This is a genomic window from Bradyrhizobium sp. JR4.1 (genome assembly GCF_040548605.1).
Taxonomy (GTDB): Bacteria; Pseudomonadota; Alphaproteobacteria; order Rhizobiales; family Xanthobacteraceae; genus Bradyrhizobium; species Bradyrhizobium canariense.
Genome location: NZ_JBEPRY010000006.1, coordinates 1 through 112,001 on the forward strand (window position 1 = coordinate 1; position 112,001 = coordinate 112,001).

The 112,001-nt window shown below is 64.6% G+C and carries 105 protein-coding genes, 1 tRNA gene and 2 pseudogenes (1 of these 108 running past the window's edge); 58 read left to right on the forward strand and 50 right to left on the reverse strand.

Features of this window, described 5'->3' with window-relative positions; translation table 11 throughout:
- From ABIB90_RS15115 to ABIB90_RS15130, 4 genes and pseudogenes are all read left to right on the forward strand, one after another.
- Positions 1–135, forward strand: a pseudogene (locus ABIB90_RS15115) (chemotaxis protein CheW); the annotation flags it as partial.
- A gap of 73 nt (positions 136–208) precedes the next feature.
- The gene (locus ABIB90_RS15120; RefSeq protein ID WP_007600538.1) at positions 209–574 is read left to right on the forward strand and encodes a response regulator; all 366 of its coding nucleotides are present in this window, start codon (positions 209–211) and stop codon (positions 572–574) included.
- A 75-nt stretch (positions 575–649) separates the two neighbouring features.
- The gene (locus ABIB90_RS15125; RefSeq protein ID WP_354201011.1) at positions 650–1,846 is read left to right on the forward strand and encodes a protein-glutamate methylesterase/protein-glutamine glutaminase; all 1,197 of its coding nucleotides are present in this window, start codon (positions 650–652) and stop codon (positions 1,844–1,846) included.
- A complete protein-coding gene (locus tag ABIB90_RS15130) occupies positions 1,843–2,715 on the forward strand; it encodes a CheR family methyltransferase (protein ID WP_354201012.1) in 873 nt (290 codons plus the stop codon). Before ABIB90_RS15125 ends, ABIB90_RS15130 begins: the two co-directional genes overlap by 4 nt.
- 50 nt (positions 2,716–2,765) lie before the next feature.
- Here ABIB90_RS15130 and ABIB90_RS15135 read toward each other — a convergent pair whose 3' ends face one another.
- The 4 genes from ABIB90_RS15135 to ctrA form a co-directional block, all read right to left on the reverse strand.
- Complete coding sequence (locus ABIB90_RS15135; RefSeq protein WP_007600541.1) at positions 2,766–3,926, reverse strand: glutathionylspermidine synthase family protein; 1,161 nt, start codon at positions 3,924–3,926, stop codon at positions 2,766–2,768.
- A 3-nt stretch (positions 3,927–3,929) separates the two neighbouring features.
- Positions 3,930–4,316: a hypothetical protein gene (locus ABIB90_RS15140; RefSeq protein ID WP_007600542.1), complete on the reverse strand. Its 387-nt coding sequence runs from the start codon at positions 4,314–4,316 to the stop codon at positions 3,930–3,932.
- 1 nt (position 4,317) lies between these two features.
- A complete protein-coding gene (locus ABIB90_RS15145; RefSeq protein ID WP_007600543.1) occupies positions 4,318–4,722 on the reverse strand; it encodes a DUF350 domain-containing protein in 405 nt (134 codons plus the stop codon).
- 166 nt (positions 4,723–4,888) lie between these two features.
- A complete protein-coding gene (gene ctrA / locus ABIB90_RS15150; RefSeq protein WP_007600544.1) occupies positions 4,889–5,590 on the reverse strand; it encodes a response regulator transcription factor CtrA in 702 nt (233 codons plus the stop codon).
- Positions 5,591–6,005: 415 nt separating this feature from the next.
- On the opposite strand from ctrA, the gene fliI reads away from it, so the two are divergent.
- The 5 genes from fliI (at position 6,006) to ABIB90_RS15175 (ending at position 11,001) form a co-directional block, all read left to right on the forward strand.
- Positions 6,006–7,331, forward strand: coding sequence for a flagellar protein export ATPase FliI (gene fliI, locus ABIB90_RS15155; RefSeq protein WP_007600545.1), 1,326 nt, complete (start codon positions 6,006–6,008; stop codon positions 7,329–7,331).
- A gap of 121 nt (positions 7,332–7,452) precedes the next feature.
- On the forward strand, positions 7,453–7,872 hold the full coding sequence (gene fliJ / locus ABIB90_RS15160; RefSeq protein WP_007600546.1) for a flagellar export protein FliJ: 420 nt from the start codon (positions 7,453–7,455) through the stop codon (positions 7,870–7,872).
- Between the two features lie 179 nt (positions 7,873–8,051).
- Positions 8,052–8,597: a sigma-70 family RNA polymerase sigma factor gene (locus ABIB90_RS15165; RefSeq protein WP_007600547.1), complete on the forward strand. Its 546-nt coding sequence runs from the start codon at positions 8,052–8,054 to the stop codon at positions 8,595–8,597.
- A gap of 37 nt (positions 8,598–8,634) precedes the next feature.
- A complete protein-coding gene (locus ABIB90_RS15170; RefSeq protein WP_354201013.1) occupies positions 8,635–9,690 on the forward strand; it encodes an anti-sigma factor in 1,056 nt (351 codons plus the stop codon).
- A gap of 351 nt (positions 9,691–10,041) precedes the next feature.
- Complete coding sequence (locus ABIB90_RS15175; RefSeq protein ID WP_007600550.1) at positions 10,042–11,001, forward strand: helix-turn-helix transcriptional regulator; 960 nt, start codon at positions 10,042–10,044, stop codon at positions 10,999–11,001.
- Between the two features lie 997 nt (positions 11,002–11,998).
- Here the strand turns inward: ABIB90_RS15175 and ABIB90_RS15180 are convergent.
- The 8 genes from ABIB90_RS15180 to ABIB90_RS15215 all read right to left on the reverse strand — a co-directional run bounded on the left by ABIB90_RS15180 (position 11,999) and on the right by ABIB90_RS15215 (position 19,410).
- Positions 11,999–12,199, reverse strand: coding sequence for a hypothetical protein (locus ABIB90_RS15180; RefSeq protein ID WP_007600553.1), 201 nt, complete (start codon positions 12,197–12,199; stop codon positions 11,999–12,001).
- A gap of 294 nt (positions 12,200–12,493) precedes the next feature.
- The gene (gene flhA / locus ABIB90_RS15185) at positions 12,494–14,635 is read right to left on the reverse strand and encodes a flagellar biosynthesis protein FlhA (RefSeq protein ID WP_219685354.1); all 2,142 of its coding nucleotides are present in this window, start codon (positions 14,633–14,635) and stop codon (positions 12,494–12,496) included.
- 374 nt (positions 14,636–15,009) lie between these two features.
- Positions 15,010–15,312 (reverse strand): copper-binding protein, encoded by a 303-nt coding sequence (locus ABIB90_RS15190; RefSeq protein ID WP_354201014.1) that lies wholly within the window; start codon positions 15,310–15,312, stop codon positions 15,010–15,012.
- Positions 15,313–15,323: 11 nt separating this feature from the next.
- Positions 15,324–15,782, reverse strand: a complete 459-nt coding sequence (locus ABIB90_RS15195) for a cupredoxin domain-containing protein (protein WP_354201015.1) — start codon at positions 15,780–15,782, stop codon at positions 15,324–15,326.
- 35 nt (positions 15,783–15,817) lie between these two features.
- Positions 15,818–17,155 (reverse strand): copper oxidase, encoded by a 1,338-nt coding sequence (locus tag ABIB90_RS15200; protein WP_007600558.1) that lies wholly within the window; start codon positions 17,153–17,155, stop codon positions 15,818–15,820.
- Between the two features lie 13 nt (positions 17,156–17,168).
- Positions 17,169–18,590, reverse strand: a complete 1,422-nt coding sequence (locus ABIB90_RS15205; RefSeq protein WP_354201016.1) for a TolC family protein — start codon at positions 18,588–18,590, stop codon at positions 17,169–17,171.
- 9 nt (positions 18,591–18,599) lie between these two features.
- Positions 18,600–18,884, reverse strand: coding sequence for a hypothetical protein (locus ABIB90_RS15210; protein ID WP_354201017.1), 285 nt, complete (start codon positions 18,882–18,884; stop codon positions 18,600–18,602).
- A gap of 79 nt (positions 18,885–18,963) precedes the next feature.
- Complete coding sequence (locus ABIB90_RS15215) at positions 18,964–19,410, reverse strand: hypothetical protein (protein WP_354128861.1); 447 nt, start codon at positions 19,408–19,410, stop codon at positions 18,964–18,966.
- A gap of 152 nt (positions 19,411–19,562) precedes the next feature.
- On the opposite strand from ABIB90_RS15215, the gene ABIB90_RS15220 reads away from it, so the two are divergent.
- A complete protein-coding gene (locus tag ABIB90_RS15220) occupies positions 19,563–20,828 on the forward strand; it encodes an MFS transporter (RefSeq protein ID WP_219685347.1) in 1,266 nt (421 codons plus the stop codon).
- Here ABIB90_RS15220 and ABIB90_RS15225 read toward each other — a convergent pair.
- Positions 20,825–21,232, reverse strand: a complete 408-nt coding sequence (locus ABIB90_RS15225; RefSeq protein ID WP_007600562.1) for a DUF4864 domain-containing protein — start codon at positions 21,230–21,232, stop codon at positions 20,825–20,827. The genes ABIB90_RS15220 and ABIB90_RS15225 overlap by 4 nt on opposite strands.
- 54 nt (positions 21,233–21,286) lie before the next feature.
- A complete protein-coding gene (locus tag ABIB90_RS15230) occupies positions 21,287–21,928 on the reverse strand; it encodes a TetR/AcrR family transcriptional regulator (protein ID WP_354201159.1) in 642 nt (213 codons plus the stop codon).
- A 240-nt stretch (positions 21,929–22,168) separates the two neighbouring features.
- On the opposite strand from ABIB90_RS15230, the gene ABIB90_RS15235 reads away from it, so the two are divergent.
- The 3 genes from ABIB90_RS15235 to ABIB90_RS15245 are packed head-to-tail and all read left to right on the forward strand — an operon-like array spanning position 22,169 to position 25,966.
- The gene (locus ABIB90_RS15235; protein ID WP_007600564.1) at positions 22,169–22,666 is read left to right on the forward strand and encodes a (2Fe-2S)-binding protein; all 498 of its coding nucleotides are present in this window, start codon (positions 22,169–22,171) and stop codon (positions 22,664–22,666) included.
- A complete protein-coding gene (locus ABIB90_RS15240; RefSeq protein ID WP_354201018.1) occupies positions 22,663–23,724 on the forward strand; it encodes an FAD binding domain-containing protein in 1,062 nt (353 codons plus the stop codon). Before ABIB90_RS15235 ends, ABIB90_RS15240 begins: the two co-directional genes overlap by 4 nt.
- Entirely contained in the window at positions 23,711–25,966 is a 2,256-nt protein-coding gene (locus tag ABIB90_RS15245; RefSeq protein ID WP_354201019.1) for a xanthine dehydrogenase family protein molybdopterin-binding subunit, read from the forward strand. The genes ABIB90_RS15240 and ABIB90_RS15245 overlap by 14 nt, the downstream gene beginning before the upstream one ends.
- Positions 25,967–26,009: 43 nt before the next feature.
- On the opposite strand, the gene ABIB90_RS15250 is transcribed toward ABIB90_RS15245, so the two are convergent.
- Both ABIB90_RS15250 and ABIB90_RS15255 read right to left on the reverse strand, forming a co-directional pair.
- Positions 26,010–26,162, reverse strand: a complete 153-nt coding sequence (locus tag ABIB90_RS15250; RefSeq protein ID WP_354168969.1) for a hypothetical protein — start codon at positions 26,160–26,162, stop codon at positions 26,010–26,012.
- A gap of 140 nt (positions 26,163–26,302) precedes the next feature.
- A complete protein-coding gene (locus tag ABIB90_RS15255; RefSeq protein WP_007600574.1) occupies positions 26,303–26,851 on the reverse strand; it encodes a cupin domain-containing protein in 549 nt (182 codons plus the stop codon).
- A gap of 149 nt (positions 26,852–27,000) precedes the next feature.
- Between ABIB90_RS15255 and aptA the strand changes: the two genes are divergently transcribed.
- The gene (gene aptA, locus ABIB90_RS15260; protein WP_354201020.1) at positions 27,001–28,329 is read left to right on the forward strand and encodes an omega-aminotransferase AptA; all 1,329 of its coding nucleotides are present in this window, start codon (positions 27,001–27,003) and stop codon (positions 28,327–28,329) included.
- A 69-nt stretch (positions 28,330–28,398) separates the two neighbouring features.
- On the forward strand, positions 28,399–29,664 hold the full coding sequence (locus ABIB90_RS15265) for a D-amino acid dehydrogenase (RefSeq protein WP_354201021.1): 1,266 nt from the start codon (positions 28,399–28,401) through the stop codon (positions 29,662–29,664).
- A 105-nt stretch (positions 29,665–29,769) separates the two neighbouring features.
- On the opposite strand, the gene ABIB90_RS15270 is transcribed toward ABIB90_RS15265, so the two are convergent.
- Both ABIB90_RS15270 and ABIB90_RS15275 read right to left on the reverse strand, forming a co-directional pair.
- Positions 29,770–30,444 (reverse strand): helix-turn-helix domain-containing protein, encoded by a 675-nt coding sequence (locus ABIB90_RS15270; RefSeq protein WP_354201022.1) that lies wholly within the window; start codon positions 30,442–30,444, stop codon positions 29,770–29,772.
- A 19-nt stretch (positions 30,445–30,463) separates the two neighbouring features.
- Positions 30,464–30,601, reverse strand: a complete 138-nt coding sequence (locus ABIB90_RS15275; protein ID WP_354201023.1) for a hypothetical protein — start codon at positions 30,599–30,601, stop codon at positions 30,464–30,466.
- Positions 30,602–30,625: 24 nt separating this feature from the next.
- Here ABIB90_RS15275 and ABIB90_RS15280 point away from each other — a divergent pair, with 24 nt between their 5' ends.
- Genes ABIB90_RS15280 through ABIB90_RS15295 form a run of 4 tightly spaced genes read left to right on the forward strand, consistent with a single transcriptional unit; the run spans position 30,626 to position 34,102 of the window.
- Positions 30,626–31,390 (forward strand): ABC transporter substrate-binding protein, encoded by a 765-nt coding sequence (locus ABIB90_RS15280; protein WP_007600582.1) that lies wholly within the window; start codon positions 30,626–30,628, stop codon positions 31,388–31,390.
- Positions 31,391–31,421: 31 nt separating this feature from the next.
- Positions 31,422–32,075, forward strand: a complete 654-nt coding sequence (locus tag ABIB90_RS15285) for an amino acid ABC transporter permease (protein WP_007600584.1) — start codon at positions 31,422–31,424, stop codon at positions 32,073–32,075.
- Entirely contained in the window at positions 32,072–32,803 is a 732-nt protein-coding gene (locus ABIB90_RS15290) for an amino acid ABC transporter ATP-binding protein (RefSeq protein ID WP_027568180.1), read from the forward strand. Before ABIB90_RS15285 ends, ABIB90_RS15290 begins: the two co-directional genes overlap by 4 nt.
- Positions 32,804–32,815: 12 nt before the next feature.
- Positions 32,816–34,102 (forward strand): NAD(P)/FAD-dependent oxidoreductase, encoded by a 1,287-nt coding sequence (locus ABIB90_RS15295; protein WP_354201024.1) that lies wholly within the window; start codon positions 32,816–32,818, stop codon positions 34,100–34,102.
- A 224-nt stretch (positions 34,103–34,326) separates the two neighbouring features.
- On the opposite strand, the gene ABIB90_RS15300 is transcribed toward ABIB90_RS15295, so the two are convergent.
- The 3 genes from ABIB90_RS15300 to ABIB90_RS15310 form a co-directional block, all read right to left on the reverse strand.
- On the reverse strand, positions 34,327–35,916 hold the full coding sequence (locus ABIB90_RS15300; protein WP_354201025.1) for a gamma-glutamyltransferase family protein: 1,590 nt from the start codon (positions 35,914–35,916) through the stop codon (positions 34,327–34,329).
- A gap of 261 nt (positions 35,917–36,177) precedes the next feature.
- Positions 36,178–36,354 (reverse strand): hypothetical protein, encoded by a 177-nt coding sequence (locus ABIB90_RS15305; protein ID WP_219685338.1) that lies wholly within the window; start codon positions 36,352–36,354, stop codon positions 36,178–36,180.
- Positions 36,355–36,363: 9 nt separating this feature from the next.
- Positions 36,364–36,597, reverse strand: a complete 234-nt coding sequence (locus ABIB90_RS15310; RefSeq protein WP_007600593.1) for a DUF6894 family protein — start codon at positions 36,595–36,597, stop codon at positions 36,364–36,366.
- 206 nt (positions 36,598–36,803) lie between these two features.
- Between ABIB90_RS15310 and ABIB90_RS15315 the strand changes: the two genes are divergently transcribed.
- The 3 genes from ABIB90_RS15315 to ABIB90_RS15325 all read left to right on the forward strand — a co-directional run bounded on the left by ABIB90_RS15315 (position 36,804) and on the right by ABIB90_RS15325 (position 40,926).
- Positions 36,804–38,876, forward strand: a complete 2,073-nt coding sequence (locus tag ABIB90_RS15315; RefSeq protein ID WP_354201026.1) for a PQQ-dependent sugar dehydrogenase — start codon at positions 36,804–36,806, stop codon at positions 38,874–38,876.
- Positions 38,833–39,774 (forward strand): SMP-30/gluconolactonase/LRE family protein, encoded by a 942-nt coding sequence (locus ABIB90_RS15320; protein WP_354201027.1) that lies wholly within the window; start codon positions 38,833–38,835, stop codon positions 39,772–39,774. The genes ABIB90_RS15315 and ABIB90_RS15320 overlap by 44 nt, the downstream gene beginning before the upstream one ends.
- Positions 39,775–39,900: 126 nt before the next feature.
- Positions 39,901–40,926, forward strand: a complete 1,026-nt coding sequence (locus ABIB90_RS15325; RefSeq protein ID WP_354201028.1) for a histone deacetylase family protein — start codon at positions 39,901–39,903, stop codon at positions 40,924–40,926.
- 14 nt (positions 40,927–40,940) lie between these two features.
- Here ABIB90_RS15325 and ABIB90_RS15330 read toward each other — a convergent pair whose 3' ends face one another.
- Entirely contained in the window at positions 40,941–41,780 is an 840-nt protein-coding gene (locus tag ABIB90_RS15330) for a Crp/Fnr family transcriptional regulator (protein WP_502918236.1), read from the reverse strand.
- A 182-nt stretch (positions 41,781–41,962) separates the two neighbouring features.
- Positions 41,963–42,139: a hypothetical protein gene (locus ABIB90_RS15335; protein ID WP_354201029.1), complete on the reverse strand. Its 177-nt coding sequence runs from the start codon at positions 42,137–42,139 to the stop codon at positions 41,963–41,965.
- Between ABIB90_RS15335 and ABIB90_RS15340 the strand changes: the two genes are divergently transcribed.
- Genes ABIB90_RS15340 through ABIB90_RS15350 form a run of 3 tightly spaced genes read left to right on the forward strand, consistent with a single transcriptional unit; the run spans position 42,120 to position 45,146 of the window.
- Positions 42,120–43,502, forward strand: a complete 1,383-nt coding sequence (locus tag ABIB90_RS15340) for an ABC transporter substrate-binding protein (RefSeq protein ID WP_354201030.1) — start codon at positions 42,120–42,122, stop codon at positions 43,500–43,502. The genes ABIB90_RS15335 and ABIB90_RS15340 overlap by 20 nt on opposite strands.
- A 4-nt stretch (positions 43,503–43,506) precedes the next feature.
- A complete protein-coding gene (locus ABIB90_RS15345; RefSeq protein ID WP_354201031.1) occupies positions 43,507–44,310 on the forward strand; it encodes an ABC transporter permease in 804 nt (267 codons plus the stop codon).
- The gene (locus ABIB90_RS15350; protein ID WP_354201032.1) at positions 44,307–45,146 is read left to right on the forward strand and encodes an ABC transporter ATP-binding protein; all 840 of its coding nucleotides are present in this window, start codon (positions 44,307–44,309) and stop codon (positions 45,144–45,146) included. Before ABIB90_RS15345 ends, ABIB90_RS15350 begins: the two co-directional genes overlap by 4 nt.
- Here ABIB90_RS15350 and ABIB90_RS15355 read toward each other — a convergent pair.
- From ABIB90_RS15355 to ABIB90_RS15370, 4 genes are all read right to left on the reverse strand, one after another.
- Positions 45,143–46,123, reverse strand: a complete 981-nt coding sequence (locus ABIB90_RS15355; RefSeq protein WP_354201033.1) for an LLM class flavin-dependent oxidoreductase — start codon at positions 46,121–46,123, stop codon at positions 45,143–45,145. The genes ABIB90_RS15350 and ABIB90_RS15355 overlap by 4 nt on opposite strands.
- The gene (locus ABIB90_RS15360) at positions 46,120–46,851 is read right to left on the reverse strand and encodes a 4'-phosphopantetheinyl transferase family protein (RefSeq protein ID WP_354201034.1); all 732 of its coding nucleotides are present in this window, start codon (positions 46,849–46,851) and stop codon (positions 46,120–46,122) included. Before ABIB90_RS15360 ends, ABIB90_RS15355 begins: the two co-directional genes overlap by 4 nt.
- Before the next feature lie 245 nt (positions 46,852–47,096).
- Positions 47,097–47,267, reverse strand: coding sequence for a hypothetical protein (locus tag ABIB90_RS15365; RefSeq protein WP_162847227.1), 171 nt, complete (start codon positions 47,265–47,267; stop codon positions 47,097–47,099).
- 140 nt (positions 47,268–47,407) lie between these two features.
- The gene (locus ABIB90_RS15370) at positions 47,408–53,863 is read right to left on the reverse strand and encodes a non-ribosomal peptide synthetase (protein WP_354201035.1); all 6,456 of its coding nucleotides are present in this window, start codon (positions 53,861–53,863) and stop codon (positions 47,408–47,410) included.
- Positions 53,864–54,005: 142 nt separating this feature from the next.
- Between ABIB90_RS15370 and ABIB90_RS15375 the strand changes: the two genes are divergently transcribed.
- From ABIB90_RS15375 to ABIB90_RS15385, 3 genes are all read left to right on the forward strand, one after another.
- Positions 54,006–57,470: an ATP-binding protein gene (locus ABIB90_RS15375; RefSeq protein ID WP_007600601.1), complete on the forward strand. Its 3,465-nt coding sequence runs from the start codon at positions 54,006–54,008 to the stop codon at positions 57,468–57,470.
- A 1-nt stretch (position 57,471) separates the two neighbouring features.
- Positions 57,472–58,266, forward strand: coding sequence for a protein-L-isoaspartate O-methyltransferase family protein (locus ABIB90_RS15380; protein ID WP_219685332.1), 795 nt, complete (start codon positions 57,472–57,474; stop codon positions 58,264–58,266).
- A 95-nt stretch (positions 58,267–58,361) separates the two neighbouring features.
- Positions 58,362–59,312, forward strand: a complete 951-nt coding sequence (locus tag ABIB90_RS15385; protein WP_354128863.1) for a DUF6492 family protein — start codon at positions 58,362–58,364, stop codon at positions 59,310–59,312.
- Between the two features lie 12 nt (positions 59,313–59,324).
- Here the strand turns inward: ABIB90_RS15385 and ABIB90_RS15390 are convergent, their stop codons facing one another.
- Complete coding sequence (locus ABIB90_RS15390; RefSeq protein WP_354201036.1) at positions 59,325–60,392, reverse strand: endo-1,4-beta-xylanase; 1,068 nt, start codon at positions 60,390–60,392, stop codon at positions 59,325–59,327.
- 306 nt (positions 60,393–60,698) lie between these two features.
- Between ABIB90_RS15390 and ABIB90_RS15395 the strand changes: the two genes are divergently transcribed.
- The 3 genes from ABIB90_RS15395 (at position 60,699) to ABIB90_RS15405 (ending at position 65,242) form a co-directional block, all read left to right on the forward strand.
- Positions 60,699–62,135 (forward strand): lipopolysaccharide biosynthesis protein, encoded by a 1,437-nt coding sequence (locus ABIB90_RS15395; RefSeq protein ID WP_354201037.1) that lies wholly within the window; start codon positions 60,699–60,701, stop codon positions 62,133–62,135.
- Between the two features lie 167 nt (positions 62,136–62,302).
- Complete coding sequence (locus ABIB90_RS15400; RefSeq protein ID WP_354201038.1) at positions 62,303–63,328, forward strand: fatty acid desaturase; 1,026 nt, start codon at positions 62,303–62,305, stop codon at positions 63,326–63,328.
- Between the two features lie 357 nt (positions 63,329–63,685).
- A complete protein-coding gene (locus tag ABIB90_RS15405; RefSeq protein WP_354201039.1) occupies positions 63,686–65,242 on the forward strand; it encodes a L,D-transpeptidase in 1,557 nt (518 codons plus the stop codon).
- A 25-nt stretch (positions 65,243–65,267) separates the two neighbouring features.
- Here ABIB90_RS15405 and ABIB90_RS15410 read toward each other — a convergent pair whose 3' ends face one another.
- From ABIB90_RS15410 to ABIB90_RS15420, 3 genes are all read right to left on the reverse strand, one after another.
- On the reverse strand, positions 65,268–66,080 hold the full coding sequence (locus ABIB90_RS15410) for a class I SAM-dependent methyltransferase (RefSeq protein ID WP_354201040.1): 813 nt from the start codon (positions 66,078–66,080) through the stop codon (positions 65,268–65,270).
- 115 nt (positions 66,081–66,195) lie between these two features.
- Positions 66,196–66,732, reverse strand: coding sequence for a VOC family protein (locus ABIB90_RS15415; RefSeq protein ID WP_219685325.1), 537 nt, complete (start codon positions 66,730–66,732; stop codon positions 66,196–66,198).
- Positions 66,733–66,757: 25 nt separating this feature from the next.
- The gene (locus tag ABIB90_RS15420; RefSeq protein WP_007600616.1) at positions 66,758–67,747 is read right to left on the reverse strand and encodes a Bug family tripartite tricarboxylate transporter substrate binding protein; all 990 of its coding nucleotides are present in this window, start codon (positions 67,745–67,747) and stop codon (positions 66,758–66,760) included.
- Between the two features lie 89 nt (positions 67,748–67,836).
- Here ABIB90_RS15420 and ABIB90_RS15425 point away from each other — a divergent pair, with 89 nt between their 5' ends.
- The 3 genes and pseudogenes from ABIB90_RS15425 to ABIB90_RS15435 all read left to right on the forward strand — a co-directional run bounded on the left by ABIB90_RS15425 (position 67,837) and on the right by ABIB90_RS15435 (position 69,922).
- Entirely contained in the window at positions 67,837–68,538 is a 702-nt protein-coding gene (locus tag ABIB90_RS15425; protein ID WP_354201041.1) for a TetR/AcrR family transcriptional regulator, read from the forward strand.
- Positions 68,516–69,076, forward strand: coding sequence for a carboxymuconolactone decarboxylase family protein (locus ABIB90_RS15430; protein ID WP_219685323.1), 561 nt, complete (start codon positions 68,516–68,518; stop codon positions 69,074–69,076). Before ABIB90_RS15425 ends, ABIB90_RS15430 begins: the two co-directional genes overlap by 23 nt.
- Position 69,077: 1 nt before the next feature.
- Positions 69,078–69,922: pseudogene (locus ABIB90_RS15435) on the forward strand (SDR family NAD(P)-dependent oxidoreductase).
- Between the two features lie 15 nt (positions 69,923–69,937).
- Here the strand turns inward: ABIB90_RS15435 and ABIB90_RS15440 are convergent.
- From ABIB90_RS15440 to ABIB90_RS15455, 4 genes are read right to left on the reverse strand one after another with little or no spacing between them, the layout of a single operon-like run.
- Positions 69,938–70,447, reverse strand: a complete 510-nt coding sequence (locus ABIB90_RS15440; RefSeq protein WP_354201042.1) for a DoxX family protein — start codon at positions 70,445–70,447, stop codon at positions 69,938–69,940.
- Entirely contained in the window at positions 70,447–71,226 is a 780-nt protein-coding gene (locus tag ABIB90_RS15445; protein WP_007600625.1) for an HvfC/BufC N-terminal domain-containing protein, read from the reverse strand. The genes ABIB90_RS15440 and ABIB90_RS15445 overlap by 1 nt, the downstream gene beginning before the upstream one ends.
- Positions 71,216–72,130, reverse strand: a complete 915-nt coding sequence (gene bufB / locus ABIB90_RS15450) for an MNIO family bufferin maturase (protein ID WP_354201043.1) — start codon at positions 72,128–72,130, stop codon at positions 71,216–71,218. Before bufB ends, ABIB90_RS15445 begins: the two co-directional genes overlap by 11 nt.
- A gap of 46 nt (positions 72,131–72,176) precedes the next feature.
- Entirely contained in the window at positions 72,177–72,482 is a 306-nt protein-coding gene (locus ABIB90_RS15455) for a BufA1 family periplasmic bufferin-type metallophore (RefSeq protein WP_007600627.1), read from the reverse strand.
- 319 nt (positions 72,483–72,801) lie between these two features.
- On the opposite strand from ABIB90_RS15455, the gene ABIB90_RS15460 reads away from it, so the two are divergent.
- From ABIB90_RS15460 to ABIB90_RS15475, 4 genes are all read left to right on the forward strand, one after another.
- Positions 72,802–74,892 carry an adenylate/guanylate cyclase domain-containing protein gene (locus tag ABIB90_RS15460; protein ID WP_354201045.1) on the forward strand — a complete coding sequence of 697 codons (2,091 nt, stop codon included), beginning with the start codon at positions 72,802–72,804 and terminating at the stop codon, positions 74,890–74,892.
- A gap of 103 nt (positions 74,893–74,995) precedes the next feature.
- Positions 74,996–75,580: a HutD/Ves family protein gene (locus tag ABIB90_RS15465; protein WP_354201046.1), complete on the forward strand. Its 585-nt coding sequence runs from the start codon at positions 74,996–74,998 to the stop codon at positions 75,578–75,580.
- A gap of 143 nt (positions 75,581–75,723) precedes the next feature.
- Positions 75,724–76,908, forward strand: coding sequence for an adenylate/guanylate cyclase domain-containing protein (locus tag ABIB90_RS15470; RefSeq protein WP_354201047.1), 1,185 nt, complete (start codon positions 75,724–75,726; stop codon positions 76,906–76,908).
- Positions 76,909–77,041: 133 nt separating this feature from the next.
- Positions 77,042–77,839 carry an adenylate/guanylate cyclase domain-containing protein gene (locus tag ABIB90_RS15475; RefSeq protein ID WP_354201048.1) on the forward strand — a complete coding sequence of 266 codons (798 nt, stop codon included), beginning with the start codon at positions 77,042–77,044 and terminating at the stop codon, positions 77,837–77,839.
- A gap of 30 nt (positions 77,840–77,869) precedes the next feature.
- Here ABIB90_RS15475 and ABIB90_RS15480 read toward each other — a convergent pair whose 3' ends face one another.
- Together ABIB90_RS15480 and ABIB90_RS15485 are read right to left on the reverse strand one after the other, a co-directional pair.
- Positions 77,870–78,871: an NADP-dependent oxidoreductase gene (locus ABIB90_RS15480; protein WP_354201049.1), complete on the reverse strand. Its 1,002-nt coding sequence runs from the start codon at positions 78,869–78,871 to the stop codon at positions 77,870–77,872.
- Between the two features lie 47 nt (positions 78,872–78,918).
- Positions 78,919–79,776, reverse strand: coding sequence for an oxidoreductase (locus ABIB90_RS15485; RefSeq protein ID WP_354201050.1), 858 nt, complete (start codon positions 79,774–79,776; stop codon positions 78,919–78,921).
- A gap of 115 nt (positions 79,777–79,891) precedes the next feature.
- Between ABIB90_RS15485 and ABIB90_RS15490 the strand changes: the two genes are divergently transcribed.
- From ABIB90_RS15490 to ABIB90_RS15510, 5 genes are all read left to right on the forward strand, one after another.
- Entirely contained in the window at positions 79,892–80,443 is a 552-nt protein-coding gene (locus ABIB90_RS15490) for a TetR/AcrR family transcriptional regulator (RefSeq protein WP_354201051.1), read from the forward strand.
- A 121-nt stretch (positions 80,444–80,564) separates the two neighbouring features.
- Entirely contained in the window at positions 80,565–80,747 is a 183-nt protein-coding gene (locus ABIB90_RS15495) for a hypothetical protein (RefSeq protein ID WP_354201052.1), read from the forward strand.
- A 25-nt stretch (positions 80,748–80,772) separates the two neighbouring features.
- On the forward strand, positions 80,773–81,645 hold the full coding sequence (gene rpoH, locus ABIB90_RS15500; RefSeq protein ID WP_354201053.1) for an RNA polymerase sigma factor RpoH: 873 nt from the start codon (positions 80,773–80,775) through the stop codon (positions 81,643–81,645).
- Between the two features lie 167 nt (positions 81,646–81,812).
- The gene (locus tag ABIB90_RS15505; RefSeq protein WP_354168864.1) at positions 81,813–82,304 is read left to right on the forward strand and encodes an Hsp20/alpha crystallin family protein; all 492 of its coding nucleotides are present in this window, start codon (positions 81,813–81,815) and stop codon (positions 82,302–82,304) included.
- A gap of 154 nt (positions 82,305–82,458) precedes the next feature.
- The gene (locus tag ABIB90_RS15510; RefSeq protein ID WP_007600642.1) at positions 82,459–82,749 is read left to right on the forward strand and encodes a hypothetical protein; all 291 of its coding nucleotides are present in this window, start codon (positions 82,459–82,461) and stop codon (positions 82,747–82,749) included.
- A 472-nt stretch (positions 82,750–83,221) separates the two neighbouring features.
- Here ABIB90_RS15510 and ABIB90_RS15515 read toward each other — a convergent pair whose 3' ends face one another.
- The 4 genes from ABIB90_RS15515 to ABIB90_RS15530 all read right to left on the reverse strand — a co-directional run bounded on the left by ABIB90_RS15515 (position 83,222) and on the right by ABIB90_RS15530 (position 86,083).
- A complete protein-coding gene (locus ABIB90_RS15515) occupies positions 83,222–83,455 on the reverse strand; it encodes a hypothetical protein (protein ID WP_007600644.1) in 234 nt (77 codons plus the stop codon).
- Positions 83,456–83,863: 408 nt separating this feature from the next.
- Complete coding sequence (locus ABIB90_RS15520; protein WP_007600646.1) at positions 83,864–83,992, reverse strand: hypothetical protein; 129 nt, start codon at positions 83,990–83,992, stop codon at positions 83,864–83,866.
- 107 nt (positions 83,993–84,099) lie between these two features.
- The gene (locus ABIB90_RS15525; protein WP_007600648.1) at positions 84,100–84,333 is read right to left on the reverse strand and encodes a hypothetical protein; all 234 of its coding nucleotides are present in this window, start codon (positions 84,331–84,333) and stop codon (positions 84,100–84,102) included.
- Positions 84,334–84,433: 100 nt separating this feature from the next.
- Positions 84,434–86,083 carry an amidohydrolase gene (locus ABIB90_RS15530; protein WP_354201054.1) on the reverse strand — a complete coding sequence of 550 codons (1,650 nt, stop codon included), beginning with the start codon at positions 86,081–86,083 and terminating at the stop codon, positions 84,434–84,436.
- Between the two features lie 92 nt (positions 86,084–86,175).
- Here ABIB90_RS15530 and ABIB90_RS15535 point away from each other — a divergent pair, with 92 nt between their 5' ends.
- Both ABIB90_RS15535 and ABIB90_RS15540 read left to right on the forward strand, forming a co-directional pair.
- Positions 86,176–86,535 carry a hypothetical protein gene (locus ABIB90_RS15535; protein WP_354201055.1) on the forward strand — a complete coding sequence of 120 codons (360 nt, stop codon included), beginning with the start codon at positions 86,176–86,178 and terminating at the stop codon, positions 86,533–86,535.
- A gap of 89 nt (positions 86,536–86,624) precedes the next feature.
- Positions 86,625–89,057, forward strand: a complete 2,433-nt coding sequence (locus ABIB90_RS15540; RefSeq protein WP_354201056.1) for a DUF4238 domain-containing protein — start codon at positions 86,625–86,627, stop codon at positions 89,055–89,057.
- Between the two features lie 15 nt (positions 89,058–89,072).
- Here the strand turns inward: ABIB90_RS15540 and ABIB90_RS15545 are convergent, their stop codons facing one another.
- On the reverse strand, positions 89,073–89,660 hold the full coding sequence (locus ABIB90_RS15545) for a hypothetical protein (RefSeq protein ID WP_354201057.1): 588 nt from the start codon (positions 89,658–89,660) through the stop codon (positions 89,073–89,075).
- A gap of 458 nt (positions 89,661–90,118) precedes the next feature.
- Between ABIB90_RS15545 and ABIB90_RS15550 the strand changes: the two genes are divergently transcribed.
- Positions 90,119–90,367 carry a hypothetical protein gene (locus tag ABIB90_RS15550; RefSeq protein WP_354201058.1) on the forward strand — a complete coding sequence of 83 codons (249 nt, stop codon included), beginning with the start codon at positions 90,119–90,121 and terminating at the stop codon, positions 90,365–90,367.
- A 306-nt stretch (positions 90,368–90,673) separates the two neighbouring features.
- Here the strand turns inward: ABIB90_RS15550 and ABIB90_RS15555 are convergent.
- Positions 90,674–90,749 (reverse strand) — tRNA-Ile (locus ABIB90_RS15555).
- 381 nt (positions 90,750–91,130) lie between these two features.
- Positions 91,131–92,105: a Bug family tripartite tricarboxylate transporter substrate binding protein gene (locus tag ABIB90_RS15560; protein ID WP_354201059.1), complete on the reverse strand. Its 975-nt coding sequence runs from the start codon at positions 92,103–92,105 to the stop codon at positions 91,131–91,133.
- 107 nt (positions 92,106–92,212) lie between these two features.
- Between ABIB90_RS15560 and ABIB90_RS15565 the strand changes: the two genes are divergently transcribed.
- On the forward strand, positions 92,213–93,190 hold the full coding sequence (locus tag ABIB90_RS15565) for a TAXI family TRAP transporter solute-binding subunit (protein WP_354201060.1): 978 nt from the start codon (positions 92,213–92,215) through the stop codon (positions 93,188–93,190).
- Between the two features lie 108 nt (positions 93,191–93,298).
- On the opposite strand, the gene ABIB90_RS15570 is transcribed toward ABIB90_RS15565, so the two are convergent.
- The gene (locus ABIB90_RS15570; protein WP_354201061.1) at positions 93,299–94,525 is read right to left on the reverse strand and encodes an ABC transporter substrate-binding protein; all 1,227 of its coding nucleotides are present in this window, start codon (positions 94,523–94,525) and stop codon (positions 93,299–93,301) included.
- 99 nt (positions 94,526–94,624) lie between these two features.
- On the reverse strand, positions 94,625–95,518 hold the full coding sequence (locus ABIB90_RS15575; protein ID WP_354201062.1) for a substrate-binding domain-containing protein: 894 nt from the start codon (positions 95,516–95,518) through the stop codon (positions 94,625–94,627).
- Between the two features lie 406 nt (positions 95,519–95,924).
- Here ABIB90_RS15575 and ABIB90_RS15580 point away from each other — a divergent pair, with 406 nt between their 5' ends.
- Genes ABIB90_RS15580 through ABIB90_RS15590 form a run of 3 tightly spaced genes read left to right on the forward strand, consistent with a single transcriptional unit; the run spans position 95,925 to position 99,881 of the window.
- Positions 95,925–96,758: an ABC transporter substrate-binding protein gene (locus ABIB90_RS15580; protein WP_007600660.1), complete on the forward strand. Its 834-nt coding sequence runs from the start codon at positions 95,925–95,927 to the stop codon at positions 96,756–96,758.
- Positions 96,759–96,812: 54 nt separating this feature from the next.
- Positions 96,813–97,919: a molybdopterin-binding protein gene (locus ABIB90_RS15585; protein WP_354201063.1), complete on the forward strand. Its 1,107-nt coding sequence runs from the start codon at positions 96,813–96,815 to the stop codon at positions 97,917–97,919.
- A gap of 12 nt (positions 97,920–97,931) precedes the next feature.
- On the forward strand, positions 97,932–99,881 hold the full coding sequence (locus tag ABIB90_RS15590; RefSeq protein ID WP_007600662.1) for a molybdopterin biosynthesis protein: 1,950 nt from the start codon (positions 97,932–97,934) through the stop codon (positions 99,879–99,881).
- A gap of 26 nt (positions 99,882–99,907) precedes the next feature.
- On the opposite strand, the gene ABIB90_RS15595 is transcribed toward ABIB90_RS15590, so the two are convergent.
- From ABIB90_RS15595 to fdhD, 3 genes are read right to left on the reverse strand one after another with little or no spacing between them, the layout of a single operon-like run.
- Complete coding sequence (locus ABIB90_RS15595; protein ID WP_245285994.1) at positions 99,908–100,141, reverse strand: hypothetical protein; 234 nt, start codon at positions 100,139–100,141, stop codon at positions 99,908–99,910.
- A gap of 56 nt (positions 100,142–100,197) precedes the next feature.
- Complete coding sequence (mobA, locus tag ABIB90_RS15600; RefSeq protein WP_502918237.1) at positions 100,198–100,839, reverse strand: molybdenum cofactor guanylyltransferase MobA; 642 nt, start codon at positions 100,837–100,839, stop codon at positions 100,198–100,200.
- Positions 100,820–101,710 (reverse strand): formate dehydrogenase accessory sulfurtransferase FdhD, encoded by an 891-nt coding sequence (gene fdhD / locus ABIB90_RS15605; RefSeq protein ID WP_007600665.1) that lies wholly within the window; start codon positions 101,708–101,710, stop codon positions 100,820–100,822. The genes mobA and fdhD overlap by 20 nt, the downstream gene beginning before the upstream one ends.
- 208 nt (positions 101,711–101,918) lie before the next feature.
- Here fdhD and mobB point away from each other — a divergent pair, with 208 nt between their 5' ends.
- The 8 genes from mobB to ybaK all read left to right on the forward strand — a co-directional run bounded on the left by mobB (position 101,919) and on the right by ybaK (position 111,844).
- The gene (gene mobB / locus ABIB90_RS15610) at positions 101,919–102,446 is read left to right on the forward strand and encodes a molybdopterin-guanine dinucleotide biosynthesis protein B (RefSeq protein ID WP_007600666.1); all 528 of its coding nucleotides are present in this window, start codon (positions 101,919–101,921) and stop codon (positions 102,444–102,446) included.
- A gap of 9 nt (positions 102,447–102,455) precedes the next feature.
- Complete coding sequence (locus ABIB90_RS15615; RefSeq protein WP_354201065.1) at positions 102,456–103,712, forward strand: molybdopterin molybdotransferase MoeA; 1,257 nt, start codon at positions 102,456–102,458, stop codon at positions 103,710–103,712.
- Positions 103,713–103,778: 66 nt separating this feature from the next.
- Positions 103,779–104,042, forward strand: coding sequence for a sulfurtransferase TusA family protein (locus ABIB90_RS15620; RefSeq protein ID WP_354201066.1), 264 nt, complete (start codon positions 103,779–103,781; stop codon positions 104,040–104,042).
- 318 nt (positions 104,043–104,360) lie between these two features.
- Positions 104,361–106,016: an OFA family MFS transporter gene (locus tag ABIB90_RS15625; RefSeq protein WP_219685301.1), complete on the forward strand. Its 1,656-nt coding sequence runs from the start codon at positions 104,361–104,363 to the stop codon at positions 106,014–106,016.
- A gap of 91 nt (positions 106,017–106,107) precedes the next feature.
- Positions 106,108–106,395: a hypothetical protein gene (locus ABIB90_RS15630; protein ID WP_354168781.1), complete on the forward strand. Its 288-nt coding sequence runs from the start codon at positions 106,108–106,110 to the stop codon at positions 106,393–106,395.
- A gap of 245 nt (positions 106,396–106,640) precedes the next feature.
- On the forward strand, positions 106,641–108,350 hold the full coding sequence (locus tag ABIB90_RS15635; protein ID WP_354201067.1) for an NADH-ubiquinone oxidoreductase-F iron-sulfur binding region domain-containing protein: 1,710 nt from the start codon (positions 106,641–106,643) through the stop codon (positions 108,348–108,350).
- Complete coding sequence (fdhF, locus tag ABIB90_RS15640; RefSeq protein ID WP_354201068.1) at positions 108,347–111,115, forward strand: formate dehydrogenase subunit alpha; 2,769 nt, start codon at positions 108,347–108,349, stop codon at positions 111,113–111,115. The genes ABIB90_RS15635 and fdhF overlap by 4 nt, the downstream gene beginning before the upstream one ends.
- Before the next feature lie 255 nt (positions 111,116–111,370).
- The gene (ybaK, locus tag ABIB90_RS15645; protein WP_354201069.1) at positions 111,371–111,844 is read left to right on the forward strand and encodes a Cys-tRNA(Pro) deacylase; all 474 of its coding nucleotides are present in this window, start codon (positions 111,371–111,373) and stop codon (positions 111,842–111,844) included.
- A 13-nt stretch (positions 111,845–111,857) separates the two neighbouring features.
- Here ybaK and ABIB90_RS15650 read toward each other — a convergent pair whose 3' ends face one another.
- Positions 111,858–112,001: the 3' portion of a GntR family transcriptional regulator gene (locus ABIB90_RS15650; protein ID WP_354201070.1), read on the reverse strand. The gene runs 552 nt beyond the window's last position; only the last 144 of its 696 coding nucleotides appear in the window; its start codon lies beyond the right edge, outside the window; its stop codon occupies positions 111,858–111,860.

The following is a 112,001-nucleotide window of genomic DNA, read 5'->3' on the forward strand; positions in this document are numbered from 1 at the left end:
GAAGAAAACCCCGTCAATCTCGACCCCCGCATGGCCAAGCTCGCCGGCGGTGTCCACCGTCTCGACGGCCAGCTCATGGTCGTCCTCGACGTCGACCGCGTCCTCGAGCTCGCGCCCGAGATGATGGCGGCCTGATACGCCGGCACATCCGCCGACGTACCTGCAATTGGAAGTGTCCCCGCAAAAGCGGGGAGAAGCAGAGGTTCACATGCGAACTTGTCTCGTCGTTGATGATTCCAGCGTCATCCGTAAGGTTGCGCGCCGGATCCTGGAGGGTCTCGACTTCCAGATCCTCGAAGCCGAGGACGGTGAGAAGGCGCTGGAGGCCTGCAAGCGCGGCCTGCCCGACGCTGTGCTGCTGGACTGGAACATGCCGGTGATGGACGGCTACGAGTTCCTCGGCCATCTCCGGCGCATGCCCGGCGGCGACCAGCCCAAGGTGGTGTTCTGCACCACCGAGAACGACGTCGCGCATATCGCGCGCGCCCTGCACGCCGGCGCCAACGAGTACATCATGAAGCCCTTCGACAAGGACATCGTGACGGCGAAATTCCAGGAAGTCGGCCTTATCTGAGCGACCGCCCGGAGGCTGAACGGCTCCTTCGGCGTTTGTTTTCAACTGACCGTTTCAGTCTGAGTTGGTGAGTAAATGAGTGTTGCGTTCGCAGGTAATTCGACCCCGGGCTCGTCGCGGGAAGCCGGGCCGTTGCGGGTGATGATCGTCGACGACTCCGTCGTCATTCGCGGTCTGATCTCGCGCTGGGTCGGTGCCGAGCATGACATGGAGGTCGCGGCCTCGCTGCGCACCGGGCTCGAGGCGGTCAACCAGATCGAACGCATCAACCCCGACGTTGCCGTGCTCGATATCGAAATGCCCGAGCTCGACGGCATCTCGGCGCTGCCGCAACTCCTGGCGAAGAAGCGCGATCTCGTCATCATCATGGCTTCGACGCTGACCCGCCGTAACGCGGAGATCAGCTTCAAGGCGCTGTCGCTCGGCGCCGCCGACTACATTCCGAAGCCGGAATCGACGCGCGAGGCGTCGGCTGCGGACATCTTCCACCACGACCTGATCCAGAAAATCCGCCACCTCGGCGCACGGCTTCGCCGCAAGCCCGCGGTTGCGAGCCCGCCGCTGGCGCCTGCGAGCCCGGCCCCGGCCGCACGTGGACCGGTTGTCGCGCGGCCTGCCGCGCCGGCTCCGGCCGTGCATGCGCCGTCGTCGTCCTCGGTGCTGTCCACGCGTCCGTTCTCGACCCAGGCACCGAAGGTGCTGCTGATCGGCTCATCGACCGGCGGTCCTCAGGCGCTGATGGCGCTCGTCGCCGAGCTTGGCGCCGTGATCGACCGCGTCCCGGTGCTGATCACCCAGCACATGCCGCCGACCTTCACCACCATTCTCGCCGAGCATCTGGCACGCACGAGCCGCAAGCCGGCGGCCGAGGCGGTCGATGGCGAGCCGGTGAAGCCGGGCCGCATCTACCTTGCGCCGGGCGGCAAGCACATGCGCGTCGTGCGCAGCGGCGCCGACGTGGCGATCGCGCTCGACGACGGTCCCGCCGTCAATTTCTGCAAGCCCGCGGTCGATCCGCTGTTCACCTCCGCCATCGACATCTGGCATGGCGCCATCCTCTCCGTGATCCTGACGGGCATGGGCTCGGACGGCATGCGTGGCGGCAAGGACGTCGTCGCCGCCGGCGGCAGCGTGATCGCGCAGGACGAAGCCTCCAGCGTGGTCTGGGGGATGCCGGGCGCAGCGGCCAATGCCGGCATCTGCGCAGCGATCCTGCCGCTCAACCAGATCGGCGCCCGGGTCAATCGCCTGTTCGCGGGAGACCGCTCGTGACGCCGGCTGACTACGACTATCTGCGCAGATTCCTGAAGGAGCGCTCCGGCCTCGATCTCTCCCCGGACAAGCAGTATCTGGTCGAGAGCCGGTTGCTGCCGCTGGCTCGCAAGGCGAGCCTTAGCGGGATTCCCGATCTCGTGCTGAAGATCAGGAACGGCGACGGGCGGCTTGCGAGCGACGTGGTCGAAGCGATGACCACCAACGAGACCTTCTTCTACCGCGACAAGATCCCGTTCGATCATTTGCGCGAAACGATCCTGCCGGGGCTGCTTCGGGCGCGCGCGGCGCGCAAGTCGCTGCGCATCTGGTCGGCGGCATCGTCGACGGGACAGGAGCCCTATTCGATCGCAATGTGCGTGAAGGAGATGGGCGCAGCCTTCGCCGGCTGGCGCATCGAGATCGTCGCTACCGATCTGTCGCAGGAGGTGCTGGAGAAATCCAAGGCCGGCGTCTACAGCCAGTTCGAGGTGCAACGCGGCCTGCCGATCCAGCACCTGATGAAATACTTCACGCAAGCGGGCGAGGTCTGGCAGCTCAACGCCGACATCCGCGCGATGGTGCAGTTCCGCCGGCTCAATCTGTTGCAGGACTTCTCCCATCTCGGCACGTTCGACGTGATCTTCTGCCGCAACGTGCTGATCTACTTCGACCAGGACACCAAGGCCGTGATCTTCGAGCGCATGGCCAAGGTTTTGGAAGCCGACGGTACGCTGCTGCTCGGCGCTGCCGAATCCGTCGTCGGCATCACCGATGCGTTCCGCCCGATCGCCGACCGTCGTGGTCTCTATCAGCTCAACCCGACGCGCTCCGGCCGCCCGATGGGCGGATTGATGCCGCCGTCGTTAAAGGTGGCAGCGGCGCGCTGAGATGCGTTCTTCTCCTCTTCCACGAGGGGAAAAGGGAAGAAGAGCGCACCTCACAAGATCGCATGCGGTAGAAATCGCGAGCCGTTGCCGGTGATCGGGCTCTCGTCCTCGCGGATCGACAGGCCGCAGGGTTCGTGATCGACCAGCCAGCTTCCCACCACCGGATAGAAGTCTGAGAAGTTCGGCAGCGGTGCGAGCGCCTGTCGCACGAAGCCTTCGGCGCCGTAGGGTCCTGCCTGCTCGTCGAGCGGCATTCCGCCTGATACCAGCGTGACGTTGGCGCCTTCGCGCGACAGCAGCGGCTTGCGCACATACGAACTGCCGAGCTCGACTGCCCGCGGATCGTCCTCGAAGAAAGCCGGCAGCAGATTGGGATGGTTCGGAAACATCTCCCATAGCAGCGGCAGGATGCCCTTGTTGGAGAGCACCGCCTTCCACGGCGGTTCGATCCAGCGTGTCTGTGCGTCCTTGAGCTTTGCGCCGAAGGCGTCGTGGAACATCCATTCCCAGGGATAGAGCTTGAAGGCGAGCGCGATGTCGCGGTTGTCGAGATCGACGAAGCCGCCGGCATCATCGCGCCAGCCGATCGCCTCGATATCGAGTAGCGTGGTCGCCAGTCCCGCCTGGCGCGCCGTGTCTTCGAGATAAGCGAGCGTGCCGGCGTCCTCCTCATTCGCCGTGGTGCCGGTGAGATGGACATGGCGGCTAGCGGCAATCTGCTTCCACGCTTCGATCAGGCGTTCGTGGATGGAGTTGAACTGGTCGGCCCGCGACGGGATGATGCGCCGTTCGATCGCCTGTTCGAGCCAGGTCCATTGAAACACCGCGGCTTCGAAAATCGAGGTCGGCGTGTCCGCGTTGTATTCGAGCAGCTTTGCCGGTCCCCTGCCGTCGAATTTCAGATCGAGCCGGCCATAGAGGCTGCGGTCGTCGCGCGCCCAGCTCTCGGCGATCAGGCTCCAGAACGCGTCCGGTATCTTCAAGCGCTGCAGATGGCGCTCGTCGCCGATCACACGGCCGGCAAGCTCCAGGCACATCGCGTCGATCTCGCCGGTCGGTGCCTCGATGCCACGCTCGATCTCGTCGAGCGTGAAGGCGTAATAGGCGCGCTCGTCCCAATAGCGCTCGCCCTCGATGGTGTGGAAGGCGAAGCCGCATTGTTCGGCGGTCTGCCGCCAGTCGTCGCGCTCGGGGCAGACGATGCGTCGCATGGGTCAGCCGCCGCCGGAGAAGCCATGGCCAAACGAGCCGAAGCCGCCGCGGCTCACGCCGCCGGAGCCTGAATCGGACGACGCTCCGGACGAGGAATGGCTCGAGGAGTCGCTGCTGAAGAAACTCGATCGCGATGAGCCGCCGCCGCCCCCGGAGGAGCTGCGGCTGCTGCTGCACGAGGTGCTCGCTTGCACCGCCGGGTCCGTGCCGACAGGGGAGGGCTCGCAATTGTGCCGCGGCATCAGCGTGTAGGCGGTGGTGCCGACCGCGATCGTGCCCATCACCAGCAGCGCGACGTGGCCGGAGCGCTTCACCGGCTGTTGTGCAGGCGGCGGTCCGGCCGCCGGCCGGCGCTTGCCGAACTCCTTTTTGGAGGGCTTGTCGGCCATGTCAGTAGATCATGCAGGCGGCGTTGAGCAGCCCCGCGGCGAGCGAGGACAGCCCGAGCCAGATGGCAGCTGCAAGTTCGCCGGCGGCGATCCGCGCCGACAGATTCGGCACCGGCACTCTCACCAGAAAGAACACGACGATCTGGACGATCAGCGCGATCATCGCCCAGATCAGGCAGTCCAGCACATTGGCCGAATGCGCGATCGCGCTGACCAGCGGCGCCACGAAGCCCAGCAGGCTGAGGCCGAGCGCGATCGCCGCAGCCGGATCGTTGTCGCGGATCAGCTGGAATTCGTTGTGCGCCGTGATGCGGGTATAGGCGAACAGATACGCCACGATCGCGATCAGCCCGGTGCAGAAATAGACCAGGAAGGCGGGCAGGCCGGCGAGTGATTGCAGGATCATCGTTCCCCCATCGTGCAGCGACCATTCGTCGGCTGGGGAAGGATAGCGGTTCAACGGCGCAAGGACGATGAGGCCGCGTTCACGTCCCCAAAAAACAAAACCCCGCCATTTGCGGCGGGGTCCAGGCTGGGAGGAGCAAGCCCGAAGGGCTCGCGCAGTAAACTGATCAGGCGGGAATGCGCTCTTCGACCTCATGCGGCTCGCGCAGCACGTAGCCGCGGCCCCACACGGTCTCGATGAAGTTGCGGCCTTCCGAGGCATTCGCGAGCTTCTTGCGGAGCTTGCAGATGAAGACGTCGATGATCTTCAGCTCGGGCTCGTCCATGCCGCCATAGAGGTGGTTGAGGAACATTTCCTTGGTGAGGGTCGTGCCCTTGCGGAGCGAGAGCAGCTCCAGCATCTGGTATTCCTTGCCGGTCAGATGCACGCGCTGGCCACCGACTTCCACCGTCTTGGTGTCGAGGTTGACGACGAGGTCACCGGTCTGGATCACCGACTGGGCATGGCCCTTGGAGCGGCGCACGATCGCGTGGATGCGGGCAACCAGCTCGTCCTTGTGGAAGGGCTTGGTCATGTAGTCGTCGGCGCCGACGCCGAGACCCTTGACCTTGTCCTCGATGCCGGCGAGGCCGGAGAGGATCAGAATTGGTGTCTTGATCTTGGAGACCCGGAGCTGCTTGAGCACGTCGTAGCCGGACATGTCGGGCAGGTTGAGGTCGAGAAGGATAATGTCGTAATCGTATAATTTACCGAGATCGACGCCTTCTTCCCCCAAATCGGTCGTGTAGACGTTGAAGCTCTCAGACTTCAACATCAGCTCGATCGACTGCGCGACGGCGCTGTCATCTTCAATCAGCAAAACGCGCATGCCAGTTCCCCATAGTCGCCGCTCCTGGGCGTCAGGTCGGCCGCATTCGCGGCACACAACAAAACGCCTTTGAACAACTGATTCGGATCCTGACAACAGATGGTTAACAAATTCTGATTCTGGAACGCAAGCCCTGTAGATGCAATTTTCGTCGAATCGCCCTAAGGTCTTGTGTGCGAAGCAGCTTTCGTTATCCGGTTGCGTTCAAGTTCCACTTTAAGAGACGGGCCTAACCGACTCCCGCGACTCAGCCTTCTTCTGAAGGGGAGCCACGCTCAGTCACAAAGACAGTGACGCAATGATTAACGATGCGGGTAAACACGAAGTTAAGCGCCGTTCAGAAATATGGCGAAACTTAAGGTTCTCGCCACGAAACCCCGGGTTATGAAGGCGATCACCTCATGAAGGCCCTCTTGTGAAGGCTCTTGCCGAACAGATCGGCGACATTGACGGCATCAATATTTATGGCCGTGTGGTCGGCGTGCGCGGCCTGATGGTCGAGGTGGCCGGCCCGATCCATGCGATGTCGGTCGGCGCGCGGCTCGTGATCGAGACCGGCGGCAACCGTTCCATCCCCTGCGAGGTGATCGGCTTCTCCGGCAACAACGCCGTCGTGATGCCGTTCGCCGGTCTCGACGGCGTGCGGCGCGGCTGCAAGGCGGTCATCGCCAATGCCGCAAATCAGGTGCGGCCTTGCGCGGCCTGGCTCGGCCGCGTCGTCAATGCGCTGGGTGAGCCGATCGACGGCAAGGGGCCGCTCCCCCAGGGGCCGGCGCCGATGCCGTACCGCAATTCGCCGCCGCCGGCGCACTCGCGCAAGCGCGTCGGCGCGCCGCTCGATCTCGGCGTGCGCGCGATGAACACGTTCCTGACCTGCTGCCGCGGCCAGCGCATGGGCATCTTCGCAGGCTCCGGCGTCGGCAAGTCGGTGCTGCTGTCGATGCTCGCGCGCAACGTCGATGCCGCGGTCAGCGTCATCGGCCTGATCGGCGAACGCGGCCGCGAGGTCCAGGAGTTCTTGCAGGACGACCTCGGCGAGGAAGGCCTGGCGCGTTCCGTCGTCGTGGTCGCGACCTCCGACGAGCCGGCGCTGATGCGCCGTCAGGCCGCGTATCTGACGCTCGCGATCGCCGAATATTTTCGCGACGAGGAGCAGGACGTCCTTTGCCTGATGGATTCGGTGACACGCTTTGCCATGGCCCAGCGCGAGATCGGTCTGTCCGCGGGCGAGCCGCCGACCGCCAAGGGCTACACGCCGACCGTGTTCACCGAACTGCCGAAGCTTCTGGAGCGCGCCGGTCCGGGCCTGGGCGAGGGCGCCATCACCGCGATCTTCACGGTGCTGGTCGATGGCGACGACCATAACGAGCCGATTGCGGATGCCGTCCGCGGCATCCTCGACGGCCACATCGTGATGCAGCGCTCGATCGCCGAGCGCGGCCGCTACCCCGCCATCAACATCCTCAAATCCGTCTCCCGCACCATGCCGAAATCGGCCGACCCGGAGTTCTGGCCGACCATCCAGAAGGCGCGGGCGGTGATGGCGACCTATGCCGACATGGAGGAATTGATCCGTCTGGGCGCCTACCGCGCCGGCTCCAGCCCGGAGGTCGACGAGGCGATCCGCCTGCACGAGCCGCTGGAGGCCTTCCTGCGCCAGCGCAAGGACGAAAATGCATCGCTGGCGGACGGCTACCGCCAGTTGGCGCAAATCCTCGGTGATTTGGAAACGGAACGCTAACTTTGTCCGGTCATCATCCCATCCCACAGAGTAGCAGAGCCGGTCTTGGCCCCAGTCGGGCCTGTGGGGAGACCGGTGTTGTCCCACGTGCAGCCAAGGGACTTCTGGGGAGTACGAGTCGATGAAGTCACGTGATACCCTCATCCGCCTGAAGAAATTTCAGGTCGACGAGAAGCGCCGCCGGGTCAGCCAGATCGAGACCATGATCGCCGACTTCCAGCGGATGTCGACCGATCTTGAACGCGAGATCTCGACCGAGCAGGAGCGCGCCGGGATCAACGATCCCTCGCACTTCGCCTATCCGACCTATGCCAAGGCTGCCATCCAGCGTCGCGAGAACCTGACCCGCTCGGCCGACGAGCTGAAGGGCCAGCTCGACGAGGCCAAGGCTGCGCTGGCCGAAGCCTTCGAGGAGCTGAAGAAGGTCGAGCTCCTCGACGAGCGCGATCAGGCCCGCGAACGCGCCGAGGAAAACGCCCGCGAGCAGGCCGATCTCGACAGCATCGGCCTGATGCGTGCCCGCATGGGCGCCGTCGCCTGAGGCGCTAGCCGCCAGACCTGCGAGAATTTGCAGAACCCGGACCTCAAAGGTCCGGGTTTTCGCATGTCCTGTCCACAGAGGGGCGCCGCGCCCCCTTGGTGGTCGGCTTTGTCGCGCGCTATGGTGGCGGAGTGCCAGGACCTGCGCGGAATGCGACGGGCCGCGCATCGGGGGGCTGAATGCTGACGCCAGCAGAGCTGGTCGGGCTGATTGGGGCAGTGGCGCAGGGCGATCAGGCCGCGTTCGAGCGCCTCTACGTCGCCACGCGCGCGAAACTCTATGGCGTCGTGCTCCGTATCTTGCGCCGACAGGATCTCGCAGAGGAGGTCATTCAGGAGACCTACGTCAAGATCTGGAACAGCGCCGGCCAGTTCAATCCCGCTCTCGCGTCGCCGATCACATGGATGGCGTCGATCGCGCGCAACCGCGCCATCGACGTCGTGCGCAAGAAGACGGAAGTCTCCATCGAGGAAGAGCCGCAGGCGATGGAAGTCGCAAGCGATAGCCCCGATCCGTTGGCGCGGCGCGAGATGACCGAGGAATTGAGGCGGCTGCTGGAATGTATCGGCCGGCTCGAGCCGGACCGTCAGAGGCTCGTGCTTCTCGCCTATTACAACGGCTGGAGCCGCGAGCAATTGGCGGAGAAATTCGCGGCGCCCGTCAACACGGTGAAGACGTGGCTTCGGCGCAGCATGATGGATATTCGCGAATGTCTCGGGCTATGAGGGCTTGGACGGTGAGGGCGAGTCTGGATCGCAAGTGATGGCCTACACGGAGGACCATATCGCGCTCGCCGCGGAATATGCGCTCGGCACGCTCGACGCCGGCGAGCGCGCGCAGGTCGAGACCATGATGGCGGTGGACAAGGCGTTCGCCGATGTCGTGCAGGCGTGGGCATTCCGGCTCGGCGTCCTCAACCAGATGGTCGGCTCGATCGAGCCGCGTCCGATCGTGTGGGAGAACATCAGGTCCGAGCTCGCGCGGACGGGCTTTGCGCAGGATCCGCCAGCGCTGCCGGACGCAGCGCCGCCACCTGTGCCGGAGTTTTCCTCGCCCGACACCGTCCCTCCGCCGGTGCCGTCGGAGACTATGCAGCAACCGGTGCCGCAGCCTCACGAAGCGGAGCAACCCGAAACGACGCCACCGGCGCCCGATGCGCTTCCCGACGTCGTGCCGATCTTCATGCCGCAGGTCCACGCGCCGGATCCGGAGGTCGTGCATGCGCCACTGCCGCCGGTTGCCGACAACAGTAACGTGATCCGGCTCGAGGGGCGCGTGAAGCGCTGGCGCACCATCGCATCCGCCGTCGGTGCGCTCGCGGCCGCGCTGCTCGTGACGCTGTCGCTTCAGATCTTCCAGCCCGAGGCGCTCCCGGGCGGTTTGCGACCGGCGCCACGCATCCAGACGGTCGAGGTGAAGACACCGGCGCCGCTCCCGGTGTCGTCGCAATATGTCGCGCTGTTGCAGGGCCAGGGCGGAGGTCCTGCCTTCATCCTCACCATCGACGGTGCGACCAAGAACTTCACCGTGCGCAAAGTGGGCGCGACACCGGAGCCCGGCAAAAGTTTCGAGCTCTGGCTGATCTCCGACAAGCTGCCGCGTCCGCGCTCGCTCGGCGTGATCGGCGCCGGCGATTTCACCGCACGACCGGTGCTCGGTTCGTACGATGCCGACGTCGTCAACAGCGCGACCTACGCGGTCACCGTCGAGCAGGCGGGCGGCTCGCCCAATGGCCAGCCGACCTCGGCGCCCATATTTTCCGGCAAGCTGATCGAGACCGTGCCGCCGTCACAGCCGCAGGCGCCCGCGAAGAAGTAGGTTTCTATTGTCGTCCTGGCGAAAGCCAGGACCCATTACCCCAAGAGCTTGTTGCAAGAGTGAGCCGTGGCCACACGGGTGAGCAACCACTCAATCCCGGGGTAATGGGTCCTGGATCGGCGCTCGCTCTGCTCGCTTGTCCAGGACGACACCGGGGGCATTGGACGCTTCAACATCGTCGTGGCAATGCCTGATCGGTTTCTGTCGCCACGGTCCGCCCCGCCGTCGCATCCCGACAACTCCCGCCGAATCCTCCCCCGATTTGAACCTCCATCCGTTTCGTGGCGTCAAATGCCCGGAATTTGCAGTCGGCGCCCCCAAGCATGGCGCCGGAGAGGGGCGAGAAATCAGATGGATGCAGCGAAAACGTCGGGCATCTTCATTCACCAATATGCGGGGCTGCCACACGGCCAGGCCTTCGAACATTGGCGCGAGCGGACTTTCGGGGCCTGCGGCCTGGATATCGGGCCGAGCCGGGGCGACAGCATCGATTGCCGGCTCCAAGTCAGCGTGGTCGACAATATCGCACTCGCCATTCCCGAAGGCGCCTCCGCGCAATATTCACGCACCCAGAGCCACCTTGCCGACGGCAGCGACGATCTCGTCCTGATCGCGGCACACGCGGGTCTCGTCCGCGTTGGGCAGAACGGCCATGCCGTGGAGCTTGCGCCCGCGCAGATGGTGCTCGTCGACATGGGCATCACCGGCACCGTGGGCCACACCGAGGAAGATCGGTTCACCACCATCCGCATGCCGCGCCGCGCACTCCTCGACATCAGTCCACGCGCCGAGGACAAGCTGTCGCAAGTGCTCTCGGACGGCGCGGTCGCCGAGACGATCTTCCGCTACCACTCCCTTGCGGCCCATCACGCGCCGCATCTCGACGCCGTCGGCCAGCGCCTCACCGCGCAGCACATGGTCGATCTCGTCGGGCTCCTGCTCGGCACTGACGCCGAGCATGCAAGTCTTGCGCGCGGGCGAGGTCATGCGGCGGCCCGTCTCGATCTCATGCGCGCCGACGTGATGGCTGCACTTGGCCGCAACGATCTCTGCCTGTCCGAGATTGCCACGCGCTCGGGCCTGAGCCCGCGCCAGGCACAGCGCCTGTTCGAGCAGGCCGGAACGACCTTCACCGAATTCGTTCTGGAGCAGCGCCTGCTGCAGGCGCGCAAGCTGCTCAGCGATCCTCGCGCCAGGACCCGCAAGATCAGCGACATCGCGCATTCGTCGGGCTTCTCCGATCTGTCCTATTTCAACCGCGCCTTCCGCAAGCGCTTTGCCGCGACGCCGTCGGAACTGCGCGAGGCCTGAGCCGCGCCGCGTAGGCGTAGCCCCGGGTGAGCGAAGCGACACCCGGGGTCGCTCGCGGAGACATCCCGGACATCGCTGCGCTCATCCGGGCTACAAGATATCGCGTTGCCCGTCGGGCAAAACACCCTAATTGTCGGTCAACGCGTGCCGCGGAAAATATTCTACTTTACCGAAATTCGGAATTACGTATATTTCGCCTCACTCCGGCCCAAGGAAGAGGGGCGTATCGCGATCGTCACGAACGCGGGCCGGACGGCGGTGGACGTGGGCCACATCGGCGCGAAGGGTTTCGCAGGGCGGGCAACCGTGAGCGAAGCCGCCGCGCACACGACCGGTGTGATCGGCGTACGGCGAAATCGTGTGGTCCTGGCGCCCGGGGTCTGTGCGCCAAGCGTTGCGGTGATGTCGCGGCCCAACCGGGGCGCGTGCATCAGCCATCCGCAAGGCGACGGGGGCAATAGTGCATCGCTCCCCGGGGAGAGCGCGACATAAGCCGTAAAGCCACTGCGCAGGGAAGGCCGGATGTTCAGGCTTCACCTGTATGCCGCTGTGCAATGTTCTTACGACAATCTCGCACAGTGGACCGCGGGTGCCAGCCGGCACCCGGTCTTCCCTGCGCCCTCTTTCATTCGGGGGTGAGGCGACGAAGCAAAGCTCGGGCGAACAAGCCGCGAGATGGCGAAGGTGTGTCTGCGAGTGAGATGTGAATTTAAAGAGCGACGCTGCCACCCACAGATTCCGTCATTGCGAGCGCAGCGAAGCAATCCAGCCTGTCTCTGCGGAGGGATTCTGGATTGTTTCGTCGCAAGAGCTCCTCGCAATGACGGAGCTGGACGCGCGTGCGCTCACGATGACGACATACCCCAGACATGAGAAAGCGCCCGTGGGGGGCGGGCGCTTTCTGTAGTCGACTTGGGGTTGGGGTCGTCTACATATCCACGTGGCGACTTTGGGGGGCTGATAAAGAGCCGCGTGAATTCCTGAAACTCAAATCTCCTTAGCGAACGAGGGAAACGTTCGAGCTGGTGATGGCGATCGGCTTGCCCGCCTTCATGACGCGAGCGGTCTGGGTCAGGCCTTCGTCTGAACTCGTACGCGCGGTGATCCCGAGGCCCGCCACCGCGATGCCGGCAACGAGCGCGACAACCACGATCTTGAGGTGGGTCGAGCGATCTGCGCTGTAAATCGAGTGGTTCATGGAAGGCTCCTGCCGCCATCTACCCGAAGTAGTCGCCTGCGTGTTTGGGCAGGTTCATGCTTCCGGTGCCCAACAACCTAGTATTGGGGGGATTCGTTCCCAAGAGGCGATCACAAGAGCGTGACAGGACGTGAGAAGCCGCGATCAAAAACAATCCTTGATCGTGCAATTTGGCAATTATTTCAAAGCTGTAATGTGTCTGCCGGGCGCCTTGCCGGCCATTGATCGGCAAAGCGCCAGAAACTGAAAAACCATTTGCCTGTGGCCGAAAAACACACGGCTTCTTAAGGCAAATCAGATGCTTCCGACCGTTTTCAATCTCGCCCTGGGGTGGATTTCAGCTTGCGACAGCACGGTCGTCTGCGCCCGGAACCGCTCGACCAGGGAACGCACGAAGGGACGAATTGCCGCAGAGGTGACCAGCACCGGGGCCTCGCCTTCACGCGCGGCGCGCTCGAAGGCCTCGCGCACGCCGGTCATGAACTCCGACAGCTTCGAGGGCTGCATCGCGAGGCTGCGCTCCTCGCCCTGGCCGATAATGGATTCGGCAAAGGCTTGTTCCCACCGCGCCGAGAGCGCGATCAGCGGCAGATAACCGCTGTAGGAGGTGTTCTGCGCACAGATCTGCCGCGCCAGGCGGGCGCGGACGTGCTCCACCATGGTGGCCGGATTGCGCGAGAAGGCGAGCGAGTCCGCGATGCCTTCCAGAATGGTCGAGAGGTCGCGGATCGAGATGCGCTCGGCGAGCAGCAGCTGCAGCACGCGCTGGATGCCGGAGACGGTGACCTGTCCGGGCACGATGTCCTTGACCAGCTCCCCCTGCTCCTTCGGCAGCTCCTTGAGCAGCTTCTGCACCTCGCCATAGGAGAGCAGGTCCGACATGTTGGCCTTGAGCAGCTCGGTGAGGTGGGTCGAGAGCACGGTCGCGGCATCGACGACGGTGTAGCCCTTGAGCGAGGCTTCCTCCTTGAGGCTGGCATCAACCCAGGTCGCGGGCAGGCCGAAGGTCGGCTCGGTGGTGTGGATGCCGGGCACCTGCACCTGGCTGCCGCCGGGGTCCATGACCATGAACTGGTTCGGCCAGATCTTGCCGGTGCCGGCGTCGACCTCCTTGATCTTGATGATGTAGGTGTTGGCTTCGAGCTGGACGTTGTCGAGGATGCGCACGGCCGGCATCACAAAACCCATCTCGATCGCGAGCGAGCGGCGCAGCGCCTTGATCTGCTCGGTGAGGCGGTCGGTGCCGTCGGGGCCGTTGACCAGCGGCAGCAGGGCATAGCCGAGCTCGATCTTGAGGTCGTCGATCTTCAGCGCCGCGGAGATCGGCTCCTCCGCCGCAGCGGAGCCGGCTGCGCCCGGCGTTCCCGGCGCAGGTGCGGTCTTTGCAACTTCGGCAGCCCTGGCAGTCGCCCGATTGCGGTTGCGGGCGTGCCAGGCGAGCGCGCCGGCACCGGAACCGAGCGCCAGGAAGGGGATGGTCGGGATGCCCGGCAGGGCCGCCAGCACCAGCATGACCGCCGCGGACATCGCGAGCGCCTGCGGATATCCGGAGAACTGCTTCATCAGCGCCTTGTCGGCGGCGCCGGACACGCCGGCCTTGGAGACCAGCAGGCCGGCCGCGGTCGAAACGATCAGCGCCGGCACCTGAGTGACGAGGCCGTCACCGACGGTCAGCAGCGTGTAGCTGCGGCCGGCGTCGGCGAAGGACAGGCCCTGCTGCGCCACGCCGATGATCATGCCGCCGACGACGTTGATGAAGACGATCAGAAGGCCGGCAATGGCGTCGCCGCGGACGAATTTGGAGGCACCGTCCATGGCGCCGAAGAAGCCGCTCTCGTCCTCCAGATCCTTGCGCCGCTGCTTGGCGACCGCCTCGTCGATCAGTCCGGCGGAGAGGTCGGCGTCGATCGCCATCTGCTTGCCGGGCATGGCGTCGAGGTGGAAGCGGGCGGCGACTTCGGCGATGCGGCCCGAACCCTTGGTGATGACGACGAAGTTGACGATGATCAGGATGGCGAAGACGATGATGCCGATGACGAAATTGCCGCCCATCACGAAGCTGCCGAAGGCCTCGATGACGTGACCGGCGGCATCCGTGCCCTCGTGCCCGTGCGACAGGATCAGGCGGGTCGAGGCCATGTTGAGCGACAGCCGCAGCATGGTCGAGATCAGCAGGACGGTCGGGAAAGCGGAGAATTCCAGCGGCGCCTGGATGAACAGCGACGTCATCAGGATCAGGATCGAGAGCGTGATTGAAATCGCCAGGAACAGGTCCAGCACGATCGCGGGCAGCGGAAGGATCAGTACCACCAGGATGGTGAGGACGCCGAGCGCCAGCGCGATATCGCCGCGTTTGAGGATGTTGCCGATCTCGGCAAGGGTGGGGAAACCGGCGTTTGTGCCGCCTACGCCCTGTCCCGCGGTGACGTCGACCATAGTAGCTGCCCCTCCGCGCGACTGCCGTCCGCGCGCCCCAAACGTCTGCCCGACGGCCGAAGGGCCGCCGTTCCGAAAGTGAGGCACCGCACTGGCGTCCACAGGGCACCCCCCGTTCTACGCGGCTGACGACACTCGACTCCACTGGGCAATTCTTGCCGGGTGTATGGTTAGCAAAGGGTTAATGTCGGGTGCGGCATGGGGGCTGACCGGGGTATTTCGGGCTCTAACGCCGTCATTCCGGGGCGCGCGAAGCGGGAGCCCGGAATCCATCGTGCCGCAGGCGTCGTGGGGAAATGGATTCTCAGATGCGCAATTGCGCATCATAGCTCGCGCCAAGAGGCGCGCCCCGGAATGACCATTGTGGAGGCAGCCTACTTCGCCTTCTCCATCCGGGTCACCATGTACCCCGAAGCCGCCTCCTCGGCTTCGAAAGTCACCTTGTCGCCGACCTTCACCTGCTTGAGCACGGCCGGGTCCTTGACGCGGTAGACCATGGTCATGGGTTCATCCATGCCGAGGTTCTTCGCGGCCGCGTGCTTGAGCGTGATCTTGCCGGCGCCCTCGTCGATCTTCTTGACCTCGCCGCTGATCGCGGCGCCCTGGGCCGCGAAGGCACCTGTGCCAAGGCCGACGGTCAGCGCCAGCGCTGCGGCGATACGAATGATGCGGTTCATGGGACTCTCCTTTATTGCTTCACGGTGACGTGGCCGACCATGCCGTAGTCGCGGTGGTCGGGAATCAGGCAGGAAAATTCGAACGTGCCGGCCTTGCTGAACTTCCAGAGGATCTCGGCTGTCTTGCTCGGCGCGAGCCTGACACCGTTGGGATCGTCGTGCTCCATGTGCGGATGCTTCTTCATCTCCACCGCATGCGCGAGATTCTCTTTGGTGGTGGCGAGCAGGAATTCATGGTCCTCCTTGCCGACATTGCGCAGCACGAAGCGGATCTGCTCGCCGCGTTTGACCTCGATCCTCGCGGGGGTGTAGTCCATCTCGTTCAGCAGGATCTCGATGGTGCGCGCGGGCTTTTTGGAATCGCCGGGCTCGCCGGCCGAAAAGGTGCCGTGCCCGTGCTGGTCGTGGGCAAAGGCCGGCGCGGTGGAAAGCGCGGCCAGCGCCAGACCGAGCTTGATCGTCGTCTTCATTGGTATCTCCAGTTGGTGGTGGTTCATCGAAACGCTCACATCTTCATGTTCTTCATCGGCGGCCCGCCTGGTTGTTGGCGCACGGGCTCCGGGGCCGGCGGCGTGACCTCGTAGGCGACGGTGCCTTGCGGGAATTGGTAGGGGCCGGGATCGCGATAATCGTCGCGCGCGAGGCCTTCGCGGATCTTCATCACCGTGAACATGCCGCCCATCTCGATCGGGCCGAACTGGCCGGTGCCGGTCATCATCGGCAGCGTGTTGTCGGGCGCGGGCATCTCCATGTTGCCCATCGCCATGCCGGTCGAGCCCATCGCCATGCCGTCAGGCGCGAGCTTGCCGACGGCCCTGGCGAGATCCTTGCGCGACACCCCGATCATGTTGCGCATGTCGTGTCCCATCGCATTCATGGTGTGATGCGACTTGTGGCAGTGGAACGCCCAGTCGCCGGGGTTGTCGGCGAGCACGTCGAACACCCTGACAGCGCCGACCGGTACGTCCGTGGTTGTCTCCGGATATTGCGCGCTCTCCGGAATCCAGCCGCCGTCGGTGCAGGTCACTGCAAAGCTGTGGCCGTGCAAATGGATCGGATGGTTGGTCATGCTGAGATTGCCGATGCGCACGCGCACCTTGTCGCCGAGTCTGACCGGCAGCGGATCGATGCCGGGAAACACGCGCGCGTTCCAGGTCCACATGTTGAAGTCGGTCATCTCGTTGACCTGCGGCAGATAGGTGCCGGGATCGACGCGATAGGTGCTCATGACGAAGACGAAGTCGCGGTCCACGGCCCGAAAGTTCGGGTCGCGCGGATGCACGACGACCATGCCCATCATGCCCATCGCCATCTGCACCATCTCGTCGGAATGCGGGTGGTACATGAAGGTCCCGCTCTTCTTCATCTCGAACTCGTAGACGAAGGTTTTTCCCGGCTGGATGTGAGGCTGCGTCAGCCCGCCGACACCGTCCATGCCGCTGGGAATGATCATGCCGTGCCAGTGCACGGTGGTGTATTCGGGCAGTCTGTTGGTCACGAAGATGCGGACCTTGTCGCCCTCCACGGCCTCGATCGTCGGTCCCGGCGACTGGCCGTTATAGCCCCACAGATTCACCTTCATGCCCTCGGCGAATTCGCGCACCACGGGCTCAGCAACGAGATGGAATTCCTTCCAGTCGCCGTTCATCCGAAACGGAAGCGACCAGCCGTTCAGCGTGACCACGGGGCGATAGTCCGGCCCACCGGCGGGATGCAGCGGCGCTTGCATCACCGCCTTGTCCATGTGCGGGGCTTCCGGAATCGAGGCGGCCTGCGCGCGGCCGCTGACGACGGATGCGCCGGCGAGCGCGGCGCTGCCCAGAAATCCTCGGCGGGAAAACATGTTGGCCTCCATGTCAATGGCCGCCATCGGCAGGCGCTGCCGCGGCGATAGTGGTTGAGCTGTCGCTGTCAGCAGGCGCGCCGCCGCCATTGACGGCGGTCTGCAAGTCGGACTGGGCAAGGAAAAATCTTTGCTTCGCATCGATTGCACCGCGCAGCGACGCAAGTCGCTGCCGCGCCTCGTTGAGCAGCGCGAAGATATCGACCTGCATGCTGGAGAAGCGGAGCTGCATCTCCTCGGTGATGATCTTTCGCAAGGGGATGATCTCGCGCTGATAGTGGCTGGCGATGTCGTAGCCCGAGCGATAGATCCGGTAAGCATCGCGCGCCTCGGAGCGTACGTTCACGGCGCGCTCGGTCAGCCGATTGAAGGCGAAATTGTAGGTCTCCGCCGCCTGCCGCACCCGCACCTCGCCGCCGTCGAAGATCGGGATCTGGAACTGCACGTCGAAGCCGCGTTCGCGGAACGGCGCGCCTTCCGGATCCCGGGTGCGGCGGGAGATGCCGGCGAGATCGAGCAGCGTCACGAGGCGCGTCGCCTCCGTGAGGTTCAGCGACTTCGCGAGCGCGGTCAGCTCGAGCCGCGCGATCTGAAGGTCGATGCGATGGGCGACCGCGTCGGCTTCAATCGACGGCAAAGCCTGCGGCCGGCGCGGCAGCGGCGGCAGCTGGTTGGGCAGGCGGAAGTCGAGGCCGCCGTCCCAAAGTCCCATCAGGCGCGCCAGCTTTTCGCGCGCGCTCGTCGCCGTCTGTCGCGCGGTGGCAAGGTCGGCGGTGGTTTCGGCGTAAAACACCTGTTCACGAGCCTGATCGAGCTTGTTGATCGAGCCCGTTTCGCCGAGCTTGACCGCGAGCTGTGCGGTCGATTCCGCCGTCGCCTTCGCATCCGTCAGCAACGCCACCATCTCGTTGCCGCCCACGGCGCGCCAATAGACGCGGCGGACATCGGCGGCAAGCCGCAACGTCGCCAGACCCGCGCGCAATTGCGCCTGACGAAAACGGTCGCGGGCGATCTCCGAACGAAACGGCAGCGTGGCGAGCGCGAGGATGTCGCCGACGACCTGACGCTCGATTTCGCTGGCGCCGTTGCCCGAGATCCGCGAGACCGAGAACACGGGATTGGGCGGCAGGCTCTGCTCGACGAGATCGGTCTCGGCCAGCGCCAGCTCGTTATAGGCGGCCTGAAGCCCCTTGTTGTTGAGCAGGGCGATCTGCACGGCGGTCTCGGGGTTGAGTGTTCGCGACAGCAGTTGGCGAACGCGCGCGTCGACCGCGCCGGCTCCCTCGGCCGTCCGCACGAAGGCGACATCCTTTTTGAGGGTCTGGCTCGTCAGCTCCGAGACGGCATTCATGCCGCTGTCGGGCGAGAAGGCGGCACAGCCCGACAAGCCGAGCGAGGCAAGAGCGAGCAGGCTTGGCGCGAGACGGTGTGTCATGACGCGCTCCTACCGGTCTTGCTTCGGTTGCGGCGCGACGTTCTCGTTGCGCTCGCGCCATGGTGCCGGCGTCGCAGGCCGCAGGCTGGTGTAGGGCGCAATCGTCGAATGATAGCCGGCGCGCGCGACCTTGGTCGCGGGATCGGCAGGATCAGCGCCCGCGACTTGTGTCGTTGCCGGCACGCAGCCGGACAGCGCCAATGCCGTCGCGGCCAGCAGCGGCCAATGGAATCGAAAGCGTCGTCCCCGCGCCGCGGATGCAGCGGCGGACTTCGCCCCGGTAAGCGTAAGCATGAGTCATCCCTGATCTGTCTGGAGACCACAGGTTCGGGCGCGCGGGTGCGCGCTCGGCCTGACGTCGTCGCGCGTCAGATCAGACGATGGGAGGGCGGTAGTGCAGGGGCGGCGCCGCGCTGTGCAGGCTGGCCACGATCTCGGGCGAGCAGGCGGAAACCGGCTGAAGCGGCTTTACGACGCTGGGCAGGTCGGCCGGCAGCGCGCTAACGCACATCATCGCGCAGCACGGTCCCGGCGTACCCTTGCCGTCGTGATGATGAGGGACGGCGGGCGCGTCCTGCGCGGCGGTCTGGTGATGCGCATGCGGCCCGGCGTGGTCATGCGAGGCGCCGTCATGCGTGTGGCCGGCCTGCATCTGGTGATGCACCGGCACGAGATCGGCGAGGAGCGCGTCGTCGAGGCACGGTGCTGGACCGCTACCCCAGGCGAGGCTTGCGGCCGGCGCGAGCACGCAGAACAAATAGGCAAGGGCAATCACACGCCCCACCCTGATCCGCATCGATCGTGTCAATCGCAGCAACATTCCGCCGACATGCCCTTCGCGCGGCGATGTTGCACGCGCTGATTTGCAAAATAATGACAAAACGCGCGTTCGCCAAGCTCCTTCTTACCGCAGTGCACCGTGCATGCCCAATATCGCGCCACAATGGTTGACCCTGTGGCGATCCGCGGGCCATGGTCCCGCCCGTGCACGCGCCAAATCAATCGGGACAAACACCTGAAACATTCACCCCTGATTCGCGTCAGGCCTGGATGCGCCTCGTCATTGCGCTTCTGATCGGTTCGATCGGCGGCGTCGGCATGTGGGCGATCGTCGTGATGATTCCCGCGGTGCAGGCCGAATTCTCCGCGACGCGCGGCGCGGTGTCGCTGGCTTTCACGCTGATGATGTTCGGCTTCGGGCTTGGCGGCGTCATCGCCGGCAGGATCACCGACCGGTTCGGCATCGTGGCGGCGATGGCGATCAGCATTGCCTTCCTCGGCGTCGCCAATGTGCTGGCGGGTCTATCGACCCAACTCTGGCAGTTCGTGGCGGCGTATTTCCTGATCGGACTCGGCACGTCGGCGACCTTCGCGCCGCTGATGGCGGAGGCCTCCCACTGGTTCGAGCGCTATCGCGGCCTGGCCGTGACCATCGTCGCGAGCGGTAATTATGTCGCCGGCACGATGTGGCCGCCGCTCGTGAGCACGGGCATGCAGACGATCGGCTGGCGCTTCACTCACATCGGCATTGGCCTCGTCTGCGTCAGCCTGATGACCATCCTGGTGCTGGTCCTGCGCGCGCAGATGGGCGACGACAAGGTTCACGATCATGCCAATGCAGCGCCGCCGCGGGTCGACCTCAAGCTCTCGACCAATACGCTGACGGTGCTGCTCTCGATCGCCAGCATCTCCTGCTGCGTCGCCATGGCAATGCCGCAGGTGCATATCGTCGCTTATTGCGGCGATCTCGGATATGGCGTGGCGCGTGGCGCCGAGATGTTGTCGCTGATGATGGCCTGCGGCATCGTCAGTCGGATCGGCTCGGGCTACCTCGCCGACAAGATCGGCGGCATCCCGACGCTTCTGATCGGCGCCCTGGCGCAAGGCTTTGCGCTCGTATTCTACCTGTTCTTCGACAGCCTGACCTCGCTCTATTTGATCTCCGCGATGTTCGGCCTGTTCCAGGGCGGCATCGTGCCGAGCTATGCCATCATCGTGCGCGAGGCGATGCCGGCGAGCGAGGCCGCAACCCGCGTCGGCATCGTGATCTTCGCCTCCGTGTTCGGCATGTCGTTCGGCGGCTGGGTCTCGGGCGTCATCTTCGACGCGACAGGTTCCTATGCAGCGGCGTTCGCCAACGGCGTGGCGTGGAACGCGCTCAATATCGGCATCGTCTTGACGCTGCTGATCCGCTCGCGGATGAATGCAGTCAGGACCGGTCCGGGTTTTGCGACCTAGACTGCCTGTCCCGCCTTCAGCAGCGAACAACCCGTGATCTTGTAGCTGCCGTCTGCCTGCTGCTCGAGCGTGTAGAGCGCTTCCCAGGCCTCGCCATTGGCATCGATGATATGGACGTGCTGGGCAATGCGGCTGCCCTCGCTCTTGCTGTCGCCGAATTCAAAGCTCTTGTGCCGATAGACCGGCGGGTAGCCGTTTTGCACCATGGACATGAAGATGTCGGGCGCGGGGAAGATCTCCCGGATCGCCGGTGCGGCGTAGGAATAGGCCGCGCGCGCGTCGTCGCGGCCGAATGCCTGCTCCTGGGCGCGGATGATATCCTGTGCCGTCGCGACATCGTCGGCACGCGCCGAGATCGGACCGAAGGCGACACTGAGAAAGACCAGCAAGGCGGCGATGCGCATGACAGGCTCCGCGTTGAAATCCCGGGCGGCGCCGATCCTAGCACATCTCGCGGGCTATCGCTTCCGCTTTGCAGCCGGCTTCGCGGGCCTGGCGGCCACGCGGACCCTGGCTTTCACGACAGGCTGCACCCGCAAACCGTCAACGAACACGTCGAGCATCCGCAGCACCGAGGATTGCCAGCCGGGCTGGTCGTGCATGTAGCACATGCCGAAGAACGCGCGCAGCAAGTCCTCGGGGCTGACGTCCGCGCGCATCGCGCCGGCCGCGGCTGCCCGATCGAGCAGCGAGCCGATCGCCTTGCTCAGGCGCTCAAAGGAAAAGGCATGCAACTCCGACCCGCTCTGCACCGCGAGTGCCAAGGCTGCCACCATGCCCTTTTTGGTGGCAACGAATTCGACACCTGAGCGCAGCCAGCGCCGCAGCGCATCCACCGGGTCCTTCGCATTCTTCAACTGCTCGGCGAGTTCGCTGAGCTGCTCGACCTCGCGCCGGTACACCGCCTCGAACAAATCCTCGCGCGTCGGGAAATGCCGATAGAGCGTGCCGATGCCGACGCCGGCGCGTTTTGCCACCGCCTCCAGGCTCGCCTCCGGCCCGCCCGCGTTGAACACGGCTTTCGCCGCCTCGAGCACGCGCTCGCGATTGCGCACGGCATCGGCACGCGGCTTGCGGATCTGATCGGTGTGGTCGTCCATGCCGGCACTGTAGATCACGAATTGGTTAGATTGAACCCTTGTGGGGCTGCATCGCGTTGATGCGCACGGGCTTTTGACGAATTCCAAAATTTTTCGGCGGCCCTTGTTAAGCGGAGGCTGCCTCCGTATCTTCGCTGAAGACGTTGGCTCGGATGATATTCGGGCGGCGCGGAATCGACGGCGGCCACGGCGGTGGCGCGCTGCGCGACGACTCATGTCCATATCTGATCGGAGCCTTATATGAACCACTCCATCAGCCTCACCGTGAACGGTGCGCGGCGCGACTTCGTCCTCGACGATGCGCGCGTCACGTTGCTCGATCTCCTGCGTGAGCGCCTCCACCTGACCGGAACCAAGAAGGGATGCGACCGCGGTCAATGCGGCGCCTGCACCATTCTCGTCGACGGCAAGCGGATCAACTCCTGCCTCGCGCTGGCCATTAGCCATGACGGTGCCGACATTCTCACCATCGAGGGCGTGGCGCGCGGCGACCAGCTTCACCCCGTGCAGGCCGCCTTCATCGCCCATGACGGCTTTCAGTGCGGCTTCTGCACGCCCGGCCAGATCATGAGCGCGATCGGCATGATGAGCGAGGCACAGGCCGGCAACGATCCCGAGCGCATCCGCGAATGCATGAGCGGCAATCTATGCCGCTGCGGCGCCTATGCCGGCATCGTCGATGCCGTGCTCGACGCGCAGGCCGGGATGGACGAATCCAATCAGAGGCGCTCCGCATGAAGCAATTTGATTACGTCAGGCCGGCCACGGTCGCCGAAGCCGTCGCGGCCGCGGCGCAGCCGGGCGCGGTCTATCTCGCCGCCGGCACCAATCTGCTCGATCTGATGAAGGGCGGCGTCAGCCGTCCGGATCGTCTGGTCGACGTCACCCATCTCGACGGGCTCGATCAGATCGAGCGCCTTGCCGACGGTGGTGTGCGTATCGGCGCGTTGGTGAGCAACGCCGATCTTGCGCATGACGCCGACTTCGCCAAGGCCTACCCGGCTGTCGCCGAAGCGCTGCTCTCCGGCGCGTCGGCGCAACTGCGCAACGCCGCGACCGTCGGCGGAAATCTGCTGCAACGGACGCGTTGCGCGTATTTTTACGACACCGCCAGCCGCTGCAACAAGCGCGAGGTCGGCAGCGGTTGCGACGCGCGTGACGGCGAGAACCGCACCCACGCCGTGCTCGGCTGGAGCGAAAACTGCATCGCCACGCATCCATCCGACTTCTGCGTGCCGCTGGTCGCGCTCGACGCCATCGTCGAGATCGAGGGCAGGAGCGGGCGGCGCGAGATCGCGCTCGACGACCTGCATCGCCTGCCCGGCGATACGCCCGAGCGTGAATCGGCGCTCGAACCGGGTGATCTCATCGTCGCGGTGCGCCTGCCGCCCGCTGCGCGCGGCTTTGCGGCTCATGCGCGCTATCTCAAGGTCCGCGATAGAACGTCCTACGCGTTTGCCGTCGTCTCGGCTGCCGCTGCGCTGCGGATCGAGAACGGCAAGATCGCGGAGGCGCGGCTTGCGCTCGGCGGTGTCGCCGCAAAGCCCTGGCGTGCCCGCGCCGCGGAGGACATGCTCAGGAACGTCCCGCCCACGGTGGACGCTTTCCAGGAAGCCGCCTCGCGCGCGCTCGCCGACGCAAAACCGTCCGGCGACAACGCCTTCAAGATCGAGCTCGCGCGCCGCATCGTCGTGCGCGCGCTGAGCCTCGCCGCCGCCGGTACGCCCGTGCGCATCCCCGCGCTGCCGGCCTCTCCCTTTGCCTCGATGTCCGGAGCCATTCATGCCCGAGCTTAATCTCACCAGCGCGCCCGCTCATCTGCGGCACGGCTCGAACATCGGCCAGCCGCTGACCCGCCGCGACGGCGTGCTTAAGGTCAAAGGCCAGGCGACCTACGCCGCCGACAATCATCCGCCCGGTATGCTGTTTGCGGTGATGGCCGTTTCCAGCATCGCGCGCGGTCGCGTGACCTCGCTCGATGTCGCTGCTGCCAAGCGCCACCCCGGCGTCATCGATGTCATGACGCCAGACCACAAGCCTGAGCTCGCGATCGATCCCGAGATCAAGACCAATCCATTCGTATTCCGGATGGAGGTGCTACAGAGCAATGAGGTCCGCTACGCCAACCAGCCGATCGCCGTCGTAATCGCCGAGACGCTGGAGGCGGCGACGGAAGGCGCGGCGCTGCTGGCGCCGCACTACGAGACGCTGCCCGCGCTCATCGGTCTCGACGCGGGTGAGAGCTTCGTGCCGCCGGTCGTCGGCGTCGGCAACCCGACGGAAAATCACCGCGGCGATGTCGAGGCGGAGCTTGCGTCGGCCGAGAAGCGGATCGACGCGGTCTACGAAACGCCGCCGCAATATCACAATGCGATGGAGCCGCATGCGATCGTGGCTGCCTGGAACGGCGACAATCTGCAGATCGACATGCCGACCCAGGGCCTCATGCTGTCGCTGGCGCGCGTTGCCGAATTGTTCGGCATCGCGCACGACAAGATCCATATCCGCAGCCCGTTCCTCGGCGGCGGCTTCGGCTCGAAGGGGCTCATGGCCGGCCCTCCGGTCCTCGGCATCATGGCGGCAAAGCTCGTCGGCAAACCAGTCAAGCTGGTGCTGCGCCGTGAGCAGATGTACGGCCCGGTCGGCCATCGCGCGCCGACGCGGCAGCGGCTTCGCATCGGCACCGATGGCGAGGGGCGCCTGACCGCGCTCGAGCACCATGCGAGGACCGTGTCGAGCACGTTCGACGATTTCTACGAGCCCGCGGCCGACGCCTCGCACACGCTCTATGCGGCGCCCGCGATCCGCACCTCGCACGACGCCGTGCGCGTCAACACCGGCACGCCGTTGTTCATGCGCGCGCCCGGCGAGGCGACCGGCTCGATCGCGCTGGAGAGCGCGATCGACGAGATGGCCTGGGCCTGCGGCATCGATCCGCTCGCCTTTCGTCTGAAGAACTATGCCGAGGTCGAGCCCATCACCGGCAAGCCGTTCTCGTCCAAGGCGCTGCGCGCCTGCTACGAGCAGGGCGCGGCGCGCTTCGGCTGGGCGAAGCGACCGCTCCAGCCGCGGCAGATGCGCGACGATGCCGGCCTTCTGGTCGGCTGGGGCATGGGCACCGCGACCTTCCCGGCATTGATGTTCCAGGCCGAAGCGCGTGCCGTGCTCCGCCGCGATGGCTCCGGTGCCATGGAGATCGGCGCGCATGACATGGGGCAGGGCGCCTGGACGGCGCTGGCGCAGATCGCGGCCGACGAACTCGGGCTTGATATCGACCGCGTCGAGTTCAAGGCGGGTTCATCCGACCTGCCCGATGCCGGCATCGCCGGCGGTTCGGCACACACGGCAACCGCGGGTGCCGCGATCCACAGCGCAGGCGCGGCCGTGATTGCAAAACTCGCCGATCTCGCCACCAGCGACGAGAAGTCGCCGCTGTTCGGCGCCGGCAATGCCGGCGTGATCGCGCGCGATGGCCGGTTGATCCGGCGCGACGACGAGAGCCGCGGCGAAAGCTATTCCGAGATTCTCGCGCGCGCCGGCGTCGCCGAAATCGAGGCGCGTGGCACCGGTGCGCCGAATCCGGCGGCCATGGAGGAGTATGCGATGCACGCCCATGGCGCGGTGTTCGCGGAGGTGAAGGTCGATCCCGAGCTCGGCCAGGTCCGCGTCACCCGCATGGTCGGCGCCTTCGCCGCGGGGCGGATCGTCAATCCGCGCATGGTGCAGAGCCAGCTGTTCGGTGGCATGATCTGGGGCCTGTCCTTCGCGTTGCACGAGGAAGCCATCACCGACCGCCGCACCGGCCGGATCATGAACGCCAATCTCGGCGAGTACCATATCCCGGTGAATGCCGACGTGCCGCCGCTCGACGTGATCACGGTCGATGAGCAAGACCCGCACGTGAACGCGCTTGGCATCAAGGGTGTCGGCGAGATCGGCATCACCGGCAGTGCAGGGGCAGTCGCCAACGCCATCTGGCATGCGACTGGCGTGCGTGTTCGCCGTTTCCCGATCCGGATCGAGGAGTTGCTGACCTAGGCTTTAAGCAGCGGCGGGCGAGGCCGTCTCGCTCCGCCGCGTGCTAATGCAGCCTCTTGCGAAGAGCCTTGAGCGCTTCTCGCTGCGACTCGATGTAGTTCGCGATGGTCTTGCGCAGCTCCTCCGAATGGAGCTTGTCGCTGTCGCGCTGCACTTCATCGAGCGCAGCCTCTGCATTTGCGAGCGTGATCTTCATAGCGAGCCCTGTTACGAAGCGGCCCCGGAAAGCGGAGGCTGCTTGGCTATGGCTCGGAACATATAGAGGATCAGGCTGCGGAAATTGAGATGGCTCAAACTCCGTAAGATACCGGTGGCTCCGTAGGATTGCGGACAACTTCAAAACGTCGGAGGTGTGCAGGCCGAGATCACCTCGCACGGCTTGCCGCCGACGCAGCGGAAGCGATGCGGGCGACGGCTCTCGAAGTAGTAGGCATCGCCCGGATTGAGGATGCGGCGCTCGTCCTCGACGGTGACTTCGAGCTTGCCCGAGATCACGATGCCGCCTTCCTCGCCGTCATGGACGAGATGAACGCGCCCGGTGTCGCTGCCGGGCTCGTAGCGCTCCTTCAGGATCTGCAGGCTGCGACCGAACAGATTGTCGCCGATTTGCCGATACGAGATCGGCTTCTTGCCGACCTCGGTCAGCTCTTCACCGCGGTAGAATATCTTGCGCCGGCTCTCCGGCTCCAGCGCGAAGAACTCGGCGAGCCCCATCGGAATGCCGTCGAGGATGCGCTTGAGCGCGCCGACCGAGGGGTTCATCTGGTTGGATTCGATCAGCGAGATCGTCGAATTGGTGACGCCGGCGCGTTTGGCGAGTTCGCGCTGCGACAGCTTCTGGCGCGCCCGGATGAATCGCAGCCGTCCACCGATATCGACGCTCATGTCCCTGTCCCGTGTTGCAGGTGTTGCGGATCGCGCAAATATGGACCGGCAGCCCTAGTCAAATCAATGGCTTGCAGCCGGTCAGAAAAGGACTTGTTGCGCTTTTCAAGCCGTGCCTCTGGTAGCAGGTCAGCAAAGGAGCGTGGCCAGTGACCCTTCATCAGATTCCGAACACCATCAAGACCGACTCGTTCTGGATGCCGTTCACGGCCAACCGGCAGTTCAAGAAGGCGCCGCGCCTGTTCTCCTCGGCCGAGGGCATGCACTACACCACCGTCGACGGCCGCAAGGTGATCGACGCCTCCGCCGGCCTCTGGTGCGTCAATGCCGGCCACGGCCGCAAGCAGATCGCCGCCGCCGTCGAGCGCCAGCTGATGACGCTGGACTTCGCGCCGTCGTTCCAGATGGGCCATCCGCTGGCATTCGACTTCGCCGAGCGTCTGGCCGAGATCGCGCCGAAGGGCCTCGATCGCATCTTCTTCACCAATTCCGGCTCCGAGTCGGTCGACACCGCGCTGAAGATCGCGCTCGCCTATCACCGTGCCAACGGCCAAGCGAGCCGCACCCGCCTGATCGGCCGCGAGCGCGGCTATCACGGCGTCGGATTCGGCGGCACCTCGGTCGGCGGCATGGTCGCCAACCGCCGCGCCTTCGCGACCCTGTTGCCGGGCGTCGACCACATCCGCCATACCCACGATCTCACCCGCAACGCCTTTGCCAAGGATCAGCCCGAGCATGGCGCCGAGCTCGCCGATGATCTCGAGCGGTTGGTGGCCCTGCACGGCGCCGAGACCATCGCTGCCGTCATCGTCGAGCCGGTGCCGGGTTCGACCGCGGTGTTGCCGCCGCCGAAGGGCTATCTCCAGCGCCTGCGCGAGATCTGCGACAAGCACGGCATCCTCCTGATCTTCGACGAGGTCATCACCGGCTTCGGCCGCCTCGGCACGCCGTTCGCCGCCAACTTCTTCGGCGTCACGCCCGATATGATGACGACGGCCAAGGGCATCACCAACGGCACCATTCCCTGCGGCGCCGTGTTCGCGAGCCGCAAGGTGCATGACGGCCTGATGGTCGGCCCGGAGAACGCGATGGAGCTGTTCCACGGCTATACCTATTCGGCGCATCCGGTCGCCTGCGCCGCGGGTATCGCGACGCTCGACATCTACAAGGACGAAGGCCTGCTGACGCGCGGTGCGTCGATCTCCGAATACTGGCGCGATGCGCTGCATTCGCTGAAGGGCCTGCCCAACGTCGTCGACATCCGCAATTGCGGCCTGATGGGCGCGGTCGAGCTGTCACCCCGTGACGGTACCGTCGGCGTGCGTGGCTACGACGTCATGGTCGATTGCTTCAATCGCGGGCTGTACTTCCGCATGAGCGGCGATAGCTTTGCGCTGTCGCCTCCGCTCATCGTCGAGAAGAGCCACATCGACGATATCGTGTCGATCCTCGGCGATGCCGTCAAGCGGGTGGCCTGATAATTGCTCTCGCCGTTGCGGAGTTCCTCTTGCAGCGGCGAGCGTGATGCCGCGGGAGTTTGACCAAGCGTGAAAGTTCTGATCCTCGGCAGCGGTGTCATCGGCGTCGCCTCTGCCTACTACCTCGCGCGTGCCGGCCATGAGGTGACGGTTGTCGACCGTCAGCCGGAGCCGGCGCTCGAGACCTCCTTTGCCAATGCCGGCGAAGTGTCGCCCGGCTATTCCTCGCCTTGGGCTGGTCCCGGCGTCCCGGTGAAGGCGGTCAAATGGCTGCTGATGAAGCACGGCCCGCTGGTGATCCGGCCGAAGCTCGATCCCGTGATGTGGGTCTGGCTGCTGAAGATGCTGCGCAACTGCACCAGCGAACGCTATGCGATCAACAAGAGCCGGATGATCCCGATCGCGGAGTATAGCCGCGATTGCCTGCGCGATCTGCGCCGCGACATCGGCATCCAGTATGACGAGCGCTCCCAGGGCACGCTGCAGCTGTTCCGCTACCAGGCCCAGCTCGACGGCACCGGTGAGGACATCGCCGTGCTCAAGCAGTACGGCGTGCCCTTCGAGGTGCTGAGCCGTGAGGGCTGCATTGCGGCCGAGCCGGCGCTGGCGGGCGTGAAGGAGAAGTTCGCGGGCGGACTTCGGCTGCCGCAGGACGAGACCGGCGATTGTCACATGTTCACGCAGGCGCTGGCCAAGCATGCCGAAGCGCTCGGCGTGCGCTTTATGTTCAACACCGGCATCGACCGCATCGTCACCGACGACGCGCGCGTCAGCGGCGTCGTGACCAGCGCCGGAATGTTGCAGGCAGACGCTTACGTTCTCGCGCTCGGAAGCTGGTCGTCGCGGCTGGTCGCGCCGCTCGATATTTCGCTGCCGGTCTATCCGGTGAAGGGCTATTCGATCACGGTGCCGATCAAGGACGCTTCCGGCGCGCCGGAATCGACCGTGATGGACGAGAGCTACAAGGTGGCCATCACCCGTTTGGGAAATCGCATCCGCGTCGGCGGCACCGCCGAAATCTCCGGCTTCTCGAGCCAGCTCTACGACGCGCGCCGCGCCACGCTCGATCACTCGCTGACCGATCTGTTCCCGCGCGGCGGCGATCTCTCCAAGGCGACGTTCTGGAGCGGCCTGCGCCCGATGACCCCGGACGGCCCGCCCGTGATCGGCCCGACGCAATACGCCAACCTTCACCTCAACACCGGCCACGGCACGCTAGGCTGGACCATGTCGTGCGGCTCCGGCCGCGTACTCGCCGACATGCTGTCGGGCAAGAAGCCGGACATTGATGTGAGTGCTCTGACGGTGAACCGGTATAAGTATCGGTTCGGCTAAGACTCTATCCTCCCGTCATTGCGAGGAGCGAAGCGACGAAGCAATCCAGAGTGTCTCCGCGGTGAGAGTCTGGATTGCTTCGCTTCGCTCGCAATGACGGCTGCGCTACCCCGTCCCCGTCACGCAATTCACCCACAGCACCACGGCCTTCGCGTCATTGGCCGGATTGGAAAACCGGTGCGGCCGCCGGCTTGCAAACCGAAAACTGTCGCCCCTCTTCAGCGACCATGTCTCGCTGTCCACCGTCAGCATCATCTCGCCTTCGAGCACGAGGCCGGCTTCCTCGCCGTCATGGGTGTAGAGCTCGTCACCGGTGGAGCCGCCGGGCTCCAGATGCACCAGGAACAGGTTGAGCCGGTTGTCGGCGCTGGCGGGGCTCAACAATTGCTTCGACACGCCGGTGCGCCAGAGCTTCAGCTCGGGCCGCTGAAGCCCGCGCGTGACGACTTGGTCGGATGTGCCGTCGGCGTTTGGGCTCGCGCCGAACAGCGCGGCGATGCCGACGCCGAGCACGTCGGCGAGCGTGGCCAGCACACGTAGCGACGGCGACGACAGGCCGCGCTCGATCTGGCTGAGGAAGCCGATCGACAGATCCGTGCGCGAAGCGACCGTCTCGAGCGAGAATTGCCTGATGCGCCTGAGATCGCGGATACGGCGGCCGACCGCGATGTCCATCGCGGGATCGGTGGCTTTGGCGATAGCCTTGGTGTTGGCGTTGGCTTTCGCCTTAGCCTTTATCTGCACCTTCTTCACCGGCTTTGCGGCGGCCGGTCTGCGCATTCTTTTGCCACCGCTCACGTCAAACCGCTTCCTTCATGTGCATGAAAACCGCTTGCATGACCCGCGAAAGTGTGACCAAATTTTCATGTTGGTGAAAATAGGCCGAAACGGCTCGGCCCGCAATGTCTGCGATCACGACATCTGCGAGCGCCGCCATCGGCCGAGCCCAAAGGGGAATGCGATGGCGTTGAAGCGTTTTGTCCAGGCCGCGGTCGCGGCACTCGCGATTGCCGCAGCAGCGCCGGCTTCGGCGCAGCAGGTGCTGAAGGTTGGTTCGACGCCGACAGGCATTCCCTTCACCTTCCTCGACACCAAGACCAACACCATCCAGGGCATCATGGTCGATCTCATCACCGAGATCGGCAAGGATGCCGGCCTCAACGTGCAGATCGAGCCGATGGCGTTCTCGGCGCTGATCCCGTCGCTGACCTCCAGCAAGATCGACATCATCGCGGCCGCGATGTTCATCACCGCGCCGCGCAAGGAGGTCGTCGACTTCTCCGATCCAATCTACACTTACGGGGAAGGCCTCGTCGTGCCGAAAGGCGATACCAAGGCCTACGCCACGCAGGACGATCTGAAAGGCGAGACGGTCGGCGCCCAGGTCGGCACCGCCTTCGTCGATGCGCTGAAGAAGTCCGGCCTGTTCGCCGACGTCAAGGCCTACGATACCATTCCCGACATCCTGCGCGACGTGAACACCGGCCGCCTCAAGGCCGGTTATGCCGATTATCCGATCCTCGCCTACAATCTGAAGCAGGGCGGCTTCCCCGAGGTGCGGCTCGTCGACAGCTACAAGCCTGCTACTGTCGGCTCGGTCGGCATCGGCGTCCGCAAGGGCGAGAGCGCGCTGCTCGGCAAGATCAACGCCTCGCTCGCCAAGCTCAAGGCCAACGGCACCATCGAGAAGATCCTCGATAAATGGGGCCTGAAGGCCCAGGGTTGATCGCGAGAGGTCAATCGATGAAGGCTGATCGATGAAAGGCTTCTGGCACGACGCGGCGGAATTCTTCCCGATCCTGATGAGCGGCGTCGTGCTGACGATCGTCGTCACCATCGGCTCGCTGCTGCTGTCGACGGTGCTTGGCCTCGTCTGGGCGATGATGCGGGTCTCCGGCATCCGCGTCCTGTCGCTGCTCAGCGCCAGCCTGATCAATGTGATCCGCGGCATTCCGATCATCGTGCTGTTGTTCTACCTCTACTTCGTGATGCCGGATCTCGGCGTCACGCTGTCCGCGTTGCAGGCTGCGATCCTTGGGCTCGGCATCGCCTACTCGGCCTATCAGGCGGAAAATTTCCGCGCCGGCATCGAGGCCATCGACAAGGGGCAGATCGAGGCGGCGCAATCGATCGGCATGGGCTGGTGGCTGACCATGCGCCGCGTCGTGCTGCCGCAGGCGGTGCGAATCGTGTTGCCGCCTTACGGCAACGTCATGATCATGATGCTGAAGGATTCCTCGCAGGCCTCGACCATCACGGTCGCCGAGCTCGCGCTGCAAGGCAAGCTGATCGCGTCCTCGACCTTCAAGAACACCAACGTGTTCACGATGGTTGCGCTGATGTATCTCACCATGAGCATTCCGCTGATCCTGCTGGTCCGTCACTTCGAGAAGCGGGCCGGCAAGAAATGATCGAGCTGACCGACGTCCACAAGAGCTTTGGCGAAAACGAGGTGCTCAAGGGCATCACGGCCTCCGTGCAGAAGGGCGAGGTGGTCTGCATCGTCGGCCCCTCCGGCTCCGGCAAGTCCACCATCTTGCGCTGTATCAACGGTCTCGAAAGCTACGACCGCGGCGAGATCAGCGTCGAGGGATTGAAGGTCGACCGCGACGCGCCGTCGATCGTGCAAGTCCGCACCCAGGTCTCGATGGTGTTCCAGCGCTTCAATTTGTTTCCGCACCGAACGGTGCTGGAGAACGTGGTCGAAGGTCCGCTCTATGTGAAGAAGGAGCCGCGCGCTGCCGCATTCGAGCGTGGCCGCGCGCTGCTCGCCCAGGTGGGCCTTGCCGAGAAAGCCAACGAACATCCGCCGCAGCTCTCCGGCGGCCAGCAGCAACGCGTCGCGATCGCGCGGGCGCTGGCGATGCAGCCCAAGGCCATCCTGTTCGACGAACCGACCTCGGCGCTCGATCCTGAACTGGTCGGCGACGTTCTCGGCGTGATGCGCAAGCTTGCTGACGACGGCATGACCATGGTCGTCGTTACGCACGAGATGGGCTTTGCCCGCGACGTCGCCGACCGCGTGCTGTTCATCGACGGCGGTGTCATCGTCGAGCAGGGACCGGCGAAATCGGTGCTCAATCAACCGCAGCATGCGCGGACGCAGGATTTTTTGCGCCGCGTGCTGCATCCGCTCTGACCGGTCCTTGCCATGACCACGCGCCTGCCTCTGCCGCCGTCCCTCTATGCCGACACCGCCGTCGCGCCGGTGGCCACGCCGCCGCTCGAAATCGACAAGACGGTCTCGGTCGCCATCGTCGGCGGCGGCTACACCGGTCTGTCCACGGCGTTGCATCTGGCCGAGCAGGGCGTGGAGGCACTGGTGCTGGAGGCGCAGGAGCCGGGCTGGGGCGCATCCGGCAATAATGGCGGCCACACCAATCCGGGACTGAAGCACGCCCCCGATCAGATCGAAGCCGATTTTGGCACTGAGCTCGGCCGCCGCATGATCGACTTCTCCTACGGCACGACGAACTTCACCCACGATTTGATCCGCCGCTACCAGATCCCGTGCGAGGCGCGGCAGAACGGCACGCTGCGCGCGGCCTATAACCAGGCCAGCGCCGCCGCGATCGAGACAACCGCGCGGCAATGCACTGCCCGCGGCATGCCGGTGTCGTACCTGAACCGCGAGCAGCTGCGCGCGATGACCGGCACCGATCGCTACGTCGGCGCCATGCTGGATACCCGCGGCGGCGATCTGCATCCGCTCAGTTATGCCCGCGGTCTCGCGCGCGCCGCGATCTCCGCGGGCGCAAAGGTGCACGGCGAGACACCGGCGCTGTCGCTACGCCGCGAGGGCAGCCGCTGGCGCATCGGAACGCCGCGCGCGGTGGTGCATGCCGACAAGGTGCTGCTCGCGACCAACGGTTTTACGGACGATCTCTGGCCGGCGCTTCGCCGAACCATCGTGCCGGTGTTCTCCTCGATCGCGGCCACCGCGCCGTTGTCCGACGATGTGGCCCGTTCGATCATGCCGACGCGTCCCGTCCTTTACGAGAGCGGCCACATCACCGTCTATTACCGCGTCGATCAGCAGAACCGCCTCTTGATGGGTGGTCGTGGTCCGATGCGCTGGATCAATTCGCCGCGCGACGTCGCCTATCTCATGCGATACGCCGAGCGGCTATGGCCGCAACTCGAGGGCGTCGCCTGGACCCATGGCTGGAACAGCCGGCTCGCCATCACCGCGGATCATTACCCGCATGTGCACGAGCCCGCGGACAACATCCTGATCTCGCTCGGCTGCAACGGCCGCGGCGTCGCGCTCTCGACCGCGATGGGCGCACAGCTCGCACGACGTCTGATCGGAGGCGCCAAGGCCGAGCTCGACATGCCCGTCACCGGCATCAAGCCGATCCCGATGCACGCATTCTGGCCGGTGGGCGTGACGACGGCAGTGATCGCAGGCCGGGTGCGCGACCGGCTCGGGATCTAACGGCGCGATTAGATTTACTGTTGCCGCAGCACAGGTGCGCTCCCTCTCCCGCTTGCGGGAGAGGGCTGGGGAGAGGGTGTTTCCATACAGGGAATCCCCAAGAGGAGAGAGCCCTCACCCGCCGCGCTCGGGACGATGCTTTGCATCGCCCGGCGCGCGTCGACCTCTCCCGCAAGCGGAAGAGGTGCAGCGGTGCTCGCGGCTCAATCGGTTTTCGTTAAGCCTTAGGCTTCCGCCACCGCATCGGCCCAAGGATGAAAAATCTCGACCGCGCCGGAATTCGTGTCGCCCTGGCGCATCACTACGCTCGGGAAGGCGAACTTCATCGGCACGGCCTGTACCTGCGTCTCCTCATAGTCGAAGCGCGCGGCGAGTGCCTTGCGGACTTCCTTCGGAAGTCTGGCGTCGCCGATCACGATCGCGCCCTCGCTGGCATCGATGCGCGGCTGGTGGATCGCGGCATCGAGATCCATGCCGAAATCCATCGCAAACGACACGATCTGCATCACCGACGGCAGGATGCGGCGACCGCCGGAGGCGCCGACCGCGAGCCGCTTGCCGTCCGCGGTCTCGGCGATGACAGGCGTGTAGTTGGTGAGACAGCGCTTGCCTGGGGCGAGCGAGTTGGTGGTGCCCGGCGTCGGGTCGAACCACATGATGCCGTTGTTCATGGCGATGCCGGTGTGCGGCGTGACGTATTTCGAGCCGAAGGAGGACAGCAGCGTCTGCGTCACCGCCGCGATGTTGCCGTGGCGGTCGACCACGGAGAAGTGCGTGGTGCAGGCGGGCGCCAGATAGTCCGCGCCGAGCGAGCGCTTGCCGTCGGCATCGCCCATATCCTTGAGCCGCTCGCGATAAGCCGATTGCAGGGCGAGCGCATATTCGACATAGCCGGCCGCGTCGGGCGCGCTTCCCGGATTCAGGTTCTGCTGCAACAGGCGCAGCGCATGCGCCATTGTCGGCCCGGCTGTGAGCTCCGGCGTCGCAAACACCTTGCCGCCGCGATAGGGGATCGCCAGCGGCTCGCGCAGATGAGCTCGGAACGCGGCGAGGTCCTCCACCGACAGCGCGCCGCCGTCGGCCTTGATGTCGGATGCGATACTCCTGGCGAGATCGCCCTGGTAGAAATCGCGCGGACCGGCGTCGGCAAGGTGCGACAGCGTCGCCTTCAGAGTGTCCAGCGGCAGTCGCGTCTCGGACTTGATGCCCCACGGCGCGCTTGGCGGCAGGCCGTCCTTCAGGAACGTTGTCGCGCTCGCGGGATAGCGCCGAAGATCGGCCGCCGATGCCGCGATCGTCAGCGTGGTCCACCAGTCAACCAGCAGGCCTTCGCCGGCGAGGACCGCTGCCGGCGCGACCAGATCCTTCCAGGGCAACTTCGCGTGACGGCGATGCGCCTCCTCCATGCCGGCGACGACGCCGGGCACGGCGATCGCGCCGGGGCCGTGGATGTTGCGGTCGTCCTTCACCCGCTGCCAGGGGAACAGATCGGAAGCCGCGCCTTCGCCGCTGAGCGGATAGTCGGCGGCGCGCAGGCTTTGCGGCGCGCACATGCCGTAGTCGATCACTTCGTAGCGATTTTCCGCGGCACGGTAGAGCACCATGGCGCCGCCGCCGCCCATGCCGCTGTTCCAGGGCTCCAGAACGTTGAGCGCGAAGGTGGTGGCGACGATCGCATCCACGCAGTCGCCGCCCGCCGCCAGCACTTGCGCCCCCACTTCGGCCGCCCGCCGCGACTGCGCGGCGACGATGCCGCCTTTGGTTGTGATGGCGGGCTTGCGGACGGTTTGGGCGTGGCTGAACTGGTGCGGCATGATGATGTCTGTGTGCTGTCTTCGGTTTGGCTTCGTTGCGCTGAGCTCCGCAATCGGCGGAGTGCGCGGACAATGGCACATCGTCCCCACCGAGAATATCGAAAGGGAGGCGCGACATGGCTGGTGTGAAGCAGGCGGGGGAGGCGCCAACGCGTGAATGCCCGGGGCATAGGCGAGCGGAAGCGACGCCGTCCTTCGGACGGCTATGCCCGGGCATCACGAGTCGAGAGACCGATCAGTGGGAAGCGGAAGCCGCAGAGCTCAGCGCGCGCGATCCAGCCGGCTGGCCTGATACTTGGCGTGCCATTTCGGGCCAGGCCCGCGCATGTAGTGGAGCTCGGGCCGGTAGGGATTGCCCGCGATCCGGATCAGCGTCTGCCATTTGCCGGCGACGAAGCTCAGGGGCTGGCGGAGCAGGGTCAGTGACGCGAGCAACATGGCATCACCTCAGTGCGGCTTGCCGAGCATGGCAGTGAAGGGGAGGTCGAAGATCTCCTCGCCGTCGGAGCCGCTGACATGGATCACCCAGTCGCGCCAATCCTCAGCGCCGGGCGTCAGGATCATCGCGTTCATGATCTGGGCGGCACGGTCGCGCGCCTCGGTCAGGTTGGTCACGGCTGTGCCGCTGCGATCGATCAGCGTGCCCTCGGTATTGGAGCAGTGAAAATAGACCTGGACCATATGCGTCTCCTATTGGGAGCGATTGGGACGGCAAACCGATACCATTCCAAGCCTTCGCGAAACATTCGGGTCGAGCCCGGTAAGGGAATCTACGGAGATTGGTCGGCGCCAAGCCCCCTGCTGGTTTGATCACAAGGGGGTGTTGATCAACTGGACGGCGTTCCCGCGGCATGGAACAACCCTGGACGGAAAGTCCGGGAGGCGCCGTGAACCACCTCACATTTTGGCGTGAAAGCCGAAGCCTGCGCGCATGCGCGGGCGCCTTGGTGGTGCTCCTGACCCTCACCTCGGTAGGCTCATCAGAACCGGTCCGCAAGAGCGGCTATGCGATCGGCACGGAGACCTGCGGCAGTGCCGATCTGGCTTTTCCCAGAATCCAGATCGACATGAAGGCCGGATTTTGCGCCGGCCTCGTCGCCAGCGAGGAGGATCGGCTGAAATTCCCGCGGGCGATCATCCAGGTGCCCGGTCGTGACCTGTTCGTGGTCGCCGACATGGCGGGCTGGGGCCATACCGATGGCCGACTGCTGTTGCTCGACCCGCGCGCGCCCCAGGGACGGCGGTTCAAGGAGCTGCTCACTGCAATCGAATATCCGTTTGGCCTCGTGATCGGTCCGGACAAGAAGCTCTATGCCTCGAGCGCGGAGACGATCTTCCGGTTCGATCCGCTCGCCGACAATCCGCGCGACATGGTCGAGACCATCGTCCGTCAGATGCCGGGCCGCCGGATCACATTGCCCGACGGCACCAGGGTCGACGAGAGCGCGCACCCGCTCAAGCAGTTTGTGTTCGACAGGAACGGCCGGCTGTTCGTCAACATCGGCTCGCACAGCGACGACTGCATCACGCCGGCGCCGATCACGCGACCTTGCGCGGCGGCCGAGGGTGCTTCCGCGATGGCGTCGATCTGGCTGTTCACGCCGCCCCCGGGCGGTATCTTCCCGGCGTTGAAGCCTGGCGAACCCGACCCGCCGCACGGCGTCTATGCGCGCGGCCTGCGCAACTCGATGGCGCTGGCGCTGCACCCGAACTTTCCCGATGCGGGCTATGCCTTCCTGCAAGGCGAGAACGGCCGCGACCTGCCTGACATTTTCAAGCCGAACGAGGAGATCAACGCCATCGAGCAGGGCAGGCATTACGGTTGGCCTTATTGCTACGATTTGTCGACGCCGAGTCCCGAATTCAGGATCGTATTGCAGTCGGGGATCTACAAATCGCTGTGCACCGCCAACGCTCTCTACAAGGCGCCGTTCTCGCTGCTGCCGCCGCACGGCGCGCCGCTCGCGATGCTCTATTATCACGGCGCGAAATTTCCGGAGCTCGAGGGCAAGCTGCTGGTCGGCCTGCATGGCTATCGCCCGACCGGCAGCCGCGTCATCGTCTATGACGTCGACGACCACGGCTTCCCGAAGCCCGCCCCGGCGCCGGTCCGCTATCATGTCAGTTGCGCGGCCGATCCGACCCACAGTTTTCAGACCGAGGCCGGCGACGTCGCCGCCGCGCCGTTCGAGGAGCTGATCGCAGGCTGGCACCGCGTCAACGGCGCGCGGCCGCAGGGCGCCCCCGTCGGCATGACGGTCGCGGAGGACGGCGCAATCTGGTTGGTCGAGGACAAGAACCAGACCGTGATCCGGATCGACCGCGCCGCGGGCGATGCGCCGCCGCCGTTGCCCTGCGACATGCGTAGCCAGGCGCTGATCGACCAGCTCGCGGCCTTCGTTGCTCGGGATGCTCAGAACAGCGTCCGGCTCACCAATTTGCGCAAGGGCCTCGTCGAAGAACATTGCTTCGGCTGTCACTCGGATTTCGGCTTGAAGCCGGGCCAATCTGACGCTCAGAAGGACGCGACGGTGCTTCGCTTCATGCTGTCGCAGGATGGCTGGATCTATCCTGGTGATCCCGACTTCGGCAAGTTGCGCACGCGGCTTCGTGGGTTAGGCGCGGAGAAGCTGATGCCGCCGGGTGGCGAAGGCCTGCCGAAGGCCGAGCCTGGTTACACGCGCCTGCTCGACACGGCGGATCTGCTGGTGTCAAAAATGGTTCCAGGCATCCGGATGCGGATCAAGTCCGGCCCGCCGCAGCGCAAGTTCTTTGGCAAAACCAACAAGGAATGCGGCGAAATACCGGCTGCCAAGGTCGTCGTCGTGACACAAAGGAACGCTGTAGACAAACCCGGCTTCAGCCGCTTCTTCCGGCCGGCCGATCCCTATCTGAATGGCGAGTGCAGCGACGACGATGGCTATTACATCCGGCAGGAATTTCTGGTGCCTGTGCAGTAGCGTTGTTCTCGTCCTTGCGACGGCACCGGCACGAGCGGAAACAAAACTGTTCGAAAGCGTGCAGGTGACGCCATCAGGCGAATACACGTTTGGCATCGAAGGCCCGGCCGCCGATCTCGACGGCAATCTCTTCGTTGTCAATTTCGGCAAGCCCGGCACCATCGGCAAGCTGCCTGTCGGCGGCGCGGCGTCCGAGCCGTTCACGGCTTTGCCCGATGGCAGCGTCGGCAATGCCATCCGCTTCGCGCGCGACGGCACCATGTTCATCGCCGACTACAAGAAGCACAACATCTTCGCGATCCCGAAGGGATCGACCGAGCCCGCCATCTGGTTTCACTCCGACGAGATGAACCAGCCCAACGACATCACCATCGCCCGCGACGGCACGATCTACGCGAGTGATCCGAACTGGAAAGGTCGCGAAGGCCATATCTGGCGCATCGCGAAGGCAGCCGACGGAACGGTGCAGGGACAGCTCATGTCGGCGCCGCGCGCGATGGGCACCACCAACGGCATCGATCTCAGCCCCGATGACAAGACGCTCTATGTCGGGGAATCCAGCAGCGGCCAGATCTGGTCCTACACGATCGGCGGCAACGAGCTCACCAGTCCAAAACTCGTCAAGGCGTTTCAGCCCGACAGCGTCGATGGCCTGCGCACCGACATGGCTGGCCGCCTCTATGTCGCGCGCATCCTCAAGGGCACCATCACGTTGATGAAGGCCAATGGCGCGGTCGAGCGGGAGATCGCGCTGAGGGCCAAGGAGCCGACAAACCTTGCCTTCGGCGGTAGCGACGGCAAGACGATTTTCGTCACCCAGCGTCAGGGCGGCTTCGTCGAGTCCTTCCGCACCGACCAGCAGGGCCGCGAGCACTGCCTTCAGCGCGGGCGTTGCTGAGCTTCACGAGCGATCTGCTTCAGGCGCAGGGCGGTGTGACAGGAGCGGCATTCTTCTTGCTTGCATCTCGCCGCCGCGGGGATTTAGACATCTGTGGCACCCTCAAAGCGACCACGGAGTGTTCGAGTGAAAGCCGTCCATACCGAGCTGCATCGCAGCCACGATCCGCAATTCTTCCTGGTTCGCGGTGTCGTCAAGCGCACCACCGAGCAGCCCGAGCGTGCTGACCGCCTGCTCAAGGGGCTCAAGGACGGCAAGCATCAATTGGTCGAGCCGACCACATTCGGGCAGGGGCCGCGTGCGCGCATCCACAGTCCGGAATATCTGTCGTTCCTGAGCGAGGCCTGGGAGGCCTGGACCGCGCTGGGCGATTCCGGCCCGGAGATGATCGGCAACATCCATCCGGTGCGCCATGCCGCGACTTATCCCACTCACATCATCGGCAAGCTCGGCTGGCACACCGCCGACACCGCGGCGCCAATCGGCCCCGGCACCTGGGCCGCGGCCTGCGCCGCGACCGACGTTGCCGTCACCGCGGCACAGATGGTGATGGACGGCGAGGACGCGACCTATGCGCTCTGCCGGCCGCCCGGCCATCACGCCTATCGCGACATGGCCGGCGGCTTCTGCTTCCTCAACAACAGCGCGATCGCGGCGGCGCATCTGCGGCAGAGGCACGAGCGTGTCGTGATCCTCGACGTCGACGTCCATCACGGCAACGGCACGCAAGGAATCTTCTACGCGCGGCCGGACGTCTACACGGTCTCGATCCATGCCGATCCCGTCGCGTATTATCCTTACGTGTGGGGCTATGCGCATGAGCGCGGCGAAGGTCCCGGCCTCGGCACCAACCTCAATATCCCTCTGGCGATCGGCACGGGGGATGACGGCTACATCCAGGCGATGGACGTTGCGCGCAGGGCAATCGAGTCCTTCGCGCCCGGTGCTCTCGTCATCGCGCTCGGCCTCGACGCCTCCGAGCACGATCCGCTGAAGGGTCTCGCCGTCACCACGCCCGGCTTTCGCCGCATCGGCCAGGCCATCGCAAAGATGGGCCTGCCGACCGTGTTCGTGCAGGAGGGCGGCTATCTCTCGGATATCCTCGGCGCCAACCTGACCTCGGTGCTGGCGGGATTCGAAGAGGCGCGGTGAGGAGGACTGCCTCCCTAATCCTTGAACAGGATCTGCTCCAGCAGGTCGATCCGCCTGATCCGGATGCTGCTGCCGTCGATGGCAATGATGCGGCGGTTCTGGAAGCGCTTCAGCATCATCGTGACCCATTGCCGGGTCGAACCGACCATGGCCGCGATCTGGTCATGGGTGATCTTGCGGTTGATGAGGATGCTGTCGCCGACGGCATCACCATGAAGCTCCGATAAGGTGAGCAGGAACTGCGCTAGCCGTTCGATCACCGACCGCGTGCCGAGGATCTGCGCCATCGAGGAGTAGCATTTGCCCTTGGCGATCAGGCCGTCGATCAGTGCCAACGCGAAGCTTGGCATGGCGGTCAGTAACTTCTCGAGCACAGGCCCGGACAGCACCGTGATCTCGCAGGCGTCGATGGCGACGCCGGACCACATGTGCACGCCGCCGCCCGAAATCTCGGGGCCTCCTATGAAATGTCCTGGCGTCCAATAGGCGAGCGTGATCTCGCGCCCCGACGGCGCCGTGTAGTAAACCCGCACTTGCCCTCGACGAATGATGAAGATGCCATCGTGGCCGTCGCCCTGGCTGAACACCATCTCGCCCTGCGGTACCGTGATCGTGCGGCCGGCCGCGTGCACGCGCGCCTGCTCGGGTGCCGACAAACGACCAAGGAAATGCGCACCGGCGTTCAGCCCGTCGATCGTCTCGCTCATGAACAGCGCCGAGCTTACGGTCTTGGCGCGAGCGTTGCGGCTCGGTCGCGACTTCTCGCGGCCGGTCCAGTCGAACTGAACGCCTGGATGGGGCGGGTCGACGAAAGCGGTAGGCCCGGCCGCGGCAGCTTCCTTGAGTATGGTCATCGCAATCCGTCAGCTCTCAGATCTTTTGCGAATAGGTAAGAGCGGGGGTGGGGCGGTGTCCATCTCTTTGCGATTGTTCCAAACCAGTTAGCAAAGCTTGATATGCGTGGCGTGCGACAGCGAAACGATTCCTCTGTCGACGGCATTGTCCTGAGAAAATCCTTTGCGCCTTGCTCGACCAATCACGGCGGGAGCGGCAGCAACATCGATGCAAGTAATTGCTTCAACGCCGGCGTTACGCCTTCGATAGTCCCGTTGCGCGTTGTCGCCGGCACGGGGCCGGCCTCTGGGGACAGTTCGATGATCGATTTGAGTTCTTTGAAAATCAGTGCGGCCGTCATGGCCACTGCGATCGCCATGTTCGGACCGTCGCAGGCGGAGACCATCAGGGTCGCGGTCGGGACGCAGGATACGACCATTAACTGCGCGACCGGCGGGCTGCTCATTCGCGAGCTCAAGCTGCTGGAAAAATTTCTGCCGCGTGAGGGCAAGTACAAGGATATCACCTACGACATCCAGTGGAAGAACTTTACCAGCGGCGCGCCTCTCACCAACGAGATGGTTGCAGGCAAGCTCGATTTCGGCGCGATGGCTGATTTTCCGGGCTCGTTGAACGGCGTTGCATTCCAGAAGGCGGGGCGCCGCAGCCTCTTCATCAGCGTGTTGTCCGGCAGTACCAAGGGCAGCGGCAACGGAATCGTGGTGCCGTCGAGCTCGCCGGTGCAGTCGCTCGACGAGCTCAAGGGCAAGACCATCTCCGTTCCCTTTGCCTCGACCTCGCATGGCATGCTGCTCCGGGCCATCGAGTCCAAGGGCTGGAACCCCGAGACCGACGTCAACATCATCACGCAGGCGCCCGAAGTTGCAGGACCTGCCTTGCAGGCGGGCAAGATCGAGGCTCATGCCGACTTCGTGCCCTTCGCGGAGCTGTTTCCATGGCGCGGCTTTGCGCGAAAGATTTTCGACGGTGCGCAGGCGAACGCGCCGACGTTCCATGGCGGACTGGTCGATGCTGACTATGCCGACAAATACCCGGAGATCGTCGTCGCCTATCTGCGCGCCGCGCTGGAGGCCGATCGGCTGATCGCGGAAGAGCCGGAGAAATACAGCGAGCTGATCGCAAAGGTGACCGGCATCGAGGCCGAGGTCGATTACCTCTTCCACGGCCCGCTCGGCCTTCAGACCCGCGATGTGACCTGGAAGCCGGAATACCGTCAGGCCGTCGCGACCTCGATCAAGACGCTGAAGCTGCTCAAGCGTGCGGACAAAGATCTGGATGCCAACCAGTTCGTCACCGACAAGTTCGTCCGGATTGCGACCGCGCAGGCCGGTCGGGATTATGATGCGGAGTTGAAGAACTACGCGCAGCTTCCGCTGAAAGCCAGGGATGCGGAGACCGGCGCCGAGATCAGCGATTTCACTCGGGTCGCGCAGATATGGGTCAAGGACGAGCCTCGTGTGCGCCACTACGCCTCGCCTGAGAACGCGCTGAAGGCGCTCGCCGGGCTGGAGAAGGACGGCAAGCCCATTCGCGTCGTCTATGCACAGGATCGTGAGAGCGGCATCAAGCTGTTCGCAAGCCAGGCTTGGTTCGTGCGGTCGGCAAAGGGCGAGTTGAGCGCGTTCCTGCTCAAGGACGCGGCCGAACGCTGGTCGAAGCAGCATGGCGGCGCGGTGCTCGACTTTCCGGCTGCGCGTGAGTCGCTTGTCGCGAGCCGGTGAAGCGATGAAGAGTGCACTTCAGGGCAGCCGGCCCGCCGGCATCCGGTGGGTGGTCCGCGGCCTTTCGATCCTGACCTGCATTGCCCTGTGGCAGGTCGCTTCTACGTCGCACCTCAATCTGGGGATCGTCACTTTCCGCAACGTGCCGCCGCCGGTCGAGGTCATTCAATCCGCCGTCGCCTTACTTCGGTCTCCGAAACTCGCTGCGCATATCAGCAGCAGCTTGTGGCGGGTGTTCGCGGGCTACGCGGCCGCGGTTGTGATCGGCGTGATCCTCGGTTTCGCGATCGGCCGCTCGCGCGCCGCGAGTGACCTGTTGCTGCCGCCGCTCGAATTGCTGCGGCCGATTCCGGCGGTGGCGTGGATACCGCTCTCGATCCTGATGTTCCCGTCGTCCGAGCTGTCGATGATTTACATAACCTTCATCGGCGCCTTGTTTCCGATCGTGCTGAACACGGTCCACGGTGTTGCCAATGTCGACCGCCGGCTGGTCGCCTCCGCGCGCAGTCTCGGCGCCGGCGGTCTCGCGATTCTCAGGGAAGTGGTGCTGCCGGACGCCGCGCCGAGCATCGTCACCGGGCTCGCGATCGGCATGGGCACGTCGTGGTTCTGCCTCGTCACCGCCGAAATGATCTCTGGCCAGTTCGGCATCGGCTACTACACCTGGGAGGCGTACACGCTCCAGAATTATGCCGACATCATCGTCGGCATGCTGATCATTGGCCTGCTCGGCATGGGCTCCAGCTGGCTGCTGACGACGGCCGGGCGGCTTCTGATGCCTTGGCGCAGCACGCGGGTAGCGCGATGAACATTCGGGTCGCGGATATCGAGGCGAAGAGTGTTGGTCGCATCGACCTCGCCGATGTCTCGATCTCGCTTGGCAAAGGCGGCGATGCGTTCGAGGCGGTGAGCGGTCTTAGCATCGCGATTGCGCCGGGCGAGCTCGTGTGCATCCTGGGTCCCTCCGGCTGCGGCAAGTCCACGCTACTTGGCGCGTTGGCCGGGCATCTGCAGATCACGGCAGGTCGGCTCACGGTCGACGGGCAGTCAATCCAGCGGCCGAGTCCTGATCGGGGAATGGTGTTTCAGCAACATACGCTGTTCCCCTGGAAACGGGTCCGCGACAATGTTGCCTTCGGCCCGAAGATGCGCGGCCTGGCAAGAAGAGAACGCGATCTCGCCGCGGACTCCATCCTGAAGTTGGTCGGCCTATCCGGCTTCGAGGCGTTCTATCCAGCGCAACTGTCAGGTGGAATGCAGCAGCGCGTCGAGATCGCGCGGGTCCTGATCAACCAGCCACGGGTGCTGCTGATGGACGAGCCTTTCAGCGCGCTCGATGCGCAGACGCGCGGCATGATGCAGGAGGTCCTGCTCGACATCTGGAGCAAGATCCCGACCACCACGGTCTTCGTCACCCACGACATCGATGAAGCGTTGTTCCTCGCCGACCGCATCGTCGTGATGAGCGCAAGACCCGGTCGGGTGATCGAGGATATCGTGCTGCCGTTCGCGCGGCCGCGAAGCCACGATCTCGTCACCGAACCCGAATTCGTACGCTTGAAGCGGCATGTCATGCAGCTTCTGCGCCGACCGGAAGGCAGCGAGCCGCTGGCACGGCTCAGCCCGCTGGGCGTGACAGCCTAGAACATCCCGCTTGCCGCCAGCGCCTTGCAGACGTGCTGCATCTCGGTCTCGTCCGCGACCATGTCGAGCATGATCGTGGTCAGCCCCTTCGCGGCAAATTCCTTCAGCTTCGCGCCGATCTCCGCGTAGCTGCCGACGAGGTAGGGGCAGTCGGCCTGGAAGGTCAGGAACGGCAACAGCCAGTAGCCATTGTCCGCGAGCTCGCCGTTCTGGCTCTCGTAGAGGCGCCGTTTCCACACGGAATCGCTGTTCTCCACCGTGAGCACGAGCAGCTCGCGATCGTCGGCATTATCGCGGAAACGCGCCTTTGCGGCTTGCCGTGCCTCGTCGCGTCCCTCGCGAGCGAAAATTCCAAAATTCACGCCCGGCGCATCGAGGCCACGGTCAAGATCGGGCGGCAACATCTGCATCTTGATGCAGCCGGTCTCCTTTGCGACGCGCTGTGCCGGCTCGGACTGGCCCGCGACCAGAAATTCCGGCATCAGCTCCGGCGGCAGGCGCGGCCGCAGTTGCAAATTGCTCGCGCGGTAGAACCGGCCCTCGAAAGTCGCCGGCCGCGGGCTTGCCAGCAACTGGCGCATCAGCGCAACGAATTCGCCGAGCCGGACATAGCGGTCGGCATGCGACTGCTCGTCGTCCAGCCCCTGCAAATCGCTGAGCGCCGTCCCCGTGATCATGTTAAGATAGACCTTGCGGCCGTGGAGTTGCGCAAAGGACGAGACGAATTTTGCCGCCGTGAACGGGTGCATGTAGACCGGATTGACCGCGATCAGCGGCGAGGATCGGGTCGTCTCGCCGATGATGTGCTGGGCCATCGCCCAGGGCTCGACGAACACGTCGTTGCCTTCGAACAGCAGGATGCCTTCGAAGCCGTTACGGTCGGCGAACTGCGCCACGCGCATCAGCTCGCCGACATATTTCTTGGGGTCGCGGTTGCGCGAGATCGCGGGAAAGACACGCAGCCGCGGCAGTGTCATTCAGCCGCCTCCTGCAGCGGCCACGCGTTGCGGGTGATGGGAAGGCCGCCGGTGGCGCGGGAGCCGTCGGCAATCGCGAGACGATGCGAAGGCGACGGCGAGAGTAGCTGGAATCGCCAGCCTTCCGGATCGTCGGCGATATCGGGCTTGAAGCTGATCTCGATGGCCTCGCGCGACACCAGCATCGCGAAGGCATCGAGCGGCAAATTGAGGCCGAAACCCCTAGCCTTCAGATAGGCCTCTTTCAGCGTCCAGTAGTCGAAGAAGCGCTCGGTCGCGGCGGGCTCCGGCAGTCCGCGTAGCGTTTCGACCTCTTCCGGCGCGAAGAACCGAAGCGCGGTCGACAGCGGCGCCACCCGACGCGAGACGGTCTCGACGTCGACGCCGACGGTCTCATGCCCCGACACGACGCAGGCGACGCAGCCGTCGGCGTGCGACAGGCTGAAATGCAGCGTGCTCGAGGTCTTGGGCGATGCGACAAACGGCCGCCCGTAACGCCCGGCCGCAAATGACCAGTCGGTGGGTGCGACATCAGGTGCGGCGTGCGAGAGCGCGAGGCGCAACATCGCATGCGCGAAAATATACTGCCGCTGGTGCCGCTCGAACATGAAGCGATCGGCTCGTGCCCGTTCGTCGACCGAGAGCAGGCGCCGGCACGTATCAACCGCATCCGGCGCGTCAAAAGTCTCGATCAGTCCGACAAACAGTTCAATTCTGTCGTCTGCCATCAATTGCGCCCATGGCGTCAGGCCGGGGCCAAATCCCCTGCCATGACGGAAGAATCAACTGAGCAAGAATCAACTAAGCGGACCGCTTCTAGCGGTCCACTCCGGCGAATCCTTGTCGATTGCTGGCCGGTTTACGGGCGCAAGCTTGTGCGAGACCCCAACTCGACAGGCGAGCGGCCAAATCTGAAAACTGAAGCCCGAAAACTGAAGCCTGAAGATTCGTGCGGCGTCCCGGCCGACGAGTCTTACGTCTTCTTCTTCTTGGACTTCTTGGAGCCGCCCAGCATCGAAATGCTGGCGTCGACGTCCTTCAGCGCGGACTGCAGCTTCTTCTTCTCGGCGCCGAGCAACTTCTGCAGGGCCTTGCGGTCCTTGTCACTCAACGAGGTGCCCTTGGTAAATTTGATGAAACCCATAACGAACTCCCCGGTTGAAAATAATCGTCCAAATCAAAACGCGAGAATAATCTTGCGCGATGGCGCCAAATAATCAAGATGCAACTTGGTCATTCACAGCTTTGACGGGTGACCCGTATTCGCCCGTGCTGTACGGCCGGTCATGCCGCCCTGCGATTGAGCAATCGGCCGAGCGGTGCGTTGGGTTGGGCGAGGGCCGCCCCGAGCAGCGCGACGAGATCCTCCATCCATTGGCCGACCGTAGCGCCGTCGAGCAGCTCGCTCTTGTAATTGCATGAACCGGTGATTCCCGTCGGTCGCTCCTTGAGCATCAGCGACAGCCAGGTCTGGTCGATCGGCAGCACCGGCTGGCCTTCGCGCGCGATGTTGCCGATCGATCCTGTCGTGAGATCAGGCAGATCGAGCGGCTGGCGCAGCGGATTTTGCAAGGTGAAATAGACCTGGAGCAGCGAGGCTGGATTGACCCCCTCCTGCTCCAGATGGTCGGCCAGGATGTTGAACGGCAGCTCCTGGCGCGCATGCGCGTCAAGCACGCTCTGGCGGACCCGGACCACGGCCTGCACGAACGACAGCTCCGGCGTGATTTTGGTGCGAACGATCACCGTGTTCTCGAACGGACCGACGATCCGGTCGGTGTCCGGCAGGGCGCGATTGGCCATGGCGGTGGCGATCGAGATGTCGTGGCGGCCGGTCCGCGCCAGCAGCACGGCTTTCAAGCCGGTCAGCAGACACATGAACAGCGTGCAATTGTGCTGGCCGGCGAAAGCCGCGAGCCGGCCGATCAGCTCACGATCCAGGCTGACGGGATGGTGCCCCCTGGACGGGCCCGGACTTGATCCGCCCTCGAAGAGGGGAGGCGCCCCGCGCAAATTCTCCGTCCAGTCGGCCGCCTGATGGCGGGCGGCATCGGTGCCGCACCACCAGCGCTGCCAGCGCGCTACGTCCGAAAAGGCCGGCGGCGGTTTCGGCAGCGGCACCGACGGATAGCCAGCCAAGGCCGCATAACAACTGGATATTTCCTCGAACAGCAGGCCGATCGACCAGCCATCGACGACGGCGTGGTGCAGCGTCAGCAGCAAGATGTGATCGCCATCGTGGAGCCGCAACAGCCGGGCGCGCAGCAGCGGCGCGCGCGTGGTGTCGATCGGGACATAGGTCTCCTGTTCGATCAGGAGATCGATCTTGCGGAGCTCCAGCGCCTTGCGCCGCTTGTTGTTGTGGGGCCGGCCGTCGCCGATCGTCTCGACACTCATGACACGGCCGAGGGCGCCGGGCGCGGCGATGCGGCTGACGGGCTCCCCGCCGCTCCAGCCAAAATGGGTCCGCAGCGATTCGTGCCGGCGCACGATGTCATCGATCGCCTGCGCCAGGGCGGTCAGATTCAGCGGCCCCTGGAGACGGAAGGCGAAAGGCAGGTTGAACAGCGGCAAACCCGAAAGATTCTGCTCGATCCGCAGCATCTGGTTCTGCGCGATCGAGAGCGTGGGAGGGCTGCCTTCGGCCAGGCTCGCTGTAGCCAGCCATGCGAAACCTGCGGCCGGCTTGCGCGGCTTTGCCGCCACGGCCTCGTCGACCCGCCGGGCAAGCTCGTCGATCGTCGGTGCCTCGAAGATGGTCTTGATCGGCAGCGAAATGCCGAGCGCCCGGGCGACGCGCGCCATGACTTGGCCCGCCAGCAGCGAGTGGCCGCCGAGGTCGAAGAAATTGTCGGTGACGCCGAGGCTCTCGATCTTCAGCAGGTCGATCCAGATGTCGGACAGCACCTTTTCGGTGAAGCGCCGCGCCGGCACGGTCGCATCCGGTCCGGACGTTTCCTGCTGCGCCGGCGCCAGCAGCGCGGTGCGGTCGATCTTGCCATGGGCATTGAGCGGCACCTCATCCAGGAACAGGAACGCGGACGGGATGGCGTGGCCCGGCAGCCGGCTCTTCAGGAAGTCGCGCAGCTCGCTGGCACTGCTCCGGCTGCCGGACCTTGCGACGATATGGGCAATCAGCCTGACATCGCCGCTTGCTTCGCGGCGCGGCTCGACGATGCCGGCGCGCACACTGGGATGGTCGGCAAGCGCGTTCTCGATCTCCTTGAGCTCGATACGGTAGCCGCGAACCTTGACCTGATGGTCGGCGCGACCGAGGCATTCGATCGTGCCGTCGGCGCGGCGGCGGGCGAGATCGCCGGTCCGGAACAGCCGGCTGCTTGCTTTGCGCGAGAACGGATCGGGCAGGAAGCGCTGCCGGTTCTGCGCGGGGTCGTTGACATAGCCGCGGCCGACACCGGCGCCGCCGATGCAGAGCTCGCCGGTCACGCCGACCGGCTGCGGCTGCAGGCTTGCGTCGAGCACGTAGAGCTGGGTATTCGGCAGCGGCGCGCCGACCGGGACGTTGCCCGTCCGGGTCGTCGGTGCCCTGGTCAGGCGATGCAGCGAGACGTCGTCGGAACATTCCGAGGCACCATAGGCGTTGATCAGCGGCACTTTCGGACAGCGGGCGAACCAGGCCTTGCAGAGATCGACGGGCAGCGGTTCGCCCGTCGAGATCAGAAGGCGCAGCCTCGCAAAGGCGCGTCGGACCTGTGCCTCGTCCATGCGATCGAGGATCACACGCAGCAGCGATGGGACGATCTCGAGCACCGTGATGCCCTCGCGCTCGATCTCGCGCGCGAGCAAGATCGGGTCCTGCACGAGCGCGGTACCGCAGACATGGACGCGCGCGCCGACCATAGGCCCCGCGAGGAACTGCCACACCGAGATGACAAAACTCTGCGGCGCGGTCTGCGCGATCACGTCCCGGCGCGAGAGGTTCAGCTCGGAGATGAGCGAGGCAAGATGGTTCGAAAGCCCGCGCTGCTCGATCATGACGCCCTTCGGCGCGCCGGAGGAGCCGGAGGTGTAGATGAGATAGGCAAGGCTCGACGCCGCGCGTCGCGCCGCGCGGGCCGGCCTGGTCGACATTGGCGCGATCGCGTCCTCGAGCTCGGCCACCTGAAGGCGCTCGACCAGCGGTTCGAGCAGCGCCTCCGCCATGGACGACTGCGCCCGTCCGGTCAGCAGCATGCGGGCGCCGCTCGATCCGAGGATGGTTGCGAGCCGTGCCGGCGGCTGGTCGGGATCGAGATTGAGGAAGGCGGCGCCCACGCGTTGCACGGCGATCATCGCGGCAAGCAGGTCGGGTCCGCGCTCCGCAAGCAAGGCGACCACGGCCTCGGCGCCGACGCCTTCGAGGGTGAGCCAGCGCGCGATCGCCTGGCTGCGGCGCGCCAGCTCGCGATAGCTCAGGGATGTGCGGCCGTCCGACACCGCGATCGCGTTCGGCGTCTTCTTGACTTGGCGGTCGAAACGTTCGCCCGGATTGCCGCGCGTGGCGAGATTGGCCGGGACGCCCCGGCCCTGCGCCAGCAGCTGCCGGCGTTCGGTCTCGGTCAGAAGTGCCAATTGAGAGATGCGCTGCTCCGGATCGGCGATGACGGATTTGAGCAGGGTTTTGAACTGAGCGGCCATGCCCTCGATCGTCGCCGCGTCGAACAGATCGGTGGCGTATTCGAAGAAGCCGGTGAAACGGCCGTCGGCCTCGACCAGTTCGAGCGTGATGTCGAATCGCGCCACTTTTGGATCGATTTCGATCCGCCGCGTCGACAGACCGGGGAAAGACGCCGCCTCGATCGAGGCGTTCTGGAGGATGAACATGATCCGGAACAGCGGATTGCCGTCGCTCCTTCGCGCGATCTGAAGCGCGCGCAGGACCTCTTCGATCGGGAGGTCCTGGTTGCGATAGGCATCGAGCGTGACCTGCCGTACCCGGCGCAACATGTCGCCGAAGCTCGGATCGCCGCCGAAATCATTGCGCAGGATCAGGGTGTTGGCGAACAGCCCGATCAGACGCTCGCTCTCGATCTGGTTGCGGTTGGCGATCAGCGATCCGGTCGCGACATCCTCGTGTCCGGTGTGACGGAACAGCAGGCACTGGAACGCTGCGAGCAGGGTCATGAAGGGCGTGACGCCCTGGTTCTGGCTCAGCGCGCGCAGGTCGGCCGACAGAGTTTTGGAGAATTCGAGATAGTGACGGGCACCGTGGCCGCTCCAGATCTCCGGCCTTGGCCGGTCGGTTCGCAGCGGCAGCGTGGTGACGCCGTCCAGCTGCACCCGCCAGTAATCGAGCTGCTCCTTGGCGGCCGGCGTCTGTGCCCAGCGTTGCTGCCAGAGCGCAAAGTCGCGGTATTGGAAGACGAGCGAAGACAGTGCCGCCACGTCGTTCTTGCGCGCGGCCGAATAATGGGCGGCGAGTTCTTCCCAGAACAGCCGCTGCGACCAGCCGTCGGTGACGAGGTGATGGACGTTGACCACCAGCGCATGGCTGCCCTTGTCGAACGAGAGCAGCGTGACCTTCAGCGGCGGCTCGTGCGCAAGGTCGAACGGATGTTGCGCGAGCCGGAGCGCTTCGCGCCTGACAACAGCGGCTCGCTTGTCCGCGGGGCAGGGCTTGAGCTTGATCCGCTCGAACCGCGGCGGCGATTGCAGCACAAGCTGCACCGGCTCGCCCTCGCGTTCGATGATGACCGACCGCAACGCCTCATGGCGGGCAGAGACCGCGGCAAGGCTCGCAGAAAGTGCGGCGACATCGAGCCCACCCTTGAGGAGCGCGACTTCGACGACGTTATAATTGTAGCGCGTGGGGTCGAGCCGCGAGAGCACGTACATCCGCTGCTGCTGGAACGACAGCGGCGCGTCTGCTTCGCCGGCCTGGCGCCAGGCCGGCAGCATCGTTTCGCGATGGCTTGCGGCGGTCTCGATCCGGTCCGCAAGCGCGGCGGGCGTGGCGCAATCGAAAACGTCCTCGAACGAGAAATCGACATTGAAGCGTTCGCGCAGGCGCGAGCGCATCTGCGTCACCGCGAGCGAGTCCGCACCCAGCGCAAAGACGTCCTGATCGCCCCCGACCTGTGGCAGCTCCAGCAAATTGGCCCAGATCCCGGCGAGCTCAGTCTCCAGCGCGTTGCGCGGCAGACGGGCCTCCTCCTCGCCGCCGCCCATTGTTGCGATCAGCTCGGCCAGCGCATTGCGCTTGACCTTGCCGCTGGCGCCTTTCGGCAGCGTCGCCACGCTACGGATCAGGCTCGGCACCTTGTAGGCCGCAAGCCGTTTCCGGGCGAACTGGCGCAACTGGTCCGAGGTCGCCTCGGAATTCGGCCGCAGCACCACGATTGCGGCGACGTTCTCGCCGAGCTTCGGGTGCGGGACGGCAAACACGCCGGCCTCCAGCACCGCCGGATGGCTGAGCAGGACATCTTCGACTTCCAGGGGCGAGATCTTCTGCCCGCCGCGGTTGATGACGTCCTTGATACGGCCGACGATGAAGAGATAGCCGTCGGCGTCGAGATAGCCAAGATCGCCGGTCCGGAACCAGCCGTTGCGGAAGGCGGCCTGCGTCGCCGCCTCGTCATTATAGTAGCCGCGGCTCATATTGGGACCGCGCAGCATGATCTCGCCTTGCTCGCCGCTGGCGAGCGCGCGGCCGGTCTCGTCCATGATGGCGATCTCGGGGCCCGCGGCGCGGCCGACCGATCCGACCTTGCGCAGCTCGAACGGGTTGGCCGCGATCTGCGAGGCCGCCTCCGTCATGCCGTAGGTTTCGAGCACGGGAACGCCGAACGTCGCCTCCAGTCCGTCGAGGATCGCAGGCGCAAGCGACGCCGAGGCGGAGCGGATCACGCGCAGCGAGGACGATCGGGCAAGATCCGGGTCGGCCTCCGCCGCCGTCAGCAGCGCGCGATGGATGGTCGGCACGGCCGTGTACCAGGTCGGTTGCAGCTGCCGCATCCAGCCGAAGAAGGAGGCTGCGTCGAAATCCTCGGTACAGATCACGCTGGAGCCCGCGGCCAGCGCCGTTAGCAGGCCGGAGATCAAACCATGGGCGTGAAACAGTGGCAGGACGTTGAGCAGACGATCGTGGGACGCAAGCGACAGCACGCGGCCGGCATTGTAGGCGGAGAGGCACACATTGCGATGCGTCAGCGGCACCATCTTCGGCCGCGCCGCGGTGCCCGAGGTCAGCAGGATGAACGCGTCGTCGTCGCCGCGCGAGGCGCCGCTGCTGCTCGCCGGTCCAACAGCCGGCCCGACGAACGTGCAGCCGCCGAGATCGTCTTGCGCCCCCGGCACGAAATCGATCATGGCAATATCGAGCACCTTGGCGACATCGCGGGCCGCCGAGTTCGTGTCGGCCCGGGTGACGAGCGCCGTCAGCTTCAATTCGCTGAAATAGCGTTGCAGCTCGTCCGCCGTCAGATCGGGATTGACGGGGACGCAAGCGCAGCTCGAGGCGACCGCGATCAGGGCCAGTGCGCTGTCGGCACCGCGCGGCAGCGCAACCGCAATGCGGTCGGCAGGGGCGATGCCAAACCCGCGCAGCGTGCGGACGAGATCCTGCGTCCGCGCGCCAATCCCGCCGTAGTTGAGGATCGGCCGGCCGGGGGCGAGGAGGGCGGGGGCCGCCGGCGTCTTGCGGGCATGGAAATCGAGAAGACCGCCGATATCCGCGAATATCTCCGTTTCGGCCGTCGTGCCGGCCAATTCCTGCGGCGCTGGGCGTGTGGCGTCCGACAATTCCGTTCCCTTTTGATCCGATTGGGCTATTCTTCCAAGAAGTTAGGGAACGCGTCCAGTCTGAGGTGAAGTTTTGGCCCCAAAATCTGTGGTTGCGGGGCCCTAAGCCCTTCGACGGAGTGATTGGTCGGGCGGAATCACCATGCTGGAGAATGAGCCGGGCACGGGAGCGGAAGGCGGGCTGAAGCGCTGGCTCGAGGGTATCGGTCTTAGCCACTATACCGATCTCTTCGCGCAGCACCGTCTCGATCTCGACGTCATGGGAGACCTGACCGAATCCGATCTCGTCGAGCTTGGATTGCCGCTCGGCGATCGGAAGCGGCTCCAGCGAGCCATGACCGCGTTGTTCCGGGCCGAAACCGCTGAAAAGCCCGACGCGACGGCGCGCCCGCAAGTCCGGACGGAGGTCGGCGCCGAGCGGCGTCAGCTCACCACCATGTTCTGCGACATGGTGGATTCCACCTCGCTTTCGGTGCAGTTCGATCCGGAAGACGTGCGCGACATGATCGCGAGCTTCCGCGAAACCTGTGTCCGCGTGGTGAAGCATTACGAAGGTTTTGCCGCCCGCTTCGTCGGGGACGGTATTTTGGTCTATTTCGGCTATCCGACCGCACATGAGGACGACGCCGAGCGCGCCGTGCGAGCGGGGCTGGAAATCGTCCGGGTGCTGTCGACCGCCCGCGCGATCGAGCCACGTGGTGCGCTCAGCCACTCACCCGCCGTCCGCATCGGCATCGCGACCGGTCTCGTCGTGGTTGGGGACCTCGTCGGACAGGGCACCGAAGAGCGCGACTCCGCGGTCGGAGAAACCGTCAATCTCGCCGCGCGGCTGCAAAGTCTGGCGCCGCCCAACGGCGTGGTGATTTCCACGTCGACCCAGTCGCTGCTGAAGGGGAAGTTCGACTACCGCGATCTCGGCGTCCACGCGCTGAAGGGCATCTCGGAGAAGGCCCAGGCTTGGCACGTGATGCGCGCCTCGCGGGTGGAGACCCGCTTCGCCGCCGCGATGGGCACGCGGCTGACCCCGCTCGTCAACCGCGAGGAGGAGATTGCGCTGCTGATGGGGCGCTGGCAGCAGGCCAAGGAGGGCGAGGGCCAGGTCGTGGTCAAGTTCGGCGAGCCCGGCATCGGCAAGTCGCGCATCATCCAGGAAATCTTCGAACGGATCGCCGGTGACCGCCATGGACAGGTCTCGTTCCAGTGCTCGCCCTATTACACCTCCACGGCGTTCTATCCGTTCGCCGAGCAGCTCAAATACTCTCTCGGTCTCGATCGCGAGGATGCGTCCGTGCAGTCGCTGGCGAGCCTGGAGACCGCGATCGCTGCCGCTCATGGCGACATCGAGCAGGTTGCGCCGCTGCTTGCCGCGCTGTTGTCCATTCCGACCGGTGACCGCTATCCGCCGCTGGAGCTGTCGCCGCAGCAGCAAAAGGATGCGACCGTCGCGGCGCTGGTCAATCATTTCCTCGGCCTTGCGCGCGAGCAGCCGCTGGTGATCGCATTCGAGGATCTGCACTGGATCGACCCGACGTCCCGTGAGGTGATCGATCTCCTGGTCGACCGGGCACAGAACCGGGCAATCCTGGTCATCATCACCGCGCGCACCGAATTCCAGCCGAGCTGGAACGCCCATTCGCATATCACGACCCTGGTGCTGAGCCGGTTGAGCCGGCAGTTGCGCGCGACGCTGGTCGAGCGCGTGGCGGGACGCGAGCTTCCCAAGGAAGTCATCGAGGAGATCATCGTCAAGACCGACGGCGTGCCGCTGTTCCTGGAGGAGCTGACCAAGACGGTTCTCGAATCCAACCTCCTGACCGAACGGCACGGGCGCTACGTGCTGTCGGGCCCGTGGCGGCAGCTTGCGATCCCGGCGACGCTGACGGACTCGCTGATGGCGCGGCTGGACCGGATGGGGCCGTTCAAGCGGATCGCGCAGATCGGCGCCACTATCGGCCGCGAATTCTCCTACGAGACCCTGCACGCGGTCGCCAACACGCCCGCCGAACAGATCGAGGCCGCGCTCAATCATCTGGAGGAGGCCGGGCTGATCATGCGCCGCGGCCATCCGCCCGACGCGCTCTACTCCTTCAAGCACGTGATGATCCAGAACGCCGCACATGCGAGCCTGCTGCACAGCGAGCGGCGCAAGCTGCATTCCCGGATCGCCCAGGTGCTCGCCGAGATGTATCCCGAGAAGACCGAGCGCGAACCGGAACTGCTCGCCCATCATATGACCGAATCCGGCCAGAGCGAGAGCGCCGCCAGCTTCTGGCTCAAGGCCGGCAAGCAGGCGGCCAAGAGTGGCGCCAATCTGGAGGCGATCGGGCATCTGGGCCGCGGCCTCAGCGTCGTGCAGGCCAATGCGCGCATGCAGGGCGCCGACGAGATGGAGCTCGAGCTGCGCATCGCGCTCGGCAACGCGCTGATCGCCGCCAAGGGCTATGCCGTGCAGGAGGTCGAGGAGAACTACGTTCGCGCCCTCGAACTCGGCCAGCAGCTCGACGACGACGAAAAGGCCTTCGCCGCCACGCGCGGGCTCTGGGTCTGTCATTTCATCCGCGCCGATCTGACCCGCGCGCACGATCTCAGCGTCGAGCTGTTGAAGTTCGCCAAGCGCGAGCGGCTGAACGAGGGGACACAGCCGGCGCAGCAGACCGGCTATCTGATCGAGGCGCATCGCTCGATCGCGATGACCATGCTCTATCGCGGGCGCTTTGCCGCGTCCCAGCATCATCTGCACCGCTGCATCGACCTCTACAGCCCCGACCTGCACTCCGATCTGATGGAGCGGCACGGCACCGATCCCGGCGTCGTCTCGCTGTCCTATCTCGGCTATCTGCTGTGGTTCCTCGGCCGGCCCGACGCGGCGCGCCAGCACAGCGAGCAGGCGATCGCGAACGCCGAGAAGATCCGCCACCCCTTCACGCTCGCCTTCGCGCTCGTGTTCGGCGCCTATCTCTGCCAGCATTTGCGCGATGTCGAGGGCACGCGCGACCACGCCAACCGTGCCATGATCATCGCCACCGAGCACAACTTCCTGCACTGGAAGCAGCAGGCGGCGATCCTGCGCGGCTGGGCGCTGGCGCAGCTCGGCGAGGCCGACGAAGGCCTCAGCCAGATGCGGTTCGGCCTCGACGAATACGAAGCGATGGATTCCTGGCTCGCCGGCTGCTGGTTTCGCTGCCTGCTTGCGGAGGCCTACGCCAAGGTCGGGATGCGCGATGCCGCCTTGCGCGCGCTGGACGGTGCGCTCGCGACCGCAAGACGGACCGGCGACCACTCCTACCTCGCCGAAGTCTACCGCCTGCAAGGCGAGATCACCCTGTCGGACGGGAATCCGGCCTCGGTGCAGGAGGCCGAGGACCTGTTCAACCTGTCGCTGGAGATCGCGCGCAAACAGGGCGCGCTGTCCTGGGAGCTTCGCACCGCCGTCAGCCTCGCGCGCCTGTCGCACGAAGGCGGCAAGCGCGAGCACGCTCGTCTCCTGCTCGTACCGATCCTCGGCAAGTTCAGCGAGGGCTTCTCCACGCCGGACCTGAAACAGGCGATGCAACTGATCGACGAGCTCGGCGCGGGCGCGCTTGTTCGTGAACAGGCCGATCCCTGAGATGAGCGATCTTGCCGCCGCGCGTGCGCGTTACGTGGGGCTGATCGCAAGGCGCGAGCGGATCTCTTCAACGCGCCTGCTCGAAGCCCTCGGCACTGTTCCGCGCGAAAAGTTTCTGGCGAAGGGACCGTGGCGCATCAAGAGCGAGGCGGCGCGCAACTATCGGCTGACGCCGGATGCCGATCCCGTTCATCTCCAGGACAATGTGCTGGTCGCGATCGATGCGCGCCGCAAGCTCGACACCGGACTGCCGAGCCTGTGGGCGCACTTCATCGATTTGCTCGACGTCGGGGAAAAAGACCGTGTGGTCCAGATCGGCTGCGGGCTCGGCTATTTCTCGGCCGTGCTGTCGAAGATCGTCGGCCCGAAGGGCAGGGTGCAGGCAATCGAATGCGACGAGCGGCTTGCGGCGCGAGCCGCAACCTATCTTGGCGCCTATCGCAACGTCGCGGTCGTCCATGGCGACGGATGCGAGGACATCGGCGAGCCCGCCGACGTGATCATCGTTCATGCCGGCTTCTCGCAGCCGCATCCGCTGTGGCTTCGGTCGCTTCGTCCGCGCGGCCGCCTTCTGGTGCCGCTGACCCAGCGGGACCGCGAAGGCGCCGCGCTCAAGATCACCCGCAAGGGCAAGGGGTTCGAAGCCGAGGCGGTGCAGCAGATCCGGATCTTCCCCGGTCAGGGTCGAGGTGTGACCGCGCTCGACGATCGCGTCGCCGACTGGTGGCAGCGCGCCTCCGCGCTGGCCCCGCTGCGCTTTCGCGGCATCGAGCAGGGGCTGCCGTCGGATGGTTAATGCTTCGTTTCATTTTACCTTGATTGCGAATGTAAGTATTCAACACGCCTCGGCGCCGCTATGACTACGGCCTGATCGCCATACGAGCGCGCGCCATGCATTCCGTTGCCCTGCTGACCGCCAGCTACGCCAAGGACATCGAGCGCTTTTCGCTGCTCAGCGAGAGCATCGACACCTGGTTGACGGGCTACACGCGGCATTATGTTCTCGTTAACGATGAGGATCTGCCGCTGTTCGCGCGGTTCGCTTCCGACAAGCGCGTCATCGTTCCGGCCTCGCGCTATTTGCCGAAATGGCTGTGGGCGCTGCCGCCGGCTCTGCAGTTCATCAGCAAACGGCGCGTCTGGCTGTCGCTGCTGTCGTCACCTGTTCATGGCTGGCACATCCAGCAGATCCTCAAGATCGCCGGGGTCCTCAACGCGCCCGAGCAGCGCGTCTGCATCCTGGATTCGGACAATCTGTTCTTCCGCGAATTCGACGTCGGCCAGTATGCCGGCGCCGAGAAGACGCCGCTGTTCGTCACGCGCAACGGGATCGACGCCGCCCACCCCTTGCATGTCCTGTGGCTCCGCACCGTCGATCAGCTCCTTGGCATCAAGGACCGGTCCTTCCCTGCGGACGACTATGTCGGCAACGCGCTGGTCTGGGACAAGGACACCGCGCGTGCGATGACTGAGGCGATCAAGTCGGCGACGGGACTGAACTGGGTTCTGGCACTGTGCCGGAAGAAGAAGTTCTCGGAATATCTCATGTACGGCCATTTCGTCGCGAACGCGCCCGCGCATCTGGCCGCCCATCGGGTCACCGAAGACAGCATCGCGGTCTCGCATTGGGACGACACGCGCCTCGACCGCCCGGCCATCGAAGCGATGATGCGCGCCGCTTCGCCCGACCAGGTGGCGCTGTGCATCCAGTCCTATTCGTCGACCTCGATCGACGACATCCGCGACGTGTTCCGCCTCAGCTCGCGCGACCGTCGCGGTCCGAGCCTGTCTCCGGAGGACATGGGGGACGAGGTTCAGTTCGAGGCTCCGAAGACGCGCTGAGACCCGGCGCCTTCACGCGTCCTTCGTGAATTTGCTGATCACGTTCATGAACGGCTTCGGCTTGAACTCGCCGTCGAGCGGCAAAGGACGGTTCGGCTGCTTGTCGGCCCGGGCAAAGGTGCCGTTGATCCAGCTGTAGCGGTCCGAGAGGCCCCAGGTCAGGATCGAGCGCACCGGTCCGCTGGTCGAGATCGCGGTCAGGAGGTCATTAACGCGCTTGGCTACGATGGCATCGCGCTCCGCCGGCGTCCCCGTCAGCTTCTGGTCGTCGACGTCGAGCTCGGTGACATACACCTCAAGGCCCCAGGCGCGCAGCTCGGTGACGAATTCCGCGAGCCCATGGGTGTCGATCTCGAGCTCGGCATGCAGATGCGATTGCAGTCCCACGGCGTGCAACGGCACGCCCTGGTCGAGCAGGTCCATGATGAGATGACGGTAGGCCGCGCGTTTCGCGATGAACGTGTCCTTCGCCGACTCGATGTCGTATTCGTTGATCGCGAGCTTGACGAAGGGGTCGGCCGCGGCCGCCGTGCGGAACGCCAGCGGAATCCAGCGGTTGCCCAGATGCTGCGTCCAGAACGAGTCGCGGCGGTCTTTTGGACTGCGCGGATTGTCCGGGATCGGCTCGTTGACGACGTCCCACGACGTCAGCTTGTCCTTGTAATAGGAGACGACGGTGCCGATGTGGTCGACATAGGCGCGCTCGACGCCCTTGGTATCCTTGATCTGCTTGGTCCAGTCCGGAATGTCGTGATACCAGGCGAGCGCGTGGCCGCGCATCGTCAGGTCGTTCTGCCGGGCGAAATCCAGGATCGCGTCGGCACGTTCGAACGCAAAGGTGTGCGCGTCGGGCCGCAGCATCGGCCATTTCAGCTCGAGCACCGGAACCACCTGCGTGCAATAGGTGCTGATGGCTTCGCCAAGCCTGGGATCGGCTTGCAGGTCCCAGAGCGTGGCCGCGGCACCAAATCCCCGATAGCGCTGGGCGAGTTTCGACGCCGGCGCTGCGGACGCCGATGCGGCTGCCGCGAGTGCTGCGGCGCTGCCGAGGAGAAATTCGCGTCTGTCGAGCCTGGTCACGGCATTCCTTATCGGAGCCAACGCGCCATCGTACCAAGCGACGCCTTGCAACGCCGGGGTTTTCCCTTCTTGGGTTAACTTTGCCATCTCCGAATTACGGTTCCTTTCAGTGGTCGTGCCCCCCACCAGGGAAGGGCAAATTTAACGCTAACCCGCGAAAGCGACTTCAAAGCCGCATTCGCCGCCCGATCTCCAGACTTATGTGACATTCTTGAGAGATGCTGCGGCGCAATTCGTTCGCCCCGCCATGGTCCAATTGATGAACGGCCGTCACACTCGCAACAACGTTGCCGGTCCCGTGCTCGCATGCTGAACCGCCATTTCTCGATTTATCTCGTCGCCTACATCCTGCCTGCGGCGGTGGGGTTCTTTGCCGTCACGGCCTACACGCGGCTGCTGACGCCGGCGGAGTACGGCGTCTATGTCGTCGGCATCAGCCTGGCCGGCATTCTGGGGGCGATCTTCTTCGCCTGGATCAAGCTGTCCGTGTCGCGCTATCAGGCGATGTCGGCCGAGGTGGATTTTCGCGGCACGGCAATGGTCGCCTTCGCGCTCACCGTTGCCGTCCTCTGCGCCACCACGCCGCTGGTCTTCCTGTTCCGCAGCGATCTCAGCGTTGGGCTGCTGCTTGCCAGCATGTTCGTTGCGATCATGGCGAATGCCGTCGATGTCGGCCAGGAGTTCGAGCGCGCCAAACTGCGCCCTTACAGATTCGCGGCGATCTCGATCGTGCGCAGCGTGTCGAGCGTCGGTTTCGGCCTGCTCGGCATCTGGCTCGGCTGGGGTGGACTGGGACTGCTCGCCGCATTCGGCCTGGGTTCGCTCGCCGGGATCATCCTGAACCTCGTCGGTGACCGCACCAGGATCGCGCGCTTTCAGCGCAGCCAGTTCGTGCAGCTCGCGCGCTACGGCCTGCCGCTGACGCTGGCGGGGTTGTCGGTTGCGGTCTACTCGGCCTGCGACCGGCTCATCGTGGCTTATTTGCTCGGCAAGGACGCCGCCGGCATCTTTGGCGTCGCCGCCGATCTGCCGCGACAGTTCATGGTCATGATCGCCTCCAGCGTCGCCGCGGCGACCGTGCCACTGGTGTTCCGGTCATTGTCGGACAAAAACATCGAGACGACGCGGGAGCGGCTGACCGAGAGCCTCGAGCTTCTGCTCGTCGTGGTCGCGCCCGTCGCCGTCTGGCTTGCGCTTGCGGCCGATCAGGTCGCCGGCACGCTCGTCGGCGTCGACTTCCGCACCGGCGTATCGGTATTGCTGCCAACGCTGGTGCTCGCGCGCTTATTCGGCATCGCCAATCAATTCTACGTGCAGATCAGCTTCCAGCTTGCCGAGCGACCGTTCATGCTGGCGGCGCAGTCGTTCCTGACGCTGGTCGTGAGCGTGGCTTTGATGTTCGTGCTGGTGGCCAGCCATGGTCTCTACGGCGCGGCGCTGGCGACGCTTGCGACCGAAGCGATCGGTTTCCTCGTTGCCGTCGTCCTGATGCATCGCGCCCATCCGGTCCCGTTCGACGTCCACCGCCTCGCCGGCGTTGCCGTCTCCGCCGCGGCGATGGCGGCCGCGATTCTCGTGGCACGATCCCAGGTCAATGGGATCGGCCTCGTCCCGCTCATGGTCGTGAGCCTCGCCGGCGGGCTCGCTTATGCCGCTGCCGGCTGGTTGCTGAACGTCGCAAACGTCCGGACTCTGTCGCTGCGTTTCCTGCGAACCTTCAACCGCAAGGCGCTGGGCGTTTAAGCCGCAATATCTGACGAGGCTCGGCCTCACCGTCTGAAGCTCCGAGAGCGCCGCTTGGCCTGGCGATGGCTCGGTTCCGACCGGAAGCGCTCCAGGCGGAGGGCGTTTTTGTTGCGTCCATGGCCATAACCGTGCTTCTTGGGCCGCATGTCGGGAGCAGAGCAGATATGAGCCAAGGAATACCGGAAATCCGCGCATCGGCGCAGTTGCTTGCCCACTATCGCGAGCCCGACAATGCGCGGGGTATCCTCGAACTGGCGATTACGGCGATACCGTTCGTCGTCATCTGGGCTCTGATCTGGGCCGCTCTTGACCAGGGTTATTGGTTTGCCCTCCTGCTGGAGGTGCCTGCGGCGGGTTTGCTGGTCCGCCTCTTCATGATCCAGCACGATTGCGGACACGGCTCTTTCTTCCGCGGCCGCCTTGCGAACGATTGGGTCGGCCGTGCCCTCGGCGTGATGACACTGACGCCATACGGCTACTGGCAGCGCAACCATGCAGGCCATCATGCGAACTCCGGCAATCTCGATCAAAGGGGCTTAGGCGACATCGACACGTTGACCACGCGGGAATTTCTCGGGCGGTCGCGATGGCGTCGGACGCTATATCGTTTGTATCGACATCCCCTGGTGATGTTTGGCGTCGGTCCCTCGTATTTGTTCATCTTGAAGCACCGATTGCCGGTCGGGATGATGGGTCGCGGCTGGAAACCCTGGCTGAGCACGATGGGCACGAACATCGCCCTCGCGGTTCTCGTCGTCACGATGATCCAGCTGGTCGGCTATGGGCCGTTCCTGCTCGTGCATCTGCCGATCATTGTTCTGGCGGCGTCGATCGGCGTCTGGCTGTTCTACGTCCAGCACCAGTTCGAGCACACGCATTGGGCCCACGACGAGACCTGGAATTTTCACGACGCCGCGCTGCACGGCAGCTCTCACTACCAACTGCCGGCTGTCTTGCGATGGTTCACGGCAAATATCGGCGTCCACCATATCCATCATTTGTCCAGTCGAATTCCCTACTATCGCTTGCAGGACGTGTTGCGCGACCATCCGCAGTTCGCTGGTGTCGGGCGGATTACGCTGCTCCAGAGTTTGCGGACCGTGCGGCTGACCTTGTGGGACGAGGAGCGGCAGCGGCTCGTCTCCTTTGGAGAGGCAGCCTTGTTTGGCAAGGGAGCCAAGCTTGTTTGAAAAGGCGGCCTTGGCCCCAGCGGTTTCGCTTACACCGCCCCCGCGCGGCCGCCGAATGGCGTGAATCCGCGCGATCGGAAGGCGATGGGCGTTCTGCGCCCGTTCAAGGTGGCTTCGCCGTCCGACGCCGGGCGCTGGCAGCCGTGTCACCGACCCCCGGTCATTCTGTCGCAGCGATAGACCGCCAGCTTCGGCCGCGCGCCGCCCTTCCGCCTGCGTCAACCGTCGTATATGAGATTTATCGCCGGAACGTGCCGAATGTCGCCACAGACGGAACGTAAGGCGGCTGCAATTTCTTAATTCAAAGATCGCAATCTGATCAATGACCGGCGGACTGGCATTTCGACCGAGGATGGCATGAGAAACCTGACGACAACGGCGCAATCTACCGTGGCGATGCGGCGTTGGGGGCCTCCCGGAATTGCGACCTTGGCGGCAATGCTCGCCTTTGCGGCTGTGGCCCCGGCCAATGCGGCCAAGCAGGCGCGTCAGCCGGTCGAGGCGGTGGCGCCGCGCGAGGCCGGCGAGCCGATCATGGCGATCGTGTCGATCAAAAGCCAGCAGGTCACCTTCTACGACGCCGAGGGCTGGATTTTCCGCGCGCCGGTGTCCACCGGCACCACGGGACGCGAGACGCCGGCCGGCGTCTTCGCCATCGTCGAGAAGGACAAGGACCACCACTCGACCATGTATGACGACGCCTGGATGCCGAACATGCAGCGCATCACCTGGAACGGGATCGCGCTGCATGGCGGGCCGCTGCCCGGCTACGCCGCTTCGCATGGCTGCGTGCGGATGCCGTTCGGCTTCGCGGAGGGCCTGTTCGACAAGACCAACATCGGGATGCGGGTGATCATCTCGCCGAACGACGCGGCGCCGATCGACATCGTTCATCCCGCATTGTTCATGCCGAAGCGGGACGCCATTGCGGCGGCGCCGGGCCGGATCGGCAGGCTCTCCGGCGAGGCCGAGGAGGCGACAAGGGCGGCCGACGAGGCCAAGAAGGACGCGACTTTGGCCGCGAAAGAGGCGGCATCGCTGCCGGCTTCGCTGCGCAAGCTGGAACAGCAGAAGACCCGCGCTGACGCCGAGCTCGCCTTCGCCGACAAGCAGCTCGCGGCGGCCAAGACCGATCAAGCCCGCGCCAAGGCCGAGGAGCTGAAGCAGAAGGCCGCCATCAAGGCCGCCGACGCGGCGACGCAGCTCGATGCCGCCAAGGCCGCCGCACAGCCGAAGCGCGATGCGGTCGCGGCCACGAAAGAGGCGGCCAAGGCGGCAGCAGCCAGGAAGGCCGACGCCGTGAAGGCTGCGACCGACGCAAAGCTCGCGCTTGAGCCGGTCTCGGTCTACATCAGCCGCGCGACGCAGAAGCTTTATGTGCGGCGGAACACGCACAAGCCGGCACCGGACGGCGGCGGCGAGGTGTTCGACACCAGCATCGAGGTTCCCGTCGCGATCCGCAATCCGGATCAGCCGCTCGGAACGCATATCTTCACGGCGATGGCGAAGAACGACACGGGCTTGCGCTGGAGCGTGGTCACGATCGACGACAGCGATAACGCCAGGAACGCGCTCGACCGCATCACCATCCCGCAGGAGGTGCTCGATCGTATCGCGCCAACCGCGTTGCCGCGGTCCTCGATCATCATCTCGGATGAGCCGCTGAGCAGCGAGACCAACTACCGCACCGAGTTCGTCGCGGTGCTGAGCAACCAGCCCCAGGGCGGTTTCATTACGCGCAAGCCGACCGCGCCTCCGATGGCCATGGCGAGCGACGACGGCTGGGACAATGGCGGCAACGGTTTCGGCTTCTTCTTCCAGCGCGATCCGAATCCGCAGCCGGTCAATCCGCGCCGGCGCGGCCAGTATCAATATTATCAGCCGGCACAGCCGATGCAGCGGGGCTTTTGGTAGGAGGCGGGCAGATCGAAGCCCGCCACTATCGCCGCGCCTCGATCACGATAGCCTGGATCTTGCCCTCGATCGGTCCGGACCCATGGCGCGTCCGGATCGCCTCGGCAACGATGTCGGTCGCAGCCTGAAGCTTGCTGGCATCGCGTGCCTCGATCTCACTGCGCAGCGGCGTACCCTGGCAGAGCGCGATCGCGACGTGCTCGGGTGATGGCGCGCGGCTTATTTCAGGTCGCGTTTCGATCGATATGTCACGGAAGCCTGCGCGTTCGAGGTCGGTTCTGATGACGGCCTTGTCGTGATAGCCGTGCGGCGTCCGGGCCATGAAACGGGGCGGGTCGTCGGGAAACAGCTCTTCGAGCGCGACCGTGGCTTCATGCGTCAGCACATTGTCTTCGATGCGATCCCAGACGTTGAACACGAACGTGCCATTGCCGTTGAGGACGCGCTTCACTTCCCCGTAGGCCTTGACGCGGTCCGGAAAGAACATGGCGCCGAACTGGCAGCACACCACGTCGAATTCGGCGTCGTCGAAGGGCAGGGCCGATCCGTCGGCCTGACGCCACGAGATGCGATCGTCATCCGCCTGGCGCTGCGCCGCGACGGCGAGCATCGGCTCGTTGAGGTCGGTCGCGACATAACGGACGCCGCGCGGCAGCGCCGCCGCGACCGCGCGCGTCAAAGCACCGGTGCCTGCCGCGATCTCGAGCAGCACGGAGGGAGAGCGGGCCGCGACGCGTCTCGCGATGTCGTCGGCGTAGACGGCGAAGATCAGCGGGACCAGATATTCGTCGTAGAGTTTCGGGATCGAGCCGGCGAAAACCTTGTCAGTGTTGGACATGCTTGCCTCGCTGAAGGTTCGGACACGAAGCTCACGTTACCATGGATTGCCGTCTCCCGCGCCAGCAGCGCGGTGAACCCGGCCGGTTGTTGCATCGCCTTGCCGGCCGCCGGCGTCATCGGCTCCCGCCGACCTCCCGGATCGGCCGCGTGCCGTCCCAGCTCAAAGCCGCCTGCCGGACCTTCTCAAAGAACGGCCCCTTGGTGCCGCTGATGTCGGAGATCTCGATTACGGTCCCAGGATGGGCCTGGGTGTCGAAATAGGCAAAGCGGCCCTTGTCGCCGCCGATCTGGCCCTCGTGGCCGATCCTGTAGCCGAGCCCGAGCGCCCTGTCATAGAGCGCCTGGTAGTCGTGGCTCCAGTAGGACATGTGCTGGAGGCCTTCGTGGCCGGACTCGAGGAATTCCCTGTACAGCGAGGGCGCGTCGTTGCGCTGCTGGATCAGCTCGATCTGGAGGTCGCCGGAATTGGCCAGCGCGATGCTCATCTCGACCGCGGAGTTTTCGCCGCGATGGCGAAACCAGTCGGTCTTGACGCGGTCCATGTAGTACCAGGGACCGACGCCCATCACCTCGATCCAGTGCTTCATCGCGGCGTGGATGTCCCGCACCACATATCCGTTCTGGCGCACCGCGCCGAAGATGCGGCTCATGCCAGCGCTCCTCTTGTCAGCTTGATCACTTGACCTCGATGCCCGCGTCCTTGGCAACCTGCTTCCAGGCCGCGATGTCGCGGGCGTTGATGTCACGCTGCTCGTCGCCGGGTACGAATTGCGGCGTGATGCCGAGCCCCAGCAGCTTCTCCTTGACCTCGGCATCGGCGAGCGCGTCCTTCAATGCCGCCGACAGCTTTCTTGCGATCGGTTCGGCAAGGCCCGCAGGCGCATACATCGCCCAGGACAGGCTGCGGTCGAACGGCACGCCCTGTTCCTTGTAGCTTGCGACATCCGGCAGGCTCGGCGAGCGTTCGCCGCAGGCGGCCAGCGCCTTGATCGAGCCGTCCTTCACCAGCGGAGTCGCGGTCGCCATGTCGAGTGTCGCCAGCGAGATGTGGCCGCCGAGCAAATCGCCGGCCAATTTGGCGATGCCGTTGAACGGCACGTGGTCCATCTTGATTCCGGTCTGCTGCATCAGGATTTCCGCGCAGAATTGTCCGGTCGAGCCGACGCCCCAGCTTCCGTACTGGATCGGCTCGCCCTTCCTGGCCAACGCGATCAGGCCCTTGATGTCGTCGGCCGCAAAATCCTTGGTCGCCACCAGCATGATCGAGGACGTGCCGATGCGCCCGATCGTGGTGAAATCCTTGATCGAATCGTAGGGCAGTTTCGGATAGATCGCCGGCGCCAGCACATGCGTGGTCATGCCGCCGACGGTGATAGTGTAGCCGTCATTCGCCGACGCCGCGACCATCTGGGTGCCGAGCGTGCCGGCGGCCCCGGTGTGGTTCTCGATATAGACGCTCTGTCCGAGCGTCTTGCCCATCCTGTCGCCGAGCAGCCGCCCGATCACGTCGCCGCCGCCACCGGCCGCATAAGGCAGCAGCATCCTGATCTTGTGGGTGGGATAGGCGGCCGGATCCTCGGCGCGCGCAGGCAGCATTGCCGAGGACGTTACGACCAATGACAATGTTGCGGCGCGCAGCAGACGAAAATGGACGAAGCGCGCCATGACCTGGTCTCCCCAGATTGCTCTCCGCTTCTTTTGAGAGCGGAGTTGAAGCGGTTGACTAGCGAACGATCGTTCGTTAGTCAAGCCGAATGGCTGTTCACACCACCAGCGCGGCGGAAGCGGCTGCGCCCACGACCCGCGCGCGCATCCTCGCCGAGGCGCTCGATCTGTTCGCGCAGAGCGGCTATGGCGGCGCCTCGATGCGCGAGCTCGCGCGTCGCGTCGGCATTCGCGAGAGCAGCCTCTACAATCACTTCGCCGGCAAGGCCGCGATCCTCGAGGCGATCGTCAGCGAGCACGGTCCGGCCAGCTCGGCGAGCCGGCTGGAAGAACCGCGCTACAAGCAGCTCGCGCGCCAGCCCGCCGCGTTCTGCCGCCAGTTTGCATTGGATCTGGTCGAGCAATGGTCGGATCCGCGCGAGCACCAGTTCCAGAAAGTCATCACCGCCGAGCGCAATCGCGTGCCCGGCATCCGCGCCAAATTCGCCGATCATTTCTATGCGCGCGAGCAGAGCATGATGACGGATTATTTCCGCGGTTTTGCGCTCGCCGGTCTGGTCTCGACGCCGGATCCGCGCGAGACCGCGCGGTTGTTCGCGGCCGGGCTGATCTACATCCGTCTTGAGCATTATGTGATGGGCGCGGCACCGTCGCCGCGGCCAAAGGTGATCGAGGCGATCGACCGCTATCTCGCCTTCTTCCTGTCGCTGATCGCGGCGGATCGCGGGACAAACGACAACAAGAAACGAAAAGCCAAGGGAGAGAATCGTGGCAAGGCTGCCCCTGATTGATCCGGAGACGACCAGCGGCGACATCCGCGCCTCGTTCGACCGCATGCCGGTCAAGCTGAATATTTTCCGCATGATGGCGCACGCCGAAGCCAACATGATCCCGGCGATGCGGCTGGGCAATTCGATCCTGCACAAGCAGAAGCTCAGTGCGGTCAATCGCGAGCTCCTGATCCTCCAGGCAGCCCAGCTCGAAGGCGGCGCCTATGAATGGCGCCAGCACGTGCCGATCGCGCTTGGCGTCGGCTGCACGCAAGCGCAGATCGACGCGGTCGAGCGCGCCGACTACGATGCCGCCGGCTTGAGCGAGGCCGAGCGCGCGCTGCTGAAATTCGGCCGCGAAGTGGTCGAGAACGTCCGCGTTCCCGAGGCGATCTTCGCCGCCATGCGCGAGCATTTCAGCGACCAGGAGATCGTCGAATCCATCGTCGCGCTCGGCTTCTACATGATGATGGCGCGCGTCACCGAGGCGACCGAAACCGATCTCGATCCCGCGGCCGGCATGGCGGTCTATGACGGCGGCAAGAAGCCGGGCGCCTGAGATGACGGATACCGATAGCAAGCGGGACCGCTACGTCCGCCCGCCAAGTGCGGAATCGCTGGGCGAAGCGCCGGGCAGGGGCGCCTTAAGGGGCGCCGCATCCTGATCGTCGGCGGTGGCCAGCGCGTGTTCGACGCCGCCACCGATCCGATCGGCAACGGTCGCGCTATGAGCATTCTTTGCGCGCGTGAAGGCGCGAAGGTCGCGGTTGCCGATCTCAACCGCACCTCGGCCGAGCATACCGTCATGCGTATCACCGACGAAGGCGGCGAAGCCTTTGCGATTGCTGCCGACGTCACCTCGGAGGCCGAAATCGTGCGCATGGTTGACGAGGCGCATCGCGCCATGGGCGGGCTCGACGGCATGGTGCTCAACATCGGCACCTTCGGCAAGGTCGGGCTCGACGCCGTCAGCCCCGAGGAGTGGAATGCGATCTACGACGTCAACGTTCGAGGGCCGATGCTGTGCTGCCGCGCGGGCCTGCCGAAATTCGACGACGGCGGATCGATCGTCTTCATCTCCTCCATCGCCGCGCTGAAGGCCGGCTCGCAGATGGCGGTGTATGATTCCTCGAAAGCCGCGCTCGGCGGCCTCATGCGCAACATCGCCCATCTCGGATCGCGCCGCGGCATCCGCGCCAACCTGGTCTATCCCGGCCTCGTCGACACGCCGAACGGCCGCGAGGCCGGCGCCGGCCGACCCTCGCGCGGCAAGGGCCAAATCCCGTTCGGCCGCCAGGCCACCGCCTGGGAAATCGCCTATGCTGTGCTGTTCTTCCTCTCGGACGAGAGCGTTTACGTCACCGCGCAGACGCTCGCGGTCGATAGCGGCCTGAGCGGGATGTGAGAGGGCACCTTACGCCTATGGCTCGGGCGTGCGCGCTCGGCAGATCAGGTGGTCCAGCGAGACCCGGCCCGGCCCGTAGGCCATGATGCCAAGCGCCATCGACGCCCAGGTGATGTGGATGGGCCAGCCGTCCGGCACGGTCAGCTCGACGATGACGGTCATGAACAGCAGTCCGAGCGCCGCAAACCGCGTGCCGAAGCCGAGCAGGAGGAGGACCGGAAACATGATCTCTCCGCATCCGGAGAGGAACGCCATGACCGTCGGCGCCGGATAGTGATAGGGCCCGCCCGGCAGATGCAGCATGAACTCGTCGCTGAACAACGTCACCGCGGTGTCGTTGAGCCTGAGGAAGCCTGCCCATTTGAGCATGCCGGAACGCCAGAACGGCACCGCCAGCGCGACGCGGAGCACGAGCTGAACGAGCGACGGCGACGCGATGGTCTGCACGAGATGATTGGCCTTGTCGACGAGGAGCCCGAGCGCGGGCAGGCCGCCGCCCGCCTGCATGCGTTGATCCGTGATCATCAGACGTCTCCGAAAGTGATTGAGGTGAAGGCGCCCGCCTGGATCAGGCCGGTGACGTTCGAAGCGAGGTCGAACTCGGCCGCCGCGTCCAGCGCGCGTGCAGCGGCCTCGCCGAGCGGCCGACCCGACATCAGGCTGCTCGCGAATGCCGCACCGCCGGGCGGCAGGTGCCGGACCTCGATGTCGAATTCGGCGCGCGTGACCAACGCGTCCTCCGGTGTCGCAGCGTCGATGCGCCCGACCGGCGACGTATCGCGGTTGGCCGCGAATATCGTCACCGCCGCGAATTGCGATCGCACGATTCCCGCTGCCGGGTGCGGTATGAGAACGAGATCGCCCAGCCGCTCCGGCGCAACCGCGGCAAGCTGCGCCGGCGACAGCGGTGCTGCGTCGGCGGCGTGATAGGCATCGAGCCAGGCCCGCTCGATGCGTGCGACATCTGCGAGCCATGGCATCATCTGCGCATGTTCATATTGCGCGATGAAGACGGGGAAGTCGCGGCCGTAGTCGAACAGCAGCGGTGAGATCGGCGGCGTCTGGCGAACATGGAAGCGCGCCATGGCACGGAAGAAGTCGGTGCCGGTGATGCGCTGCACCGCCGGATAGATCGCGGCGAGCGCGTCGATCAGGCTGACCGTGACATTGTTGCGGTAGACATCGTAGCGCTTGCCGGGGGCCTTGCCGTTCGGACCGGCCACGATCTCAGGCGCAGGGCGCACCGGGTCGAGCAGCGCCGGTGCAAAGGCTGCGGCAAAGCAAAGGTCAGGCTCAGGCGGCATGACGATCTCCCGTCAGCCCGACCGGGCGGTAACGATCGAGGATCGCCTGCGCAGCGGCGGCTTCCGCTTGCAGGACCGGCCAATCCGGGATCTTGCTGTCCCACTCGATCAGCGTCGGCACCGGAGCGCGGCGCTGGATGACGATCTCGTACAGCTTCCACACGGCGTCCGCGACCGGGCCGTCATGGCTGTCGATCAGCAGCAGGTCGCCTTCGTCGTCGGCCTGCTCGGCATGGCCGGCGAGATGAATCTCTCCGACGCGGGACAGCGGAAAGTCCGCGAGGTAGTCGAGCGCCGAGAACCCGTGATTGGTTGCTGATACGAAGACATTGTTGATATCGAGCAGCAGTCCGCAGCCGGTGCGTTCGGCAACAGTGCGGATGAAATCGGTCTCGCTCATGGACGATTCGCGAAAAGCGACATAGGTCGACGGGTTTTCCAGCAGTAGCGGACGACGGATCGCGTCCTGCACCTGATCGATGTGATCGCAGACATTTCGGAGCGTCGCCGCGGTATAGGGCAGTGGCAACAGGTCGTTGAAGAAGCTGGTCTCATGCGTCGACCAGGCGAGATGCTCGGATACCAGCGCGGGCTGGTAACGCGCCACCAGTCCGCGAAAGCGGGCCAGATGCGCCTTGTCGAGCGGCTGCGGTCCGCCGATCGACATGCACACGCCATGCAGCGAGACGGGATGGTCGCGGCGGATCGCTTCCAGTGCGCGATGCGGCGGTCCGCCTGCGCCCATATAGTTCTCGGCGTGGACCTCGAAGAAGCCGCGCTGCGGTTTCGTGCTCAGGATCGCCTGAAGGTGTTCGGGCTTGAAGCTCGTCCCGGCGATGCCGCCGAGGGACGCGGAATAGCGGAGGGGCACCGCAGACATGTCAGGCGCGATTGCCGTCGTCATGGTTTCTCTCCGCTCTTCCCTGTTGTGGTGGTCGCGACGCAGCGCGTCAGACCGGCTTGAGCGAGCCCTTCTTGCCGCCCGGCAGCTCGATGCTGGTGCAGGTGCCGCCCTGGACGAATTTCCAGGCATTGCCCTGGAAGTCGGCGGTCGAGGTGCCCTGGCAGGTCGTGCCTGGTCCGGCCGCGCAATCGTTCTGGCCCTTGAGGGCGACGCCGAAGCATTTTTCCTTCTTGGCGGCGACGGCCGCGTCGCCCTCGGCCTTGGTCAGCGGAGCAGCAGTGGCCAGAGTCGCCAGTGCGGTCGACATGGCGCCGGCGAGAACGAGCGTGGTCACGGCAAGTTTGGCAGACATTGAAGTTTCTCCTGTTCGAGATGGCATCGCCTGGCAGGCGAAGAGCGCCTTGTTCGGTTCGCCTCGCACCCGGCTCGCGTTACCAATCAAGTAGGTCACGAGTTCGTGAGGCGGTTAGATGGGCGCACGGGCTGTGCGCTTGGATCGGATTAGCGGGTGACTGGCCGGTCAATCCAATGCCTAGTCTCTATCGAGACCTTAGCCGGAGAGCATTGGCGGCGGGGCGCGATGGATGCCACAGGTAACGAATGCATACGCGCTGCGTAGAGCGGTAACAGGAGGTGGCCAGTCGCCGCTTTGCCGGAGAACGGAAACAGCGATGAATGTTGATCCCGGACGGCACCTGCGCGCGATCGCGAAGCTGACGGTCAGCATTCGGCTCGCCGTCTCGGCGCTGGTCCTGACCGCGATCCTTTTGACCGCGGCTCTCTCCAGCCTGTTGTGGTGGCGCACGGCCGAGGCGGCGAGCCGGCAGCTCGCATCGACCATCAACGAGCAAATCGTGGCCGCTGTCCGCAAGGAGGTCGCCGCGATCGTGGACGAGGCGCGTGCCGCGCACACTGCCATTCGGACACTGTTCCTGCAGAACGTGCTCGACACCCGCGACGCCGACAAGCGCGAATTCGTGTTCCTGTCGCAACTGCAATCGCAGGCGACGATCTCCTGGGTCGCCTTCGGCTGGCCCGACGGCTCCTTCTTCGCCGCGCACAAGCTCGGCGACCGCCGCCTCGAAATGATGGAGATCTCGCTGACCGATCATGCCGGCGAGCGCCGCATCGACGAATACGAGGTGGTGCCCGGCGACATCGAATTCGCCAATCGCCGTTTCGAGCCGACCGATTTTCGGGTCGCCGATCGCGCCTGGTTCAAGACCGGACTGGCGGCCGGGGAGCCGGAGTGGTTCAAGGTCATGGACCATCCGACCGGCGAGCGGCCGTCGATTGCCTTTGCCGGTCCGATCGACGTCTACCAGGAGCGGCAGGGCGTCCTCGCCATCGTCATCGAGTACACCCGGCTCGCGCGCTTCCTGTCGCAGCTCGAGGTCGGGCGCACCGGAACGGCCTTCATCATCGATGGCAGTGGCGAGCTGATCGCGGCACCCGACAAGGACGCCGACGAACTGCACGCCGCGAAGGGCGATACGACGCTGCTACCGCTGGCGCGGATGGCACTCGTGAAGGCGGGCGAGGATGGCCGCAAGGAAGCCTGGCGAAACCGGCTGACGTCGGCTGGTGCGGCTTACGAGGTCGCCCTCACGCCGCTGCCGTTTCCCGGCTGGTCGCTGGCGACCGTGATCCCCGAGGCCGAGTTTCTCGGTCCGGTCGAGACGACATTGCGCCGCCTGATCCTCGGCCTTGCCATCGGCGCCGTGCTCGCAGCGCTGGCCTCGGCGATGCTGGCGCGTTCCGTCATCGCCGCGCCGCTGTCGCGTGTCGTCGGCGAGCTCCGTCATGTCGAAGCCTTCGCGCTGGAGCAGGTCCGCCGCCATCCGTCGCGGCTGAAGGAGATCGCGAGCCTGTCGGGCGCGATCGCCGAGATGGCGGCCGGCCTGTCGGCGTTTCGCAAGTTCATCCCGGCCGATCTGGTCCGCTCGCTGTTGCGCCAGGGCGTCGAGGCAAGACCCGGTGGCAGCATGCAGGAGCTCAGCGTGATGTTCGTCGACATCGCCGGCTTCACCGGGCTGTCCGAGCGGCTCGGCGATCGCGTGGTGCCGTTGCTGTCGCGCTATCTCGACCTCGCCTCCGAGGCCGTTGTCGCGAATGGCGGCACCATCGACAAGTTCATCGGCGACGCCGTCATGGCGTTCTGGGGCGCGCCGCAGCCGCAGGCCGACCACGCGCTGCGCTGCTGCCGCGCGGCGCTCGGCTGTTGCAGGGCAATCTCGGCGTCGGGCCTTGCCGACGATCTCGGCCAGCCGCTCCAGATCCGGATCGGGATCAACTCCGGCCGCATGCTGGTCGGCAATATCGGCTCGGAACTGCGCTTGAACTACACCGTGATCGGGGATGCCGTGAACGTCGCAAGCCGCCTCGAGGGCGCCAACAAATCCTACGGCACGCAAATCCTCATTGGCGAAGCGACCGAACGTCTCGCACGCGGCGCCATCGTCACGCGCGAGATCGACAGCATCGCCGTGTATGGACGCGAGGAGGGGTTTGCGGTCTACGAGTTGGTCGGACTCGTCGGAGAGGACGGCGGCGAGACGCAAGATTGGATCGTCCGCTATGAACAGGGCCTCGCCAACTACCGCGCGCGCCGGTTTGCCGCCGCGCTCGCCGATTTCGAAGCCGTGCTGAACATGCGCGGCCCGGATCGTCCGGCTGAACTGATGCGCGACCGCTGTCGGCAGTTGGTTGAGAGCGCGCCTGATGTTGCGTGGCGCCCAGTCGCGGCACTGACGACGAAGTAGTCGCGAAAGATTGGCGCGCTGACGGAAGTGAGCTGGCGACGATCCTGTCTGCATGATACGCAACTGACACCCGCGCTCTTGCGCTCCCGGACCACCTCGAGACATGAAAACCACCCTGCTGAAACCCGAAGACTATACCCGCTCGCCCTGGAAGAACGGCGGCGGCATCTTCACCGATATCGCGGATGCCCATCGCGCCGATTCCAGCGTGAGGGATTGGGACAGCCTGCTGTGGCGCTTTGCTTCCACGCCGATCGTGGCGGCCGGGCCATTCTCCCATATGCCCGGCATCGACCGTTTGCAGATGGTGGTCGGCGGCCGCGGGTTGGTGCTGAAGTCGCCCACGCAGGAATTCGACGAGCGCGAGCCGTTCACCACGGTGCGTTTCACCGGCGAGCTCGAGATCGTCACCGAGCTCCAGGAAGGGCCAGTCGAAGTCGTGAATTTGATGGGCCGGCGCGGTGCGGTCGCGCTTGAGCTCGAAGCGCTCAGGGCGCCCGGTGACCGGCGATTGCCCGCCGGCACGCATCTCATCTACGCGGCGCATGGCGACTGCGACATCCGTCTCGACGGCACGGATTTTGCGATTTCGCACGAAAACACCTTGAAGGTCGAACTGACGGGGGCGTCGACGCTTGCGCTCGTCTCCGGGCTGGCCGTGCTGGGTTCTATCCACATCGTCGGCTGAACGGCGTTCCCGCCCGCCGGAGCGCTGCGCACAATCCATGCAACTGGCTAGGTTGACGCCGTCGCGCCGGAGCACGATATCTGCCCTGATGCAGACCGCCGCCCAAAGCACGACGTGGGTGGCCACGATATGAACGGGCAGATATGACCACGCCAGAGAAGAAACCCGCCACGCTGTCCGACGGCGTCGTCGACTGGTTGATCAACGGCACGCGCGACCAGCGCTTCATCGACAATATCTTTGCCGAGATGTGCATCCGGCTTCAGCAGGCCGGCATTCCGCTGGCGCGCTCAACCCTTCACGTGCTGATCCAGCACCCGCAATGGCTGGGCGCCCGCTTCATGTGGTCCGACGGCATGCGCGAGGCGGAGATTGCACGGGTCGACCATGACGTCCGCGAGCGGTCCGAGTTCATCGGCAGTCCCGCCAACGAAATGTTCGACGGCGCGACCGAGTTGCGCGAAAATCTCGAGCAGGACCCCGCGCTCGGCCGCAAGCACGCGCTCTACCGCGAGATGCGCGCGCAGGGCCTCACCGACTATGTGGCCTGGCCGCTCTATCATACGCTCGGCAAGCGCCATCTCGTCACCTTTGCGACCAACCGGCCCGGCGGCTTCGACGACACCCACGTCGCCGCCCTCAAGAACCTGTTGCCTGTGCTGGCGCTGGTCAGCGAAATCCGCGTCAAAAATCGCCTGGCGCGAACGCTGCTCGAGACTTATGTCGGCTCCCACGCCGGCGAGCTCATCCTGGCCGGCGCCACGCGGCGCGGCACCGGCACGACGGTGCGCGCCGCGATCATGATCTGCGATCTGCGCGACTTCACCAAGATTTCCGACAACTGGCCGCGCGACGACGTCATCGATCTGCTCAACGATTATTTCGACGCGATGTCGGAGCCGATCGCGCGGCATGGCGGCGAGATCCTGAAATTCATCGGTGACGGCCTGCTCGCCATCTTTCCGCTGAGCGAGCCCAAGGCCTGCGCAAACCTGCTGCATGCCGTGACCGAAGCCCGTCAGGCGATGATCGCGTTGAACGCGCGCAACGACGGCACCGGCCGAGCGCCGCTGAACTACGGCATCGGCGTCCATGTCGGCGACGTCATGTACGGCAATATCGGATCGTCCACCCGGCTCGACTTCACCGTGATCGGTCCCGCCGTCAACATGGCCTCGCGACTCGAAGCTTTGACCAAGCAATTGGGAAAGAAAGTGCTGCTGTCACGCGATTTCGCCGAGCTGGTCGAGCGAGAGTTCGAGCTGGAGCATGTCGGCAAATATGAGGTGCGCGGCTTCAGCGATCCGATCGAGCTTTTTGCGTTTTGAAGATGACGGCGGCCCCCGGCCCAGCAGCGGGCGAGCTTCGAGTCCTGTTGCCAACCCGCGATTGTGTGACTACGCTCGGTGCGACGCCGCCCAAGCGTTTCGTCCAAGCGTGTCATCGATCGGCCGCACGTTCATGCCAAAATTCCTCCGCATCGGAATCCATCAGTCGAATGTATCGGGCTACACGTCGAAGGCGTGGTGTGTCCGGCGCGTTGGCACCGCGATCCTCCTGAAATGGGGCGCCGTGGAAGTCCAGGGCGCCGGTGACGGACGAAAGGTCTACTGGACGCGTCTGCCGCAGCAGAAGACAATTCGCTGCGGCAGCGCGCAGCGGGCCCAGGATTACGCCAAGGCCGCGATCGCGCGACGCCGCAACCATCGTTATGAACCGCTGGCCGGCGCGATCTTGCTCCGGCGCCGACCGGCCGCGGGCAACATCGAGCTCAAGCGGGCCCTCGCCACGATCCTGATCGTCGATATCGTCGGCTCCACCGCAAAAGCCGCAAAGCTCGGCGATGTCCGCTGGACCAAAATCATGGGCCATTATTACGCGGCGGTCCGCAAGGAGCTGAAGAGCTCGCGCGGCAAGGAAGTCACGACGACGGGCGACGGGGTGCTGGCGACGTTCAAGACGCCGGCTGCCGGAATCAATTGCGCGGCCGCGATCCAGAAGGCCGTGCGTACGCTCGGCCTCGAGGTCAGGGTCGGCCTGCATGCCGGCGAATACACCGTGAGCGGCACCGAGGCGGTCGGCCTCGCCTTCCATATCGGCACCCGCGTCGCCGCAAAGGCGCGCGCCGGTGAAGTCTTGGTCTCCAGCGCGGTCAAGGAGCTACTGGCGCCGCAGTCCGGGATCCGTTTCAGGGACCACGGCGTGCATCAGCTCAAGGGCGTGCCCGAGCGATGGCGGCTGTGGCGGGTGGAGAGCTGAGGCGATTGGGGGGGGGCCGCATAGACGCGATCATCTCATCTGGACGACGACCTTGCCCTTGGACCGTCCCTTTTCCAGATATGCCAGCGCCTCTTTCGCCTGTGCGAACGGAAAGACCTTGTCGATCACCGGCCGGATACGCTCGGACTTGAGCAGCTCGCCGATCTCGGCGAGCTGGCTGCCGTCCGGGTGCACGAACACGAACGAATAGTCCGCGCCGATTTTGCCGGCTTGGCGAATGATCTTGCGGCTCAGCCATCCGAACAGCAGCACCATGACGAAGTTCATCCCGCGGGCGCGCGCGAACGCGGCGTCCGGCGGCCCGACCAGCGAAGCAATCCTGCTCCCCCGCTTCAGGATCCGAAGCGATGTCTCGACTGCGTCGCCCCTGAGTGTACCCAGCACCGCGTCGTAGTCCCGCAGCACCGCTTCGAATTGCTGCGTCTTGTAGTCGACCACCTCGTCAGCCCCGAGGCTGCGCACCAGATCGATATTTCCAGTGCTGGTCGTCGTCCCCACTTTCGCTCCGAGATATTTCGCGAGCTGGATCGCAAACGTGCCGATCCCGCCGGCGCCCGCGGGAATGAACACCTTCTGGCCGGGCTTGAGACGTATGCGCTCCCTAAGCGCCTGCCACGATGTCAGGCCGACCATCGGTATCGAGGCCGCCTGCACGAAGTCCAGATTCGCAGGTTTGAGCGCGGCGGCATCCTCCGGCACGATCGCGAATTCGGCGAGAGCGCCGGTGCCGAGATCGAAGATGCTGGCGAAGACGGCGTCGCCGGGCTTGAAGCGGGTCACGCGGCTTCCGACCTCGACGACGATGCCCGCAAGATCGCTGCCCAGCGTGGCCGGGAGCTGAAACTTGAGGATCGGCTTGAACGTCCCTTTCGGAATCATGTTGTCGATCGGGTTCAAGCCCGCAGCGTGAACCTGGACCAGGATTTCGTTCGGTTTGGGCGTAGGCCGCGGGATCTCGACGAACGCGATCTGGTCCGGCTTGCCGCAGCGCTTGAAGATGAGGGCTTTCATTTTTTCTCTCGGTCCGGAGGTTCTTCGCAACGGCAAGCTTGCGGCCCTCAGAAAGCCCGCGCGGTGCGGGCGGGCTGCGGCGCCGCAGTCGCATCGAGCCGCAAATCTTTTCGAAGCCCGGCATCCACCAGGGCTGCAGGCGCAAACCGCCGCAGAAACCGCAGGCGCTTCGCAAGGCTGCCGGCCGCGTATTTGAGTTGCGGGCGCGCCGCGCTTGCCGCCTTCAGCACGGTCTCGGCCACGACGCCGGGCTGTTCGGCCGTCGCCATCACCTCGTTCACCCGCTTGGTCACGCCGGCGCGCGCCTCGCGATATTCCTCGAGCGTGGCGTCGGGCTCCATGAAGTTCGCGTCGAACGGCGTCTTGGTGTAGGCGGGCTCGACCACGGAGACCCGGATGCCCCGCGTGCGCAGTTCATGGTCGAGCGATTCCGAATAGCCTGCCACCGCGTGCTTGGTCGCGGCGTAGAGCGCGCCATAAGGCATCGGCAGAAAGCCGAGCACCGAGCCGATATTGATGATGCGGCCGCTGCCTTGGCGGCGCATGTGCGGCACGACGGCGCGCGTCATCCGGATCATGCCGAAGAAGTTCGTCTCGAAAATCGCGCGCGCCTGCTCCATCGAGCTCTCTTCCGCGCCGGCAGGCGCAACGCCGAAGCCGGCGTTGTTGACGAGCAGGTCGATGCGGCCCTCGCGCCGGATCAACTCGCCGACGGCGGCTTCCACCGACGCATCGCTGGTGACGTCGAGGGCCAGCATCTCGAAGGCCTGCTTGCCAGACTGTGCGCCCCGCCTGCTGGTGCCGAACACCTTATAGCCGGCGTTCGCGAGCCGCTCCGCCGTGGCCTGGCCGATGCCTGAGGAGGCGCCGGTCACCAGCGCGATCTTCGGTGTAATCCTGTTCATAATGCCTCTCCGACGCCACTACCGGGCCTGAAATCGTTTGATTACGATCGTAACTATTGATATACATGACGATCGTAATTATAAAAGTCAAGCCCCGTATCCGAGGATCGGTCCCATGCGCGTCTCAAAGGAACAGGCCGCCAAAAATCGCGAGCATATTCTCGAGACCGCCTCGCGCCTGCTGCGGGAGCGCGGCATCGCCGGCGTCGGTGTCGACGCGCTCGCCGAGGCGGCCGGGATGACGCACGGCAGCCTGTACAGCCAGTTCGGCTCCAAGGAGCGGCTGGTCGAGGAAGCCGTGGCCCATGCGATCAAGGCCAAAGGCCAGGAATTGCCCGAGGCCTTCGCGCTCGAGGAGTATGTTTCGCAATATCTCTCGGCGGGGCATCGCGACGATCCCGCCGCCGGCTGCCCCTTCGCTGCGCTCGCCTGTGAGGTGTCACGTCAAGGCGGCGGCCTGAGGCAGCGCTTCACCGCCGGCGTGCGCGGCACGATCGCCCTGCTGAGCAGCCGGATGGCCTCCACGCTGAAGCCGCGCCAGCGCGAGGACAAGGCGCTCGCAGCGGCCGCATCCATGGTCGGCGCCCTCGTGCTCGCCCGCGCCGTGGACGATCCCAAGCTGTCGGACGATATTCTTCGCGCGACGAGGAATTCGCTGGGAGGGTGAGACCGCGTCTGGGCGGGACGCCGAAAGTCCGGAACAAAATTCCGGTGTCGACGTTCGATGTCGCGGATAGCCAATGGCAATGGCTGCCGATCTTCGACATCGACACACGTTTCGAACGCGCATGGATGATGACAGCGATCTGGTGCTCGGCATGTTGGCCCTGGCCGTCGCTGCCCTCCTATTGGTGGCGGGCGAGCTCTATCTCGTGACGCGACCGGAGCCGCCGCAAACTCACGCGCCGGCCCCACCGGTCGTAACATCGTCGGCCGAAACCATTTTTTGTCATGTCGATTTTGGAGCGTAAGCAGACAAACTCGAAGAGGTGGGCAATGGGAAGCACTGCAACTGTTCCGATGCTGTCGCCTGAGGGCGGATTGACACATTACCTGGCGGAAATTCGCAAGTTTCCGATGCTGCGGCCCGACCAGGAAATCGCCTATGCCAAGCGATGGCGCGAGCACGGCGACCGCGAGGCAGCCTATCATCTCGTCACTAGCCATCTGCGGCTCGTTGCCAGGATTGCGATGGGATATCGCGGCTACGGCCTGCCGGTTGCGGACATCATTTCCGAAGGAAACGTCGGCCTGATGCACGCCGTCAAGCGCTTCGAGCCGGAGCGCGGCTTTCGGCTTGCGACCTACGCGATGTGGTGGATCAAGGCGTCGATCCAGGAATACATCCTGCGGTCCTGGTCGCTGGTCAAGATTGCCAACAGCGGCGCGCAGAAGAAGCTGTTCTTCAAGCTTCGCAGGACCAAGGCGGAAATCTCCGCCCTGGAGGATGGTGATCTCCGCCCCGAGCACGCCAGCCAGATCGCGCGGCGGCTCGGCGTGCAGGAGAACGACGTGATCGAGATGAACCGGCGCCTCGGCGGCGACCTGTCGCTCAACGCTTTGGTGCGCGACGCCGACGGCGGCGAAGTCCAGGACTGGCTGGTCGACCCCGCATCCAGTCCTGAAGCCGAATACGCCGAGCGGGAAGAAACCAGACGGAGGCGTGACGCCCTCGCCGGCGCGCTGGCCGTCCTCAAGCCGCGCGAGCGCGACATTCTCGAGGCGCGCTGGCTCTCCGAGCCGCCGCTGAGACTTGAGCAGCTCGCGGCACGGTATGGCGTTTCACGCGAGCGGGTGCGGCAGATCGAAATGCGCGCGTTCGAAAAGGTTCGGGCTGCCATCGGGGGGCGCTTGGCAGCCGGCTCTTGAAACCAAATCGCCGTCTCCTAATTCTTTTGGCAGCCCCGACCGAAACATCGAGCACAAGCAGATGCCTGACGAGTTGATCGTCCGGGTTTTGCAGCGCGTGCGTGGCCCTCGCCGCGCGCTGAGCTGCGCCAATCGACAACCAAGACAGGAGATAAGGAGAAACGACAATGGCACTACGTGATCTCATTCCGTGGAACAACGGCTCACGCAACATGGCCGCTCAGCGCGGCGAAGCCGGCAATCCGCTGCTTGCGCTTCACCGCGAGATGAACCGGCTGTTCGACGACGCTTTCCGCAGCTTTGATCTCGGCCCGTTCGGTTCCTCGACCGCAATGGGCTGGCCGAACGTCGAACTCGACGAGAGCGACAAGGAGGTCAAGGTTGTCGCCGAGCTTCCCGGTCTCGAACAGAAGGACGTCAACGTCGAGCTTGCAAACGGGGTGCTGACGATCAGCGGCGAGAAGAAGAGCGAAACGGAAGACAAGGAGCGTCTCTTCAGCGAGCGTTACTATGGCCGTTTCGAGCGGCGCATTCCGGTCGATGACGTCGACCAGGACAAGGTCGCGGCTTCCTTCAACAACGGCGTCCTCACCGTCACCCTGCCGAAGTCACCGGCGGCACAACAGAAGGTGAAGCGCATCGCGATCAACAGCAAGTAAGCATGGCCGCGGGCGGGAGCCGTCTCTCTCGCCCGCGTCCTGCCGGCGGCCGCATTCGCGTCCGTCGGCTCGCTGCAAAATTTTCCGGAACGCCCGGAAACTTCAATTCCGGTCTGGCGTTTTGCGGTCGGTTTCCAAGTTCTGGGAGTCGCACATGAAGAAACTTGCTTTAGTCCTGACGATGATCTCGGCCCTGTTCGTGGCGGCGGCTTCGCCGGCGGAAGCCCATGCTTGGCGCGGCGGCTGGCACGGCCATTGGGGAGGCCCGGGTATCGGCTTCGGTCTTGTTGCCGGTGCGCTTGCGGCGGGGCTCGCGGCCGATGCCTATTATGGCCCGCGCTACTATGGCCCGCCCTACGGCTACTATGGACCGCGCGTCGTGCGGCGGGCCTACTATGTGCCTTACGCCTACGCTCCTCCGCCCTACTGGGATCCCTGGTGGTGACAAGACAAGGCCCGGACCATCATCCGGGCCTTCCTGCGTGAGCGCAATCGGTCAATCGTTCGTGGCGCGCCTATTTGCGGTTCGCTCCGGTGGAGCCGGAACCTGGCATGGCCTGCTGGCCTCCTTTCGTTTGCCTTGTGTCGTTATCGCCTGGCCGCGTCGTCGACGATTTGGCCGGTGCGTTCGCGCCGCCGCCATTGTTGTCCGATGACGTGTTGAGGCTGGAGGCTCCCGCTCCCGTCGTGCCGCCGGTGCTGGAGGAGTCGATGCTCGACCCGGTCCTGGACGCACCCGTGCCGCCTTGCGCGAATGCGGAAGGGGGAAATGCGAGAGCCGCAACGAGCCCTGCGAGAACCAGCTTTTTCATGTCCGCTCCTATGCTTGACGTCGTCACATGCCGTGCCGAGGCAAAGATTTGGGGACGCACCTGTTCCTGCGGGGCAGCGCAAATCCGGCACCAGCGACGATGAAGTCATCCCGAACTCATCGCGCCCGGGGCGATCCGTTCCTGCGCTTGCGGCGTCAGCTCGTAGCGATCGTCGGCTTTCATCAGCCAGCCCGCCTCGATCATGCGTCGCGTCATGCCTGCGCTGCACAGCGGGTGGCTGCCGCCGGGATGAAACAGCGCGCCCTCGCGTTCGATCAGGTAGCCGTAGAGCCGCGCCTGTCGAAGCGGGTTTTGCATCCCTGGTGTGGGCGCCTCCATGGTCTCTCGCGCAGTCCTCCAAGACGGCCCTGAAATGACGGGCTGAGATGACGGGCCGATCCCCGTCAGGCGGCCCCGGCCTGTGGCCCGGGGGCGGGGCTTCGAGCCGAGGCCGCCATTGCCGGAATCGCAAGGACCCGGCGCGGCCCAATACGCAACGGGTCCAGGTCGTTCCTACAAAGTCGTTCCTACAAACCTGATGTCCTGGTCCTTACGCCTTGCGCGTCGGTCTTGGTCATCTGCACCTCCCTGAAAAGACCGCAACGCGCCTTGCCACAGGAAGTGCCAATCGAGGTTGGAGCGAGGCGGCTGATCGGGGCGAACATCAGGTTGGTGTTCGCGCTGGACTGAAGGTTTGCGCAATCTGACCGCCTCCACCTCGGCATCGGAGAGGCCGCCAGCCCAATATCACCGCACGCCCGTGCCCTTGCAGCGCTGGCACTTCACCACCTTGTCGCCCTTCTTGAGCAGGCCTTTGCCCTCGCAGTTCTTGCATTTCTGCTTCTTCTTGATGTTCGGGCCTTTTTCACTGGTCATGGATGGCTCCTGCCGCGGAAGGGGGGACGGGCGCCTTGTATAGGATATTGACCCCGCGAAAGCGGCAGAAATCATCAAGAGTGCTGCCCCCGTAATCCGGCGTTCGATCAGGGACGTCCGCGAATATTCGCGCCGGACGGGCCGCCGACCGTCTGGATCGGCTCACCGGCGGCGCGGTCCAGCGGTGGGTGCGGCCTGGCGAGTCCGACTGTTCCGGGAGCTGCGTCGTTGCTGACCGCAGGCATGTTGACGCGCTCCATCGTGATCGCAGATGCAACCACGATGGCAACGGCGAGGGCGATCGCACTCAAAACCAGGGTCATCCGATTCTGGTCTTCCATCGTGAGACCTCCGCGAAACGGCTCGCGGGGATAATGCCGGATCGGCGATTTAGTTGCTCTCACCCGGTTCAGGCTGCGCCGCACACCAGGTCTCCAGCTCCTATTTCGCGCTCGAGAAAGCATCCGCTGCGTAGACGACCTTGCCGCCCACGACCGTCAGCAGAGACGCCGTGGCGCCAATTTGCTCGACGGGGACGGACATGAAATCCCGATCGAGAATCGCGAAATCGGCGAGCTTGCTGGTCTCTAACGTTCCGCGCCGCGTCTCGTCGAAGCAGAACCACGCGCTTCCCACCGTGTAGAGGCGCAAGGCATCTTCGCGGCTGGGTGTTTCGTCCGGGCCGCGCGTCGACAGTCCGCCGACGGTCTTGCCGTCGAGCATCCATTGCAGCGCCACGAACGGATTGTAGGATGCGACCCGATGCGCATCCGTGCCGGCCCCGACATGGACCCCCATGCGTAACGCCGTGACGAGGGGTGGCATGCTGCGCGCGGCTTCGCCGACCTGCGCCACGATACGGTCGCCTCCGAGATACATCGCGTCCTGCATGGTCCAGCCGACCCCAAGGGCTTGCATGCGCGCCAGCGTCTCGGGCGAGGTGTTGTCGAGATGGGCGATGGACCAGCGCAACGGCGCGAGCGGCGTCTCCTTGTTGACCTCGTCATAGAGGTCCAGGAGGTGATGGACGGATTTGTCTTCCTGCCAGTGGATGGTGACGGTCAGCCCTTGTTTGGCCGCCCAGCGAATGATCTCGCGGAACTTGTCCTTGGCGGCCCCGTCGGGCGCATTGTTGTTGTACATGGCGCCGGTGATCCGCTCGCCTAGTCCGTTGAACCGCAGCATGTCGTCGCCGAATCCCATCGGCAGGAACGGCGTGAGAGCCTTGTACTCCTCGAATTCCGCGCCGACATTCTGGGCGAACAGGCTGAAGGCAACCCGAACCGAAAGTGCTTTTTCACGCCAGAGCTTTTGCAAGGCGGCGTAATGGCTGGGATAAATGCTGAAGCCGCCGGGATCCACGATCCCGGTCACGCCGAGACGATTGAGCTCCGTGAAGAACTGCCGGGTCCCGGCGACATTCTCTTCGAAATTCGGCCTCGGCAGCCGATCGAACAGCGCGGAGATACTGACAATGGAGCCGTTGAGCCAGCCCGTGGTGTCGCCCGATGCGGCGCGCTCAGACGTGATACCGGCCGGCAACTGATCCGCGGACATCCCCAGGGCTTGCTGCGCTTTTGGCGTCATCAGCACCGCCGAATAGAACAGCTGGATGTAAGCCGGATTGTCGGGAACGGCCGCCATCACCTCGGCGAGCGTCGGCCGCCGCTTCTCCGCAAATTGCAATTCGCTCCAGCCGCCGGCCACGATGATCCAGGATTCCGGCCGCGCTTTTGCCGCCTGGCGCAAGCGTTCCATGGCCTCAGGGATAGTCTTTGCGCCGATCCAGTTGACCTCGGTTGCGTAGGTGAGGCCGGCGCGCACGGCGTGAATATGGGAATCGATCAATCCCGGAATGATGGTGCGTCCACCCGCGTCGACACGGCGCGTCGCGGGCCCGGTCAGGCCTTCCATGGCATCGTTGCCGCCGATTGCGACGATCCTGCCGTCGCGGACCGCGAGAGCCTGCGCGATCGTCGATGCGGGATCCAGCGTCACGAGCTTTGCGTTCGTGACAATGAGGTCGGCCTTTTGTGCGTAAGCCAAACTGGCCCAGCACGAGATCACCAAAATCGCCAGAAGCTTTCGCATAGTCTCAATCCGGAATGAGAGAGGCCGAAGCAGCGCCACACATCCGCCGCTGGATGCGCTCGCGGACATCGCGTGTCGCAACGGGGAGTGTCGTGATCCTGACCATGTCTGGCACCAACAAAATCAGCCGGTCCACCGGAAAATTGGTGAAGGCTCGAGCATTTGATTTTACAGCCCGCCTTCGCCCGGTAGGCTTCGGCGCGGCAGCCTTCTCCCGCTTCGTTTTCATTTATGGTTTCCGGCTTGCAAAGCCGAAGCTCGCGAGCGAGCGAAGACTGGTAGGCCCGGCAGGACCTTCAACCAGACCGTTACGAGCGGTCGACGCGCAGGTTAAAAAAGCATCCCATAATCAATTGCTTAGCAGTTTGAAGTTTGTGCAAGAATGCGAATTACCATCGCTTGGTTGCTTTCGTTCATTTTCATTCCTGTTTGCTTTCGTTTCGTGCAGATAACCGCTCGGTTGAAAAGATGCGACAGTCGACAATCGTGACGGAAGTCAGGTAAGGCCGTTGGGTGTCGCAATGTCGAGCGAATCGCTGCGGTGTCGATCACAAGAAACAACCACTACGTCCCGCAATGGTATCAAGAGGGGTTCTTTGAGCCTGGCTGCTCGTCGCTTGCCTACGTCGACACGGCACCCGATCGGAAGGTCCTAGCGGACGGCCGCGTGATTACTCAAAGGGGCGCGTGGGACAGTACGCCGACCTCATTAGCATTTCGCCAGAAGGACTTGTATTCAACCTTCTTCGGAACGTCCGTCAATGACGAAATTGAGCGCCACTTGTTCGGCGATGTCGACGCCAGAGGATCGCAAGCCGTTCGCGCGTTCTTAGGCACGGACATGGGCGCATGGCACGACCATTTCCATGACTTCTTCGAGTTTCTCGATATCCAGAAAATCCGTACGCCGAAGGGCTTGGACTGGCTCAAGGCCCAATATCCCGCTCTCACGCAGAACGAACTGATGTTCGAGATGCAGGGCATCCGCATGCTGCACTGCGCGATCTGGGTCGGAGGTGTGCGCGAGATTGTCTCTGCCCAAGACTCCGAAGTGAAATTCATTACGAGCGACCATCCCGTGACGATCTACAACCACGCAGTCCCTCCCACGGATTGCGCCTGCGCGTACCCACTTGATCCGGGAATAGCGCTGCGGGGTTCGCAGACGCTTTACCCGATGGATCGCGACCACTGTTTGATCCTCACGAATCTGGAGTACGCGCAGGACCCGAGCACCGCCCCCCTCCAGAAGAGGACGTTTGCGCGCAACTACCGGCAGTCCATAACCAGGATTGACTCGTTGATCCGCGAGCGGAGGCTTACCGCGCAGGAAGTTGCGGAAATCAATTTCATCGTCAAAAAGCGCGCGCGCCGCTATATCGGCGGCGGGCGCAAGGAATGGTTATACCCGGAAAGGACCGTGACTCGCTCGTGGAGCGAGCTTCGGAAGACGCTGATGCCGTCGGAACTCGGCCTGCACCACTTCGGCGGCCAGATGTTCGTCAAGTTCGAGAGCGGCGACGTCCACTACCAGGACGAGTTCGGCCGGACCGAGAAGCAGCGAGAATTCCTGATCAAGAAGCCTCCAGACAAGCCGCTGCGGCCAGGCGACTATTGCGGATGCGGGCGCGGGATGTTGTTCAAAGAGTGCTGCCAGTCCAAGCCGGAGGCGCTGCGCCCGGCCTGGAACGAGAAGAGCATCCGGGAGCGCAACCTGATGCTCCAAAACGCGATCGTGAACGTGCTGGAGCTCCGGTCCGGGAAGGACTGGGTGCAAATTCGCCGGGAGCTGACTGACGACAAGATCAGCAAGATTTACAGTCTCTACGAAGGGCTGTGGCCGCTCGAGACCGATCTGCTTGCGTTGCTGCCCAAGCCCGACGGCGAGCCTCGCGCCGTCTACACCGGGTCCATCCACCCGTCATTAATCACGGACTTCGCCTTGGCGGCTCCTCTATACTTCGGCGAGCTGATCTTGGCGCACCCGTTCGTCCACCCTGGAATAATGAAAAAGGAGATGAGCCCGACCGGCAACCCGAAGTCTTATCGGCAGGAGTTCCTGAAGACGATTTTGTTCTTCTTGAACGTCATGCCACTCGTCGATCTTGGCTTAATCAACCTCATACCGGATCCTTGTGACTTCGACTTCAATCTTCGCCAGCAGATGATGAGCATGGCACGGGCTCGAGCTCCGCGGTTCGACCCGAAAGAGGATCCCCGCCTGCTAAAGACTATAGAAGAGGACAACCGGCGCAGCATTATGCTGATGCCGCCTGACGCTATGCTCAGGCAGCTCCGTGAACTCAAGCCGGATCTCGGTGAGGATGATGTCGAGGCGGTCATGCGAGCAAGCGTACGGATGCGCGAGGATGATCCACTGTCCGGCCTCCAGGAAGGCTCATTGGAAGGCGGAAAAGACGGCGGGCAGATGAGTATGTTCAAGCTCGCGCCCAATTTCGAGATGACGATGTATTTGGCCCAAGCGACGGGAGCCTGCATCGTCACGGATAGTCCGTTCCGCTGGAGAGAAGTCCAGCGCGCGATCCGGCGCCGTTATAAGGCCGCGACCCCCGGTCTTGCCCAGCTCGCGACTGACATTGAGCGCTCGCAATTCGCCTTCCCGCAGAGCGCGACGGACGTTGTGGCCGCAGCCTCCGGCAAGACCGGCGCGGGCTACCCGGGTTTGCTCCGAGATCTGTTCAAATACCTTTCCAATCTTGAAGAGCGCGGGGCGAAACCCAATCGCGAGGCGCAGTTGGTCAGCCGGTTCGCCAAAGCGCATGCTGCGGCGCAGCTTGAATTAAAAAGGGCGGGCGTGCCCGTGAAGGAGGGGCGTATCTCGTGCATCCTCCCTCCGGGCGGCATGCAGGACAACACCGTCAATCGCCTTCTTTTGATGTCCAGTTCGGAGAGGCATATATCGAACGTTCCGATGGCCTTCTTCATTGGGCCTGCGGATGCTCCCTTGCGTTAACATACTCGTGCCCGACTAGGACTTGGAGACATCGGCTTCGGCGTCTGCCTTCTGTTTCAAAATCTGAGCGGTCACAGTAGCCAGCCATTGTGCCATTCCCTCCAGCTCCTGCACCAGCCTAGGCAAAGCAGGACCATCGAGCACGGCAATGAGCATAACGTCTTCCACAGACTGCTCACCCGTTTGCTTCTTGTAGTCGGCTTCACTTTTCGCGATGAAAAGAAACGCGTCATCGTCAGGGAATCGCATCATCCCGAAATGAGCGACCAGATTCCGCAGAGACCGAAGTTCGGCCATCTTCTTCAATGCGAACAAGTTTGCCTCAGGCCAGAGCAACACGGTCTGCGCGAGTTCTTCTACCCTGCCCAAAGGAAGATCCTTGATCCGTCCTTTAGGAAGCAAATCTGCATCAGTCCAAGATTCGACTAACCGCCGTAGATTGATTTCGATGAAGCTGTATAAATTGATCAGTCTCCCGACGACAGCGTAGTCCTCGACGATTAGTTTTGGCCATGTGCTGAAAACTTCCGTGGGGTGCGTGTTATAAAACACGTTGCGCAGATACACGCCTCGTTCCGTTTCACTGTTAGGCGGTAGAGCCACGATCCTCTCCCTCTTGGGGGATTACGGTGACAGTGCTGGACCCGTAATCCCGCATTCGGTGTCGGTCCAGTTCGTCAAGGCGGAACGCAGGGGAGTTAGGTACGGGAAGTTGTATAACGACTCGTCGTGTGGTTCATTCCCACCCTACGCCAGTAACAAGGCCCCAATTACCGTTTGTGTTCGGCCGCCGCCAACGGGGCCTAGCCATGAGGTTCAAGGCGGCGAGGGCGTCTGGATAGCGCACGAACTTAACCTCATGGCCCTTCGGTCCGACCCAATAGCCGCCAGCACGGCGGCAAGTGAGTGGGTCAAAGCGGCTTCCATCGGCGGTTACAGGTATAGGCATGAACAATCCTTTGCAAAGCTGAAAGAGCAATATAGCGCTCGGAGCTAGGATCGCGCGTCGAATCTAGAAGAAATGTTTGGCCGTCAGACTGAGACGCCAGCGAGGAGAAGCCGTGACGAATACAATGATGCGCGCCGCGGCCACTCTTCGTGGCATTCGGAAATCGCGGCCGAAGGAGTTGCGCTGGTCCATCTATGGGGTCGTCGCGGGCGTTCTAGTCGGAGCATCCATCGGAGGAATAGGCGTAGCGATCCTTGGCGGCGCTTTTGGCATATCAGCAGCTGTTGTACTTGGCATCATCGGGGGCATGATCGGCAACCGCGTTGGCGTTGAAAAGGATAGGGCTGTTTGGGGCAAATGAAGCCGCGAACTGGAACAGCCTCATTCGCCCTCGGCCACCAATTTTATTTCCGTGACGGTGCACATCATCCGAGCCTTTCTGCCGAGTTATGGCCGAGTTAAGGTGACAGTGCACTCAATTCCGAAGGCGCGTGCGGCCGTTGCCACACTGGGTCGCGTGTCGCCCCGGTGTGACTTGCTCAGCCGTAGCCGGTGTGTCGTTCCGCCCGCCTTCGCCCGTTGGGCTCGGCGCGGCAGCCTTCGCCCGCTTCGCCTCTCGCTTGTGGCTCCGGCTTGCCGAGCCGAAGCTCGCGAAGCGAGCGAAGGCTGGTGGGCCCGGCAGGACTCGAACCTGCAACCAGACCGTTATGAGCGGCCGGCTCTAACCATTGAGCTACAGGCCCCGCCGCGAGACGGCCCGCGGGACTGCGCGGCCGGCAACGGTGCGCGGTTCGTTTACAGGGACGGAGGCGGGGGTGCAATGCTGGCTCGGGCGGATGCAACCGCCGACGCGGCAAGGTCTAAGATTTTTGAATAACCGAAATTTGCGATAGTGCCCTTATAGTCCTGTTTTGCCCGACGGCGCAAGCCCATCTCGCCGAGCCTTCGCCCCACCTTCTGGCAATCACGCCAGGGTGCTCGGTTTTTCGATTTTGTAACCCCTTGTGATCGCTCGATGTTTCTACTGTGCATGGGGTTGTTTTCGCACATTTCGTTTGGAGGGGTCTTCCGATCCCCTCCGATGTCGCGTTGGCGCGCTGCAGGCGCGCGGCAGTTCCGCAGGCCTAGTCCACCGACACGCCGGCGAACTCCACCACCTTGCGCCACTTCTCGGTCTCGTCGGTGACGAGCTTGCCGAACTCGGCCGGCGTCATCGGCTTGGGGATGCCGCCGGTCTCGGTGAGGCGCGCGACCAGCTTCGGGTCCTTCAGCGCCTCGTTGACGGCCTTGTTGAGGATCTCGATCACGTCGGCCGGCGTGCCCTTCGGCGCGGAGATGCCGTAGAAGCCGACCGATTCGAAGCCGGGCAATGTCTCGGCGATCGCGGGAACGTCAGGCACGCTCGGCCAGCGCTGCGGCGAGGTCACGCCGAGCGCACGGACATTGCCGCCCTTGGCCTGCTCCATCGCGGAGGGGAGGTTGTCGAAGATCAGCTGCACCTTGTTGGAGATGATGTCGGGGAACGCGATCGCAGATCCCCGATAGGGCACGTGCACCATGTCGCACTTGGTCATCACCTTGAACAGCTCCGCCGACATGTGCACCGAGGTGCCGTTGCCGGACGAGGCAAAGGAGATCTTGCCGGGATTGGCCTTGCAGTAGTCGATGAACTCCTGAACCGTCTTGGCCGGAAACGCGTTGGAGACGACCAGCATGTTGGTGAGCTGCATGATGCTGGCGACCGGCACGGTGTCGCGCAGGAAGTCGAACGGCAGCTTCTTGTAGAGTGAGGTCGAGATCGCGTTGTTGGGCGCGACGAACAGCAGCGTGTAGCCGTCCGGCGGCGAGGCGATCGCGGCAGCGGCCGCGATGTTGCCGCCCGAGCCGGTGCGGTTCTCGACGATGAACTGCTGGCCGAAGCGGTCGGTCAGCCACTGCGCCATGATCCGCGCCACGATGTCGACCGGGCCGCCGGCGGAGAAGCCGATGATCCAGTGCACGGGACGGTCGGGATAAGCAGCGGAGGCGGGAGGTGCGGCGCCCAACAGCGTTGAAAGGAAAACCAGCCCGAAAACACTGTTACGCAAAATTCGCAACATGACGCCTCCCATTGTTCTATTGTCGTTGGGCTGCATGCTTTCACAAAATCGGGGCGCTGCCTACATCGCCGCAAGTCGATGTTGACGCGCCCCCGCCGGGACCGACCATGAGATTCGCGATCACCCTTGTTCTCGGCGCGGCGCTGCTTTCAAGCCCCGCGGCCGCTCAAACCGGAGGCAACGCCATTCCGACCACGACACCCGGCCTGGCGATCAGCTTGGGCACCGCGACGCCCGGCGGCGGCTTTCCGCTCTATGGCAACGCCTTTGCGCAAGCGATGAACGCGGCCGATCCGCAAATCATCATCACCCCGCGCAACACCAAGGGCAGCAACGAGAACATTCCGCTGCTGGAAAAAGGCGAGCTCGATCTCGCTCTGGTCGCGGGCGAGCCGGCCTATGAAGCCTTCGCCGGCATCGGCCGCGCGAAGGTCACGCTGAAGATTCTCACCGCGATCTATTCCAACCCCGGCATGTTCGTGGTGCGCGCGGACAGTCCATACAAGACCATTCGCGATCTCGTCGGTCAGCCCGTCGCATTCGGCGCCAAAGGCTCCGGCCTGCCGATCCTGGCGCGCTACGTGCTGGATGGTCTCGGGTTGAAGCAGGACGCGGACTTCAAGGCGATCTATCTCGACCGCGCCGGCGACGGCCCCGCGATGGTCGAGGACGGCCGTGTCGCAGCACTCTGGGGCGCCGGCATCGGCTGGCCCGGTTTTGCCGCGGTGGCCTCGAGCGCGTCAGGCGCGCGCTTCATCGCGCCTGACAGCGAGGAGATCGCGCGCATCCGCGCCAAGCATGCGTTCCTCAAGCCGCTCACCGTGCCGGCCGGCAGCTATCCGAACCAGTCCGAGCCGATCGCCTCGCTGGGGTCCTGGAGTTTTGTGCTGACGCGCGAAGATCTGCCCGACGATGTCGCCTATCGCCTGGCGAAGACGCTTCACGGCGTCGAGCCGACATTCTGCAAACAGCTCGCGCAAGCCTGCGAGACCACGGCCGCGAACACCGTCGCCGCCGCGCCGAAGCCCGAGCTGATCCATCCCGGCGTGATCAAGTATTTTCGCGAGATCGGGGTGGTGAAGTGATCGCGCAGCGGTCATTCCGGGGCGGTCCGCAGGACCGAACCCGGAATCTCGAGCTTCCGGGCTCGGTGCTTTGCACCGCCCCGGAATGAGGATCGCTTTAAGCGATCCTCACTTCTTCACCATCGCACACGCTGGGTCCGGCGGACCGAACGCCTTGTCGCCCGAGATCGTCGTGAGGATCTTGTAATAGTCCCACGGATATTTGCTTTCCTCCGGCGTCTTCACCTGCACCAGCCAGAGGTCGTGCACCATCAGATTGTCCTCGCGCAGTTTGCCGTTGCGGGCGAAGAAATCCTCGATCGGCTTTTCCCGCATCTTGGCTGCGACCTTGAGCGGATCGTCGGTGCCGGTGTCCTTGATGGCGTTGAGATAGTGCATCACGCTCGAATAGACGCCGGCCTGCCACATCGACGGCATCTTGTTCATCTTGGCGAAGTAGCGCTTCGACCATTCGCGGGTCTTGTCGTCCATGTCCCAATAGAACGACGTCGTCAGCAACAGCCCTTGGGCCGCCTGCAGGCCGAGGCCGTGGATATCGGTGATCAGCGCCAGCAGCGCCGCCATCTGTTGGCCGCCCTTGAACACGCCGAACTCGGAGCCGGTCTTGATCTCGTTCATGTTGTTGGGCGGACCCGCCGCGATGCCGATGATCTTGGCCTTGGAGGCTTGCGCCTGCAGCACGAAGGAAGAGAGGTCGGGCGTTGCCAGCGGCGGCTTCACCGAGCCCAGCACCTTGCCGCCATTGGCGGTCACGACCGCCGAGGCGTCGCGCTCCAGCGAATGGCCGAACGCATAATCGTCGGTGATGAAGAACCAGCTGTCGCCGCCGCGCTTGACCACCGCGTCAGCGGTGCCGACCGCGAGCGCGCGGGTGTCGAACACCCACTGGATCGCGTAAGGCGAACAGAACTTGCCGTGGAAATCGGCGGTGCCGGTCGAGTGGGTGATGAACAGCCGCTTCTTTTCGTTGGCCATGTTCTGCACCGCGAGCCCGACCGCGGAGACCGGCACGTCGACGATCAGATCGACCTGGTCGACGTCGTACCAGCGCCGTGCAATCGCGCCGCCGATGTCGGCCTTGAGCTGGTGGTCGCCGACGACGATGCTGATCGGCTTGCCGAGCACGGTCCCGCCGAAATCGTCGATCGCCATCTGCGCTGCCGTCACCGAGCCCTGGCCGGTCGGCGCCGAGGCCGGACCGTTCATGTCGGTGAGCACGCCGATCTTGACGACGTCGTCGGACACCTGCGCCATTGCGGCGCCCGGCATCAGCGTCGCCAGGAATGTCGCTGCAAAGCCGGCAGCGACCGGCAGTCCAAATCTCGTTGGCTTCATGCTTGTCCTCCCCTGATCCGGCGCGTTGGCCGGTGTGTCCCCGGGTATGGCCCGGCTGAATTGGTTTCTTTTGCAACTATTTGGGGGCGGGCGTCAACGTCAGCCGGCGAAGCGGATTTGTCCGGCCGGGGAGGGATCGTAGCCGGTCAGCTCCGCGGCGCGCTGGAGCAACCGCTTTTCGCTGAGAAACCGGATCAGGCCCTGCATGGCGGGGCGGAAATAGCTGCGCTGCCGCATCGCGAGGTCGAAGTTCTCCCAGACCAGCGGCACGAAATCGAGGCCGGCCGAGCGCGCCGACGCACGCGTCGCGATGCCGCAATCGGCCTGTCCCGCGCGGACGATCTCGGCGAGATCAGGCCCGGTCAGGGCCGGCATCTCGATCCGGCGCAAATCGCGCGTCGAGGCGGCGGCGCGCTTGAGCAGCACATCGAGCAGCATCTGCGCGCCCGTGCCCTGTTGCCGCATCGCCATCCTGGCCCCGAGCGCGAGCACGTCGGAAAGGCCGCGCAGCCGCTTGGGATTGCCCGGCGGCAGCACGAGACCTTGCTCGCGGCGCACGAATGCGACCAGCAATGCATCATGCAGGTCCGGAGCGTCTCGCAGGACGGTTGCATTGGCATCGGCGGCAAGATTGCCGTCGGCATCGAGGCTGTGGAAGTGCATCGCCACGGCCATCACCTCGTCCCGCTGCAACCGCTCGAGCCCGCGCGCGCTGCCCTCGCTCATCGATCCCAGGCCCGAGCCGGATTCGCGCAGGCCCCAATCCAGAAGCTCGTCCTGGCTGCCGCCGACGACCGGCGGCGGCTCCGCGATCAGCATGCCGGCCGGGCGCGCCAGTCCGGACAGCACCCAGAGGTCGAGTTCGTGCCGCGGGAAGAGCCACTTTCCGGTCACCTTGGTGCAGGGGATCGCACCGGTGGTGACGAGTTCGTATAGCTTGCGTTCGCCGAGCCGAAGATAATCGGCGGCTTCGCTGGTCGTCAGGAATTCCATCCTGCATTCCTATGCAAATTCTTGCTTCTTTTTGACGGTCGACGCAGGTGGAATTCTGCATTTCAAGTTTTGTCCGCCACGACCATGCCTGATCATCTCGCTGCTTTGCAACACATCCTCACGCGCGATCTCTGCTTTGGTGAACGATCCTGAATCGCTCGCGTGGTGCCCATCTTGCGGGCTGTCGCGCGCGCAACTGCAATGGGCATATGCCGCTCCGCGTGTTGCCGAGATTTCCCGAGTCGTCGGCGCGCGGACGCGGAGGGTAAAGTCTGTGGCCGGTAGTGGCTTGACCTGCGCTCTATCTGTTGTTGTCTGCATCCGGCGCGGCAACGAGCAAACGCGTCACGAGTGCGGCGCAATCGATCATCATCATGATCGCGTCATAGCCAGTGGGAACCCGATCATGGCCGTCCGCCGCCTCTCCGTTGCACTCGTGCTTCTCTGCGGCCTTGCCGCAGGCGTTGCGGCGTCATCCGCGGAGGACCGCGCGATCGTGCTTGCCACGACCACAGCGACGCAGGAGTCCGGCCTGCTCGATTACCTGCTGCCGATCTTCCGTGAGAAGACCGGCATCGACGTGACCGTGATCGCGCGGCGCGCCGACGAGGTGCTCGAGGGGGCACGAAGGGGCGAAGTCGACGTCGTGCTGATGCATGCACGGCCGCAGGAGGAGAAATTCGTTGCCGACGGTTTTGCGGTGAAGCGCTTTGACGTGATGTACAACGACTATGTGCTGATCGGGCCGAAGAGCGATCCCGCCGGCGTGAAGGGCAAGGACATCGCGACCGCGCTGAAGGCGATCGAGGCCAAGGGCGCGCCGTTCGTGACGCGCGGCGACCGTTCGGGCACCCATGCCGCCGAGCTCGCGCTCTGGATCGTCGCCGGCATCGACATCGCGAGCACCAAAGGCGGCTGGTATCGCGAGGCCAAGCAGGGCATGGCCTCCGCCCTCGATGCAGCGCGCACAGCGAACGCCTATGTGCTGTCCGACCGCGGCAGCTGGATCGCTTTTCGGGAGCGCGGCGATCTCGACGTCGTCGTCGAAGGCGACAAGCGTCTGCTCAATCAGTACGGCGTGATGCTGGTGAACCCCGCGAAGTTTCCGAACGTGAAGAAGGAGCTGGGGCAAGACTTCGTCGACTGGCTGATCTCGCCTGACGGGCAGGCGGCGATCGCCGGATACAAGGTCGACGGACAACAACTGTTCTTCCCCAATGCGGACAAGTCGGGCGGCTGACGTTCGTATCGCCAGCGGTTGCCAAACCGGGCGATGCATGGTCCATCATGGCGCATGACCCAGCGCCTGCCGCCCTTGCTGACGCCGCTCGACGCCGCGCTCGCCGCGTTGCTGAAGGGGCTCGATCCGCTCGCGCCGGTGGAGTTGCAGCTGACTGAAGCGGCCGGCTGCATCGCGGCGGGCAATCCGCTGCTCGCGGCCCGACCATCGCGTGACGTCGCTGTCGCGGATGGCTGGGCGGTATGCGCCAATGATCTGGTCGGCGCGTCCTCCTATTCACCGCTGCCTCTCGCAACAGCGCCCGCCTGGGTCGATGCCGGCGACGCGATGCCGGCGGGATGCGACTGTGTGCTCGATGCCGACGCAGTCGAGCTATCTGGTCCGCTCGTCCAGGTGTTGGCGGAGGGCGTGCCGGGGCAGGGCGTCAGGCGTGCGGGAAGCGACATCGACGGACGAACGCCTGCCGCGGCAGAGGGGAATCCGGTCGGTCGTGCCGCTCTGTTGCTCGCGCGTGCCGCCGGACTGGACCGGCTGAGCGTGCGGCGTCCGCGACTGCGCATTGTCAATGTACCAGGTGCAACGCTGACCATGCATCTGATTGCGGACATCGCACGCACCGCAGGGCTGGATGTGCAAACGCACGAGGCCGGCGCGCGCGACGCGGGATCGATCGCGGAGGCGATCGGGGCGCCCACCTGCGATCTCCTGCTGACGATCGGCGGCAGCGGTGTCGGTCGCAGGGATGCAGCGGTCACGGCGCTGGCCCAGCGTGGTGACGTGATCGCCCATGGTCTTGCGCTCCAGCCCGGGCGCACCGCCGCGATCGGGCGGCTCGGAACCATTCCTGTCGTGGCCTTGCCCGGATCGCCGGATCATGCGCTTGCGGTCTGGCTTGCGCTCGTGCTGCCGCTCGTCGACCGGCTGTCGGCGCGGCTGCCGCGCCGACCGATAGCCTTGTCGCTCGCGCGAAAAATTGCATCCAGCGTCGGCATCGCCGAAATGGTCCTGCTGGCCGAGGAACATCATGCGTGGGTGCCACTTGCGGTAGGAGAATGGCCGCTCCAGGCAATTGCCCGCGCGGATGCATGGCTGCTTGTTCCCGCCAGTCACGAGGGATTTGCAGCGGGCGCGCCGGTCGATGCCTATCTGATGCGGGAATGATATGGGTTTAGCATGACCATGATCCCGCAATCGCAAGTCCGCAGCGCGCTCGAACAGGAACAGTTCCTCAAAATCCTTTCCCGCGAGGAGGCGCTGGCACGCTTCGAGGCCGCGCTGTTCCCGCGCGCTCTTTCGAGCGAAACGCGCAAGCTCGGTGCTGCGCTTGGCGCGTCGCTCGCTGAAGACATCACTGCGCCGATCGACGTGCCGCCGTTCGACCGTTCCAATGTCGATGGCTTTGCGGTGCGCTCTGCGGATCTTGCGACAGCCGGCGAAGGCGCGCCGGTTCGCCTCGGGCTGAATGGCGAGACCATTCACTGCGGCACCGTACCGGCGGTGCAAGTGGCGGCGGGAACGGCAACGCCGATTGCCACCGGCGGTCCGCTGCCGCGCGGTGCCGATGCCGTGATCATGGTCGAGCATACCCAGCCGGCGGGGTCCGGTGCGATCGACGTCCGTCGCGCGGCCTCGCCCGGGCAATTCATATCCTACGCAGGATCCGATATCGCGCGTGGCGAGGCGCTGCTGCGCGCCGGCACCATCATCGGCTCACGCGAGGTCGGCATGCTGGCGGCTTGTGGTATTGCCGAGGTGAGCGTCGTGCGCAAACCTCGTGTTGCCGTGATCTCCACCGGTGACGAACTGGTTCAGCCGGGCGAGGTGCTCGCGCCCGCTGCGATCTACGATACCAACGGCGCGATCGTCACTGCTGCGATCGACGAGAACGGCGGAGAGGCGGTTTTCCTTGGCGCCATTCCGGACGACGAAGCTCAGCTCGAAGCCGCCATGAGGGGTGCGCTGGCGGACGCCGACATGCTGGTGCTCTCCGGCGGCACGTCGAAAGGCGCGGGCGACCTGTCCCATCGCATCATCGGCCGGCTCGGCCAGCCCGGCATCATCGCGCATGGCATTGCGCTCAAGCCCGGCAAGCCGCTGTGCCTTGCGGTGTGTGACGGCAAGCCGGTGGTGATCCTGCCGGGTTTTCCGACTTCGGCGATGTTCACCTTTCACGACATGATCGTACCGGTGCTGCGCAAAATGGCCGGACTGCCGCCGCGTTCCGATGCCAAGGTGAACGCGACCGTGCCGGTGCGCATTGCTTCCGAGCTCGGCCGCACCGAATTCGTCATGGTCTCGCTGGTCGAAGGCAAGGACGGCTTGATCGCCTATCCCTCCGGCAAGGGGTCCGGTGCGATCACGTCATTCGCGCAGGCCGACGGCTTTCTGCGCATCGACGCACTCGCCGACAAGATGCCGGCCGGGACCGAGGCCGAGGTGACGCTGTTTACGCCGCATGTGCGGGTGCCCGATCTCGTTATCGTCGGCAGCCATTGCACCGGCCTCGATCTCGTCACGGCGCAACTCGCGCATGCCGGCCTGACCGTGCGCTCGATCGCCGTCGGCAGCCTCGGCGGACTTGCGGCGGCGCGGCGCGGTGAATGCGATCTGGCGCCGATCCATCTGCTCGACGAAAAGAGCGAGACTTACAATACGCCTTACCTCGCCGAAGGACTCGAGCTCGTGCCGGGCTGGCGGCGGATGCAGGGCATCGTGTTCCGCAAGGGCGACAAGCGTTTTGAAGGCCACAGCGCGAAGGATGCCGTGGCCGCGGCGCTCGCTGATCCCTCCTGCATCATGGTCAACCGCAACCAAGGCGCCGGCACGCGCATCCTGATCGACCGGTTGCTCGGTGGTGCGCGCCCGGAGGGCTATTGGAACCAGCCACGCTCGCACAATGCGGTGGCCGCGGCGGTCGCACAGCACCGCGCCGATTGGGGCATGACCATTGCGCCGGTCGCCAACGCGGTTGGCCTCGGTTTCATTCCGCTCGCGGAGGAACATTATGACTTCGCGCTGGTGACGGCGCGCAAGCAGCGTCCGGCAGTGCGGGCCTTTCTCGATGCGCTCGGCTCGGACGAAGCGCGCGCCGCGCTGGAGCGCGCCGGCTTCCGACCGGCGTAGTCTGGCATCGTTCGGTCAGCGCTCCGCTACGAGGTTTGGATTGTCTCCCCGCCGGTCTGTTCGCGCACGCGCTGCCGCTCCTCGGCTTCGGCAAGTGCGCGCTGCGCGGCGGGCGGCAGCGGGCCCTCAACGATTTCAGGCTTGCTCCGCCACTTCGTGTCGTCGACTGCGACCGAGCAATCGAGTGCGAAATCGATCACTTCGAAGATAACGTTCAAGAGGGGGTCCGTCATGGCTGATCCGGGCAATGTCCCGATCATTGGTCGCTCGCGTTCTCGTCTCGGTTCACGGCCCGCGAACCCAAGCTCACGCGGCCTTAAGCGGCGTCATCCAGTGCGGTCAGCCGTTCCGCTTCCGCGAGATCTTCAACGGTGTTGGCATTGAAGAACGGATCGAGCGGCTCCGTCGGCCACGTCACGGTCGCGAGCGGGTAGCGCGCGGTCCAGCGGTCGATCTTGCGGAGGTCTTCGACCACCAGCGCATGACGCAGTTCGTCGCGCAAGCCAACGCGCCACAGGCCGATCACCGGATGCGATTGATCGCCTGATGCCGCAACGGCGAGCTCGGCATTCGCCGCGATGCGTTTTTCATGCAAGCGCGCGACCAGATCGCGCGGCAGGAACGGGCAATCGCAGGCGGCACTGAGCACCCACTTCACCTCGGGCCGGTTCGCCACGGTCCAGTCGAGCGCGGCAAGGATGCCGGCGAGCGGGCCGGGAAAGCCGGGCACGTCGTCGGCGATGACCTGCAAACCGAACGCGGCGAAGCGGGCGGGATCGCCGTTGGCATTGAGGATCAGCCCGCTGCATTGGGGCGATAGGCGCGCGATCACGCGTTCCAGAATGGTGCGGCCGCCAATGGTACGCATCGGCTTGTCGCCGCCGCCCATACGCCGCGCGAGGCCGCCGGCGAGCAGCACGCCTTGCGTGGTCGGAAAGCTAGTCGTCACCACCTTCACCCTTGCGCTTGTGCTTGGCCGATTCTTCCTCGACGTAAGCGAGGTTCTGGTCGTAGACGATGCGCTCTGCCCCCGACAACGCGATGAACCGTTTGCCGCGGGCGCGGCCGACCAGCGTCAAGCCCACCTGCCGGGCGAGATCGACACCCCAGGCGGTGAAGCCGGAGCGCGACACCAGGATCGGAATGCCCATGCGGACCGTCTTGATCACCATCTCCGAGGTGAGCCGTCCCGTGGTGTAGAGGATCTTGTCGGATGCATCGACGCCGTGGCGGTACATCCAGCCCGCGATCTTGTCGACGGCGTTGTGACGGCCGACATCCTCGGTGTAGCAGAGCGGCTCGCCCTCCCTGCACAGCACGCAGCCGTGGATCGCACCAGCCTCCAGATAGAGCGAGGGCATGGTGTTGATGGTCTGAGTCATCTGGTAGAGCCAGGAGGTGCGCAGCTCGGCCTTCGGCAGCGCCACGCTCTCGACCGCCTCCAGCAGATCGCCGAAGGCGGTGCCCTGCGCGCAGCCCGAGGTCTGTGTGCGCTTCTTCAACTTGGCTTCGAAATTGGTGTGGTGCTCGGTGCGCACCACCACCACTTGGAGGTCGTCGTCGTATTCGACCTCGGTGACCGCGTCATTATACTTCAGCATATTCTGGTTGAGCAAATAGCCCAGCGCCAGATATTCCGGATAGTCGCCGATCGTCATCATGGTGACGATCTCCTGCGAATTCAGGTAGAGCGTCAGCGGGCGCTCCACCGGCACCTTGATCTCGATCCTGGCGCCGGACTGGTCGGTCCCGGTCACGCTCTCGGTGAGGCGCGGGTCCTCGGTGTCAGGGACGATCAGGGGCACGGGGGCTTTGTCGATCTTCATCATGGCCGCGACGTTAGCATGACATTCGGGTCAAGCCGATATAAGCATGCTAGCGAGAGAACGAAATGCCGCCTATTCGTCATTGCGAGCGAAGCGAAGCAATCCAGGCTGCCGCCGTGGATGCATTCCTGGATTGATTCGCTGCGCTCGCAATGACGGAGAAGAGAGTGGTTCCATCAAGGACCGGGTCGCTCGCGGAGACGGAGCTGGAATGAAAGTCATCGGCCTTGCAGGCTGGAGCGGTGCGGGCAAGACCACGCTGTTGACGCGGCTGATCCCGCATTTCAATGCGCTTGGCTTGCGCGTCTCGGTCATCAAGCATGCGCATCACCAGTTCGACGTCGACGTGCCCGGCAAGGATTCCTGGCGCCATCGCGAGGCCGGCGCGGCCGAGGTGCTGGTTGCTTCGTCAAATCGCTGGGCGCTGATGCACGAATTGCGCGGGGCGGCGGAGCCGCGTCTGCCGGAACTGTTGAGCAAATTGTCGGCGGTCGATCTCGTCGTGGTCGAGGGTTTCAAGCGCGAGCCGCATCGCAAGATCGAGGTGCATCGCGCCGCCAACGACAAGCCGTTGCTGTTTCCCGATGATCCAGGAATTTTCGGGATCGCGGCCGACGTCGCCATTGAAACCCGACTGCCGACCGTCCATCTCGACGATATCGCTGCCGCCGCGGAATTGCTGCTGCGCGCCGCGATGCCGGTCGAGGAAGCGGTCGCGAAAAGCGCTGCGATGCGCTGACGAGGCACCATGGCGCAACTGTCGGACGATTGTTTTGCCTTCGGCGGACCGATGATGTCGGTCGACGAGGCCGTTGGCCTGATCACGACGCGCGTCAACGCGATTGTCGATCTCGAAACCGTGGCGCTCATTGATGCAGATGGGCGGGTGCTGGCCCGCGATATCGCGGCACCGCTGCCGCTGCCGCCCTTCACCAATTCCGCCGTCGATGGCTACGCCGTGCGCAACGCAGATCTTCCTGATAGCGTTGAGCGGGCATTCCCGCTCGACGGCCGCATCCAGGCCGGCGGTCTGGCACTGGCGCTGATCAAGGCCGGCCACACCGCGCGCATCTTCACCGGCGCGCCGATGCCGCCGGACGCCGAAACCGTCTTCATGCAGGAAGATGTCCGCATCGACGAGGCCGGTCGAATTGTGCTGCCGCCGGGCCTGAAGCCGGGTGCGAATGTCCGTTCTGCGGGAGAGGACATTCCCCAGGGCCATATCGCGCTGCGCGCAGGCCAGCGCTTGCTGCCGCAACATGTCGCGCTCGTGGCGGCGTTCGGTCTGGCCAGGCTCGACGTCGTCAGGCGCATCCGTGTCGCGGTGTTCTCGACCGGTGACGAACTGGCCTCGCCCGGCGAGCCGCGCGCGACCTCGCAGCTGTTCGATTCCAATCGCTTCATGCTGATGGCGATGCTGCGCCGGCTCGGCTGCGAAGTCAGCGATCTCGGTATCTTGCGCGACGAGCGAACGTTGCTTGCGAATGGCTTGAAGCAAGTCGCAGGCAGCCACGATCTGATCCTCACCACCGGCGGCGTCTCGACCGGAGAGGAGGATCATGTCAAGGCGGCGGTCGAGAGCATCGGCTCGCTGGTGTTGTGGCGGATGGCGATCAAGCCGGGACGGCCCGTGGCGATGGGCATCATCGAGGGCACACCGCTGATCGGATTGCCGGGCAATCCCGTCGCGAGTTTCGTCACCTTTGTTCATGTGGTGCGGCCGACGGTGCTGGCGCTTGCGGGGAGCCTGCCGGAGCCGCTGCTGCCGATTCCGGTGCGAGCGGCATTCACCTACAAGAAGAGGGCGGGCCGACGGGAATATGTTCGCGCCTCGTTACGACGGACGCAGGACGGCGCACTTGAGGCCATCAAGTTTCCACGCGAGGGCGCTGGGCTGTTGTCCTCACTGGTCGGCACCGACGGCCTCATCGAGCTCGATGAGGAGGTCACGCGTGTCGAGCCGGGGCAGAGCGTGGGTTTCTTGTCCTATGCCGATCTGCTCTGAGTCTTGGCGTTGCGTTGGCGCTGTCCTGGCGTTGACGCCATCGGCCCCTCCCGCCATGTTGCGCCGGTGACCAGAACGACGCTCGATCTCACCGGACTGAAATGCCCGCTGCCTGCCTTGAAGACGCGCAAAGCGCTGAAGCCATTGCAGCCGGGCGATCAGCTCGAAGTGTACTGCACCGATCCCCTGTCGGTGATTGACATTCCAAACCTGATCCGGGAGACCGGCGACACGGTGGAGATCACCGAGCGCAACGAGCTGCGTATCGTGTTCTTGATTGAGAAGGCCGATCGATCGATCGAAAATATCAATGGTGCGCCGCCCAATTAGCCAGCGGTCACTCGGTTGATACCTACCTTTTGTCTATCGACATCGATCGTCACTTCTGCCCCAATTGACTTGCTCCGCCGAGACGCGGAGGTCGAGTCTTGCCTGCGATATGCGGAGCAAATGGGCCATCGAAAGAAGCCCGGCCGTGGCGTCGGGCATAGCCCCCAAGATTGGGGGTTTAACATCTCGGATGCGCGTGACGATCCTGGCGCGCGTCGATCATTGTGCGGAGCAGCAGGGACAAAGGCTGCGCTGCAGGCTGAGGAACAGGACCGTCGTGGCAGGCCGTTCAGAAGGGCGGCTTTAGGGGAGGAATGCATGTCTACCATCGAGAGCGCGGGAACACTTTCGGGTGCCGGCGCGGGTTTTCTGGATCGCGAGCGGACCATCGCGACCGCCGGGTTCAATCGCTGGCTGGTGCCGCCGGCTGCGCTGTGCATCCATCTCTGCATCGGCATGGCCTACGGCTTCTCGGTGTTCTGGCTGCCGCTGTCGCGCGCGATCGGCGTGACCGCGCCGAAGGCGTGCGCAGACATGTCGCTGTTTCAAGAGCTGTTCACGACCAGCTGCGACTGGAAGGTCGCCAGCATGGGGTGGATGTACACGCTCTTTTTCGTGCTGCTCGGTATCGCGGCTGCGGTCTGGGGCGGCTGGCTGGAGCGCGTAGGCCCGCGCAAGGCCGGCTTCGTCTCGGCGCTGTGCTGGTGCGGCGGCCTCTTCCTCGGTGCGATCGGGGTTTACACCCATCAGCTCTGGCTGTTGTGGCTGGGTTCGGGCGTGATCGGCGGCATCGGTCTCGGCCTTGGCTATATCTCGCCGGTGTCCACGCTGGTGAAATGGTTTCCGGACCGCCGCGGCATGGCGACCGGCATGGCCATCATGGGCTTCGGCGGCGGCGCCATGATCGGCGCGCCGCTGGCGAACCTCTTGATGAACTACTTCAAGACCCCGACCTCGGTCGGCGTCTGGGAGACCTTCGTCACGATGGGCGTCATCTACTTCGTGTTCATGATGATCGGCGCGTTCCGCTATCGCTTGCCGCCGCCCGGCTGGCAGCCCGAGGGCTGGACCGCGCCGTCGAAGGCCAACGCGATGATCTCAAAGGCCAACGTCCATCTCAACGACGCGCACAAGACGCCGCAGTTCTGGCTGATCTGGTGGGTGCTGTGCCTGAACGTGTCAGCCGGCATCGGCGTGATCGGCATGGCCTCGCCGATGCTCCAGGAGATCTTCGCCGGCAAGCTGATCGGCCTGCCTAACGTCGGCTTCAACGCGCTTGATGCGGGACAGAAGGCGCAGATCGCCGCGATCGCCGCGGGCTTCGCCGGATTGCTGTCGCTGTTCAACATCGGCGGCCGCTTCTTCTGGGCATCGCTGTCGGACAAGATCGGGCGCAAGAACACCTACTATACGTTCTTCATCCTCGGCATCGCGCTTTACGCGCTGGCGCCGACTTTTGCGGCGATGGGTTCGAAGCTCCTGTTCGTGCTTGGCTTCGGCATCATCCTGTCGATGTATGGCGGCGGCTTCGCCACCGTGCCGGCCTATCTCGCCGACATGTTCGGAACCCAGTTCGTCGGCGCCATCCATGGCCGGCTGCTGACGGCGTGGTCCACCGCGGGCATCATCGGCCCCGTCGTGGTGAACTACATCCGCGAGTTCCAGCTCGCGGCGGGCGTGCCGCGCGACCAGCTCTACAACACGACCATGTACATTCTCTGCGCGATGCTGATCGCCGGTCTGATCTGCAACTACCTGATCAAGCCGGTCGATTCGAAATGGCACATGAAGGAGGCCGATGTCGCCAAGTTGCAGGCGGCAAGCGCCAGCGCCGCAGCCGCGGGGCCGCACGGCTCCTACGGCATCGGTTTTGGCGGGCTTGACGCCAAGGCGGCGCTGTTCTGGGCCTTCGTCGGCGTTCCCCTGCTTTGGGGTGTCTGGAAGACATTGGAGAGCGCGGTCAAGATCTTCTGACCGCCGTCGAGACAGAAGCGGGATGCCCATCAGGCGTCCCGCTTCGTTGGCCTTTCAGACATCATCAGGAATGGGACTTAGGGGGATTGAAATGATTCGCACCCGAATTTGTATTCGAACTTGCCTTGCGGCCGTGTTGCTCGTCGCTGGCCTTCATGCCGCATCCGCGCAGACGACGACGCCGCCGGCGGCGCCTGCTGCAGCGACGGAAGCCAAGCCTGGCAAGATGAAGCTCACCATGCAGAAGCTGAAGGACATGAAGGCGAAGTGGGCGGCCAACAAGCCGAAGCTCAAGGCCTGCCGCGCCGACGTGAAAGCCAAGGGCCTCACCGGCGATGACCGCTGGTTCTACATCGAAGAGTGCATGAGCAAGACCTGAGATCGGGTTCCGTTCGACGCTTGCGTAAAGGGGCATGGCGGGCGACCGCCTGCCTCCTAAATCATTCTAGAGACGCTCTAAATTGTCTTGCATCTGGCATGCCAGAGATTAGAGTTGCGTCGAATTTGGCTTGATCGGCGGGACAAGGGAACCGGTGGTTCCGCTGATCGAATCAGGAAACGAAGGCGCATCGCTTGGCGATCCGGCCTAGACTCATCACGCATTGAAGAGAACGCGACGTCTCCATGAGCAGCAACGACGACGTTCACAAGGTTCGCGAGTTCGAGCATCCCGGCCAGGGACGGAAGCGCGCCAAGTCCACGCCCAAGGGGCGGCAGGTTGATCCCACCGCCGCGCATGAGATCGCGCAGCTGCTCGGCGACAGGCCGCGGCGTCGCGACCTGTTGATCGAATATCTGCACCTGATCCAGGACAAGTACCGCCAGATCGCGGCCGCGCATCTCGCCGCGCTCGCCGACGAGATGAAGCTCGCGTTCGCGGAGGTGTTCGAGACCGCAACCTTTTACGCGCATTTCGACGTGGTGAAGGAGGGCGAGCCCGATATCGCGCCGCTGACCATCCGCGTCTGCGATTCGCTGACCTGCGCGATGCTCGGCGGAGAGAAGCTGCTTGCCGATTTGCAGGACGCGTCGGGTCCCGGCATCCGCGTGGTGCGTGCGCCCTGCGTCGGCCGCTGCGATACGGCGCCTGCCGCGGAAGTTGGACACAACTTTGTTGACCACGCCACGGTGGCCAATGTCATGGCGGCGGCGAAGGCTGGCGACACCCACGCGCATCTGCCCAAATATGTCGGCTATGACACCTATGTCGCCGGCGGCGGCTACAAGCTGCTCAATCGCCTGCGCTCGGGCGTGCTGCCGACGGACGACCTGCTGAAGGCGCTCGACGACGCCTCGTTGCGCGGTCTCGGCGGCGCCGGCTTCCCGACGGGACGCAAATGGCGCGCGGTGCTGGGTGAACCCGGCCCGCGGCTGATGGCGATCAACGGCGACGAAGGCGAGCCGGGCACGTTCAAGGACCGCGTCTATCTCGAAAGCGATCCGCACCGCTTCCTCGAGGGCATGCTGATCGGCGCCCATGTGGTGCAGGCCTCGGACATCTACATCTACCTGCGCGATGAATATCCGGCATCGCGCGAAATCCTCGAACGCGAGATTGCAAAGCTGCCGCCGGGCGGTCCGACGCTGCACATGCGTCGCGGCGCCGGCGCCTATATCTGCGGCGAGGAATCCTCGCTGCTGGAAAGCATCGAGGGCAAGCGCGGCTTGCCCAGGCACAAGCCGCCTTATCCATTCCAGGTCGGGTTGTTCGGCCTGCCGACCTTGATCAACAACATCGAGACCTTGTGGTGGGTGCGCGACATCGTCGAGAAGGGCGCCGACTGGTGGAAGGGCCACGGCCGGCATGAGCGGCACGGCCTGCGCAGCTTCTCGGTCTCGGGCCGCGTCAAGAATCCCGGCATGAAGCTCGCGCCTGCTGGCATCACCGTGCGCGAGCTGATCGACGAATATTGTGGCGGCATGGCCGACGGCCACCAGTTCTACGCGTACCTGCCGGGTGGTGCGTCCGGCGGCATCCTGCCGGCGTCGATGGACGATATCCCGCTCGATTTCGGCACGCTTGAAAAATACGGCTGCTTCATCGGCTCTGCCGCGATCGTGATCCTGTCGCAAAAGGACAGCGTGCGCGCGGCCGCGTTGAACCTGATGAAGTTCTTCGAGGACGAGAGCTGCGGCCAGTGCACGCCGTGTCGCGTCGGAACCCAGAAGGCCGCGCTGCTGATGCAGCAACCGGTCTGGAACCGCGCTCTCCTGGACGAATTGAGCCAGGCGATGCGCGATGCCTCGATCTGCGGGCTTGGACAGGCGGCATCGAATCCGCTTGCCACCGTGATTAAATATTTCCCTGACGAGTTCAAGGAAGCGGCCGAATGACGAAGATTACGTTCGAGCTCGACGGCAAGCAGGTCGAGGCCAATGCAGGCGAGACGATCTGGCAAGTCGCAAAACGCCAGGGTCGCGAGATTCCGCATCTGTGCTACTCGCCCGCGCCGGATTATCGCCCCGACGGCAATTGCCGCGCCTGCATGGTCGAGATCGAGGGCGAGCGCGTGCTCGCGGCGTCCTGCAAGCGTACGCCATCGGTCGGCATGAAGGTGAAGACCGAGAGCGCGCGCGCTGTTTCCGCGCAAAAAATGGTCATGGAGCTGCTGGTCGCCGATCAGCCGGCGCGCGAGACCTCGCACGATCCGGACTCTAAATTCTGGCACTGGGCCGAAACAACTGGGGTCACCGAGAGTCGCTTTCCCGCCGCCGAGCGTTGGGCGACCGACGCCAGCCATCCGGCGATGCGCGTCAATCTCGATGCCTGCATCCAGTGCGGACTGTGCGTGCGCGCCTGCCGCGAAGTCCAGGTCAACGACGTCATCGGCATGGCCTATCGTAGTCACGGCTCGAAAATCGTGTTCGATTTCGACGATCCCATGGGCGAGTCCACCTGCGTCGCCTGCGGCGAATGCGTGCAGGCCTGTCCGACCGGGGCCCTGATGCCGGCCGTAATGCTGGACGAGAAGCAGACCCGCGTCACCTATGCCGACAAGAAGGTGGATTCGCTCTGTCCGTTCTGCGGCGTCGGTTGCCAGGTGACCTATGAGGTCAAGGACGAGAAGGTGATCTATGCCGAGGGCCGTGACGGCCCCGCCAATCGCAACCGTCTTTGCGTCAAGGGCCGCTTCGGCTTCGACTACATCCACCACCCGCATCGCCTGACCAAGCCGCTGGTGCGGCTGCCGAATGCGAAGAAGGATTCCAACGACCAGGTTGATCCGGCCAATCCGTTCACGCATTTCCGCGAAGCGAGCTGGGAAGAAGCGCTCGACGTCGCCGCCAAGGGCCTTGTCAAGATCCGCGACGAGAACGGCGTGAAGGCGCTGGCCGGCTTCGGCTCGGCGAAGGGCTCCAACGAGGAGGCCTATCTGTTCCAGAAGCTGGTGCGCACCGGCTTCGGCTCCAACAACGTCGACCATTGCACCCGTCTGTGCCACGCCTCGTCGGTCGCGGCGCTGTTCGAAGGTCTGAGCTCGGGCGCCGTGTCGGCGCCGTTCTCGGCTGCGATGGACGCCGAGGTCATCATCGTGATCGGCGCCAACCCGACCGTGAATCATCCGGTCGCGGCGACCTTCATCAAGAACGCGGTCAAGCAGAACGGCGCAAAGCTGTTCGTCATGGACCCGCGCCGGCAGACGTTGTCGCGCCATGCGACCAAGCATCTGCAGTTCAAGCCAGGCTCGGACGTCGCCATGCTGAACGCGATGATCCACACGATCATCACCGAGGGGCTGACCGACGATCAATACATCGCCGGCTACACCGAGGGGTTCGAGGACCTCAAGGAGAAGATCAAGGAGTTCACGCCGGAGAAGATGGAGCCGATCTGCGGCATCCCGGCGCAGATCCTGCGTGAGGTGGCGCGAACCTATGCGCGGGCAAAATCGTCGATCATCTTCTGGGGCATGGGCATCAGCCAGCATGTCCACGGCACCGACAATGCGCGCTGCCTGATTGCCCTGGCGCTGATCACCGGCCAGGTCGGCCGTCCCGGCACCGGCCTGCATCCGCTGCGCGGCCAGAACAACGTGCAGGGTGCTTCCGATGCCGGTCTGATCCCGATGTTCCTGCCGGATTATCAACCGGTCGGCCGCGATGGCATGCGCAGTGCCTTCGAGAAGGTGTGGGGCAAGGATATCGATCCCGTGCGCGGCTTGACCGTGGTCGAGATCATGAACGCAATCCATGCCGGCGAGATCAAGGGCATGTATATCGAGGGCGAAAACCCCGCGATGTCCGACCCCGATCTCCAGCATGCGCGCCATGCGCTCGCCATGCTCGATCATCTCGTGGTCCAGGATCTCTTCGTCACGGAGACCGCGTTCCACGCCGACGTCATTCTGCCGGCATCGGCGTTTGCCGAAAAGGAAGGCTCCTTCACCAACACCGATCGCCGCGTGCAGCTCGCGCGCCAGGTGATCAAGCCGCCGGGCGATGCGCGGCAGGATCTCTGGATCATCCAGGAGATCGGCAAGCGCATGGGCCTGCCGTGGAATTATGCCGGTCCTGGCGAAGTTTTCACGGAGATGGCAGAGTTGATGCCGTCGCTGAAGAACATCACCTGGGAACGCCTGGTCCGCGAGGGCGCGGTCACCTATCCCGTCGACGGTCCCGACGTGCCCGGCAACGAGATCATCTTCACCACGGGATTTCCGACCGCGAGCGGCCGCGGGAAGATCGTGCCGGCCCACGTCATCCCGCCGGATGAGATCCCCGACACCGAATACCCGATGGTGCTCTCGACCGGCCGCGTGCTGGAGCATTGGCACACCGGCTCCATGACCCGCCGCGCGCAGGTGCTTGACCAGATCGAGCCCGAGGCGGTTGCGTTCATGTCGCCGAAGGACATGCACAGGAAGAAGCTCGCACCGGGCGATTTCATTCGGCTCGAAACCCGCCGCGGCGCGGTCGAGGTCAAGGTGCGGTCGGACCGCGACGTTCCGGAGAACATGGTTTTCATGCCGTTCTGCTACGCGGAGGCGGCGGCCAATCTCCTGACTAACCCGGCGCTCGATCCGTTCGGCAAGATCCCGGAGTTCAAGTTCTGCGCGGCCAGGGCCGAACGCGCCGAGATGCGCGACGCGGCGGAGTAGGACTGCGGCGGTAGCCGGCTATTTGGCGGCACAATGCCTCCAAATATGCGGCGTCGTCCCGGCGAAGGCCGGGACCCATACCGCGAGGTGTCTCCTTAGCGGATGGTGGGCGTACCGAACGACGAGTTTTCACCAAACTCCTGCCTGTGGTTATGGGTCCCGGCGTTCGCCGGGACGACGCTGAGGCTGTGGTGCATGCGTCCACCCGTGTTGCCTTCCCTTCGCTCCTCGCAGCGGCGGTGGTAAACATCGTCCATGTCCAAAGCCACTCCAGCCACGCGAGCGCTTGAAGCCGCCGGTGTTGCCTTCACCGTCCATACCTACGACTACGATCCCGACGCCGAAAGTATCGGCCTTCAGGCGGCCGCTGCGCTCGGCGAAGATCCCGCGCTCGTGTTGAAGACGCTGATGGCGCTGGTCGACGGCAAGCCGGTCTGCGTGATCGTCCCGTCCGATCAGGAAGTCTCGATGAAGAAGCTCGCCGCTGCTGTTAGAGGCAAGTCGGCGCAGATGATGAAGCCGCCTGAGGCCGAGCGCCTCACCGGCTACAAGGTTGGCGGCATCAGCCCGTTCGGGCAGCGGAAGCCCGTGCGTACCGTGATCGAGCAGAGCGCGCTCGCACATGACCAAGTGTACGTCAATGGCGGTCAGCGTGGGCTGCAGGTGCGGCTCAGTCCAGCCGATGTGCGGCACGTGTTGAAGGCGATTGCCGCAGAACTGGTCGCCTGAGCGCGGCGCTCTGTTACTGCTTTTGCAACAGCTTCAGCCGACAGCGCAGCGCTTCGCGGATGTGTGTGCGCGCGAGCTGCTCCGCTTTGCCGCCGTCGCGAGCCGCGATGGCGTCGATGATGGCCTGGTGCTCGCCGTGGCTGGTCGAGGGGCGGCC

Bases quoted from the DNA above. Each gene is read 5' to 3' on its own strand.
- ctrA (WP_007600544.1), bottom strand. From the start codon at position 5,590: ATGCGCGTTTTGCTGATTGAAGATGACAGCGCCGTCGCGCAGTCGATC.
- ABIB90_RS15200 (WP_007600558.1), bottom strand. From the start codon at position 17,155: ATGTTTTCCCGCCGAGGATTTCTGGGCAGCGCCGCGCTCGCCGGCGCA.
- ABIB90_RS15240 (WP_354201018.1), top strand. From the start codon at position 22,663: ATGAAGCAATTTGATTACGTCAGGCCGGCCACGGTCGCCGAAGCCGTC.
- ABIB90_RS15585 (WP_354201063.1), top strand. From the start codon at position 96,813: ATGACCCAGCGCCTGCCGCCCTTGCTGACGCCGCTCGACGCCGCGCTC.
- ABIB90_RS15490 (WP_354201051.1), top strand. From the start codon at position 79,892: ATGCGCGTCTCAAAGGAACAGGCCGCCAAAAATCGCGAGCATATTCTC.
- ABIB90_RS15210 (WP_354201017.1), bottom strand. From the start codon at position 18,884: ATGCTTACGCTTACCGGGGCGAAGTCCGCCGCTGCATCCGCGGCGCGG.
- ABIB90_RS15245 (WP_354201019.1), top strand. From the start codon at position 23,711: ATGCCCGAGCTTAATCTCACCAGCGCGCCCGCTCATCTGCGGCACGGC.
- ABIB90_RS15300 (WP_354201025.1), bottom strand. From the start codon at position 35,916: ATGCCGCACCAGTTCAGCCACGCCCAAACCGTCCGCAAGCCCGCCATC.
- ABIB90_RS15445 (WP_007600625.1), bottom strand. From the start codon at position 71,226: ATGCCGCCTGAGCCTGACCTTTGCTTTGCCGCAGCCTTTGCACCGGCG.
- ABIB90_RS15520 (WP_007600646.1), bottom strand. From the start codon at position 83,992: ATGACCAGTGAAAAAGGCCCGAACATCAAGAAGAAGCAGAAATGCAAG.
- ABIB90_RS15140 (WP_007600542.1), bottom strand. From the start codon at position 4,316: ATGGCCGACAAGCCCTCCAAAAAGGAGTTCGGCAAGCGCCGGCCGGCG.
- ABIB90_RS15235 (WP_007600564.1), top strand. From the start codon at position 22,169: ATGAACCACTCCATCAGCCTCACCGTGAACGGTGCGCGGCGCGACTTC.
- ABIB90_RS15230 (WP_354201159.1), bottom strand. From the start codon at position 21,928: ATGGACGACCACACCGATCAGATCCGCAAGCCGCGTGCCGATGCCGTG.
- ABIB90_RS15595 (WP_245285994.1), bottom strand. From the start codon at position 100,141: ATGATCGGGACATTGCCCGGATCAGCCATGACGGACCCCCTCTTGAAC.
- ABIB90_RS15215 (WP_354128861.1), bottom strand. From the start codon at position 19,410: ATGTTGCTGCGATTGACACGATCGATGCGGATCAGGGTGGGGCGTGTG.
- ABIB90_RS15135 (WP_007600541.1), bottom strand. From the start codon at position 3,926: ATGCGACGCATCGTCTGCCCCGAGCGCGACGACTGGCGGCAGACCGCC.
- ABIB90_RS15475 (WP_354201048.1), top strand. From the start codon at position 77,042: ATGCCAAAATTCCTCCGCATCGGAATCCATCAGTCGAATGTATCGGGC.
- ABIB90_RS15425 (WP_354201041.1), top strand. From the start codon at position 67,837: ATGGCTGTTCACACCACCAGCGCGGCGGAAGCGGCTGCGCCCACGACC.
- ABIB90_RS15395 (WP_354201037.1), top strand. From the start codon at position 60,699: ATGCTGAACCGCCATTTCTCGATTTATCTCGTCGCCTACATCCTGCCT.
- ABIB90_RS15485 (WP_354201050.1), bottom strand. From the start codon at position 79,776: ATGAACAGGATTACACCGAAGATCGCGCTGGTGACCGGCGCCTCCTCA.
- ABIB90_RS15180 (WP_007600553.1), bottom strand. From the start codon at position 12,199: ATGAACCACTCGATTTACAGCGCAGATCGCTCGACCCACCTCAAGATC.
- ABIB90_RS15400 (WP_354201038.1), top strand. From the start codon at position 62,303: ATGAGCCAAGGAATACCGGAAATCCGCGCATCGGCGCAGTTGCTTGCC.
- ABIB90_RS15320 (WP_354201027.1), top strand. From the start codon at position 38,833: ATGGCTATTACATCCGGCAGGAATTTCTGGTGCCTGTGCAGTAGCGTT.
- ABIB90_RS15375 (WP_007600601.1), top strand. From the start codon at position 54,006: ATGCTGGAGAATGAGCCGGGCACGGGAGCGGAAGGCGGGCTGAAGCGC.
- ABIB90_RS15580 (WP_007600660.1), top strand. From the start codon at position 95,925: ATGGCCGTCCGCCGCCTCTCCGTTGCACTCGTGCTTCTCTGCGGCCTT.
- ABIB90_RS15175 (WP_007600550.1), top strand. From the start codon at position 10,042: ATGGATGCAGCGAAAACGTCGGGCATCTTCATTCACCAATATGCGGGG.
- ABIB90_RS15385 (WP_354128863.1), top strand. From the start codon at position 58,362: ATGCATTCCGTTGCCCTGCTGACCGCCAGCTACGCCAAGGACATCGAG.
- ABIB90_RS15630 (WP_354168781.1), top strand. From the start codon at position 106,108: ATGATTCGCACCCGAATTTGTATTCGAACTTGCCTTGCGGCCGTGTTG.
- ABIB90_RS15125 (WP_354201011.1), top strand. From the start codon at position 650: ATGAGTGTTGCGTTCGCAGGTAATTCGACCCCGGGCTCGTCGCGGGAA.
- ABIB90_RS15330 (WP_502918236.1), bottom strand. From the start codon at position 41,780: ATGACCATACTCAAGGAAGCTGCCGCGGCCGGGCCTACCGCTTTCGTC.
- ABIB90_RS15280 (WP_007600582.1), top strand. From the start codon at position 30,626: ATGGCGTTGAAGCGTTTTGTCCAGGCCGCGGTCGCGGCACTCGCGATT.
- mobB (WP_007600666.1), top strand. From the start codon at position 101,919: ATGAAAGTCATCGGCCTTGCAGGCTGGAGCGGTGCGGGCAAGACCACG.
- ABIB90_RS15305 (WP_219685338.1), bottom strand. From the start codon at position 36,354: ATGTTGCTCGCGTCACTGACCCTGCTCCGCCAGCCCCTGAGCTTCGTC.
- rpoH (WP_354201053.1), top strand. From the start codon at position 80,773: ATGGGAAGCACTGCAACTGTTCCGATGCTGTCGCCTGAGGGCGGATTG.
- ABIB90_RS15505 (WP_354168864.1), top strand. From the start codon at position 81,813: ATGGCACTACGTGATCTCATTCCGTGGAACAACGGCTCACGCAACATG.
- ABIB90_RS15590 (WP_007600662.1), top strand. From the start codon at position 97,932: ATGACCATGATCCCGCAATCGCAAGTCCGCAGCGCGCTCGAACAGGAA.
- ABIB90_RS15190 (WP_354201014.1), bottom strand. From the start codon at position 15,312: ATGAACCGCATCATTCGTATCGCCGCAGCGCTGGCGCTGACCGTCGGC.
- ABIB90_RS15120 (WP_007600538.1), top strand. From the start codon at position 209: ATGCGAACTTGTCTCGTCGTTGATGATTCCAGCGTCATCCGTAAGGTT.
- ABIB90_RS15470 (WP_354201047.1), top strand. From the start codon at position 75,724: ATGACCACGCCAGAGAAGAAACCCGCCACGCTGTCCGACGGCGTCGTC.
- flhA (WP_219685354.1), bottom strand. From the start codon at position 14,635: ATGGTCGACGTCACCGCGGGACAGGGCGTAGGCGGCACAAACGCCGGT.
- bufB (WP_354201043.1), bottom strand. From the start codon at position 72,130: ATGACGACGGCAATCGCGCCTGACATGTCTGCGGTGCCCCTCCGCTAT.
- ABIB90_RS15460 (WP_354201045.1), top strand. From the start codon at position 72,802: ATGAATGTTGATCCCGGACGGCACCTGCGCGCGATCGCGAAGCTGACG.
- ABIB90_RS15455 (WP_007600627.1), bottom strand. From the start codon at position 72,482: ATGTCTGCCAAACTTGCCGTGACCACGCTCGTTCTCGCCGGCGCCATG.
- ABIB90_RS15405 (WP_354201039.1), top strand. From the start codon at position 63,686: ATGAGAAACCTGACGACAACGGCGCAATCTACCGTGGCGATGCGGCGT.
- ABIB90_RS15275 (WP_354201023.1), bottom strand. From the start codon at position 30,601: ATGGCGGCGCTCGCAGATGTCGTGATCGCAGACATTGCGGGCCGAGCC.
- ABIB90_RS15340 (WP_354201030.1), top strand. From the start codon at position 42,120: ATGGCCACTGCGATCGCCATGTTCGGACCGTCGCAGGCGGAGACCATC.
- ABIB90_RS15310 (WP_007600593.1), bottom strand. From the start codon at position 36,597: ATGGTCCAGGTCTATTTTCACTGCTCCAATACCGAGGGCACGCTGATC.
- ABIB90_RS15270 (WP_354201022.1), bottom strand. From the start codon at position 30,444: ATGCGCAGACCGGCCGCCGCAAAGCCGGTGAAGAAGGTGCAGATAAAG.
- ABIB90_RS15515 (WP_007600644.1), bottom strand. From the start codon at position 83,455: ATGGAGGCGCCCACACCAGGGATGCAAAACCCGCTTCGACAGGCGCGG.
- ABIB90_RS15480 (WP_354201049.1), bottom strand. From the start codon at position 78,871: ATGAAAGCCCTCATCTTCAAGCGCTGCGGCAAGCCGGACCAGATCGCG.
- ABIB90_RS15635 (WP_354201067.1), top strand. From the start codon at position 106,641: ATGAGCAGCAACGACGACGTTCACAAGGTTCGCGAGTTCGAGCATCCC.
- ABIB90_RS15510 (WP_007600642.1), top strand. From the start codon at position 82,459: ATGAAGAAACTTGCTTTAGTCCTGACGATGATCTCGGCCCTGTTCGTG.
- ABIB90_RS15525 (WP_007600648.1), bottom strand. From the start codon at position 84,333: ATGGAAGACCAGAATCGGATGACCCTGGTTTTGAGTGCGATCGCCCTC.
- ABIB90_RS15420 (WP_007600616.1), bottom strand. From the start codon at position 67,747: ATGGCGCGCTTCGTCCATTTTCGTCTGCTGCGCGCCGCAACATTGTCA.
- ABIB90_RS15205 (WP_354201016.1), bottom strand. From the start codon at position 18,590: ATGACACACCGTCTCGCGCCAAGCCTGCTCGCTCTTGCCTCGCTCGGC.
- ABIB90_RS15195 (WP_354201015.1), bottom strand. From the start codon at position 15,782: ATGAAGACGACGATCAAGCTCGGTCTGGCGCTGGCCGCGCTTTCCACC.
- ABIB90_RS15290 (WP_027568180.1), top strand. From the start codon at position 32,072: ATGATCGAGCTGACCGACGTCCACAAGAGCTTTGGCGAAAACGAGGTG.
- ABIB90_RS15355 (WP_354201033.1), bottom strand. From the start codon at position 46,123: ATGACACTGCCGCGGCTGCGTGTCTTTCCCGCGATCTCGCGCAACCGC.
- ABIB90_RS15225 (WP_007600562.1), bottom strand. From the start codon at position 21,232: ATGCGCATCGCCGCCTTGCTGGTCTTTCTCAGTGTCGCCTTCGGTCCG.
- ABIB90_RS15575 (WP_354201062.1), bottom strand. From the start codon at position 95,518: ATGGAATTCCTGACGACCAGCGAAGCCGCCGATTATCTTCGGCTCGGC.
- fdhD (WP_007600665.1), bottom strand. From the start codon at position 101,710: ATGATGAAGATCGACAAAGCCCCCGTGCCCCTGATCGTCCCTGACACC.
- ABIB90_RS15560 (WP_354201059.1), bottom strand. From the start codon at position 92,105: ATGTTGCGAATTTTGCGTAACAGTGTTTTCGGGCTGGTTTTCCTTTCA.
- ABIB90_RS15565 (WP_354201060.1), top strand. From the start codon at position 92,213: ATGAGATTCGCGATCACCCTTGTTCTCGGCGCGGCGCTGCTTTCAAGC.
- ABIB90_RS15350 (WP_354201032.1), top strand. From the start codon at position 44,307: ATGAACATTCGGGTCGCGGATATCGAGGCGAAGAGTGTTGGTCGCATC.
- ABIB90_RS15570 (WP_354201061.1), bottom strand. From the start codon at position 94,525: ATGAAGCCAACGAGATTTGGACTGCCGGTCGCTGCCGGCTTTGCAGCG.
- ABIB90_RS15365 (WP_162847227.1), bottom strand. From the start codon at position 47,267: ATGGGTTTCATCAAATTTACCAAGGGCACCTCGTTGAGTGACAAGGAC.
- ABIB90_RS15465 (WP_354201046.1), top strand. From the start codon at position 74,996: ATGAAAACCACCCTGCTGAAACCCGAAGACTATACCCGCTCGCCCTGG.
- ABIB90_RS15625 (WP_219685301.1), top strand. From the start codon at position 104,361: ATGTCTACCATCGAGAGCGCGGGAACACTTTCGGGTGCCGGCGCGGGT.
- ABIB90_RS15410 (WP_354201040.1), bottom strand. From the start codon at position 66,080: ATGTCCAACACTGACAAGGTTTTCGCCGGCTCGATCCCGAAACTCTAC.
- ABIB90_RS15360 (WP_354201034.1), bottom strand. From the start codon at position 46,851: ATGGCAGACGACAGAATTGAACTGTTTGTCGGACTGATCGAGACTTTT.
- ABIB90_RS15170 (WP_354201013.1), top strand. From the start codon at position 8,635: ATGGCCTACACGGAGGACCATATCGCGCTCGCCGCGGAATATGCGCTC.
- ABIB90_RS15165 (WP_007600547.1), top strand. From the start codon at position 8,052: ATGCTGACGCCAGCAGAGCTGGTCGGGCTGATTGGGGCAGTGGCGCAG.
- ybaK (WP_354201069.1), top strand. From the start codon at position 111,371: ATGTCCAAAGCCACTCCAGCCACGCGAGCGCTTGAAGCCGCCGGTGTT.
- ABIB90_RS15530 (WP_354201054.1), bottom strand. From the start codon at position 86,083: ATGCGAAAGCTTCTGGCGATTTTGGTGATCTCGTGCTGGGCCAGTTTG.
- ABIB90_RS15255 (WP_007600574.1), bottom strand. From the start codon at position 26,851: ATGAGCGTCGATATCGGTGGACGGCTGCGATTCATCCGGGCGCGCCAG.
- fdhF (WP_354201068.1), top strand. From the start codon at position 108,347: ATGACGAAGATTACGTTCGAGCTCGACGGCAAGCAGGTCGAGGCCAAT.
- ABIB90_RS15345 (WP_354201031.1), top strand. From the start codon at position 43,507: ATGAAGAGTGCACTTCAGGGCAGCCGGCCCGCCGGCATCCGGTGGGTG.
- ABIB90_RS15415 (WP_219685325.1), bottom strand. From the start codon at position 66,732: ATGAGCCGCATCTTCGGCGCGGTGCGCCAGAACGGATATGTGGTGCGG.
- ABIB90_RS15295 (WP_354201024.1), top strand. From the start codon at position 32,816: ATGACCACGCGCCTGCCTCTGCCGCCGTCCCTCTATGCCGACACCGCC.
- ABIB90_RS15335 (WP_354201029.1), bottom strand. From the start codon at position 42,139: ATGGCGATCGCAGTGGCCATGACGGCCGCACTGATTTTCAAAGAACTC.
- ABIB90_RS15145 (WP_007600543.1), bottom strand. From the start codon at position 4,722: ATGATCCTGCAATCACTCGCCGGCCTGCCCGCCTTCCTGGTCTATTTC.
- fliJ (WP_007600546.1), top strand. From the start codon at position 7,453: ATGAAGTCACGTGATACCCTCATCCGCCTGAAGAAATTTCAGGTCGAC.
- ABIB90_RS15615 (WP_354201065.1), top strand. From the start codon at position 102,456: ATGGCGCAACTGTCGGACGATTGTTTTGCCTTCGGCGGACCGATGATG.
- ABIB90_RS15380 (WP_219685332.1), top strand. From the start codon at position 57,472: ATGAGCGATCTTGCCGCCGCGCGTGCGCGTTACGTGGGGCTGATCGCA.
- ABIB90_RS15220 (WP_219685347.1), top strand. From the start codon at position 19,563: ATGGTCCCGCCCGTGCACGCGCCAAATCAATCGGGACAAACACCTGAA.
- ABIB90_RS15495 (WP_354201052.1), top strand. From the start codon at position 80,565: ATGGATGATGACAGCGATCTGGTGCTCGGCATGTTGGCCCTGGCCGTC.
- ABIB90_RS15285 (WP_007600584.1), top strand. From the start codon at position 31,422: ATGAAAGGCTTCTGGCACGACGCGGCGGAATTCTTCCCGATCCTGATG.
- ABIB90_RS15250 (WP_354168969.1), bottom strand. From the start codon at position 26,162: ATGAAGATCACGCTCGCAAATGCAGAGGCTGCGCTCGATGAAGTGCAG.
- ABIB90_RS15440 (WP_354201042.1), bottom strand. From the start codon at position 70,447: ATGATCACGGATCAACGCATGCAGGCGGGCGGCGGCCTGCCCGCGCTC.